Consider the following 111,423-nt stretch of genomic DNA (forward strand, 5'->3'; position numbering starts at 1 on the left):
CGCCTGGGGCAGGATCGAGTATTTGACCGGGCCGAACAGCGCCGAATGCGTGCCCATGGCGAACAGCGCCAACAGCATCAGCGACAAGTGGTCGAAGACAAAACCCACCGCCCCCACCGCCATGATCGCGATCTCGCCGAGCTTGATCAGGCGGATCAGCGCGTCCTTGGCGAACTTTTCGCCGAATTGCCCAGCCAGCGCCGAAAACAGGAAGAACGGCAGGATAAACAGCAAGGCGCAGAGGTTGACCCAGATCGAGCGGTCGCCCTCGATGGCCAGCTTGTAGAGAATGGCGAGGATCAGCGACTGCTTGAAAATATTGTCGTTGAACGCACCGAGGGACTGAGTAATGAAGAACGGCAAGAAACGCCGCGTACGAAGCAAGCTGAACTGCGAGGGGTGACTCATCTTCCATGTCCCTGAGTGGCGTGGATGCTGTTATTGGAATATCGATCTTCGATCCAGGCCACAACCTTACCTAAAGTTCGCGGATTATTTCGCTAATCCTGCGATGCAGGGCGAAACGAACAACTCGCCCCGGTATGCACCCTGCACCGTGCGCTTGCCGACCAGCAGCCACATCAGTGCCAGCGCCAGGACCAGCAGGCTGCCGAAGACCGCGAAAAAAGTCAGGTCCAGGGTGCTGGCCAGTTTCAGGGTCGTCAGCGCATAGACCCCCAACGGGAAAGTGAAGCCCCACCAGCCGAGATTGAATGGAATGCCGTCGCGCAGGTAACGCAGGGTGATCAATAACGCCGTGAGCATCCACCACAGGCCGAATCCCCACAGGGTGATGCCGGCCACCAACCCCAGGCCCTCGGCGATTTCCCCGATTCCAGCCAGGCCGTTGGCGGCGAAGATCGCCGGCGCATCCGCCCCCAGCAACAACATACCCAGGGCGCCGGTGCCGATCGGCCCCAGGGCCAGCCAGCTCGAGGCGGCCATGCTTTCGTGGGGCAACTTATGCAAGGCCATGCGCAGCATGAGGATGGTCAGGATGCTGAACGCCACTGGCAGCGAGAACGCCCAGAGCACGTAGCTGGTCACCAGCATCACCAGTTGCGAGTGGGCATCCGTCAGGTGCGGCGCCAGCAGCCCGCCGCTGGCGGCGGCGACTTCGGCAGCCACCACCGGTAACAGCCAGACCGCAGTCATCTGGTCGATGCGATGTTCCTGCCGGGTGAACATCATGTAGGGAATCAACACCCCGCAGGCCAGCGACAGTGCAACGTCCAGCCACCACAGCGCCTCGGCCAACTGCACCACGCCCGCGCCCCAGCGCGGCACGCCGAACAGCAAGAAGCCGTTGATGATGGTCGCCAGCCCCATCGGGATGGTGCCGAAGAACATCGAGACCGTGGAGTGCCCGAAAATCCGCCGTGCTTCGTCGAAGAACAACACCCAGCGCGCCGCATAGGCCGCGCTGAACAGCACGAACAACAGGATGGTGAACAGCCACAGGCCTTCGGCCAACAGGTGCAGGCCCGGGACCGGTACTGGCAATTGGGCCAGCGCCAAGGCCAATACGCCTGTGCCCATGGTGGCGGCGAACCAGTTGGGGGTGAACTGGCGAATGGCTTCGCGAGGGTGCTGCAACTGGCTCAAGGGCCGCCCGGTTCTGAGGGTATTGGGGCATGTCATGGTTCTGGTCTCCTGTCCTCCGATGAGGTAGAGCCTATGGTAGAACCGTATCGAATATCTATATAACGTGTAATTTCTCTATCTGTTATCTATTTTATAAATATACAAAGCCGATACCTCGTTCAACTCCCCTGGGCGACACAGGCCTTGGCGCCTCGCTGACGCAACAGTGCTAGCAAGGCGCCGAGGGCCAGCAGGATCAATATCGCCCCGTACCCGTCGGTGGTGGCGACCAGGCCGAAACTGCGGGTAAGGTTTCCCACCAACAGGGACGGCAAGCAGAACGCCAGGTAACTCAGCACATAAAACGCCGACATCAGCCCCGCCCGCTCATGGGGCAAGGCCAGAGGCACCACGCTGCGCAAGGCACCGAGGAACCCGGAACCAAAACCGCCGCCGGTCACCAGGGTGCCGAGAAAGAACAACGGCAAGCTGGCCGTATGCACGGCGAGCAGAATCAGGCCGATGCCCGCGGCCAACAGGCTGGCGCCCAAGCGCAGCACTTTATCGGCCGGGCGCTGGCGCAAGGAAAAGATCATCAAGGCGCCGCTCAGGGTCAGCACCGCCACCAGGCCGCCGCCAATCAGGTTCGACGTCGAGCCGGTCGCGGTGCGCACCAGCGACGGCGCCAGCGACAGAAAGAAACCGCCCACCGCCCAGACCGCCACATCCACCGGCAACGCCAGCCACAGGGCCCGGCGTGCCTGGGGCGGTACATGCAGGGTGGGCCGCAGCGAAGCCCAGACACCGGGCTGGGTGCTGACCGTTTCCGGCAACCGCCAGACATACAGCGCCTGAGCGACAAACAGCACCAGCAGCAGCCAGTAGGCGAGTTGCAGCGGCAACGGCGCATATTCCACCAGCAAACCGCTGCCCATCGCCCCGCACGCCATGCCCAGCAACGGTGCGATGCTATTGACCAGCGGTCCCTGCTGGCGGTCGGTATCCAGCAGCGCCGCCCCCAGCACACTGGTGGCCATGCCGGTGGCAAACCCCTGCATCACCCGCGCTGCGATCAGCCAGGCCACACTATCGGCCTGGATAAACAGCAGCATCGCCACGATCTCCAGTAACAAGGCGACGAAGATCACCGGCTTGCGCCCCAGGTAATCCGACAGCGAGCCCACGGTCAGCAGCGCCGCCAGCAGGCTCAAGGCGTAGACGCCAAAGATCAGGGTCAAGGTCGCCGGCGAGAATCGCAGCGCTTCCTGATACAGGTGGTACATCGGCGTCGGCACGCTGGAAGCGGCGAGAAAACTGAGTAAGGTAATCGCCAGAAACATCAGCCTGGCACGGCTAGGCGGTAAAAAGTCGACAGGGCTGGACATGGGCACGCTCCATTAAAGCTAATTTTTTGCTTTTGCGGAGTGTGCTACCGCTTCAGGCTTAAAGCAAATTCTTTGTGTTAAGGTTCGACGCATGGCTATTAAAGAAGGTTTACGCCCGGGCGGACGCAGTGCCCGGGTGCAGGAATCCATCCACACGGCGGTCCGCGAGCTCCTTGAAGCCCAGGAGCGCTCGACCCTGACCGTGCCGCAGATCGCCGCCCGCGCCGGCGTCACCCCGTCGACCATCTACCGGCGCTGGGGCGACTTGTCGGCCCTGCTGGCGGATGTCGCCCTGGCGCGCATGCGCCCGGACAGCGAGCCGGCCGTCACCGGCAGCTTGCGCGGCGACCTGCTGGCCTGGGCCGAGCAGTACCTCGACGAAATGAGCTCCGAACCCGGGCGCAACATGATGCGCGACGTGCAATGCAGCGCCACGCCGGGTTACTGCGTGAGCATCCTCGGCGGGCAATTGCAGATCATCCTCGAGCGTTATCGGCACAGCGAAGCCGTGCTGCCCGACATCGACCGGCTGCTGAATATCGTGGTGGCGCCGACGGTGTTCCGCATCCTGTTTGCCGCCGCTCCGCTTGAAGCGCAGGAACTGCACGCGCTGGTCGATATCGCGTTGCGGTCGTAAGGCCCTTATCGCGAGCAAGCTCGCTCCTACAGAATCCGTGTGCGCCTGTAGAAGCGAGTTTGCTCGTGATCGATTCCCCGCCATTTCCCTGCGACACCTGGCCGCGCCAATACCTTGGTCGACACTGACGAACCCTGAACATCGTGCGAGACTGTCTGGCCGGGCTGGAGCGCCCGGCGCGCCTTTATGTCCGGAGTTCCCATGTCGCTGTCCAGCGGGCTGATTGCAATCGTCGCCCTGGCCTATATGGCCATCATGTTCGCCATCGCCTTCTACGGCGATCGGCGCAGCGCGCCCCTGCCGCCGCGAGTGCGGGCCTGGGTGTACAGCCTGTCGCTGGCGGTGTATTGCACCAGCTGGACCTTCTTTGGCGCCGTCGGCCAGGCCGCCGAACAACTCTGGTCGTTCCTGCCGATCTACCTGGGGCCGATACTACTGCTGGTACTGGCGCCCTGGGTCCTGCAAAAGATGGTGATGATCAGCAAGCAGGAGAACATCACCTCCATCGCCGACTTCATTGCCGCGCGCTACGGCAAATCCCAATCCCTGGCGATAGTGGTGGCGCTGATCTGCCTGGTCGGCGTACTTCCCTATATTGCCCTGCAACTGAAGGGCATCGTGCTCGGCGTGGACCTGCTGATCGGCGCCGGGGTCGACACCATGGGCACCCGCGCCCAGGACACAGCGCTGATCGTGTCGCTGATCCTGGCCCTGTTCACCATCGTCTTCGGTACCCGCAACCTCGACGCCACCGAACACCACCGCGGCATGGTGCTGGCGATCGCCTTCGAATCCCTGGTCAAGCTGCTGGCCTTTCTTGCGGTCGGCGCCTTTGTCACCTATGGCCTGTACGACGGCTTCGACGACCTGTTCAGCCAGGCCATGCTCGCCCCGCGCCTGGAACAGTACTGGAAGGAAACCATCAACTGGCCGTCGATGGTGGTGCAAACCGGCGTCGCGATGATGGCGATCATCTGTCTGCCGCGGCAGTTCCACGTCACGGTGGTGGAAAACATCGAACCCCAGGACCTGCGCCTGGCCAAGTGGGTGTTTCCTGCCTACCTGGCCCTCGCCGCGCTGTTCGTGGTGCCGATCGCCCTGGCCGGGCAGATGCTGCTGCCCAGCTCGGTGCTGCCGGACTCGTTCGTCATCAGCCTGCCCCTGGCCCAGGCCCACCCGGCCCTGGCCGTGCTGGCGTTCATCGGCGGTGCATCGGCCGCCACCGGCATGGTGATCGTCGCCAGCGTGGCGCTGTCGACCATGGTTTCCAACGACATGCTGCTGCCCTGGCTGCTGCGCCGGCAGAGCGCCGAACGGCCGTTCGAGGTGTTCCGCCACTGGATGCTTTCGGTGCGCCGGGTCAGCATCGTGGTCATCCTGCTGCTGGCCTATGTCAGCTACCGCCTGCTGGGTTCCACCGCGAGCCTGGCGACCATCGGCCAGATCGCCTTCGCCGCCGTGACCCAACTGGCCCCGGCCATGCTCGGGGCGTTGTACTGGAAACAGGCCAACCGCCGCGGCGTGTTCGCCGGGCTCGCGGCCGGCACTTTCCTGTGGTTCTACACCCTGATCCTGCCGATTGCCGCCCACAGCCTGGGCTGGTCGCTAAGCAGCTTTCCGGGCCTGGCCTGGCTGCACAGCAACCCGCTGAACCTGCCGATCACGCCCCTGACCCAGGGCGTAGTGCTGTCACTGGCCGGCAACTTCACCCTGTTCGCCTGGGTCTCGGTGCTGTCGCGCACCCGGGTGTCGGAACACTGGCAGGCCGGGCGCTTCATCGGCCAGGAAATCAGTGCCCGGCACAGCGGCCGCTCGATGCTCTCGGTGCAGATCGACGACCTGCTCAAGCTCGCCGCGCGTTTTGTCGGGGAAGAGCGGGCCCGCCAGAGCTTTATCCGCTTCGCCTACCGCCAGGGCAAAGGCTTCAACCCCAACCAGAACGCCGACGGCGAATGGATTGCCCATACCGAACGCCTGCTGGCCGGCGTGCTCGGCGCCTCCTCCACCCGCGCGGTGGTCAAGGCCGCCATCGAAGGCCGGGAAATGCAGCTCGAGGATGTGGTGCGCATTGCCGACGAAGCCTCGGAGGTGCTGCAGTTCAACCGCGCCCTGCTGCAAGGCGCGATCGAGAACATCAGCCAGGGCATCAGCGTGATCGACCAGTCCCTCAGGCTGGTGGCCTGGAACCGCCGTTACCTGGAACTGTTCAACTACCCGGACGGGCTGATCAGTGTCGGCCGGCCAATCGCCGACATCATCCGCCACAACGCCGAACGCGGCCTGTGCGGCCCCGGCGAAGCCGAAGTGCATGTCGCCCGCCGCCTGCATTGGATGCGCCAGGGTCGCGCCCACACCTCCGAGCGGCTGTTCCCCAATGGTCGGGTCATCGAGCTGATCGGCAACCCGATGCCCGGCGGCGGCTTTGTCATGAGCTTCACCGACATCACCCCGTTCCGCGAAGCCGAGCAGGCCCTCACCGAGGCCAACGAAGGGCTGGAGCAACGGGTTGCCGAGCGGACCCATGAACTGTCGCAACTGAACGCCGCGCTGACCGAAGCCAAAGGCACCGCCGAAGCCGCCAACCAGTCCAAGACCCGTTTCCTGGCAGCGGTCAGCCATGACCTGATGCAACCGCTGAACGCTGCCCGGCTGTTCTCCGCCGCCCTTTCCCACCAGGACGACGGTTTACCGACCGAAGCGCAGCAACTGATCCAGCACCTGGACAGCTCCCTGCGCTCGGCCGAAGACCTGATCAGCGACCTGCTGGACATCTCACGCCTGGAAAACGGCAAGATCAATCCGGAGCGCAAGCCGTTCGTACTCAACGAGCTGTTCGACACCCTGGGGGCCGAATTCAAGGTGCTGGCCCAGGAGCAAGGCTTGAAATTCCGCCTGCGCGGCAGCCGCCTCAGGGTCGACAGCGACATCAAGCTGCTACGCAGGATCCTGCAGAATTTCCTGACCAATGCTTTCCGGTATGCCAAGGGACCGGTGTTGCTGGGCGTGCGGCGACGGGGCAACCAACTGTGCCTGGAGGTCTGGGACCGCGGGCCGGGTATCCCGCTGGATAAGCAGCAAGTGATCTTCGAGGAATTCAAACGCCTCGACAGCCACCAGACCCGCGCCGAAAAAGGCCTGGGGCTGGGCCTGGCCATCGCCGACGGCTTGTGTCGCGTCCTCGGTCACGGCCTGCAAGTACGATCCTGGCCGGGCCAGGGCAGCGTCTTCAGCGTCAGCGTGCCCCTGGCCAAGAAACCGGCCAGCGCCCCTGGGCAGGCGGCCGAACTCAACGGCCATCTGCCGACCGGCGCCCAGGTGCTGTGCGTCGACAATGAAGACAGCATCCTGATCGGCATGAACAGCCTGCTCACCCGCTGGGGCTGCCAGGTCTGGACCGCGCGCAACCGCGAAGAATGCGCCACGCTGCTGGGCAACGGCGTGCGCCCGCAACTGGCGCTGGTGGACTACCACCTGGACGATGGCGAAACCGGCACCGAGGTCATGGCCTGGCTGCGTACCCAGTTGGGTGATCCTGTCCCGGGCGTGGTGATCAGCGCCGACGGGCGCCCCGAGACAGTCGCCGAGGTCCACGCCGCGGGGCTGGACTACCTGGCCAAGCCGGTGAAGCCGGCGGCATTGCGCGCGCTGTTGAGCCGCCATCTGCCGCTGTAACCGCGACGGCTATCGATCACTCCGGCAGTTCGAGCAGCGCGCCGTCGGCATCGGTCATTGCCCGTTCCAGCAGGTCGGCAGGCAAGCTTTTGCTGGCGCGGGCACCCAGCAAACGCAGTTGCTCACTGCGGCTGACCAGGTTGCCGCGGCCCTCGGTCAGCTTGTTGCGCGCGGCGCTGTAAGCCTTGTCCAGTTGCTGCAGGCGGTTGCCGACCTCATCCAGGTCCTGGATGAACAACACGAACTTGTCGTACAGCCAACCGGCACGCTCGGCGATTTCCCGGGCGTTCTGGCTCTGTCGCTCCTGCTTCCACAGGCTGTCGATCACGCGCAGGGTCGCCAGCAAGGTGGTCGGGCTGACGATCACGATATGACGGTCAAAGGCTTCCTGGAACAGATTGGGCTCGGCCTGCAACGCGGCGGAAAAGGCCGCCTCGATGGGCACGAACAGCAGCACGAAATCCAGGCTGTGCAAGCCCTCCAGGCGTTTGTAATCCTTGTCGGCAAGGCCTTTGACGTGATTGCGCAAAGACAGCACGTGCTGCTTCAGCGCCGCCTGGCCAATCGCCTCGTCCTCCGCCGCGACACACTGCTGGTAAGCAGTCAGGCTGACCTTGGAATCCACCACCACCTGCTTGTCGCCGGGCAGCATGATCAGCACGTCGGGCTGGAAACGTTCGCCGTCGGGTCCCTTGAGGCTGACCTGGGTCTGGTACTCACGCCCCTTCTCCAGGCCCGCATGCTCCAGCACCCGCTCGAGAATCAGCTCGCCCCAGTTGCCCTGGGTTTTCTGGCCCTTGAGTGCACGGGTCAGGTTGGTGGCCTCGTCGCTCAGGCGCAGGTTCAGCTGTTGCAGGCGCTCGAGCTCCTTGCCGAGGGAAAAACGCTCGCGCGCTTCGGCCTGGTAGCTTTCCTCGACGCGCTTCTCAAACGACTGGATACGCTCCTTGAGCGGGTCGAGCAACTGGCCGAGGCGCTGCTGGCTGTTCTCGGCAAAGCGCTGTTCGCGTTCGTCGAAGATCTTGCCCGCCAACTCGGCGAACTGCGCCCGCAGCTCATCCCGCGAACCTTGCAGGTCGTCCAGGCGTCGCTGGTGGCTTTCCTGTTGCTCGCGCAACTCGGCATTCAACGATGCGGCCTGGGCGTCCAGGCGACGTAATTCGGCTTCTTTATTGGCTCGTTCGAGGTTCCAGGCATGGGCCGCATCGCGGGCGTTGTCGCGCTCGATCTGCAACAACTCGACCTCCCGCCCCGCCGCCGCCAGGTCGGCCTGCTTCACCGCATTGGCCTGGGCCAGATCGCTGATTTCGTCGCGGCAAGCGTCCAGTTGGGCGTTCAAGCCGTCTTGCGCCAACTGCGCGGTGGCCAGGCGCTCTTCGAGCAGCGACAGTTCGGTCTGGCGCGAACTCAGGCGTCGCTGCAGTTGCCAGGCGAGCACCGTCAAGGGTAATGCCGCGCCTGCCAGACCCAGCAGTACGCTGGTCAAGTCCATAGCCATAGCCACTCCAGGCAGGGAAATAAAGCTTGAAGGTTAACCAAGCGACCGAGGCTTGGCCAACTCAGTCGTCGATCTGGCCAAGCTCCAGCTGGGCCCGGCGATCGCCGGCCCGCGCCGCCTGGCGCAGCAGGTCGTGACCGATCCGCCGATCCCGGGCGTTGCCGCATTCGCGGCACATCAGCTGGCCCAGACGACTTTGCGCCGCCACCACCCCTTCCCGGGCAGGCTGCTTGAGCAAACGCCCGGCAAAATGTTTGACGTTCCGGTTATCCCCCAGGCGCGGACTGTCGAGCAGCCACATGGCCACGCGCAACGAAAAACGCTTGGGTTCGGTAACACTGGAAGAGGTCGAGGTAACAGAAGGTGATACTGAGCGAAACTTCATAAAGCACTGTAGGGCAGATCGGAAGGCGCGCCACTCTACTCCTTTTTTCGCATGCGTAAAGTCGAAAAAAACTCAGCACGCCCGTGCTAGAGCAAGCGCTTGGGACAATCCACAGAAGCTGTGGATAACTCAGTGGACAACCGCCCTACAAGTCGCCGAAAGCCCCACGGGACGGGGCTCGCAGTCAAACTGACGATTTTTTCACCAGTAAAAAAAACCGATGTTTTTCATTGACTTAAATTTTCATCGCAGGCATTGGAGGGCCCGACGAGAGAGGTGACAGCCCGGTGACAGCTCGCGCAACTATTGTGCACAAGTACCCTTGATCCAGTTATATCGCTGCACCTTTTTCGACCACTCGCGACAAACAGGATCGGCAACCAAGACTCCAGTAACAAGCGACCCGGGCTCGCCCGGGTTCAGCGCGCCCATTTGCAGGGCTCAAAACTTTTCGCCTAACACAGTTGCACCGAGCAGCACAATCCATTATCATCCGCGCCGTTAGTACCAAGCTGAAAGTCAATTCAGGTCGAACTAATCCCCCGGTTCAGCTTCCCTCAAGAGAAGTTTCTACCGACCACACGGGATCGACCTCCTCGCTGGTTTCCAGGTAAAGCACTCGCCGACACCGCCTTTGAACACTGCAAAGGACGTCGCGAAGCTCATTTACTCTGACCGAACCAACCTGCAAATTGATCAGGATCTTCACCTGGGGCCCAGAACCTTAACCCCCGCTGTGATTGCCTGCCCTCCTAAGTACCTACCTGCCAGCCCTAGCGCGCACTTGATAAAGCGCTTTCAACTGGCTGCTTTGTTCCAGTCGGGTTCTTCGTTCGACCAATGGTGGTCGGCGTTACTGGAACGTTTTAACGTTGCACGGTTCTTATCCGTGTCATTTGTAGGAACACCCAATAACTATGTCTACTCAAATCCAGACTCAGGATGCCATTCGCACCCTCACCAACGCCTTCGCTCCAATGAATTGCCTGATCATGGCCGCTCGCAAAGGCTGCTTCAGCTTCACCCTGGTCAACGAACACGGTATCGCTCGTCACAGCGAACGCCTGTACCCCGACCAGTACTCCAGCGCCGAGCCGCTGCAAGCGGTGATCGATCGCACCCGTCAGGCTCTGACTGCCTGAGACGCCAAAGCGCTGAAAAGCAAAAGCCTCGCCTGAACAGCGGGGCTTTTTATTGCCTGTTATTTCAGTTCTACCCGCCCCGGCTAAAGCACCAACCGATATAACGGTTATAACGCAACGCTGGAAATATTTTAAAAACAGTCCTTTACAGCAAGGATATGACACTACACTTCAACTCAAGCGGCCTGATCCGCTTCCGGCAAGTCTGACCGATCCACCGCTGCCAAGCTCCCCCATCAGGCTTCGCCGGCCACCTTCACGCTTCGAGGGCTTTATGGGTATCGCCGCCAGCGAACTGTGCCGCTATGTGATTCGCCCGACACTGATCTATCTGGGTAACCACAGTCGCACCGCAGAGTCACTGCTGCTCGGTATCGCCGCCAGCCAGTCCGCCCTCGGCTCCGCCCTGCACGACCGCAGGGGCCACGGCCTGTATCGCATCGCCGAACCTCGTCACCGGGCACTCTGGGACCACTACCTGGCCCTGGACCCGGAGCGCGCCAGCCTGGTACGCGGACTCGCCAGCCAGCATGCATTTCTCAGCGGACCGCACCTGGAGCTGACCGTCAACCTGCGTTACGCCACTGCCATCGCCTGGCTGCTGGTAGAAGAACAGAATCCCCTGCTTCCCGAGGCGGATGACCTGGTGGGCATGGCCCGTATCTGGAAGCAAATCTTCCAGCCGCAAGGACGCTTGCGGGACTTTGCCGATGCCTGGCAAACCTGCGTTGCTCCACTGAATCAGGTCGCTTGCTGATCGGGCTTTTTGCAAGATCAGGGAAACAACCGGGATTCTGGTCTGATTGTCCTACAAAACCGCTCTATCTCAAGCCATACAGCCTATGGCGCTGGGGAAGAAATGTTGGTAATTTCCGCTCCGGTGACCATCAGGAGTTCTAATAATGAAAAAAGTAACGCTCAAAACCACCCTTAGCCTCGCCGTTGCCATGGCATCCACCCAGCTCTTCGCAAGTGGCTTTGCCCTGAACGAACAAAGCATCAGCGGGATGGGTACTGGTTTCGCGGGTCGCTCTTCTTCTGCCGATGACGCAAGCACCGTATTTGGCAACCCTGCCGGCATGTCGCGCCTGAAGCGCCAGCAAGTGACTGGCGGTGTCGCGGCGATCGACGCCTCGACCGACATCAACGACGCCAGCGGCAGCCAGCGCGGTACCAACAAAGGCGACATGGTGCCTTTCACCGCCGTTCCCATGGCCTACTACGTCAAGCCTATCGATGACCAATGGGCCTTCGGTATGGGTGTCTACGCCCCGTTCGGCCTGATCACCGACTACGAAAGCAATTTCCAGGGCCGTAACTTCGGCAGCAAGAGCGAAGTTAAGGTCGTGACCTTCCAGCCGACCGTGAGCTATGCCTTCAACGACAAGGTATCGATCGGTTTTGGCCCGACCATCAACCGTATCGCCGGTACCCTGGAGTCCGCACTGACAACGCCACTGTCGCCTAACGACGGCAATGTCAAAATCAAGGGCGACGACATCGGCTACGGCTACAACATCGGCGTGCTGGTGCAGGCGACCGACACCACGCGCGTGGGCCTGACCTACCACTCGAAGGTCAAGTACAAGCTCGAAGGCCACACCGAAGTCAGCCCAGGCGCCGGTACGCCGAGCGCGCTCCTGAAGGGTGCTCGCTACGACGCTTCGCTGGACATCACCACGCCTGAATCGGCCGACTTGTCGGTGACCCAGGAAGTCAACGATGCCTGGACCCTCTACGCCGGTACCACCTGGACTCGCTGGAGCCGCCTGAAAGACATCACCGTGAACAACGACGGCGTGACTGCAAGTTCCGGCGGCCTCCTGGCCCCAAGCGCCCTCAACAGCGTCAAGGAAGAGCAGAACTGGCATGACACCTGGGCGTACGCCATCGGTACTTCCTACAAGCTGAACAAAGAGTGGGTACTGCGCACCGGCCTGACCTTCGACCAGTCGCCAACCAACAACACCAACCGTTCGCCACGCATCCCGACCGGCGACCGGACCATCTTCAGTCTCGGTGCCGGCTGGAGCCCAACCGACGACCTGACCATCGACGTGGCCTACTCCTACCTCAAGGAAGAGAAAGTCAACATCCACAACACCAACGCACTCGGCCAGTCCTACGACGCCGAGTACAAAAACAGCGCGAACGGCTTCGGCGTGGGTGCAACCTACCGCTTCTAAAGCCGCCGGCCTGAATGAAAAAGCCCCCGCATCCATGGATGCAGGGGCTTTTTTTATTGGCGGTGAAAAGCACTCAAGGCCTGGATGCCAACGCCTTCTCCACCGCCTCGATCAGCTCAGGGTTGTCTGGCTTGGTCACGCTGGAAAAACGGGCGATCACCTTGCCCTGGCGATCGACCACATATTTGTAGAAATTCCACTTGGGCGCGCTGCTCTGCTCCGCCAGGACCTTGAACAGATGCACCGCATCCGCGCCCCTGACCGGCTGCGGCTCGGTCATGGTGAAGGTCACGCCATAGTTCACGTAACAGACCTTGGCGGTCTCCTCGCCGTCCTTGGACTCCTGCTTGAAGTCGTTGGAGGGCACGCCCAGCACCTCCAGCCCCTGGTCCTTGTAACGCTGGTACAGCGCCTCGAGCCCCTTGAACTGCGGGGCGAAACCACAAAAACTCGCGGTATTGACCACCACCAGCGGTTTGCCGGCAAAGCGCTGGCACAGGTCGATGGACTCCTTGGCGCGCAACTTGGGCAACGAGCCCTGCAACAGCGACGGGCAATCGTCGGCCCATGCCGAACCGCCCATGGCCATGAGTACTACTGGAACAGCAAGCCAGCGCAGCAACATATTCAGCTCCTTGAAAAGTCTCGTCAGGACGCGACGCTACGCGCCAGGCAAAGGCCCTGGCAAGCGCCGCCCTGCTAGCACACGCCCATGCCCAACTGCATCAGCGCCAGTCCGCCCTGGTGCCAGCCCCACCAGGCCAGCGCCAACAGGGCCGCGACAACCGCCAGGCCAGCCCAGCGCAAACCGCTCCGGTTCATGCCGCACTCGCCTGCAAGCGCGCGACCGGACGCTCGCGCACCGGCCAGTTAAGGGCCGCGGCCAACAGGCTGAGGAGGATTGCCACCTGCCAGATCAAGTCGTAGCTCCCGGTCCGGTCATAGACCACCCCGCCGAGCCAGCCGCCGAGGAACGAACCCAATTGGTGAAACAGAAACACGATACCGCCCAGCATGGACAGGTTGCGGACACCGAACAAGGTCGCCACCGTGCCATTGGTCAGCGGCACCGTCGACAGCCACAGAAAGCCCATGGCCATGCCGAACAGGTAGGCACTGAGTTGCGTCACCGGCAGCCAGAGGAACAAACCGATGACCACCGCACGCAACAGGTACAAGCCCGTCAGCAATCGCGGCTTGGACATGCGCCCGCCCAACCAGCCGGCGGTGTAGGTGCCGAAGATATTGAACAAGCCGATCAGCGCCAGCACCGTGGTGCCCACCGTGGCCGGCAAATGCTGGTCCACCAGGTACGCTGGCAAATGCACGCCGATAAATACCACCTGGAAACCGCAGACGAAAAAGCCGAACGCCAGCAACCAGAACCCGGAGTGCGAACAGGCTTCACGCAAGGCCTCCGAGAGGCTCTGCTCATGGCCCAGGCTGGGGAGCGGCGTGTCCTTGAGCATGCTCACCAGAGGCACGATCAAGGCCACCAGCAAACCCAGCACCAGCAGTGCCGACGACCAGCCGAGCCAGCCGATCAGGCCCAGGGTGCCCGGCAACATGGCGAACTGCCCAAACGAACCGGCGGCACTGGCGACGCCCATGCCCATGCTGCGTTTTTCCGCCGGCAGCGCGCGCCCCACGACCCCGAGGATCACTGAAAACGAAGTGCCCGAAAGCCCTATACCGATCAGCAGACCGGCGCTCAGCGACAGCGACAGCGGCGAGTCGGCCAACCCCATGAACAGCAGGCCCACGGCGTACAGCACACCGCCGATCAGCACCACCTTGGCGGCGCCAAAGCGGTCGGCCAGGGCCCCGGTAAACGGCTGGGCCAGGCCCCAGATCAGGTTCTGCAAAGCAATGGCGAAGGCAAACACCTCGCGCCCCCAGCCAAACTCGGCGCTCATGGGCGGCAAGAACAGACCGAAGCCGTGCCGAACCCCCAGGGACAATGCCAGGATCAGCGCACTCCCAAGAAGAACCCAGCCACTGGTACGCCACATCGAAGTCATCTTTATTCTCCAGTTACGGGTATCTACCCGCTTATTATCGAACGAATGGCCTTCAGGCCAGTTCGTTGAGCAAGGCCAGCAAGGTTTCGCGCTTCTGTGTTCCCAACCGATCGATCAAACGCTGTTGCGCCGCCTCCCAGGCCGGCAAGGCCGCCATCAACCGCTGCCGACCTTCCTCGGTCAACTGGACGATGCGATTGCGCTGGTCCTCGCCTTCGGACATCCGCACCAGGCCCTCGCCTTCCAGTACCCGCAGGTTGCGGCCCAGGGTGCTGCGATCCAGGCCCATGGCCTCGGCCAGGCTGGAAATGCTCGGCTGGTCCAGGCGTTGCAGGTTGCTCAGCAAGGAATACTGGGCAACGTTGATCCCGAAGCCGTCGAGGGCCCCGTCGTAGAACCTGCTGACGCCACGGGCGGCACGCCGCAGGTTAGTGCACAAACATTGAGAGGGAAGCATGGTGCGTGTATATACCCGCGATTAAGGGAATGCAAGAATTTTGCAAGGCTCAGCGCCCGGATCGGGCCCGCGCCGCACCATTCTAAAACAGCGCCAACCCTACCAGTACCGCCACTTCCAGCAGTTCCAGCAGCGCACCCGCCGTGTCGCCGGTGGTACCGCCCAAGCGGCGTAACATCAGCCGACGCAAACCGGCAAACACCCCGACAGCCAGCAGCAGCGCCAATACGCCGCTATAGCCGCCGATCAACACACACGCCAGCGCAGCGAGCAGCAATACCTGCTTGCCGGCCAGACGCGGCAGATGATCCGCCAGCGCCTGCCCGAGGCCACCAGAGCGCACATAAGGCGTGCAGAGGAACAATCCGAGCAACGCCCCGCGACCGATCAACGGTGCCAGCAATAAAGCGCTTGTAGCCTGCTGTTCGATCAGCGCCACCAGCGCGGCGAATTTGAGCAGCAGCACCAACCCCAGGGTGACCACGGCGATCGGCCCGCTGCGCGGGTCCTTCATGATCGTCAGGGTCCGCTCGCGATCGCCGAAGCCGCCCAACCAGGCGTCCGCGCTGTCGGCCAACCCATCCAGGTGCAAGGCACCGCTGAGCAGCACCCAGACCGTCAGCAGCAGCGCCGCCTGCAGCAATACCGGCGCGCCAGCCAGCAACCGGTCCAGCCCCCAGAGCAGCACCCCGAACAACAGGCCCACCAGCGGATAAAACAGCAACGACCGGCCCATCTCCTGAGGCGAAGGCATGCCCGGCAATCGCACCGGAAAACTGCTGAGAAACTGCAAGGCGATCCAGAATGGCAGCATGCTCAGGCTCCTTCGCTCAACACCGGGCCAGCTTCGACTGTCAGGGTAAACAGCGCACCGTGAGCCACCTCGACACTCAGCAACTGCTCCCGCGGCAAGCCCCGGGCCCTGGCCAGCAGCAAGCGCATGACCCCGCCATGGCTGACCAGCAGCACGCGCTCGCCGGCATAACGCTGGTGCAGGCGCTCGACCGCCCCCAGTACCCGCTCGGAAAACGCCAGCACCGGTTCGCCCTGGGGCGGGGTAAACCCGTAAGGGTCGGCCCAGAACTGCCCCAGCGCCTGGGCGTCGGTGGTCATCAATTGCGCCGCGCTCTGCCCTTCCCAGGCACCGAAATGCAGCTCCTGCAGATCCGCCTCCAGGGTCACCGGCAACGCCAGGCCCGCCGCCAGCTCCTCGGCGAAACGCGCGCACCGTTGCAAGGGCGAGCTCACCAGGCGATCCCAGGGCCCCTGGCCGGCGACAGCGTTACGCATCTGCTGCCAGCCGGCCTCGGTCAACGCATCGTCGAGACTGCCGCGCAGGCCACCACCGAGCTGGGTTTCGCCATGGCGCAACAGGTCCAGGCGCAAGGTCATGCCGGGCGATCCGCCACCGCGGCCTCGGCGAACGTCGCCATCTGCCCGTGCAGGTCGCAGGCCAGACGCAGCAGGGGCACCGCCAACGCCGCGCCACTGCCCTCGCCCAGGCGCAGGCCCAGGTCCAGCAAAGGCTCGGCCTCGAGGGTTTGCAGAATATGCCGATGGCCCGGCTCGGCCCCGCGGTGCCCGAACAGCAACCATTGGCGGCACTCAGGGTTCAAGCGCACGGCGACCAGGGCCGCCACGCTGCAGATGAAGCCATCCACCAACACCGCCACCCCCTCCTGGGCACAGGCCAGGTACGCCCCCACCAGCGCGGCAATCTCGAAGCCCCCCAGGTTGAACAACGTCTGCAAGGCATCCCCACGCTGGGCGGCATGCACGCTCAAGGCGCGCTCGATCACCCGCGCCTTGTGACTGACGCCCGCCGCATCCAGCCCGGTGCCCGGCCCGGCCAACTGCGTCACCGGAATATCCAGCAAGGCACAGGCCACGGCGCTGGCCGCGGTGGTGTTGCCGATACCCATTTCGCCGCCGATGAACAGCTCGCTGCCCTGCTCGACCGCGCGCCGCACACTGTCGCGGCCAGCCTGCAACGCCTGCTCGCCCTGGGCTCGGGTCATGGCCGGCGCCTCGACGAAGTTGCGGGTGCCCGCGCCCAGATTCAGGTGCCGCACACCTGGCAGGTTCAAGCCTGGCGTCACCGTGCCGAGGTCGACCACTTCCAGGCGCGCGCCCAGTTGTCGCGCCAGCACACTGATGGCCGCGCCGCCCGTGACGAAGTTATGCAGCATCTGCCCGGTGACTTCCTGCGGATAAGCCGAAACCCCCTCGGCCACCACCCCGTGGTCCCCGGCGAAGATCGCGATCCACAGGTGCTCCAGGCCAGGCTTGACCCGCCCCTGCAACCCGGCCAGTTGCACCGCGACCCGCTCCAGCTGACCCAGCGAACCCGCCGGCTTGGTCAGTTGCTGCTGACGCGAACGAGCCGCCTCCAGGGCTTGAGTGTCCAGCGCCTTGCACGGCCGCAGCCACCAGAAGTCATTCATAACGCAGTTCCTTTCAAAGTCAGGGGCAGGCCGGCCACCGTCAGCACCACACGCTGACAACGCTCGGCCAGGGCTTGATGCAACCAACCGGCTTCATCGACATAGCGGCGAGTCAATTCGCCCAGCGGCACGACACCCATTCCGGTTTCGTTGCTGACAAAAATGATTTCTCCCGGCAACGACACCAGGCATTGCAGCAGCGCTTCGCGCTCGCTGGCGAGGCGTTCAGCATCCTCCAGCAACAACAGGTTGGTCAGCCACAAGGTCAGGCAATCCACCAGCAGGCAGCGTTCCGCGCTTGCGCTTTCGCGCAGCACCCGCGCCAGCTCCACCGGCTCTTCGATCAACGCCCATTGTGCCGGGCGCCGCTCGCGGTGATGGGCGATGCGCTGGTTCATTTCGCCGTCGAGCGCCTGGCTGGTGGCGATGTAGGTCACGGCCAGGCCGCTGTCGCCCGCAAGCTTTTCAGCCAGGCGACTCTTGCCGGAACGGGCGCCGCCGAGGATCAGTTGCAACATGCTTGGAAACCCTTGAATTGAGGTACAGCGAAACGACGCGGCCCTGCCGGCGCCAACGCTCTAAAGCCCGCAGAGCTGGCGCAGGCGCCCGGTATCCAGATGCTGCTCCACCAGGTCGGCCAGGCGCTCGATGTCACGCTCACGCAGGGCGTGATAATCGACCTCCTGCACGTCGCGCAACCCGGCCCAGCGCAGCAACGCGCCACAAGCGGCCGGCGCCTCGAACAGACCGTGCAGGTAAGTACCGAGAATCTGCCCGTCGGCGCTGCGCGCGCCGTCGCAACGACCGTCGTCCAGGGTCACGGCGGCCAGTTCCAGGCCCGGCCCCGTGGTGACCCCGGCATGGATCTCATAACCGCTGACCTCGGCATCTTCCAACGTCAGGCGTCCGCGTACGTTGCGCAGTTGCTTCTCTTCTTCCAGCACCGTCTCGAACGCCAGCCAGCCAAGCCCCGCGCTGCTCCCTGGCGCCCCCTCAAGGCCCAGCGGGTCGTGCAACTGCTCGCCGAGCATCTGCAAGCCGCCGCAAATGCCCAACACCTTGCCGCCGTAGCGCAGGTGCCGGGCGATGGCGCTATCCCAGCCCTGGGCGCGCAAGTACGCCAGGTCGCTGCGCACGCTTTTCGAGCCGGGCAGGACGATCAGGTCGGCCGCCGGAATGGCCTGGCCCGGACCGATGAATTGCAGGTCCACCTGCGGATGCAGGCGCAGCGGGTCGAAGTCGGTGTGATTACTGATACGCGGCAACACCGGCACCAGCACCTTCAACACCTGTTCGGCCTTGTCGGCCTGACGCTGGTCGATGCCGTCCTCGGCTTCCAGGTGCAGGTCCAGCACGTAGGGCAGCACGCCGATCACCGGCTTGCCGGTACGCGCTTCGAGCCAGTCGAGGCCCGGTTGCAGCAGGGCGATATCGCCGCGAAAACGGTTGATGACAAAACCTTTGACCCGCGCCTGCTCACTGGCCGACAACAGCTCCAGGGTGCCCACCAGATGGGCGAATACCCCGCCGCGGTTGATGTCGGCGATCAACAGCACTGGGCAGTCCACCGCTTCGGCGAAGCCCATGTTGGCGATGTCGCCGGCCCGCAGGTTGATCTCCGCCGGCGAGCCCGCGCCCTCGACCATCACCACCGGATAGGCCGCGCTCAGGCGTTGGTGAGAGGCCAGCACGGCCTGCATGGCGATGGCCTTGTAGTCGTGGTAGGCCACGGCGTTCATGCTGGTCACGGCGCGACCATGAATGATCACCTGGGCCCCGGTGTCGCTGTTGGGCTTGAGCAGCACCGGGTTCATGTCGGTATGCGGCGCCAGATGCGCGGCCTGCGCCTGCACCGCCTGGGCTCGGCCGATCTCGCCACCGTCGGCGGTCACCGCGCTGTTGAGGGCCATGTTCTGCGGCTTGAAGGGCACGACGCTCACGCCCTGGCGCGTCAGCCAGCGGCAAAGCGCTGTCACCAGGGTGCTTTTGCCGGCATCGGAAGTGGTGCCCTGCACCATCAGGGTGGTCATGGATGTTCCTTGGCATAGGCGACAAAGGCCTGTTCGAGACGCGACCAGTCGGCCTCATCGGCCGGCAGGCCAAAGCGCAGGCTGCTGTTGTGGACGAATAACCGCAGCAAGATTCCGCGACGCGCCATGAACTCGTGCAGTTGCTCAGCGCGGTCGGTGATCAGCCATTGAAACAGCGCGCAGCCGCCCTGGGGCTTCAGGCCCTGGCGTTCGAGCAACTGTACCAGGCGCAGGCTCGCCGCTTCGCTGCGCAGCCGTTGTTGCGCATGGCCTTCGCGGTCGCGCAGGCAGGCCTGCCCCAGCACCCGGGTCGGGCCGCTGACGGCCCAGGGCCCGACCTGCTCGGCCAACAGTTTGAGCAGCTTGCGCTCGGCCAACACGAAGCCCAGGCGTACGCCGGCCAGGCCAAAAAACTTGCCGAAGGAGCGCAGCACGATCAGCCCTACCTGGTCCGCCTGGGCCGCCAGGCTCAGTTGCGGGGTGTTGTCCATGAAGGCTTCATCGACCACCAGCCAGCCGCCGCGCTGCGCCAGGCGCGCATGCCAGTCGAGCAGGCGCTCCGGGGTCAGGCTCAAGCCTGTGGGGTTGTTCGGGTTGACCACCACCAGCACGTCCAGGCTGTCGAGGAAGAAGTCCACTTCCTGCTCCAGCACCTCGCGCACGATATAGCCGCTGCGGCGCCAGGCTTCGGCATGTTCGGCATAACAGGGCGACAGCACGCCGACCTTGCCCGCGCGGCGCAACCGCGGCAGCAACTGGATCGCCGCCTGGGAACCAGGCACCGGCAGCACGTGGGTGGCGCCGTAATAGTCGCGGGCGGCCTGCTCCAGGCCATCGTCGGTTTCCGGCAGGCGCGCCCAGGCACGCACGCCGATTTCCGGAATCGGCCAGGGCCAGGGTGCCAGGCCGGTGGAGAGGTCCAACCAGTCGACCTCGGCGATGCCGTATTGCTCGGCCGCCTTGCGCAGGCGACCACCGTGCTCAAGCATAGAGTTCAGCTCCCACGCAGAGAATCAGCAGCCATAACCAGACCCCGCGCTGTACCAGTTGCCAACCGCGGTCGATGGACGTGGCGTCGGCCGCCGGGCCTTCCCCCAATTGTGGACGCTGATGCAGTTCGCCGTGATAGATCGCCGCGCCGCCCAGCTCGACGCCCAGGGCGCCAGCCCCCGCAGCCATCACCGGCCCGGCGTTCGGGCTGTCCCAGGTCGGCCCCTGGCGGCGCCAGCATTTCAACGCCAGGCGGGTCTTGCCCAGCAAAGCGTAAGTCAGGGCCACCAGACGGGCCGGAATGTAGTTGAGCAGATCGTCGATCTTCGCCGCCGCCCAGCCAAAGCGCTCGAAGCGCTCGTTACGATAGCCCCACATCGCATCCAGGGTGTTGCTCAGGCGATAAAGGACCACGCCCGGCGCGCCGGCCACGGCAAACCAGAACAAGGCGGCGAACACCGCATCGCTGCCGTTTTCCAGCACCGACTCGGTGGCGGCACGCGCCACTTCGGTGGCATCCAGCTCGCTGGTTTGCCGGCTGACCAGATAACCGACCCGCTGTCGGGCCTGGTCCAGGTCGTCACGGCGCAGGGCCTGGGCCACCGGCTCGACATGCTCGCCGAGGCTGCGCAGGCCGAGGGCGCAATACAGCGCCAGGATCTCGAACAGCCAGCCGATGTAGGGTAACCAGGAAAACAGCGTCGCCAGCAGCGTCAGCGGCAGCACCGCGACGACCCAGGCGGTGACACCATGACTGCGCCAGCCGCGACCGCCAGAGTTGAAACGTTGCTCGATGCGATCGGCGAAACGGCCGAACGCCACCAGCGGATGCCAGCGTTTGGGTTCGCCCAGCAACGCATCCAGCGCCACCCCGGCGACACTCAACAACGCCACGCTCATTGACTCACTCCCCAATAATTTTCATACAGCAATTCACTCAGCGGACGCTCCCGCGCCCAGCCTTCGAGCACCAGCATCGGCGCCGGATAAAATTCCTCCACCGGCCCCAGGCACAACACCGCCAGCGGCTTGGCCCCGGCCGGCAGGCCGAGCAGTTCAGCCAGGGCAACAGGCTCGAACAACGACACCCAGCCCATTCCCAGCCCTTCGGCCCGGGCCGCCAGCCACAGGTTCTGAATGGCGCAGGAAAGCGAGGCCAGGTCCATTTCCGGCAAGGTGCGCCGGCCGAAGACATGCCGCTCGCGGTCGTCCATCAGCGCCGCCACCAACACCTCGGCGCAATCGTCGATGCCTTCGACCTTGAGCTTCATGAACGCGTCGGAACGCTCGCCCAGGGCCTCGGCGGTGCGCACCCGCTCCTCTTCGACCAATTGCCGGATCTGCCCGCGCAACGGGCGGTCGCTGATGCGGATAAAGCGCCAGGGCTGCATCAGGCCGACGCTCGGCGCCTGGTGCGCGGCCTCCAGCAGGCGACGCAAGACCTGCGGCTCGACCGTGCCGCCGACGAAGTGACGCATGTCGCGGCGCTCGGCAATCGCGCGGTAGACCGCTTCGCGCTCGGCAGCAGAAAAAGCCTGGTCAGTCATATTTCTTCGCGAGCAAACTCGCTCCAACCGTTGATGCCGACTCTGTAGGAGCGAGCTCGCTCGCGATGGCCGCCTGCGGCCAAGGCGCCAGCAACGCCGCCACTGCTTGCGGGTTGGACGGAAAGTAGAAGTGCACATACGAGGCAGTCATCCGCCCTTCGCGATACACCGCCTCCGCGCCACGCCCGCCATTCGGGCTCAAGCCCCGGGCAATCGGCACCAGCTCGGTCGTGGTCAACGAATGGTGGTAGGTGTGGCCGCGCAGCACGCCTTCCGGCAACTCCACGGCCTGCAAGGCCAGGGCCGCCAGGCGCTTTTGCATCACCGCGTCGCCGGGCAGCAAACCCAGCAACTGCGCGCATTGGCCTTCGACGTCAGTCAGTGAATCCAGCAGGTACAACATGCCGCCGCACTCGGCGAGCAAGGGTTTGCCGGCGGCATGGTGCGCGCGGATCGCGCTCAGCATCGAGCGGTTGGCCGCCAGCGCCCGGTGATGCAACTCCGGATAACCGCCGGGCAGGTACAGGCTGTCCGCCTCTGGCAACCTCGCATCATGGATCGGCGAGAAAAAACGCAGCTCGGCGCCCATGGCCCGCAACAGGTCCAGGCTGGCGCCGTAGGTAAAGGCGAAGGCTTCGTCGCGGGCCACGGCAATACGCACTCCGGCTAACAGCGGCTCGACGACCACCGGCTGCGGCGCGGCGAACTCGACGGCAGGCGGCAAGGCCACTTCGCAGCTCTCGGCCAGCGCAGCGGCCGCGGCATCCAGGCGCAGGTCCAGGTCGTTGAGTTCGCTGGCCTGTACCAACCCCAGGTGGCGGCTGGGTAATTCGATCCCGGTTTCCCGGGACAACGCGCCGTACCAGCGCAAGCCTTCGGTCAGGCTGCCTTCGAGCAACTGCGCGTGACGCGAGGTGCCGACGCGGTTGGCCAGCACGCCGGCGAACGGCAAGTCCGGCTGATAACGCGCCAAACCCAACGCCAGCGCCCCGAAGGTCTGGGCCATGGCCGTGCCGTCGATCACCCCCAGCACCGGCACGCCGAAATGCCGCGCCAGGTCGGCGCTGGACGGCGTGCCGTCGAACAGCCCCATGACCCCTTCGATCAGGATCAGGTCCGCCTCGCCGGCAGCCTCCCACAGCAGACGCCGGCTTTCCTGTTCGCCGACCATCCACATGTCCAGCTGATACACCGGCGCACCGCTGGCGCGCTCGAGGATCATCGGATCGAGAAAGTCCGGGCCGCACTTGAAGACACGAACCTTGCGCCCTTCATTGCGATGCAGACGCGCCAACGCGGCGGTCACGGTGGTCTTGCCCTGGCCGGAAGCCGGTGCGGCGATCAATACCGCGGGGCAATGGCGGGCATCACTCACAGTTCGACGCCTTTTTGCGCTTTGATTCCGGCCTGGAAGGCATGCTTGACCATACCCATTTCGGTGACGGTGTCGGCCAGTTCGATCATTTCCGGCTTGGCGCCGCGCCCGGTGACCACCACGTGCTGCATCGGCGGACGGGCCTGCAGGTCGCCGAGCACCTGGTCCAGGTCGAGGTAGCCGTGCTTGAGGGCGATGTTCAACTCATCGAGCACCACCAGGCCGATATTCGGGTCGCGCAGCAGTTCGCGGCAAACGGCCCAGGCCGCTTCGGCCGCGGCGATATCGCGCTGGCGGTCCTGGGTTTCCCAGGTAAACCCTTCGCCCATGACATGAAAGCGCACCTGCTCGGGAAAGCGTCGGAAGAACAATTCCTCGCCAGTGCTGTTGCGGCCCTTGATGAACTGCACCACGCCGCATTGCATGCCATGGCCCATGGCGCGCGCGAGCATGCCGAAGGCCGAGCTGCTTTTGCCTTTGCCGTTGCCGGTCAGCACCAGCAGCAATCCGCACTCGTTCGGCGAGTTGGCGATACGTTCGTCGATCACGGCTTTCTTGCGCAGCATGCGCGCCAGGTGGCGCTCGTCACGATCGGGGGATTCAGTCATGGGGCAGCTCTCCGTTGGGGCTGGATAACGGGGGGCAGGCATAGGAATAGACGGCGCAAGCCTGGCATCGCCCACCGTGATGCCGTTGGATGGATCAGGCCGGTCTCCGGGCTTGTGAGTGGCATGGATGCCCAACCGCGCGCCTTCCCATGTCGACGTCGACACAGTGGCACCAGGCGCAGTCTTGACTCATTTACCGTTGCGGGGGCAGCGCCGGAATTGTCGTGCGTGCGCTGTTGTCACGCGTACTCACCGGCTTCCCTGTTTCACCCTGTCGGCCCATGGCCACAGAGCACCTGAAACAAGTCGCAAAGGTTAGAGGGTTGGGGGTGGAGCGTCAATTAAAGCCGGGCCGGGCAGACCGGCGAACTACTGCATATCGGAAAAATGACGCCAATCTTGTGCCACACTCGATGCAGTGATATCAAATAGCCATAATCACGTTAAAAAACTCTGAAATCTCAACAATAATAGGAAAAGTCCGATGCAAGGCATGATCATCAGCAATCCGAAACTGGAGTTCCTGCGCCCCGCCCTGGAACGCTGGTTCGATTGCATCGACCGTTACAACGCCGTCCGCGGCGATAACGAAAGCCCTTACTGGTTCGACGAGAAAGCCAACCTGGGCTTGCTCTCGGCCGCGACCTGGATGGCCGAGATGGTCACCCTGGAGCACACCCCGAGCAAAAAACAGCTCGAGGACGGCAACCGCAACGGACGCACCGACCTGTACATCGCCAGCCAGGACGAGCGCGTCTACATTCAGGCCACCCAACGCTGGCCCCGGGTCAACAGCCTGCACCTGACCCAACCGCTGCTGGATGCCGCCAGCGACGCGAAAAAAGCCAGCTACCCCAGCGACCTGAAACTCGGCTGCCTGTTCGTCACCCCACAGAAAACCCAGCACAGCGCCACCCCGGAAGAACTGCAGGACATGGTCGACGACTTGCAAAAGGAACACTGCTGCGCCGTGGCCTGGTACTTCCCCTACGCCTACCGCAAATTGCGCAACGAGGCCGGCAACTATCACCCGGGCGTTGCCGTGCTGTTCAAGGAAGCGTAATGAAGGGTTGAACCATCGCCCGCCTGTGCTTCTCTATGACTACACCGATGTCGTGCACTCATAGGGAAATCCGCATGTTCAAGCCTCGCTACGCAGTCCTTATCACCCTCGCCGCCGGCCTTGCCGCCTGCGGCGAAACCTCCAACCTCCAGGTATCCGACGGCACCGGCCCCTCGCCGAAACTGCCCGAACCGAACAAGACCCTGATTCCGACCGTGAACATAGCGCCGGCGATCGGCTGGCCCGAAGGCGGCAAGCCAGTGGCCGCCGCCGGCACGCAGGTGGCAGCGTTCGCCGAGGGCCTGGACCATCCGCGCTGGCTGTACGTATTGCCCAACGGCGATGTCCTGGTGGCGGAAACCAACGCCCCGCCCAAACCCGACGACGGCAAAGGCCTGCGCGGCTGGATCGCAGGCAAGATCATGAGCCGCGCCGGGGCCGGCGTGCCCAGCCCGAACCGCATCACCTTGCTGCGCGACAAGGACCACGACGGCGTGGCGGAAACCCGCACGGTGTTCCTGGAAAACCTCAATTCTCCGTTCGGCATGACCCTGGTGGGCAACGACCTGTACGTCGCCGACACCGACCGGCTGGTGCGCTTCCCTTATCAGGATGGCGAGACCCACATCAGCGCGCAGCCGACCAAGGTGGTCGACTTGCCAGGCGGTACGCTGAACCACCACTGGACCAAGAACGTGATTGCCAGCAAGGACGGCAGCAAGCTGTATGTCACGGTAGGCTCCAACAGCAACGTCGGCGAAAACGGCCTGGACCAGGAGCAAGGTCGCGCGGCGATCTGGGAGGTCGACCGCGCCACCGGCCAGCAGCGGATTTTCGCCTCTGGCCTGCGCAACCCCAATGGCATGGCCTGGGAACCACAAAGCGGCCAGTTGTGGACAGCGGTCAACGAGCGCGACGAAATCGGCAGCGACCTGGTGCCGGACTACATCACCTCGGTCAAGGACGGGGCCTTCTATGGCTGGCCGTTCAGCTACTACGGTCAACATGTGGATGTGCGAGTCACCCCGCAGAACCCGGACCTGGTGGCCAAGGCCATCGCCCCCGACTATGCCGTCGGCCCGCATACCGCGTCCCTTGGCCTGGCGTTCGCCGAAGGCAGCAAGCTGCCGGCGCCGTTCAGCCAAGGCGCGTTCATCGGCCAGCACGGCTCCTGGAACCGTAACCCGCACAGCGGCTACAAGGTGATCTTCGTGCCCTTCGCCAACGGCAAGCCGAATGGCCAACCGCTAGACGTCCTCACCGGCTTCCTGAGTGCTGACGAGAAAGCCATGGGCCGGCCGGTCGGCGTGGTGATCGACAAGCAAGGGGATCTGCTGGTGGCCGATGACGTCGGCAACAAGGTCTGGCGCGTATCGGCGACCAAGGCGCAATAAGCTCGCCGCCAGGCCGTCCGGATGGGTTATCCGGGCGGCCTGGCGGCCCAGTTTGGCCAGCGCAGGAACAGTGGGGCAGTCAAGGCCGTCGCCAGGACAGCCTCGGCGCAGAAGAACCTAAGGGTTGCGAGCCAGATGTTCCGGCTGCAGCACGCGCTTGGCGCTCAGGTAGGCTTTTTGCCAATAGGCCTTGGACAGGCTGTCCAGCTTCACCGTACCGCCGGTGGCCGGCGCATGCACGAAACGACCTTCGCCAACATAGATGCCCGCATGACTGACCTGGGAGCCGCCATTGGTGGCGAAAAAGATCAGGTCGCCGGTTTGCAAGGCGTTCTTGCCGACATTCGGCGCACGCATGCCGATCATTTCCCGAGTCGAACGCGGCAGCGAGATCCCGGCCGCATCGCGATAGACATAGCCGATCAGGCCACTGCAATCGAAACCGGAGTCCGGCGTATTGCCGCCCCAGCGATAAGGCGTGCCCACCAGGCCCAGCGCACGGAACAGCACGTCTTCGGCCGCCGGAGAGAAGGTCTGGGGAGTATTGAAAACGGGGGCACGTACCACAGGCGCGGGCGGCGGGGTACGACTGGCGCACGCGCTGAGCAGCGCGGCGAGAACGATCAATGCAAGGCGGGCCGACGTCGACATATGCAGAACAATCCTGATCTGGATGCGGCTTTCTCTGCCGTGAGGCCGAAAACAAAACCGCGTAAGCAGGGCTTACGCGGTTAGTTTTCAACAATAGATCAGGATTCTAGCGTCTACGCGTCAAACTTCAAGTAAGACTTTAAGTTTGCCTTACAAAATGTCCGCTTATTTGCGCGCGGTAACCACAGTCGGGGCCATGGCGAGGGCACGCTTGGCTTCGATGAAGGTCTTGCTCCAGTAGCTGTCGCCCAGGCTATCGACCCGGACGCCGCCGCTGCGGCGGCTGCTGGAGTGGATGAACTGGTCGTCGCCCAGGTAGATACCAGCGTGGCTTACGCGACCGCGGCGGCCATTGGTGGCGAAGAACAGCAGGTCGCCCGGCTGCAGCTTGTTACGTGCAACCAGTGGAGCGTCGACGTTGATCATTTCACGCGTGGAGCGCGGCAGATTCATCCCGGCTTCTTCGCGGAACAGATAACCGATGAAACCGCTGCAATCAAAACCGGCTTCGGACGTACCGCCGAAGCGGTAACGGGTACCGATCAGGGACATGCCACGTTCGAGAATGCTGTCAGCCAGAACAGGCAGCTGATAAGGCTTGCTGTCAGCGAACTCGGCGAGTTCTTTTTCGGTTGCCAGCTCTTCCTGGAAAATGGTGGAAGACTGGGCTTTTGAAGAGTTTTGAACCTGTTGTTGCTCTTGCTGGCTCACCGGAGAGTGGGTGGCGCAACCAAACAACAGGGTGACGAGTGCAAGAGGCACGAGGGGTGCGAAGCGCTTCAGCATGGGCACGACCGTGGCTTAAAGTTATAAAGAAGCCGCGACTATGCCCTCTATCGATCTCATTTGCAAATTCAATCGATTAATTTGTGACTTATCGGTTTCTCTTTTACATCTAAGGCCTTAAGCCCATTTTAAACGCGCACGCTTCTGGAATCGCTTCCGGATGCGGGTTTTCTGGCGCCTGGAATATGCCGAAAAACCCCTGCAGGCCGCGGTTTTACCAGCCCAGGGTTTCCTTGAGGAAGGGAATGGTGAGCTTGCGCTGGGCTTGCAGGGAAGCCTGATCGAGACGTTCCAGCAGCTCGAACAACGCGCTCATGCTGCGGGTACCGCGCGTCAGAATAAAGTGCCCGACTTCGTCGGTCAGGTGCAGCCCACGCCGGGAAGCGCGCAACTGCAACGCACGCAATTTGTCTTCGTCGGAAAGCGGGCGCATCTGGAAGATCAACGCCAGGGTCAGCCGCGACTTGAGGTCCGCCAGCTTCACCGGCAACTCCCGCGGCGAGGTCGAAGCTGCGATCAGCAGGCGTCGGCCGCTGTCACGCAGGCGGTTGAACAGATGAAACAGTGCTTCTTCCCAATCCGCCTTGCCCGCCACCGCCTGCAAGTCATCCAGGCAGACCAACTCGTACTGTTCCAGGTTGTCGAGGATTTCGATGCCGCGATCCAACAGCTCCGCCAGGGGCAGATAGACCGCCGGCTCTCCCAACTGCTCGAACCGCAGGCAGGCCGCCTGCAGCAAGTGCGTACGCCCTACCCCATCCTTGCCCCAGAGGTAGATCAGGCTCTCGGTCCAGCCGGCGTCGGCTTCGCAAAGCCGCTCGACATAGCCGAGTGCAGCGGCATTGGCGCCTGGGTAGTAGTTGATGAAGGTGGCGTCATCACGCAGACGCACACCTAGGGGCAGCTGAATCGGTTTCATGCTGACTGAACAGTTCCAAACGAACCGTTAGTGGCCTCTGTGTAAAGTTTGCAAAGTTTATACCCGTGACGCCGGGCGCACAATGCGGCAGACCACAAGCAAAATCAAAGGTTTGCGTTAGCCTGGTGAAATCGCGGGGGATTCTTTGACGGTGGATGTGACAGCTGCAAAAGCCTTCGGAGCCAACCCGCGGAACACGGGCGCCCCGAAAGCGCAAATACCGCAGGCGCTACTGCTCGGACTCCTCTGCCCCGCTATAGATGTCCGAGTCCTTGTACAAGTCGTGCACGTGGCGCACCAGCACCATAATCACCGCCGCCACCGGCAACGCCAGGAGGATGCCGGTGAAACCGAACAGCTCGCCCCCCGCGAGAATCGCGAAGATCACCGCCACCGGATGCAGGCCGATCCGATCGCCGACCAGCAAGGGCGTGAGCACCATGCCCTCCAGTGCCTGGCCCACCATGAATACCGCGACGATGCCAATCATCGGGTACAGGTCGCCGCCAAACTGGAACAACCCGGCAATCAGCGCCGCGCCGATGCCGATGATGAACCCCATGTAAGGAACGATGGCAGCCAGGCCGGCAATCATCCCGATCAACAGCCCCAGCTCCAGGCCGACCAGCATCAGGCCCGCGGCGTAGATCACCCCCAGGGCAACCATCACCAGCAGTTGCCCGCGGACAAATGCCCCCAGCACTTCATGGCACTCCCCCGCCAGCGCCACCACGCGTTCTTCGCGATCACGGGGCAACAGGCTGCGGATCTTCGCCATCATCAGGTCCCAGTCGCGCAGCAGATAGAAGCTGACCACCGGAATCAGTACCAGATTGGCCAGCCAGCCGATCAGCGCCAGGCTGGAGGCCGTGGCCTGGCTCAGGACCACGCCGACGATATCGGTGGTCTGCCCCATGTGCTCGCTGATCGCCGCCTTGACCTTGTCGAACTTCCAGAAGCCGTCGGACAAGCCCAGCTTGGACTGGGCCCAGGGCATCGCCGTGTGCTGCAGCCAATCGAGCATCTGCGGCGCCAGTTCGTACAAGCGCAGCAGTTGCTTGGCGAGCATCGGCACCAGCACCAGCAATAGGGCCATGACGATCAAGGTGAACAGGGCAAACACCGCCACTACACCCCAGGTGCGCGACAGACCGAGCTTCTCCAGACGATCCACCAGCGGATCGAACAGATAGGCCAACAGCAAGGCCACCAGGAACGGTGTCAGGATCGAGTGCAACAGGAATATGAACGCACAGAGCAGGAGCACCCCACCCAACCAGACCCACCGACGCGTATCAGCCATGAACCACTCCATTGCTTCTATATAAGGAAAGAAAACCTACCAGCGAAAACGCAGTTGAGCGCTCGGCGCTGGTACCGGCGCAGGCGTCGCACCCTCGGCAGTCGGCTGGGCCGCAGGCACCGCGCCCGCCGGAACTTCCTGCAATCGAGCCAGGCTCAACTGCGCACGCAACTGTTCGGCACTGCCACTGACCCGATAAACCGCACGATCGCCATCGACGCTCTGCAAACGCCCGCCGAAAGGCTCGAGCAAATGCCCCAGCGCCGCATAGCGCTCCAGATTCATGCCCTGCACTTCCAACAACTGCTCGCTGGAGACGCCCGGCCGAGTGACAAACCGTGGTGCCAGACGCTGGCTGACAGCCAACAGCACCGCATCGGCCAAGGCCGGCACATCAGCGCCCTGGACGCTACCCTGCTCCTTCTGGTCACCCAGCCACAGACGCCACTTGGCCTGCCACTGGCCACCCTCTTCGCTGGCGTGCACCGCCAGCAGCGCATCCGCCCCGTAGCGCTCCGAGGCCGCGTGCAGCGGTGCCGGATCGGAACCCTCGAGGTTCGGCGCAGTGGCGACAATCTGTTCATTCAAGTCCGCCAGCGGCAGACGCAGCGGCAAACCGCGATGCTGGGCCGCGCGCCGCAACGGCGTCGCGCTGGCCTGGCCATCGCCGACCAGGCTGGAACCTTCGGCGGAGTCGGTCAGCCACCAGCCGAGAATCGACGGACGATTACTGCCCCACAGCGACAAACCGGCCTGACGTAGCGCGCGATCGGTGCTGACCGGGTCGAAATCGACCTGCAGGCTTTCCGGAGGCCCCGCGTCGTAGCCGTACTGGCTGATGATCTGTTGCGGGTCCTTGCGGATCGCCGCCAGCCCCGGGTTCTGCAACGCCTTGCTATCGCCGGTCAGGCGTAGCACCAAGGTCTCCAGGGCCCGCTGAGTGGCCTGGTCGCGCTCGGCGGGAGCCTGGCTGCTGACCGGTTCGCGAACCTGATACAGGCCATTGAGGGTTTCGGCATGACTCGCCAGGCTGACCAATGACAAACAGCCCACAAAAAGAAATTGACCCAAACGCATGGAGGATTCCCGACGACAAAAAGCGGCAGCAACAGACCGCGTGAACAGAGTTGAGCAAGGCTGTGACCACAAAGCCCAGGCAAACATTCACCCGATCCATGGAAGTTTTGCGGCTGTCATAACGACAGCCGGTACAAGGCTATACCTTATACAACCCCGAGCGAGACGATCGACACGGCCAATCGCGTTTTTTTTGAGCGGATGTGCCCTGCCCGTCGGCCCGAGGATGGCCGCTACACCTCAAGCCTGATAAAATCGCGCGCCTTCGCAGACCGGCAACAGCCGGGGTTACGGAAATGATTGCGCGGCATTGCCCCCGCGACTGTTTCAATGGCCTCGCTGGACTCGGTCGATACCCCTGAATCCCCCCTAAAGGCCTGGATCATGAGCAAGCAACCCTCCCTGAGCTACAAAGACGCCGGTGTAGACATCGACGCCGGTGAAGCATTGGTCGAACGCATCAAGAGCGTCGCCAAGCGCACTGCGCGCCCGGAAGTCATGGGCGGCCTGGGCGGTTTCGGCGCCCTCTGCGAAATCCCGGCCGGCTACAAACAGCCTGTGCTGGTCTCCGGCACCGACGGCGTCGGCACCAAGCTGCGCCTGGCGCTGAATCTGAACAAACACGACAGCATCGGCCAGGACCTGGTCGCCATGTGCGTAAACGACCTGGTGGTCTGCGGTGCCGAACCGCTGTTCTTCCTCGACTACTACGCCACCGGCAAGCTGAACGTCGATGTCGCCGCCACGGTGGTCACCGGTATCGGTGCCGGCTGCGAACTGGCTGGCTGCTCCCTGGTCGGCGGTGAAACCGCTGAAATGCCAGGCATGTACGAAGGCGAAGACTACGACCTGGCCGGTTTCTGCGTCGGCGTGGTGGAAAAAGCCGAGATCATCGACGGCTCCAAGGTTGCCACTGGCGACGCCCTGCTCGCCCTGCCGTCTTCCGGCCCGCACTCCAACGGCTACTCGCTGATCCGCAAGATCATCGAAGTCTCCGGCGCCGACATCGAAACCGTGCAACTCGACGGCAAGCCGCTGACCGAACTGCTGATGGCCCCGACCCGCATCTACGTCAAGCCACTGCTCAAGCTGATCAAGGACACTGGCGCGGTCAAGGCCATGGCCCACATCACCGGCGGCGGTCTGCTGGACAACATCCCGCGCGTCCTGCCAAAAGGCGCTCAGGCCGTGGTCGACGTGGCCAGCTGGCAGCGTCCGGCGGTATTCGACTGGCTGCAGGAAAAGGGCAACGTCGACGAGCACGAAATGCACCGCGTCCTGAACTGCGGCGTCGGCATGGTGATCTGCGTAGCTCAGGAGCACGTCGAAAGCGCCCTGAACGTCCTGCGCGCAGCCGGCGAACAGCCTTGGGTCATTGGTCAGATCGCTAGCGCTGCCGAAGGCGCTGCCCAGGTCGAGCTGAAAAACCTCAAGGCACATTGATGCAAGAGCCGATGCCAGCCACCTGTGACGTGGTGGTGTTGCTGTCCGGTACCGGCAGCAACTTGCAGGCGCTGATCGACAGTACGCAGGCCGGCGACAGCCCGGTACGCATCCGCGCGGTGATTTCCAACCGCGCCGACGCCTACGGCCTGCAACGCGCCCGGGACGTGGGGATCGATACCCGCTCCCTCGATCACAAGGCCTTCGAAGGCCGCGAGGCCTTCGATGCGGCGCTGATCGAACTGATTGACGCCTTCGAGCCCAAACTCGTGGTCCTTGCCGGATTCATGCGTATCCTCAGCGCCGACTTCGTACGGCACTATCAGGGTCGCCTGCTGAATATCCATCCTTCGCTGCTGCCCAAATACAAAGGGTTACACACTCATCAGCGAGCGCTGGAGGCCGCAGATACGGAGCACGGCTGCAGCGTGCACTTCGTGACGGAGGAACTCGATGGCGGACCACTGGTCGTACAGGCAGTGATCCCGGTAGAGTTGCACGACTCGCCGCAAAGCCTGGCGCAGCGGGTCCATGTTCAGGAGCACCGGATTTACCCGATGGCCGTACGCTGGTTCGCCGAAGGTCGACTCACACTTGGCGAACAGGGTGCTTTACTGGATGGTCAGTTACTCGCTGCCAGCGGCCACTTGATTCGTAATTAGGAGATTTTATGCGTCGCGCCCTGCTCTTCGCTTGTGCTCTGCTCGCCCTGCCCCTCGCGCAGGCTGCGGACCTTCAACCCTTCTCCGCCAGCTATACCGCAGACTGGAAACAGCTGCCGATGAGCGGTACTGCCGAACGCAGCCTGGAAAAGAAGACCGATGGCTCCTGGAAGCTGAGCTTCAAGGCCTCCATGATGATCGCCAGCCTGACCGAAGAAAGCACCCTGACGTTCGACAAGGACACCCTGCTGCCGCAGTCCTATCACTTCGAGCGCGGCGGCCTGGGCAAAGCCAAGAAAGCCGATCTGGATTTCGACTGGAACGCCAAGATGGTCACCGGCACCGATCGCGGTGATGCGGTCAAGATCCCGCTCAACCGTGGCATGGTCGACAAATCCACTTACCAGTTGGCATTGCAGCACGATGTCGCCGCCGGCAAGAAAAGCATGAGCTACCAGGTGGTCGACGATGGCGAAGTCGATACCTACGACTTCCGCGTGCTGGGCTCAGAAAAAGTCGACACCAAGGCCGGCCAGATCGATGCGATCAAGGTCGAGCGCGTGCGCGACCCGACACAAAGCAAACGCATCACTGTCATGTGGTTCGCCAAAGACTGGGATTACCTGCTGGTACGCCTGCAACAGGTCGAAACCGACGGCAAGGAGTACAACATCATGCTCCTCAACGGCACCGTCAACGGCAAGCCGGTCAAAGGCAGCTAAGCCACGCCCCCATGAAAAAGCCCCGCCGATGCGGGGCTTTTTTTCGCCCGGGGGTTTGTGTTTCGCCTGGCAGGAACCACCCCGACTTGCATCAGGCAAGCTCGCGCCCGAGCTAAAAACCTCGGCTCAAGATGAAACTTTTGTCATGAAACTCCGACGCCTGCGACCGGATGCCGCAGTTTTCGCGGCCTGCGGGACTCTTCCAGAATCGGTAAAGGACTGTTGCATTTGCAAGTAATTTACTTAGCCAGCTAACAAATTATATAAAAGAGCCCTGCACACGCCTTGCTGCAGATCAATAGAGATTGGAGCTAGCAGATGACTGTAAAAGTAACTGAACGCGACGATTCACACATGTCCCACGAAGGCGTAGCCGCAGGTGTACGGATCTGGGACGTGCATCAACAAGACATGCTGGTGGGAATGTTTCATTCCGAGAGCGATGCCCATAATTACAAGGCCGAACTGGAGAAGCTGGAGCTGAACCGCGCACCGCAAAGCTCCTGATCTCACACTGACTGTCGCGACCTGCCGCCACGCATCGGCAGCCGCCGCAGAAACAACAAACCCCGCTCATGGCGGGGTTTGTTGTTTCTGCGGGTTTACCACATCAGATCGTCAGGAATCTGGTAAGCCGCGTACGGATCGTCCTCGTCCGGCGCCTCGGTCGGCGTGTTGAGCTGAACGATGCGCCGTGGATCGCGCTCCTGGATCTTCAGCGCCGCTTCGCGGGGGATGACCTCGTAACCGCCGGCATGGTGCACGATGGCCAGCGAGCCGCTGCTCAGCTTGTTGCGCATCAGGGTATTCACCGACAAGCGCTTGACCTTCTTGTCGTCGACGAAGTTGTAGTAATCCTCGGTGGTCAGCTTCGGCAGGCGCGACACTTCGATCAGTTGCTTGATCTGCGCGGCGCGAGCCTTCTGCTCGACCTTTTCCTGTTGCTGACGGTTGAGTTCCTGGTCGCGCTTGACCTTCTCGGCCTGCGCTTCCTGGGCCAGGCGCGCCTGGCTATCGTCCGCCTCGACCTGGCCTTTATGGACCAGGCGTTGCTGCTTCTGCTTGTCTTTGCTGACCTGCTTGGCCTGCTTTTGGTTGACCAGCCCTGCTTTGAGCAACTGGTCGCGAAGGGAAAGGCTCATTGGTGCTCACTCACTTAGGCAACAGCCTCAGCCGCAGCTGGGCAAATTCTTTTCCTGACGTTTGGCTTCGCCCCACAAGGCGTCCAACTCTTCGAGGGTGCAATCTTCCATGGGACGGCGGGTGTCGCGCAATGCCTGCTCGATAAATCGGAAGCGCCGCTCGAACTTGGCATTGGCGCCGCGCAAGCCGGTTTCCGGGTCGACCTTGAGGTGCCGCGCCAGATTGACCACGGCGAACAGCAGGTCGCCCACCTCGTCGGCAATCGCCTCAGGGTCGTTCTCCGACATGGCTTCAAGGACCTCATCGAGTTCTTCGCGGATCTTGTCCACCACCGGCAAGGCATCCGGCCAGTCGAAACCAACCTGGGCCGCGCGTTTTTGCAGCTTGGCCGATCGCGACAGGGCCGGCAACGCCGCAGGCACATCGTCGAGCAGGGACAGTTGCAAGGGTTCGTCGGCCTTCTCGGCACGCTCCTCGGCCTTGATCTCTTCCCAGCGCTGCTTGACTTGTTCTTCGTCCAGCCGCGGAGTGTCCAGCGGCGCATAGAGGTCGCCGTCAGGGAATACATGGGGATGGCGACGGATCAGCTTGCGGGTGATGCTGTCGACCACGCCGTCGAACTCGAAACGCCCTTCCTCCCGCGCCAGCTGGCTGTAATACACCACCTGGAACAACAGGTCGCCCAGCTCGCCCTGCAAATGCTCGAAATCGCCGCGCTCGATGGCATCGGCCACTTCGTAGGCTTCTTCCAGGGTATGGGGAACGATGCTGGCGTAGGTCTGCTTGATATCCCAAGGGCAACCGTACTGCGGGTCGCGCAGCCGGGCCATCAGGTGCAACAGGTCTTCAAGGCTGTACATCGGCAATTCTCGTTAGCCCCCCCCCTGTAGGAGCGAGCTTGCTCGCGATAGCGGTTTTCCGGTGTTCATCTGTCCGGGCCGGCATCATCGCGAGCAAGCTCGCTCCTACAAGGTCAGGGCCATTTTCAAGGGGTACGGTTACGGCGGGTCTCGATGATGTTCGGCAACTGGGAAATGCGCCCCAGCAACCGCCCCAACGCGTCCAGCCCCGGAATCTCGATGGTCAGGGACATCAGCGCGGTGTTGTCCTCCTTGTTCGAGCGGGTGTTGACCGCCAGTACGTTGATCCGTTCGTTGAGCAGCACCTGGGACACATCACGCAGCAAGCCGGAACGGTCGTAGGCGCGAATGATGATATCCACCGGGTAAGTCTGCACCGGCACCGGGCCCCAGCTGACCTGGATGATCCGCTCCGGCTCGCGGCCGCCCAGTTGCAGCACCGAGGCGCAGTCCTGACGGTGAATGCTCACCCCGCGTCCCTGGGTGATGTAACCGACGATGGCATCCCCCGGCAGCGGCTGGCAGCAGCCGGCCATCTGGGTCAACAGGTTGCCCACGCCCTGGATCTGGATGTCGCCACGCTTGCCCGGCTTGTAGCCAGTGGCCTTGCGCGGGATCAGTTCCAGTTGCTCGTTGCCGCGCTCCGGCTCCACCAGCTGCTGCGCCAGGTTGACCAGTTGCGCCAGACGCAGGTCGCCGGCGCCCAGGGCGGCGAACATGTCTTCGGCGGTCTTCATGTTGGCCTTGTCGGCCAGCTTGTCGAAATCCACCTGGGGCAGATCGAGGCGATTGAGTTCGCGTTCGAGCAGGGTCTTGCCCGCCGCCACGTTCTGATCGCGCGCCTGCAATTTGAACCAGTGGACGATTTTCGCCCGTGCCCGCGAGGTGGTGACGTAACCCAGGTTCGGGTTCAGCCAGTCGCGGCTCGGCGTACCGTGCTTGCTGGTGATGATCTCGACCTGCTCGCCGGTCTGCAGGCTGTAGTTGAGCGGCACGATGCGCCCGTTGATCTTCGCGCCGCGGCAGTTGTGACCGATCTCGGTGTGCACGCGGTAGGCGAAGTCCAGCGGAGTCGCGCCCTTGGGCAAGTCGATAGCGTGGCCGTCGGGGGTGAAGATGTAGACCCGGTCCGGCTCGATATCCACCCGCAACTGCTCGGCCAGGCCGCCGATATCCCCCAACTCCTCATGCCACTCGAGCACCTGGCGCAACCAGGAGATTTTCTCTTCGTAGTGGTTGGAGCCGGACTTGACGTCGGTGCCCTTGTAGCGCCAGTGCGCGCAAACCCCCAGCTCGGCCTCTTCGTGCATCGAGTGGGTACGGATCTGCACTTCCAGCACCTTGCCTTCAGGACCGATGACCGCCGTGTGCAGCGAGCGGTAACCGTTCTCCTTGGGGTTGGCGATGTAGTCGTCGAACTCTTTCGGAATATGCCGCCACAAGGTGTGGACGATCCCCAGCGCGGTATAGCAGTCGCGCATTTCCGGGACCAGCACGCGGACCGCGCGCACGTCGTAGATCTGGCTGAACTCCAGGCCCTTGCGCTGCATTTTGCGCCAGATCGAATAGATGTGTTTGGCCCGGCCGCTGATGTCGGCGTCGACGCCGGTCGCCTGCAGTTCGTTCTGCAACTGGTTCATCACATCGGAAATGAAGCGCTCGCGATCCAGGCGCCGCTCGTGCAGCAACTTGGCGATCTGCTTGTACTGCTCGGGCTCCAGGTAGCGGAAGGACAAGTCCTCCAGCTCCCACTTGATATGCCCGATACCCAGGCGATGGGCCAGCGGCGCATAGATGTCGAAGACTTCCCGTGCGACCCGGTTGCGCTTCTCGTCGTCGGCGTTTTTTACCGCGCGGATCGCACAAGTACGCTCGGCCAGCTTGATCAACGCCACGCGTACGTCATCGACCATCGCCACCAGCATCTTGCGCAGGTTTTCCACCTGGGCCTGGGTGCCGAGTACGAGGGATTGCCGGGGACTGAGGCTGGCACTGATCGCGGCCATGCGCAGCACGCCATCGATCAGCTTGGCCACGACCGGGCCGAAACGCTGGCTGACAGCGGGCAGCGGAATCTGGCCTTCGCGGACGCCGCGGTAAAGTACCGCGGCCACCAGCGAGTCCTGATCCAGCTTGAGGTCGGCGAGAATATCCGCGATCTCGAGGCCGGTGCTGAAACTCGACATGTCTTCGCCGCTGGAGTTCTTCGCCGCGATGTGTTGCAACTCTGCCTCGCGAGCGAACTCGCAGGCTTCCTTCAAGGCTTCACGGTCCAGTGCCATATCGACGCTGACCGCATGATCGAGCCATGCCTCGAGATTGATACTGCCGTCGGTGTTGATCGGCTGGTGCGCTCTCACCTGTACCATCTTGCTTTACCTTCCCTACGACGCACATTCAATGCGTCAAATCGCTGACCTTCACTGCCAGTATTTCTTCGCTGGGCCGGCGAGTACTACCTGACGGGCCAACGAACTAGACGAACCATCCTAGTTCGCTTCAAATAACGCCATGGCCTCGACATGTGCCGTCTGAGGAAACATATCGAGGATCCCGGCACGTTTTAACCGGTAGCCCTGCTTGACCAGCTCGGCCGTGTCACGCGCCAGAGTGGCAGGGTTGCATGACACATACACCAGGCGCTTCGCGCCCAGGCTCGCCAGCTTGCGTACCACCTCGAAAGCACCGTCACGGGGTGGGTCCAAGAGTACCGCAGAAAAGCCTTCGCCGGCCCACTCGGCATCGCTCAGGGGCTGCGATAAATCGGCCTGAAAAAACCGGGTGTTATACAAATTATTGCTAGCGGCATTTTCCGCCGCACGCGCGACCATGGTCGCCACGCCTTCGACCGCTACCACCTCACGAACGTTCTGCGCCAGCGGCAGGGCAAAGTTGCCCAGGCCGCAAAACAGGTCCAGTACACGCTCGTCGGCCTCGGGCGCCAACCACGCCAGGGCCTGGGCCACCATCGCCTCGTTGACCCCGGCATTGACCTGCACGAAATCCCCCGGTCGATAAGCCAGTTGCAGATTCCAGGGTTCCAGGCGGTAGCCCAGCGCCTGGCTCGGGTCCGCCGGTTGCGGCTCGCCTTCGCCATGCAGCCACAACTGCGCCTCGTGGAACTCGCAGAACGCCTGGAGAATCGCCAGGTCGGCCTCGGACAACGGCGCCATATGGCGCAGCAGCACGGCAATCGCCGAACCACTGAACAACTCCACATGCCCCAGCGCCTGCGGTTTGCTCAAGCGCTGTAGCATGGCTGGCAAGCGGCTCATGATCGGTTGCAAGGGCTGTACCAGCACCGGGCATTCGTCGATGGCGACTATGTCCTGGCTGCCGGCGGCGCGAAAACCCACTTCGAGTTTTTTCACCTTGGCGTCCCAACGCACCGCGACCCGCGCACGACGTCGGTAGCCGAACTCCGGGCCGCTCAGAGGCGCCGCCCACTCTTCTGGCACGACCCCGGCAACCCGCGACAGTTGCTCGGCGAGCATGCGCTGTTTCAGGGCAAGCTGTTCGTCATGGGGCAGATGCTGCACGCTGCAGCCGCCGCAACGGCCAGCATGGGCGCAAGGCGCCGGACGCCGCAGGTCGCTGGCGCTGAACACCCGCTCGGCGCGAGCCTCCACCACTTTGCCGTGGGCGCCCAGCACCCGCGCTTCAACCTCTTCGCCCGCCAGAGCACCGGCGACGAACCAGGTCCGCCCTTCCAGGAACGCGATGCCACGACCGTCGTTGGCCAGGCGCTCGACGGTCAGGCGCTGTTTTTTTCCGACAGGTATCTGCGCCGCCCGACTACCGCCCGCAGGCTGGAAGCGCAGGCCTCTGACTGGCTTAGCCATCAGTTGGGCGCATCGAAGATGCCGGTCGACAGGTAACGGTCGCCACGGTCGCAGATGATCGCGACGATCACCGCGTTTTCGACCTCGCGGGACAGGCGCAACATCGCCGCCACCGCACCGCCCGAGGACACGCCGCAGAAGATGCCTTCTTCGCGGGCCAGGCGCCGGGTCACGTCTTCGGCCTCGCTTTGCGCCATATCGACGATGCGATCGACACGGCTGGCCTGATAGATCTTCGGCAGGTATTCCTGCGGCCAGCGGCGGATGCCGGGGATGGCCGAACCTTCCATCGGTTGCAGGCCGACGATCTGCACGTTGGGGTTCTGCTCTTTCAGGTAACGCGAGGTGCCCATGATGGTGCCCGTGGTGCCCATCGAGCTGACGAAATGGGTAATGCTGCCCTCGGTCTGGCGCCAGATTTCCGGACCGGTGCCGGTGTAGTGAGCCTCAGGGTTGTCGCCGTTGGCGAACTGGTCGAGGACCTTGCCGCGACCTTCGGCCTGCATCTTCTCGGCCAGGTCGCGAGCGCCTTCCATACCCTCTTCCTGGCTGACCAGGATCAGTTCGGCGCCATAGGCGGTCATGGCCGCCTTGCGTTCGGCGCTGGAGTTGTCGGGCATGATCAGGATCATCTTGTACCCCTTGATCGCCGCGGCCATGGCCAGGGCAATCCCGGTGTTGCCCGAGGTCGCTTCGATCAGCGTATCGCCGGCCTGGATCTGCCCGCGCAGCTCGGCGCGGGTGATCATCGACAGCGCTGGGCGGTCCTTGACCGAACCCGCCGGGTTATTCCCCTCGAGCTTGAGCAGCAGGGTGTTGCTGGTGGCGCCAGGCAGGCGCTGCAAACGGACCAGCGGGGTGTTGCCGACGCAATCGGCGATGGTGGGGTACTGCAAGGTCATGGCGTATTCGCAATCCGGGCCGCGGGGGCGCCTATCATACCGGCAAACGTTGCCAGGCCATATCACGCAAAGTGAGGGTCTTATGGCTTAACGGTATAAGCGCGCGAATCCGCCTCAATCGCCGGCCGCTGCCAACCCGTCGGCAGCCCGCAGACGCATGTTCAGACGCAAGCCGCGTCCGGCATTTTCGGCCCACAGCAGACCGCCCTGACGCTGCACGGCATTGCGCGCGATGCTCAACCCCAGGCCAAAACCGCCATGGCCCGGACGCGAGCCGTCGAGTCGGGTAAAGGGGTCGAAGATCCGCTCCAGGTCACCGTCCGCCACGCCCGGCCCCTGGTCCTCCAGCCACAGCAGCCAATGCTCGCCCTGACGCCGGCCATCCAGCAACACTCGCCCGCCTTCCGGCGAATGGCGAATGGCATTGCGCAGGATATTTTCCAGGGCCTGAGCCAGGGTATCGAGATGGCCCCGCACCCAACACGAGGCGTCCAGCGCGCAGTGCAGTTGCGCGCTGGACCAGGCGCTTTCGAAGCAGGCGTTTTCCGTGAGCATTTCCCACAGGGCTTGAATCTGGATGTCTTCCTCGGCCAGCGGCGCTCGATCGGTGTCGAGCCAGGCCAGTTGCAAGGTGTCGTCCACCAGGCGCTGCATGCCGTCGACTTCCCGCGCCAGCCGCTCGCGCAGCATCGGCAGGCTCTGCTCGCCGTCGCAGGCCACGCGCAGGCGGCTCAGGGGCGTGCGCAACTCATGGGACAAGTCGCGCAACAATTGCTGCTGCAAGGCCACGGTGCCCTGCAAGCGTTCGGACATCTGGTCGAACGCCCGTCCCAGTTCGCCCAGCTCGTCCTGGCGGCTGGTGGTCTGGCTCGACAGCCGGGCGTTCAGTTGATCGGCGCGCCAGGCATTGGCCTGCTCGCGCAGTTGGTTCAACGGCACCACCAACAACCGATACAACCCGACACACAGCAGTAGGGTGAACAGGCCGGGAATCACCCCATTGGTCAGGACTCGCCAGAACACCCGATAGCGCCCGGGCATGAAACGCTGGGGCAACTCGATCACCAGGCTGCCGGCCGAGGGGTCGTTGGGGAATGGAATTTTCAGCCAGGGCAACCCGCGGGTATGGCGACTGACCGGCCAATCCAGGCCGCGCAGAAAGGTCAGGCGCTGGCTCTCGGCTTCGTTCAGCGGGTAGCTGCTCAGCGACTGCAGGTCGCGCCCGATGACCCCGACCCAGTGCTGCTCGCGCCCGGCCATGGTTTGCAGCCAGGCATCGACCCCGTCGCTCTGCCCCTGGCTCCACGCCCGCTCGGCTTCGGCGGCGTAGCCGGTCAGCGTGCCGCGGGCCTCGTCGGAGAGGAACAGGTTCTTCTGCTCCATGTAGCGGCCCCAGGACCAGCTCAGCCAGATCATCAGCAGGCAGAACGCGACCAACAGACAGGCCAACTTCCAGAACAGCGAATGCCGGCCGGGCAACTCAGGCCATTTCATCGACGGCACTCAGCACATAGCCCTTGCCCCAGACCGTACGCACTTCCCGCGCGACATACCCGACGGCCTTGAGCTTGCGGCGGATCTGGCTGATGTGCATGTCCAGGCTGCGATCATGAGGGGCATAACCACGCTGCAGCACATGCTGATAAAGGAAGGGTTTGCTCAGCACCTCGTCGCCGTTGCGATTGAGCGTCTCCAGCAGGCGGTACTCGCTGCGGGTCAGCCCGGCCCACCGCTCGCCAAAATGCACATCACACAGTTCGTCGTCGAAGCGCAGGCCCTGGGTTTCCTGCCGGAGGGGCGCCGGGGCCGGCCGGCGATCCAGGGCCACCCGCCGCAGGATGGCTTCGATGCGGACCCGCAGCTCGGCCATGCTGAAGGGCTTGGGCAGGTAATCGTCGGCCCCCAGGCGAAAACCGCTGATACGGTCGGCCTCGGCCCCCAGCGCCGACATCAGCAGCACGGGGGTGGAATGGCTCTGGCGAAAATGCGTGAGCACCGTCAGCCCGTCCATGCCCGGCAACAGGATGTCCATCAGCACCACATCGAAAGGTCGCTGGCGGGCCATCGTCAGGCCTTCCTGGCCGTTCTGGCACCAGGTGACATCAAAACCACAACGCCCCAGTTGCTCGTGCACGTAGGCGCCGAGCACCAGGTCGTCTTCGATGCTGAGTATCCGGGGAGGGCCGATAGGTACGGGATTCATTGGCTTGTGCAAGTAATTCTCAATTGAGCAATTATTCAAGATTGTCCGCGACCGAGCAACCGACACCGCTCGAAGCCCTGCGCGCTCGACCGGTTCGACGATGAATTTGCGAAGATTGCCGCCAAGCAAATGGCTACACTGCGCAGGTGGTGCACACCGGACAAGTGCACGGTTCATTCAAAACAGCGTGGTAGCAGGAGAGTTGCGTGCTTAAGAAACTGGGGATAAAAGGCCGCGTGCTGTTGCTGACCTTGCTGCCGACCAGCCTGATGGCCCTGGTGCTGGGCGGTTATTTCACCTGGATGCAGCAATCGGACCTGCAAACCCAGCTTCTGCAACGCGGCGAAATGATCGCCGAACAACTGGCGCCCCTGGTCGCGCCGGCCCTGGCCCACAGCAACACCGCCCTGCTGGAGCGCATCGCCACCCAGTCCCTGGAACAACAGGACGTGCGCGCCGTCACCTTCCTCGCGCCCGACCGCACGCCGCTGGCCCATGCCGGCCCGAGCATGCTCAACGCAGCGCCGACCGGCAACGGCAGCCAGATGTTGCAACGCACCGGCAGCGACGCCACCCGTTACCTGTTGCCGGTGTTCGGCCGCCACCGCAACCTGGCCGGCGACCTGGTTCCCGACGAGTCCGACCGCCTGCTCGGCTGGGTCGAACTGGAGCTGTCCCATAACAGCATGTTGCTGCGCGGCTACCGCAGCCTGTTCGCCAGCCTGCTGCTGATTGCCGCCGGCCTGATCGGCACCGGCCTGCTGGCGTTGCGCATGGGGCGCACCATCAATAACCCGCTGAGCCAGATCAAACAGGCCGTCACCCAACTCAAGGACGGCAACCTGGAGACCCGCCTGCCGCCGCTCGGCAGCCAGGAGCTGGACGAACTGGCCTCGGGCATCAACCGCATGGCCGGCACTCTGCAGAATGCCCAGGAAGAACTGCAACACAGCATCGACCAGGCCACCGAAGACGTCCGGCAGAACCTGGAAACCATCGAGATCCAGAACATCGAACTGGACCTGGCCCGCAAGGAAGCCCTGGAGGCCAGCCGGATCAAGTCCGAATTCCTGGCCAACATGAGTCATGAAATCCGCACGCCGCTCAATGGCATCCTCGGCTTCACCCACCTGTTGCAGAAAAGCGAGCTGACCCCGCGCCAGCTGGATTACCTGGGCACCATCGAAAAGTCCGCCGACAGCCTGCTGGGGATCATCAACGAAATTCTCGACTTCTCGAAAATCGAGGCCGGCAAGCTGGTGCTCGACAGCATTCCGTTCAACCTGCGCGACTTGTTGCAGGACACCCTGACCATCCTCGCCCCGGCCGCCCACGCCAAGCAGCTGGAACTGGTCAGCCTGGTGTATCGCGATACGCCGCTGTCGCTGGTGGGCGACCCGCTGCGCCTGAAGCAGATCCTCACCAACCTGGTGAGCAACGCCATCAAGTTCACCCGCGAAGGCACCATCGTCGCTCGCGCCATGCTCGAAGAAGAGCACGAAGACAGCGTGCAACTGCGCATCAGCATCCAGGACACCGGGATCGGCCTGTCGAACCAGGACGTGCGCGCCCTGTTCCAGGCCTTCAGCCAGGCCGACAACTCGCTGTCGCGCCAGCCGGGCGGCACCGGCCTGGGGCTGGTGATCTCCAAGCGCCTGATCGAGCAGATGGGCGGCGAAATCGGCGTTGACAGCACCCCGGGCGAAGGCTCGGAGTTCTGGATCAGCCTGCGCCTGCCGAAAACCCGCGACGACGCCGAAGACTTGCCCGCCCCGCCGCTGCTCGGCCGGCGTGTCGCGGTCCTGGAGAACCATGAACTGGCGCGCCAGGCGTTGCAGCATCAACTCGAGGACTGCGGTCTTGAAGTCACGCCGTTCAACACCCTGGAAGCCCTGACCAATGGGGTGACCGGCGTCCACCAGACCGAACAGGCGATCGACCTGGCAGTCCTCGGCATCACCACCAACGACATGCCGCCGGAACGCCTCAACCAGCACATCTGGGACCTCGAACACCTGGGCTGCAAGGTACTGGTGCTGTGCCCGACCACCGAACAGACGGTGTTCCACTTGTCGGTGCCCAACCCCCACAGCCAGTTACAGGCCAAGCCAGCCTGCACGCGCAAACTGCGGCGGGCCCTGGCCGACCTGGTCAACCCCAAGGTGCCACGCAGCGAGCCGAGCGAACCGATTGCCAGCCGCCCGCCGCGGGTGCTGTGCGTCGACGACAACCCGGCCAACCTGTTGCTGGTGCAGACCCTGCTCGAAGACATGGGCGCCAAGGTGCTCGCGGTCGACAGCGGCTTTGCGGCGATCAAGGCGGTGCAGAACGAATCCTTCGACCTGGTGATGATGGACGTGCAGATGCCCGGCATGGACGGTCGCCAGAGCACCGAGGCGATCCGCCAGTGGGAAAGCGAGCGCAACTGCACGCCGCTGCCAGTAATCGCTCTCACCGCCCATGCCATGGCCAACGAAAAACGCGCGCTGCTGCAAAGCGGCATGGACGACTACCTGACCAAACCCATCAGCGAACGCCAGCTGGCCCAGGTGGTGCTGAAGTGGACCGGCCTGGCCCTGCGCAACCAAGGCCCGGAGCGCTCCGGCGAGCCCTCCGGCAATGGCGTGGAACTGCAGGTGCTGGATCACGACGAGGGCCTGCGCTTGGCCGCCGGCAAGGCGGACCTCGCCGCCGACATGCTGGCGATGCTCCTGGCGTCGCTGGAAGCGGACCGGGAAGCCATTCGCACCGCCCGGGCCGCCAACGACCACACTGCGCTGATCGAACGCGTCCACCGCTTGCACGGGGCCACCCGTTACTGCGGCGTGCCGCAGTTGCGCGCCGCCTGCCAGCGCAGCGAAACCCTGCTCAAACAGGAAGACGCCAAAGCCTTCGCCGCGCTCGACGAACTTGAGCGAGCCATCAACCGCCTGGCCACCGAAGCCCGCATCAACGCCTGACTCAGGGCAACACCGTGCTTGCCCGCAAGGTTCATGCTGCGGGCAACCTCTCACAAGGACGACGCCATGCGCACGATTCTCTTCAGCAGCCAGAACTACGACCGCGACAGCTTCCTCGGCGCCGTGCTGCCACCGGGCATCGAACTGCAGTTCCAGGGCGCGCGCCTGAGCCTGGACACCGCGCCCCTGGCGGAGCACCACGAAGTGGTCTGCGCCTTTATCAACGACGACCTGAGCGCCCCGGTGCTGGAACAACTGGCCGCCGGCGGCACGCGCCTGATCGCCCTGCGCTCGGCCGGCTACAACCATGTCGACCTGGCCGCGGCCAAACGCCTGGGCCTGAGCGTGGTGCGGGTTCCGGCCTATTCGCCGCACGCGGTGGCCGAGCATGCCGTGGCCCTGATCCTGGCGCTGAACCGCCGCCTGCACCGCGCCTACAACCGTACCCGCGAAGGCGACTTCAGCCTGCACGGCCTGACCGGTTTCGACCTGGTGGGAAAAACCGTCGGCATCGTCGGCACCGGGCAGATCGGCGCCACCTTCGCCCGGATCCTGGCCGGCTTCGGCTGCCAGCTACTGGCCTACGACCCCTTCCCGAACCCCGCAGTCGAAGCCCTGGGCGCGCGCTACCTGAGCCTGCCGGAGCTGTTGGCCCAGGCGCAGATCATCAGCCTGCACTGCCCGCTCACCGCCGACAGCAAACACCTGATCAATAGCCAGAGCCTGGCGCGGATGCAGCCGGGGGCGATGCTGATCAACACCGGTCGCGGTGGCCTGGTGGACACCCCGGCGCTGATCGAGGCCTTGAAGAACGGCCAATTGGGCTACCTGGGGCTGGATGTCTATGAGGAGGAAGCGCAACTGTTCTTCGAGGACCGTTCCGACCTGCCGTTGCAAGACGATGTGCTCGCCCGCCTGCTGACCTTCCCCAACGTGATCGTCACCGCCCACCAGGCCTTCCTCACCCGCGAGGCCCTGGCGGCGATCGCCGACACCACCTTGCACAACATCGCCGCCTGGGCCGCGGGCTCGCCCCGCAACCAGGTGGAAAGCTGAGGTGACAGACCGGCGGTAAGCGAAGGTCATCTGCCTGCAACCTGAGGAATCGAGGTGCGTGCTAGCATACGCGCCAGATTTGGAGGACCCATGGTCGAACACGATTTCCGCTACAGCCTGATGAACCCGCAACACACCCTGATCGAATGCCGCGCCCTGGTGCCCGGCCGCTATCAGGTCACCGGCAACGGTGGCTCCATCCGCAACGACGACGTGCTGATCGTCACCCTCAAGGGCAGCAAGGACCTGTCGATGCGCCTGACGGTGGAAACCGTGCGCCACCTGATCAACCCGGTCGGCCAGTGGGTCGCAGTGGCCCGCGGCCCGGTGTTCGGCGAACTGGCGATCCATCAGTGGCAGGTCAACTGCGACAGCTGCTCCACCGAACTGAGCTTCGAGTTCGCAGTGGACGCCAAGCTCGGCAGCAAGGCGCAAAAGCCGGCGGCCACCGCGCGGATCGCCGAACTGGGCTGGATCAGCGAAGGGGAAAACCATCGGTGCCCCAAATGCCAGCGAGCCGCGCAATGAAACGCCTGGCATTGAGCGTCGCGTTCGGCGCTAGCCTGCTGGGTTGTGCGGCGGAGCCAGTGAAACTGCAGCAGGACCGTAGCTACATTCTGGAGTGGATCGGCGAACGTCCGCTGATCGATTACAGCCACCTGACCATCACCCTGGGTGAAGACGGCCGCGCCTACGGCAACGGCGGCTGCAACCACTGGTTCGCGCCCTATACCCTGGACGGCGACAAGCTCAGCTTCGGCAAGGTCGGCAGCACCCGCAAACTGTGCGCGCCGGCGCTGATGGAGCAGGAAAAACGCTTCCTCCAGGCCCTGGAGAATGTCCAGCGCTGGGATATCTCGCCTATCGAGCAAGTGCGCTTCTGGCCGGCCGAAGGCAAGCCGCTGCGCTGGTGGCTCGAAGAAGGTTGAGTCGCTGTAGCCGCCGCAGGCTGCGATCGGCCTGAAAGGCCGTTGCGATCTCAAGATCGCTGAAGGTCCTGCGGACCTTATCGCAGCCTCCGGCAGCGGCTACCGATCAATTTCCGCGCAGGGCCTTCAGCTTCTCCAGCACGCCTGCCGCGGTCTGTTCGCCCATCAGTTGCTCACGCACCTTGCCCTTGTCATCGATGATGTAAGTCACCGGCAGCCCCTCGCTGCGCGGCAGGTCGAAGAGCTCGGCCGGGTTCTGCGCCAGCACGGTGAACTTGATGCCCAGCTTGTCGCTGGCGCTCTTCAGTTCCTCGCCCTGGACATTATCGAAGTTGACCCCCAGCACGCTCACCGGCTGCCCCTTGAGGCCTTCGGCCAAGGCATTGAGTTCGGGAATCTCGGTACGGCACGGCCCGCACCACTCAGCCCAGTAATTGAGCACCAGCCACTGCTTGTCCACGCGCTCGGCGGCGACTTTCTGGCCATATTGATCGACCCCGTAATCGTTGCCGCAGCCGCTCAGCAACAAGGTGCCGATGATCGCCAGTGCCGCTGCCAGTTGCCTTGCCATGCCTTGAATCCTTGTAGTGAAAAATCGAACAGACCGGTTTTCTCGTGCGACCCATCGCCTCGCAAGGTTCAGGACTGCCCGTCGCGCAGGTAGAATAGCCGCCACCTTACGCAAGATGCGACCCGCCATGACCGATCTGACGCTTTATCACAATCCGCGCTGCTCGAAATCCCGCGGCGCGCTGGAACTGCTGGAAGCCCGTGGCCTGACCCCGACCGTGGTCCGCTACCTGGAAACCCCGCTGGATGCCGTCCAACTGCAACGCCTGCTGGGCAAGCTCGGGATCGGCGCCCGCGAGCTGCTGCGCACCGGCGAAGACGAGTACAAAACCCTCAACCTAGCCGACGCCAGCCTGAGCGAAGCGCAACTGATCGCCGCCATCGCCGCACACCCGAAACTCATGGAACGACCGATTCTCGAAGCCGGCGACAAGGCCATCATCGGTCGACCGCCGGAGCACGTGCTGGAGATCCTGCCTTGAGTACGCCGTACATCCTGGTCCTCTACTACAGCCGCAGCGGCTCGACCAACGAGATGGCCCGGCAGATCGCCCGGGGGATCGAGCAAGGCGGCCTGGAAGCGCGCCTGCGCACCGTGCCGGCGGTCTCCGCCGACTGCGAAGCCGTGGCCCCGAGCATCCCCGAAGAAGGCGCGCTGTACGCCAGCCTCGACGACCTGAAGCATTGTTCCGGCCTGGCCCTGGGCAGCCCGACCCGCTTCGGCAACATGGCCGCGCCGCTGAAGTACTTTCTCGACGGCACCAGCAACCTGTGGCTGACCGGTGCCCTGGTGGGCAAGCCGGCCGGGGTGTTCACCTCTACCGCCAGCCTGCACGGCGGCCAGGAAACCACCCTGCTGTCGATGATGCTGCCGCTGCTGCACCACGGGATGCTGATCACCGGCCTGCCCTATAGCGAGTCGGCCCTGCTGGAGACCCGTGGCGGCGGCACCCCTTACGGCGCCAGCCACCATTCCGGTGCCGACGGCAAGAGCCCGTTGAACGAGCATGAGGTCGCCCTGTGCCGCGCCCTGGGCCTGCGCCTGGCCAAGACCGCCCTGCAACTGGAGAGCAGCCGTGGCTAGAAAGCCGAAGATCCTGCCTTCGATCGACTGGCTGGAACCGCGCGTACGCGTCACACGGGTGCTGAGCCTGATCTGCTTTTTCGGCCTGATCGGCCTGTTGTGCGGCTACTACCTGTGGGTCGCCGACCTGCACGGCGCCCGCCCCTGGGTGATCCTGCTGATCGAACTGGTGCCACTGTTGCTGATGGCGCCGGGCATGCTGATGGGCAGCGCGCGCGGACATTCCTGGATGTGCTTCGTGGTGAACCTGTATTTCATCAAGGGCGCACTGGCCGCCTACGACCCGAACAGGCAGCTGTTCGGCCTTCTGGAAATGCTCGCCAGCCTGGCAGTCTTCTGCTCGGCCCTGCTCTACGTGCGCTGGCGCTTCCAGCTCGACCGCAAACTGGCGGGCGAAGGCGAACCCAGCGCCGCCTGACGGTGCCCTATCGCGAGCAAGCTCGCCCCTACAGGAAACACCGATCTTGTAGGCGCGAACTTGCTCGCGATGGCCTCACCCCAAACGCCGGACTAGTGGTTGACGGTATACGCCAGCATCATCGAGATCTGGCACAGCGGACGACCGCTTTCGGCGTGCCACTGATTGAAGGCGCCCTGTACGGTGGCCAGGTCCTTGAGGCTGCTGGGCACCTTGTCGACGATCTTCTGCGCATTCAGCGCGGCGACCACATCATAGGTGGGAACGAAAGTGTCCTTGCCGACCATGCGCAAAAACCGCGGCGCCGACAGACCGCCCAACTGGTTGCCGTGCTTGGACAGGTATTTCCACAGGCCAACGATATCGGTCACCGGCCAGTCGGCGATGAAGGCCCCGAAACTGCCCTTCTCCTTTTCCACGTCCAGCAGCATCTGCGCGTTGCGCGGCACGCTCTTGAGCTTGCCCAGGTGGCGAATAATCCGCTCGTCCTGCATCAGCCGCTCGAGGTGCTCGGCGCCCATCAGCACGACCTTCTCGGGATCGAAACCGAAGAACACTTCCTCGAACGCCGGCCACTTGGCGTCCACCAGGCTGTGCTTCAAACCGGCGCGGAACACCCGCAGGGCCAGGGTCGAGAGGTAACGGTCCGCGCTGATCTTGCGCAATTGCGCCGGGGTTTTCGGCACCGGCAGGTGGGCTTCCAGCTCGGCCGCCGAACCGAAGCGGTTCAGACAATATTCGTGCAGCCACTTGTAGTCGCGCATGCCCTCTCCTTATGACGATAAACAAACGGCGCTCAAGAGAGCGCCGTGATTCCAGGACACAGAGCCGGGAAACGACTCAGAGGTTTACCACATTGACGAAACGCGAGGCCGCGGTTTCGTCGATCTTCAGGCTGGTGAAATCGAACAGGTTGCGGTCCGCCAGTTGCGACGGCACCACATTCTGCAGGCCACGGAAAATGCTTTCGGTGCGGCCCGGAGTCTTGCGTTCCCACTCCTGGAGCATTTCCTTGACCACCTGGCGCTGCAGGTTTTCCTGGGAGCCGCAGAGGTTGCACGGGATGATCGGGAACTGCTTGAGGTCGGAATAGGCCTGGATGTCCTTTTCGCTGCAATAGGCCAGCGGCCGGATCACCACGTTGCGCCCGTCGTCGGCCCGCAGCTTGGGCGGCATGGCCTTGAGCGAACCGTTGTAGAACATGTTGAGGAAGAAGGTCTCGACGATGTCGTCGCGATGGTGCCCAAGGGCCATCTTGGTCGCACCGATCTCGTCGGCGAAGGTGTACAGGGTGCCGCGACGCAGGCGCGAGCACAGGGAGCAGGTGGTCTTGCCTTCCGGGATCAGCTCCTTGACCACCGAGTAAGTGTCCTTCTCGACGATGTGGTACTCGACCCCCAGTTCCTTGAGGTAGGCCGGCAGGATGTGCTCGGGGAACCCAGGCTGTTTCTGATCCATGTTCACGGCGACGATGTCGAACTTGATCGGCGCAACCTTCTGCAGGTGCATCAGCACGTCGAGCATGGTGTAGCTGTCCTTGCCGCCGGACAGGCAGACCATGACCTTGTCGCCGTCTTCGATCATGTTGAAATCGGCGACCGCTTCCCCGGCCTGGCGGCGCAGGCGTTTCTGCAGTTTGTTCTGGTTGACCGTAAGAGTGCCCATGGCGCTTGAAATCCGCGGTGTGTGACGAAAAGCCGAGCATTTTACGCAAAAAGCGCGCGCGGGCGAAGCGCCGGGCGCCCGCTGGCCGATCAAATCACCGATTGCGATTAACAGCCGGGCCAACAGCGCGATTTGCTCTAACGCCCGGCGCCTTTTGCCGGTAAGTCCTTTCTATACTGCGACATAAGGTCGCACACATATCCAGACCTTTACTTACTTGGCCGCTGGCCCGTAGGCGCTCCGTTTTGGGGGGCGATGGCAATAACAAAGGAGTGACTGACTATGATTCATCATGTCGTGGGACTCTTCACCCATCCCGATCAGGAATGGCGAGAAATACGTGGCGACGAAGAGGAAAGCATCAGCCACATGTACCTCACCCACACGCTGATCCTCGCGGCGATTCCGGCGATTTCAGCCTTCATCGGCACCACCCAGGTCGGCTGGGTCATCGGCAATCGGGCGCCGGTCATGCTGACCATGGAAAGCGCGCTGTGGATGACCATCATGTCGTACCTGGCGATGCTCGGCGGGGTCGCGGTGATGGGCGCCTTCGTCCACTGGATGGCCCGCACCTACGACGCCAGCCCCAGCCTCGCGCGCTGCGTCGCGTTCGCCACCTACACCGCGACGCCGTTGTTCGTCGGCGGCCTGGCGGCGCTGTATCCGCACATGTGGCTGGGCATGATCGTCGGCACGGCGGCCATCTGCTACACGGTCTACCTGCTGTATGTCGGGCTGCCGACCTTCATGAACATTCCCTCGGACGAAGGTTTCCTGTTCTCGAGCTCCGTGCTGGCCGTCGGGCTGGTGGTGCTGGTTGCGATCATGGCGTTCACCGTGATCGTCTGGGGTCTTGGCGTCGGCCCCGTCTACACCAACTGACGCCGCTCAAAAAACAAACACATCCGCCAACACAGGCCGCCGCAAGGCGGCCTTCCACTCTTCACCACGACCATTCGGCGCCTGGACGATTCGGAATGCACTCGCTTTGCGGCATACTCGTCTGCTCTGGAGAGCCGTTAAGCATGCCCGAGCAACTCAATACCCGCGTCGAAGACTGTTTCCAACTCGCTGAATCCTTTTTCAAACGACCTTTCAAACGCCCGGTGGTCAGCCTCAAATTGCGCGGCCAGAAAGCCGGCGTCGCCCACTTGCACGAGAACCTGCTGCGCTTCAACCCGCAGCTGTACCGGGAAAACACCGAAGACTTCCTCAAGCAGACCGTGGCCCACGAGGTCGCGCACCTGATCGCCCACCAGTTGTTCGGGGAGCGTATCCAGCCCCACGGCGAAGAGTGGCAACTGATCATGCGCGGCGTCTACGAACTGCCGCCCAATCGCTGCCACACCTACGAGGTCCAGCGCCGCAGCGTGACCCGCTACATCTATCGCTGCCCCTGCGACAACGATTTCCCGTTTTCCGCCCAGCGCCATCGCCTGGTCGCCCAGGGTCGGCGCTACCTGTGCCGGCGCTGCCGGCACACGCTGGTGTTCAGTGGCGAAATGCGCGAAGAGTGAGCCCGGCCCGGGCGTTTACAGGATGACCCGGCCCTGGCGTAGCGCCTCGATGCGCTGGGCGCTGTAGCCGAGCTCGGCCAATACCTGGTCGGTATGCGCGCCCAACGCCGCGCCGATATGCCGAGGCTCGGGCAGCCCTTGAGAAAACTTCAATGGGCACGCCATCTGCGCCTGGTACGTACCATCGCCGCGCGGCACCTGGCCGACCAGTTGCCGCGCCTGCAATTGCGGATGGGCCACCGCCTCCGCCAGGCCGAGCACCGGTTCGACACAGGCATCGACCGCGGCAAACAGCTCGCAGAGTTCGGCGAAGTCGTGCTTCTCGAATTCGACCTGCAAGGCCTGCTTGAGCGCCTGCTGTTGTTCGGGCTTGGGCGACAGCCCCTGGGCCGCCAGTTCCGGACGCCCGAGGGCCTCGCACAGCGCTTGCATGAACGGCGGCTCCAGGCTGCCCACCGACAGCCAGCGACCGTCCCGGCTGCGGTAATAGTCGTAGAAACTGCCGCCGTTGAGTACCTGCCGCTCTGCCTCGGGCTCGACCCCGCACGCCAGGTAGCCGGCCCCGGCCATGGCGTTCAGGCTGAACACGCAATCGGTCATGCTCACGTCCAGGTGCTGGCCCTGGCCGCTGTGCTGGCGGGCAACCACCGCCGCTAGCAAGCCGATGACCCCATGCAACGAACCTCCGGCGATATCCGCCGCCTGCATGCCCAGCGGCAACGGCCCGCTGTCCTGGCGCCCGGTGTAGCTGGCCAGGCCGGCCAGCGCCAGATAGTTGATGTCGTGGCCGGCGCGGTCGCGGTACGGGCCGGTCTGGCCGTAGCCGGTGATCGAGACGTAGATCAGCTTAGGGTTGAGCGCCTTCAAGGTTTCGTAGCCCAGCCCCAGGCGCTCCATCACCCCCGGGCGGAACTGCTCCAGCACGATGTCGTATTCCAGCACCAACTGGCGAACCACCTCCAGCGCCTCGGGCTGCTTGAGGTCCAGCGCCAGGCTGCGTTTGTTGCGATTGAGGTAGGCATGGCTGGCGGAGATCCCCTGGTCGTGGGGCGGCAGCACCCGCAGCAAGTCCATGCGGGTCGGCGATTCGATGCGTAGTACCTGCGCGCCCATGTCCGCCAGCAGCAACGAGGCGAACGGCCCCGGCAGCAGGGTAGAGAAATCCAGTACCTTGAGTGACGCCAGCGGCCCGTGCATGAGCTCCCTCCCTTCCCGATTGACTGCCCACAGAGTAGGCAGCGCCCGGCAACCCGGCAATTACCGCAAGCGCCACCCGGGCTGACCGTTGCGCTCAAACCCCAGGCATGAAAAAACCCGCCGGAGCGGGTTTTTCGTCAACGCCTGAAGTTACTTCACGGACGCCGGGGCCGGGCCTTCGGCAACGCCCAGGTCGTCTTCTTCACGGGTGTCGGTAATCGCCCGACCGCCGGAAGCCAGCTCAGTCTGCAGCTTGTCTTCGTCTAGCTCCTTGACCCACTTGGCGACCACCAGGGTGGCCACGGCGTTACCGACCAGGTTGGTCAGCGCGCGGGCTTCGGACATGAAGCGGTCGATACCCAGGATCAGCGCCAGGCCGGCCACCGGCAGGTGACCTACGGCCGACAGGGTCGCGGCCAGCACGATGAAGCCGCTACCGGTCACGCCCGCGGCGCCTTTGGAGGACAGCAGCAACACCAGCAGCAGAGTGATCTGGTGGGTGATGTCCATGTGAGTGTCGGTCGCCTGAGCAATGAACACCGCCGCCATGGTCAGGTAGATCGACGTACCGTCGAGGTTGAAGGAGTAACCGGTCGGGATCACCAAGCCGACAACCGACTTCTTCGCGCCCAGGCGCTCCATCTTGATCAGCATGCGTGGCAGGGCCGATTCCGAGGAGGAAGTACCCAGCACGATCAGCAGTTCTTCACGGATGTAGCGGATCAGCTTCAGTACGCTGAAACCGTGGGCGCGGCAGATGGCGCCCAGCACCAGCACGACGAACAGCACGCAGGTGATGTAGAAGCAGATCATCAACTGGCCCAGTTGCACCAGCGAACCCACCCCGTAGGCGCCGATGGTGAAGGCCATGGCACCCAGCGCACCGATCGGCGCGAGCTTCATGATCATGTTGATGATGTTGAACATCACGTGGGCGAAACGATCGATGAAGTCCAGCACCGGCTTGCCGTAGGCGCCCAGGCGATGCAGGGCGAAGCCGAAGATCACCGAGAACATCAGCACTTGCAGGATGTCGCCGTTGGCGAAGGCGCCGACGATGGTGTTCGGAATCACATTGAGGATAAAGCCGACGACGCTCTGGTCAGCGCCCGCAGTGACATAGGCCGCCACCTTCGAGGCATCCAGGGTGGACACGTCGATGTGCATGCCGTTGCCCGGCTGCACGACGTTGACCACGACCAGGCCGATCAGCAGGGCGATGGTCGAAACGATTTCGAAGTACAGCAGCGCGTAGCCACCGGTCTTGCCCACCGATTTCATGTTCTGCATGCCGGCGATACCGCTGACGACGGTACAGAAGATGATCGGTGCGATGACCATTTTGATCAGTTTGATGAACCCGTCACCCAGCGGCTTCAAGGCCACACCGGTCTGCGGGTAGAAGTGACCGAGCAGGATGCCGATCGCGATGGCAACGATCACCTGGAAATACAGGGATTTGTACAGTGGCTGACGAGTCGTCATTGCAGGTTTCCTCAAGAGCTTCGTTGTGCACCATCCATCGATGCCCACGACGCCGAAGTGCGAACCCTCCTGCACTGGAGGGATTTGTTGTGTCGAACCGCGCAGGCAGGCCCCGCGCGGCTCTCCATCGCTATCGCAAAGCCCGTGCCAGATTGCCGAAAAGCCCTGAAGGCCTTTAGACATCAGGGTTTGCCCTTGCCCTTCGCCTTCCCTGCCCCCGCATGAAGTGGCGGATTTCCGCCCATCACCCGGAGCTCGTCCTACAATTTGGCGGATATCCGCCTTGCCCGCGCGTCGACGGCTGTTAAGATCCGCCACTCAACGGACGGATCAACCTCCATGCGCGAACGCACCATCGCCAGTCATTTCGCCCGTGCCGCCCTGGGCGGAGCCCGTCGGCGCGGCTACGACTGTTCAGAGTTGTTGCAGACCCTGGGCATCAGCGTCGAACTGCTGAACGAACCCAAGGCCCGGATTGCCCCCGAGCAATTCGCCAGCCTGCTGCAATTGCTCTGGCAAGCCATGGACGACGAGTGCCTGGGGTTTGGCGACGGTCCGAGCAAACGCGGCACCTTCGCCATGATGTGCCACGCGCTGATCCACTGCAGCAGCCTGGAGAAGGCCCTGCATCGCGGTCTATTGTTTTATAGCCTATTCCCGCAGGCCCCGCGGCTGAGCCTGACGTACGAAGGCGAGATGGCCCGCCTGAGCCTGGACGACGCGCGGCTGTGGGACCCGGACCACTTCCTCAGCGAAAGCCTGCTGGTGATCTGGCATCGCCTGGGCAGTTGGCTGATCGGCCAGCGCATCCGCCTCGAACAGGCGTGTTTCAGCTACCCGAAACCCGAGCACGGCAACGAATACGACCTGCTGTTCCCCTGCCCCCTGGTGTTTTCCCGCGATTGCAGCAGCCTGCTGTTCCACAGCCGCTACCTGAACATGCCGCTGCTGCAGGACGAACGGACCCTCAAGCATTTCCTCGAACGCTCCCCCGCCGACCTGCTATGCCGGCCGGACGACGGCGACAGCCTGAGCAGCCAGCTGCGCCGCCTGCTCAGTCGCGACAATAGCCACTGGCCGGACCTGGAAAGCATCGCCCTGCATCTGCACATGAGCCCACAGACCCTGCGTCGACACTTGCGGGAAGAAGGCACGAGCTTCCAGGAATTGAAGGACCAGTTGCGGCGCGATATCGCCATCTATCATCTACGACGGGCCGACCTGTCATTGCAACAGATCGCCGAGCAGATCGGCTTCTCCGAGCCTTCGGCCTTTCATCGCGCGTTCAAGAAGTGGACCGGGCTGACCCCAGGGGCCTATCGCGCTCAGGAAAGCTGAACGCGCGACCGTCAAATCGCCGGGAAATGAATGCGGAACGCCGCCCCGCCCAGGGTCGAGTCGCCCAAGGTCAATTGCGCCCCGTAGCTGTCGATGATGTCCTTGACCACCGCCAGGCCGATCCCCTGTCCCGGATGCTGGCGATCCAGCCGTTCGCCCCGTTGCAGAATCCGCGCCCGCTGGTCCGGCGGCACGCCCGGTCCATCGTCCTCGACGCACAACTGCGCGCCCTGGAGGTCTTCGCGCACGCTGATGCGCACCTCGCTCAGGCACAGGCGATAGGCGTTTTCCAACAGGTTGCCGAGCAATTCGAGCAAGGCCCCGTGCTCGATGGGCACATAGCAGCGCTCCGGCAGATCGAACGAGACCCGCACCTGTTTGTCGCGATAGACCTTGTCCAGGGTGTCGCACAGGCTTTTCAGCACCGGGCGCAAACGCACCCGGTGGCGTACCAGGCCGCTCTTGCGCAGGCTGGCGCGCTGCAGCTGGTAGCTGATCTGCTGGCTCATGCGTTCGATCTGCGCTTGCAGCACCCAGGCCTGGTCGCGGTCCTGGGGGCGCTGGGCCATGTCTTCGCTGACCCCTTGCAGCACCGTCAGCGGGGTTTTCAGGCTGTGGGCCAGATCGTCCAGGGAGTCGCGATAACGGCTGCGCTGTTCGCGCTCGCTGTGCAACAGACGGTTCAACGAGCCGGTCAGGCGCAACAGCTCCCGCGGATGCTCTTCGCTGAGGCTTTGCCGGGCGCCGCTTTCGATTTCGTCCAGTTCCTGGCTGAGCCGGCGCAGCGCCTGCAAGCCCCAGGTCAGGCCAAGCCAGAGCAACGCCAGGAGTACCAGCAAGGCGGCGCCGAAACCGAGGTAGAGGTTTTCCCGCACCCCTTCCAGGGTCAGCTGATACTCGCGCACCGGCTGCAAGGCGACGATGCTGAACGCCGCGCTTTTACCGCCCAGCAGCTTGACCTCGACGTCGTAGACGAAGAACTCCTGGCCGTTGGCTTCGCGGATACGCGCGAACTCGTTGCCACGTCCGTCATAACGCGGCTTGTAGTTGATGTTCTCTTCCTGGGTCGCCTTCGAGCGCCAGACCAGCCGTCCCTCGCGGTCGTAGATGTAGCCGAGCAGGCGGCTGTCGGTCAGGTTGAAACGCTCGTCCGGCAGTTGCGCCGGCATTTGCAGCTGATTGTTCTCGACCCTGGCGGCCGAGATCAGCGTGGTCACGTCGGAAGCCAGGCGCTGCTCGATAGAGTCTTGCAGCGCCAGGCTGAACGCGCCTTGCATGGCCGGCAACAACGCCAGCATAAACAGCACCGCCAGCGTCGTGGCCGCCAGCATCAAGCGCAGGCGCAGCGATCGGATCATCGGCAGCGCTCGTTAAACAGGTAACCCAGGCCGCGCACGGTATCGATGGGCTTGAAGCCCGACGGCCCTTCCAACTTGCGCCGCAGACGGCCGACCAACACTTCGATGACGTTCGGATCGCGCTCGTCGTCGTCCGGGTACAGCTGCTCCATCAACCGGTCCTTGGCCACCACCTGCTGATGGTGGCGCATGAGGTATTCGAGAATCCGGTATTCGTAGGCGGTCAGTGCCAGCGGCTGTTCGTCGAGCGAAGCTTGCTTGCGGTTCAGGTCGAGCAGCAGCGGCCCGGCAATGATGGTCGACTGGGTGAAACCGCTGGACCGGCGCAGCAGCGCATTCAGGCGCGCATCCAGTTCCTCGAACTGAAAGGGCTTGACCACATAGTCGTCGGCGCCGGCGGCCAGGCCTTCGACCTTGTCCTGCCAGTTGCCGCGCGCCGTGAGGATCAGGATCGGAAACGCCTTGCCGCTCGAACGCAACTGGCGGATCAGGTCCAGCCCGCCCATGCCCGGCAGGCCCAGGTCGATCACCGCCAGGTCATGGTTGAACTGCTCGGTCTGATACAACGCCTCCTCGGCATTGGCCACGGACTCGACCACATGGCCGGCGTCCGTAAGGCGGGTTTGCAAGTGATGGCGCAGCAGCGCCTCGTCTTCAACGACGAGCAGTTTCATACAGCTCTCCCAGGCAAAATTCGACATCTCCAAGGGCGTTCGAGCGCCCTGATCATCTATACGGCAGCGCCGGATCTTGCTTAGGCAGATCCGGCGCGGTCAAACCAGAACAGTATTTTAGAAAGCGTAGTTGGCCGACAGGTAAGTCTGGGCGCTGCTGGTCAGGCTCAGCGAACCCTGCTTGCTACCGCCGCGCTCACTCATCTCGGTGCTGGCATTGCTGCGCAGGTAACGGTAACCCAGTTCGACCGAGGTGTTCTGTGAAACCTGCTGCAGGACGCCGGCCTGTACGCCGACGGCGTAACCGATATCGCTGTCGCGGCTGTAGCCTGGCGAGTCCTGGGTCAGTTTGGTCAGGCCCGCGGTACCGCCGCCGAACAGTTTGGTGCTGCTGGTCACCGGCAGGAACACATCGTAGCTGCCCAACAGGTTTTCCTGGCGCAGTTTAATGCCATTGTGGGAGCCGGAGACATTGTCGTAGGTGGCGTAGTAGCGGTGCTGGTCGTTCTGCTGGCCCAGGCGCACGCCCCAGGTGTTGTCCTTGCCGATCACACCGTCGGCGTTCGGGTGGTTCAGGTTGCTGTTGAGCAGGCTGGATTTCTTCACCTTGTCGCTGGTCTGGCCGTAGGTAAGGCTGGCGAAGTTGCTGTCGGCGGCCTGGGCGACGGCGCTGGCGCCGAGGACAGTGAAGGCCAGAATCATCTTCTTGAAAGTAGTCATGGGGTGTTTCCTCATTGGCTCTGTGTTTTTGGGTACGGGGCCAGACTACCGACCACGCCCTGAACTCCCCCTGAACACCCGCTGAACCTCGGCTGAATCGGATCGACTTGGCGGATTGACGCCCCTTCAGCCATTGAAAGTCGCTCGACTAAACAGTCGCCGGACTACCCTGTGCTCCTGCAACCCGGCAAAATGCCTGGCATGAATCCACTCCCCGCCCTCCCCACGTGCTGCACCCCACTCGACGACCAGTGGCCGTTGCCCGACGCCCTGCCGAACACGGTCCTGCTCGCCACCCACTTCGATGTTTCGCAACTGGCCAGCAACGACTTCCAGCGCAGCGCCATCGAGCCGCCCCCGAGCATTCAACGCTCGGTCGCCAAACGCCAGGCCGAGTTTCTCGCCGGCCGCTTCTGCGCCCGGGCCGCCCTGCAGCGCCTGGACGGGCTCGACTGCATTCCGCCAATCGGTGAAGACCGGGCTCCGGTCTGGCCTATGCATATCTGCGGCTCGATCACCCACAGCACCGGCCGCGCGGCGGCGATCGTCGCACGCAAGGAGCATTGGCGCGGGCTGGGCATGGACCTGGAAAACCTGCTCGACCTGGAGCGGGCGGAGCGCCTGGCGGGGGAAATCCTTAACCCGGCCGAACTGCAGCGCATGGCCGCCGCGCCGCGCGAGCAACTGGCGCTCTGGGTGACCCTGACCTTTTCGGTGAAGGAAAGCCTGTTCAAGGCGCTGTATCCGATCGTCCAGAAGCGCTTCTATTTCGAGCACGCCGAGGTGCTGGAGTGGAACGCGCAAGGTCAGATCCGCTTGCGCTTGCTGACCGACCTTTCCAGCGAGTGGCGCAACGGCAGCGAACTGGACGCGCAGTTCGCCTTGCATGACGGGCAGCTACTGAGCCTGGTCAGCATCAAGGCTTGAGGCGTTCGCCGTCCGTTAGCGCCTTATCGCGAGCACGCTCGCTCCTACCCCTTCAAGACTTATCCTGATGGCGCGGCCAGCTCAGGCTGAAACAGGCGCCGCCGAGGGTCTTGCTCTTGCTGATCAGGGCCCTACCGTCATGCCAGTGAATGATCCGCCGCACGATCGACAGGCCCAGGCCATGACCGCCCGAGGCGCGGGTGCGGCTGTCGTCCAGGCGCAGGAACGGTGTGAAAATCCGCTCCCAGGCACTTTCCGGAACGCCCGGACCGTCGTCTTCCACATCGACCCGGCAACGCACCTGCCCCACCTGGTAACTGACCAGCACCTGCGACTCGGCGTGGCGCATGGCATTGCTCACCAGATTCTGCAACGCCCGATGCAAATAACGCGGCTCGGCCTCGACCCAGGCGCCGTCGCAATCCGCCGCGGAGAGGCATGAACCGCGTTGCACCCTGACCTGTGCCCGCAGCGGCGCCAGTTCGCTGATCACCTGATTGACCAGGGCATCCAGGTCGACACGCTGGAAGTTCAAGGCCGGCGAGCCCTGCTCCAACCGCGCATAGGTGAGCATTTCGTCCACCAGCCGGTCGAGGTCCTGGATATCGTTGTCCATGCCCTCCATGTACTTGTCGCGGGCTTGAGGCGTGGTCGCCGAGCCGATCATCTCCAGGCCGAACCGCAGGCGCGCCACCGGCGTGCGCAATTCGTGGGACACCGCCCGCACCAGCTCGCGCTGGATCGCCAACAAACGCTGCAAGTGCTCGGCCATACCATTGAACGCGGCAGCCAGGCGTCCCACCGAGTCGGCGCCGCCGGCCGGCACCCGCGTCTCCAGGCTGCCCTTGGCGATGCGCGTGGCCGCCGACTCCAGGCCGCGCAGGCGCCGCTCCAGCTGGCGCACCAATAAATAGACGATCAGGCCGATCAGGCTCAGGCCCAGCACCGCGATCAGCACCAGCCATTGCGGCGGATAGGGGTTCATCTGGTACAGCGGGCCGATCTCCAGGACCCAGGGAGTGCCCACCATCCCGGCGAAGACGCGGATCGAGTCGCCGCCCTTGCCCAGCGCCATTACCGTGTCGCCTTCGACAACCCGACGGCGCTGGTCTTCGTCCATGTCGGCCTCGTCCTGGGTCACCAGGCGCAGGTCGAAGCCAAAACCCTTGTCTTTTTTCAATGCAGCCAGGCGCTCCGGCTGCTCGGCCACCGGAAAGCGCACCAGTTCGTCGGCCAACAAGTAGATAGTCGCGCGCGCCAATTGCTCGCTGATCTGCTGCACCTCGCCGGTCAGCAGCAACTGCTCCGGCTCGCTGACCAGCCGATAGACCCGCGCCGCGTAAGGCCCGGTCTGCTCCACCAGGGCCTGGCCGCGCAGCACGCGATTGCGCTGCCCGAGGTCGAGCCCGGTCTGGGCGAAGGTTTGCAGGGTCAGCGGAATGCCCAGCAGCCGCTCCCACACGGCCAGGGCGCGGCGCCGCTCGATTTCGCTCATGGGCTGCAGGTTGTCGGCCATCAGCGAGAACGTGCCGTGGGCCAGGCGCTCGCGGTATTGCTCGCTGCGCACCTGGTTGAGCAGGTGCAACGCCAGCACGCCCAGCAGCGCCACCAGGATCAGGGCGGCGCACATGCCGCCATAGATACGCAGGAAGATGGAGTTCACGGCTACAGGTCGGCTGCGGCTTCGGGGACGAACAGGTAACCCTTGCTGCGGATGGTCTTGATCAGCCGCGGGTGGTCCGGGTCGTCGCCGATTTTCGGACGGATCCGCGAAATCCGCACATCGATGGAGCGGTCCTGGCCGTCATAGCCGATGCCCCGCAGGGCGGTGAAGATTTCCTCGCGGGACAGGATGCGCCCGGCGTTGTCCACCAGCAGCCAGAGCAAGTCGAATTCGGCACTGGTCAACTCGATCCCGGCGTCGTGCAACCAGGCCTCGCGCAAGGCGTTGTCCACCACCAGGGGGCCGAAGCGCAAGCGCCGGGTCTTCTCCGGCGCGGGACTCTCCACCGGTTCGCTGCGCCGCAACAGGGCCTGGACCCTGGCCAGCAGCAGGCGCGGACGAACCGGCTTGCACACATAATCGTCGGCACCGGTGTCCAGCCCCAGCACCTGGTCCATGTCGTCGGTGCGCGCGGTCAGCATCAGGATCGGCCCGTCGTAACGATCGCGAACCTTGCGGCAGATGCTCAGGCCGTCCTCGCCGGGCAGCATCAGGTCGAGAATCACCAAGTCGGGCTGTTCGGCCACGATCCGCGCCGCGGCCAGTGCGCCATTGCCCTCGATGGCGACCTGCAAGCCATTGCTCTGCAGATATTCACAGGTCAACTCGGCCAGTCGCTGGTCGTCCTCGACGATCAATATCCGCCACGCTTCTTGCTCCACGGTGACCTCTGCTTGCCAGATACGGGTCGGGAAGAATCCGCCCGCCTTTTTGTAATGTGAGATAAGTAAAACGGTGTCTGGAAGGCCCGATTGTAGCAATGGCCTGGGCCGTGAACACAAGGCGGCAAATATGCTCGGTGAAGGCGTTTTTTTGTGGTAGGGTTCGCGCCCGAAAAAATCCGCCACGGGCCGTTCTGCGCGGTAAAAAACAGTGACAAACGGTACGATCCAGCCCTGCTGCGGCCTGCATGAGCTTTACACAATTTACGCACAAGCTTATCCACAGGCTGTACGTTGCAATCACCCCCAAAAACGCATTATCTTGTAGCCCATCGGCAAAAAAACCCTACATCTAGGGTTTCACGCCAAAAACCAAACACAAATCAGACAAGAAACTCAAGCGCTTTTCTTGCACTCGTTTGGTGGAACCAATCAGATTTTCAGCAGCCAAACCGCGCGTGCGGATGGCTGATAGTTTTCCAGCCCATAGCAAGGAAAACGGTACGGGTGTTGCAGCACATGGCTGCCACCCACCAGGAATACGGTAACGAGCCACTGGCCCGCTACCGATGACTTCGGCATGGAAGCGGCGCCTACAGCCCCCCTTCCTGAACTGTCCCGAAGTCGTTATGCCCGGCGTGCGCCGGTTGTAGTGCTTCAGGACGGAACGGTGGGCACCCATAAAGTGCCCAAACAAACATAGAGAACGTGGAGACACCCATGCAAACCGACACAACTCGCGAGAACTCGCAGGCCAACGCGCCGCAGGCTGCCGATACCAATCTGGATCTGTCTGCCACCGCGCCTGGCCAATTGCGCGTGATCAAGCGTAACGGCACTGTCGTTCCTTACACCGATGACAAAATCACCGTCGCCATCACCAAAGCGTTCCTCGCAGTTGAAGGCGGCACCGCTGCCGCTTCGTCGCGAATCCACGACACCGTCGCCCGCCTGACCGAACAGGTCACCGCCACCTTCAAGCGTCGCATGCCCTCGGGCGGCACCATCCATATCGAAGAGATCCAGGACCAGGTCGAACTGGCCCTGATGCGCGCAGGCGAGCAGAAAGTTGCCCGCGACTACGTGATCTACCGTGACTCGCGCGCCAAGGAGCGGGCCACCCGCACCACCGGCGAGCAGCCGGTGCAGGCTCACCCGTCGATCCGCATCACCCGCACCGACGGCAGCTTCGCGCCCCTGGACATGGGCCGCCTGAACACCATCGTCAGTGAAGCTTGCGAAGGCCTGGAAGAAGTCGACGGCGACCTGATCCAACGCGAAACCCTGAAGAACCTCTACGACGGCGTAGCGCTCAAAGACGTCAACACCGCCCTGGTGATGACCGCGCGTACCCTGGTAGAACGCGAGCCGAACTACTCGTTCGTGACCGCCCGCCTGCTGATGGACACCCTGCGCGCCGAAGGCCTGAGCTTCCTGGAAGTGGCCGAGAGCGCCACCCACCACGAGATGGCCGACCTGTACGCCAAGGCCCTGCCGGCCTACGTTGCCAAAGGCATCGAGTTCGAGCTGCTGAACCCTGTACTGGCCGATTTCGACCTGGAAAAACTCGGCAAGGCAATCAACCACGAGCGCGACCAGCAGTTCACCTACCTGGGCCTGCAGACCCTGTACGACCGCTACTTCATCCACAAGGACGGCGTGCGTTTCGAACTGCCGCAGATCTTCTTCATGCGCGTGGCCATGGGCCTGGCGATCGAAGAGAAGCAACGCGAAGACCGCGCCATCGAGTTCTACAACCTGTTGTCGTCCTTCGACTACATGGCGTCGACCCCGACCCTGTTCAACGCCGGTACCCTGCGTCCACAGCTGTCGAGCTGCTACCTGACCACCGTGCCGGACGACCTGTCGGGCATCTACGGCGCGATCCACGACAACGCCATGCTGTCGAAATTCGCCGGCGGCCTGGGCAACGACTGGACTCCGGTCCGCGCGCTGGGTTCGTACATCAAGGGCACCAACGGCAAATCCCAGGGCGTCGTGCCTTTCCTGAAAGTGGTCAACGACACCGCTGTAGCCGTCAACCAGGGTGGCAAGCGCAAAGGCGCCGTGTGTGCCTACCTGGAAACCTGGCACATGGACATCGAAGAGTTCATCGAGCTGCGCAAGAACACCGGTGATGATCGTCGTCGTACCCACGACATGAACACCGCCAACTGGATCCCCGACCTGTTCATGAAGCGTGTCTTCGACGACGGCAAGTGGACCCTGTTCTCGCCATCGGAAGTACCGGACCTGCACGACCTGACCGGCAAGGCCTTCGAAGAGCGCTACGAGTACTACGAAGCCCTGTGCGAATACGGCAAGATCAAGCTGTTCAAGACCATCCAGGCCAAAGACCTGTGGCGCAAGATGCTGTCGATGCTGTTCGAAACCGGCCACCCATGGCTGACCTTCAAGGATCCGTGCAACCTGCGCAGCCCGCAGCAGCATGTGGGCGTAGTCCACAGCTCGAACCTGTGCACCGAGATCACCTTGAACACCAACAAGGACGAGATCGCCGTTTGCAACCTGGGCTCGATCAACCTGCCGAACCACATCGTCGACGGCAAGCTGGACACTGCCAAGCTGCAACGCACCGTGAACACCGCGGTACGCATGCTCGACAACGTGATCGACATCAACTACTACTCGGTGCCGCAAGCGCAGAACTCCAACTTCAAGCACCGTCCGGTGGGCCTGGGCATCATGGGCTTCCAGGACGCGCTGTACCTGCAGCACATCGCCTACGGTTCCGACGCTGCCGTCGAGTTCGCCGACAAGTCCATGGAAGCAGTCAGCTACTACGCGATCCAGGCTTCCTGCGATCTGGCCGACGAGCGCGGCGCCTACGAGACGTTCCAGGGTTCGCTGTGGTCCAAGGGCATCCTGCCGCTGGATTCGCAACAGATCCTGATCGAAGCCCGTGGCCAGAAGTACATCGATGTCGACCTCAACGAATCCCTGGACTGGGCACCAGTACGCGCCCGTGTACAGAAAGGCATTCGTAACTCGAACATCATGGCCATCGCACCGACCGCAACCATCGCCAACATCACCGGCGTATCGCAGTCGATCGAACCGACCTACCAGAACCTCTATGTGAAATCGAACCTGTCGGGCGAATTCACCGTGATCAACCCGTACCTGGTTCGCGACCTCAAGGCCCGCGGCCTGTGGGACTCGGTCATGATCAACGACCTGAAGTACTACGACGGTTCCGTGCAGCAGATCGAGCGTATCCCGCAAGAACTCAAAGAGCTCTACGCGACGGCCTTCGAAGTGGAAACCAAGTGGATCGTCGACGCCGCCAGCCGTCGCCAGAAGTGGATCGACCAGGCCCAGTCGTTGAACCTCTACATCGCCGGCGCTTCGGGCAAGAAGCTCGACGTGACCTACCGCATGGCTTGGTACCGTGGCCTGAAAACCACTTACTACCTCCGTGCGCTGGCCGCGACCAGCACCGAGAAGTCGACCATCAACACCGGCAAGCTGAACGCTGTTTCCAGCGGCGGCAACCACGGTGACGACTCGGTCCTGGCCGCTCCGGCAGGTCCTGCTCCAGTGCCGAAGGCTTGCGCCATCGACGAGCCGGATTGCGAAGCGTGCCAATAAGCTTCAATCGGTAAGCGCCGCCCGGCGCTGACCCGAACCCCCGACAGGCCCTAGCCTGCCGGGGGTTTTCTTTTGCCTGCGGAAAACCCACCAATCTGTAGCGGCTGCGTTGCCAGAGCCAGGCACGAATCGCCCCCCCTACCAGGCCCGGCGCCCCGTCTTACTACCGCGCTTGACGCTTATCGCGAGCAAGCTTCGCTCCTACAAAAGCAAGAGCCGAATGCGGAAGAAAATCCTGCAGGCACAAAAAAGCCCCTGCGCTGAGGGGCTTTTTATCGAGCGGCGTCAGCCGGCCATTATCAGGTCATCTGGATAATGGTCTGCATGATGGTGCTCTGGGTGGAGATGGTCTTGGCGTTCGCCTGATAGTTGCTCTGGGCCTTGATCAGGTCCACGAGCTCATTGGTCAGGTTGACGTTCGACTCCTCCAGGGAGTTGGACACGACCGTACCCAGGGTACCGGTCTGGGGAGCGTCGTAGCCCGGTACGCCCGAAGCGTAGGTTTCTCTCCAGCTGGTGCCGCCGACCGGCTGCAGGCCTTGTTCGTTGGTGAAGCTGGCCAGGGAAATCTGCCCGATTGCCTTGTTCTGGCTGTTGCTGAAGTTGGCGAACAGGGTGCCGGTACCGTCGATGGTCAGGTTGGTGATCTGGCCAGTGGCATAACCGTCCTGCGTCGGCAGCGAACGTGCGGTGTCGGCGTTGAACTGAGTGGTATTGGTCATGGCGATGGTCACGCCGCCAGCATTGGCGCTGGCACCGTTGGCCTTCCATACACCGTTGGTCACGGTGCCCGGCACCCAGCCAGTGAGGGTCAGGTTATTGCCTGGGTTCGGGGTAGTCGACGGTGGAGTGATCACCGACACCAGCTTGCCCGCCGAATCGAAGTTCATGGTCGACGCTACCGGATCGGTTGCGCCACCCACGGTCGGAGCCGAGCCATCGAGGTTACGACCATCGACCAAGGTATAGGTCTTCCAGGTGTTGGCACCGGTTTTCACCATGTACTGGTCCAGCTTGTGCTCGTTGCCCTGGCTGTCGTAGATCGGCGTGCTGAACTGCTTGGTGTAGGTTTCGACCTTGGTCGGATCGAAGGCAAAACCTGTCACGCTCTGGTCGATGACTGGCGCAGTGGAGTTCAGGTTGATAGTCGAGGACACCGCGCTGGTAGCCTTCGGCGACAGGTTCGAGGTATCGATGCGCAAGTCGGTCAGCACGCCGTTGATAATCTTGCCGTTGCCATCGACCGCGTAACCCTGCAGACGCGCAGTGCCATCGCTGTTGGTGATATAGCCGTCTTTATCGGTCTTGAAGGTACCGGCACGGGTGTAGGTCAGCGAGCCATTGTCGCTCAGCACGAAGAAACCCGAACCCTGGATACCCATGTCCAACACGTTGCCGGTGTTGTTCACGTCGCCTTGGCCGAACTGCTGGGAAACGTTGGCTAGACGCACGCCGTTACCCACGGTCTTGCTGCCGGAGCCCAACTTAGTGGCCGAGTAGACGTCGGCGAATTCGGCACGGGACGATTTGAAGCCAGTGGTCGCCACGTTGGCAATGTTGTTGCCGGTCACATCCAGTTGCTTGTTGGCAGCGTAGAGACCGCTAAGGCCGATATTAAAAGACATATTCCACTCCTTGTGCCGCGTTAATCGGCTCTAGATACCAATGGTTTTAACTTTGGAGAGCGCCACCGGGCTGCTCAGTCCCGCGAGGTTCAACATCAGCTCACCGCCGGTCTGGCTGATGGTGACGCTGTTGACCGTCGCCGGCAGGTAGGTGACCAGATCGGTCGCCTTACCGTCGATCGTGGTGCTGGCCTTGAAGGTGTAATTGCCCGGCTCGGCCTTGGTGCCGTCGGTCTTGGTGCCGTCCCAGACAAAGCTGGCGCTGCCGGCTTTCTGACTGCCCAGGTCGATAGTCTTGACCGCCTTGCCATCCTTGTCGGTGATGGTCACTGTGACGCCGCTGACCCCGGTCGGCACGGTGACCGAACCGGTCATGCTCTTCGTGGTGTCGACCTGGGTGGTCCCGGACTGCACGATCACCGAGCGGCCAACCAAGGAAGAAGCCTGCAAGGCTTGCGAAGACTTATAGTTGCCGGCGATTGCCGTGACCGAATCGTTCAGCGTGGTAATGCCTTCCAGGCTGCTGAACTGCGCCAGCTGGGCAACGAACTCGCTGTTGTCTTGCGGGTCCAGCGGGTTCTGGTTTTTCAGCTGGGTCACCAGCAGCTTCAGGAACGCGTCCTTGCCCAGGGCATTCTTGCCCGTGGCGCTGTTGGTCGCTGCCGCCAGGCCATCGCTGCTGGTGGTCGGGGTCTTCTTCGAGGAGTTCGCGAGGATCTCCTTGAGCGTCAGGCCACTGGTGGTATCGGTAACACTCATCTGAGTCGCCCCTTATCACTGACCGAGGGTCAGGACCTTCTGCATCATGGTTTTGGCGGTATTCATCATTTCTGCGTTGGTCTGGAACGAGCGACTGGCGGAAATCATATCGGCCATTTCTTCCACCACGTTGACGTTGGGGTAGTAGACATAACCCTTGGCGTCGGCTGCCGGATGGTTAGGCTCGTAACGGGCCTCGAGATTGCTCTGGTCCTCGACCACGCCCAGCACCTGGACGCCCTGGCCGGCCGCATCCTGGTTCTGGAACAGCGACTCGCTGCCGCCGCTTTGCGCGCCCTGGAACATGGTGGCGAACACCGGGTGGCGCGCACGGTAGGTCTGGTCGATGCTCGACGAGACAGTCTCGGCGTTGGCGATGTTACTGGCGACGGTGTTCAAGCGAGTGGTCTGGGCACTCATGCCACTACCGGCAATATTGAAAACACTGGCAAGGGACATGGATTACTCTCCGCGCAGGGCTGACACCAGCCCTTTGAATTTGCTGTTGAGCAGCGTGAAGCTGGCTTGGAAGTTCACCGAGTTCTCGGCGTAGTTCGACTGTTCCAGTTGGGCATCCACGGTGTTCTGGTCGATCGAGGGTTGCATCGGCGTGCGATACAGCAACGACTCGTCGCCGTTGCTCAGGCCTTCGGCTTCGATATGACGGCTGTTGGTCATGTTCAGGGCAAAGCTGCCGTTCTTGGCTTTCTCGTTCTGCTCGGCGAGCACGGCGGAGAAGTCCAGATCCCGAGCCTTGTAGTTCGGGGTATCGGCGTTGGCGATGTTGTTGGCCAGTACCTCGGCACGCTTGGCGCGAAAGCCAAGAGCCTGTTCATGAATGCCGAGCGCTTTATCGAAGCTGATGCTCATGTCGGAAACCTTCGACCAGATTTTTCGTAAGCTGGACAAAGCAATCAGCGTGCCAACTGCTAACTCCCCCGTAAATCAAGGCCTTGCAGGCAAGCGGCAAAGCGGCAATGCCAGAAAAGCGGCAAGGCATTTCCGCGAAACGTCAGCAAAGCGGCAATGCATCCATTGCCGCTCTCCAGCGCCAGTGAAATCACAGGCACAAAAAAAGAGGCACGAAGGCCTCTTTTTCCAACAACCATAACCCTTACTTCGCCTGGTAAATGATCCCAGGGCTGCACTGCACCATCTGATAATGGTCCGGCAGGCCATTGAGCGCCTCGGAAGCCCCGAGGAACAGGTAACCACCCGGTTTCAGCGTGCTGTGAATGCGCATCAGGATGTCCTTCTTCACCTCGGCGGAGAAGTAGATCAACACATTGCGGCAAAACACGATGTCGAACTTGCCCAGGCTGGCATAGCTGTCCAGCAGGTTGAACGAGCGAAATTCGACGCGACTCTTGATCGGCGCCTTGACCATCCAGCGCCCCGGCCCCTTGGGATCGAAATAGCGCTGCAAGCGGTCGGCTGACAAACCGCGACCGATCGCCAGGCTGTCGTACTCGCCCGTCTTGCAGTTGTTCAACATGGTCCCGGACAGGTCGGTGGCAACGATCTGCACCCCCATCTTCAATTGCCCCATGTTGACTTTCTCGAACTCGTCGATCGACATGGACAACGAATAGGGCTCCTGCCCCGAGGAACAGGCCGCCGACCAGATACGCAAGCGCTGGTTGGGGCTGGCCTTGATGGCCTCCGGCAGGACCTTGTTCTTCAACACCTCAAACGGATAGGTATCGCGGAACCACAGGGTTTCGTTGGTGGTCATGGCATCGACCACCATCTCTCGCAAACCGCTGCGCGGCTGGCTCTGGATACGCTGAACCAGCTCCCCGAGGGACTTGATGCCTTGCTGTTCCATCAGTTTGTTGAGACGGCTCGACACCAGATATTGCTTGTTCTCACCCAGCAAGATCCCACAGGCTTTTTCCAGGAATACCCGGAACTGTTCGAAATCCAAATTACCCGTAGACAATGATGCCGCCTCTTAAATCGTGTGACCGCCAGGGACGGATATCCCTAGCTGTTATCTGCTTCTTTGATCCGGGCAACAACCCGGGATGCCAGGTCATCAGGACGAAACTTGGCAAGGAAGTCATCGGCACCGACCTTCTTCACCATCGCCTGATTGAATACGCCTGACAACGAAGTATGCAGGATGATATGCAGCTTTTGCATGCGTGGATCGTTGCGTATTTCAGCCGTGAGGGTGTAGCCATCCATCTCCGGCATCTCGATGTCGGAGATCATCATCAGAAACTCTTCTTCAGGTTTCTTGCCCTCGTCGACCAGCTTGCGCAGGTAGTCCAGCGCCTGCCTACCGTCATTCAGGGCGACCACTTCGACCCCCACTGTCTGCAGGCAACGCGTGACCTGCTTGCGCGCCACCGACGAGTCATCGACCGTCAACACCCGCAACGAAACAGCCTTGTGCTGAGTCTCGATATCCACCACGCCAACCGAAATGGTCTCGGGCGTCGGCGCGACTTCGGCGAGGATTTTCTCGACGTCGATGATTTCCACCAACTGATTGTCGACCCGCGTCACCGCCGTCAGGTAGTGGTCGCGCCCCGTCCCCTTGGGTGGCGGATGGATCTCCTCCCAGTTCATGTTGACGATACGCTCGACCGATCTCACCAGAAACCCCTGAGTCTTGGTGTTGTACTCAGTGATGATGACAAAGGGGTTGCTCTGATCCTGCAACCCGCCCGAACCGGTGGCCATTGCCAGGTCCAGGATCGGAATGGTTGCCCCTCGAATATTCGCGACACCGCACACCACAGGACTGGACTTGGGCATCAGGGTCAGTTTGGGGCATTGCAGCACCTCCCGAACCTTGAACACGTTGATCCCATAAAGCTGCCCTCCGTCGAGACGGAACAACAACAGCTCAAGGCGATTCTGCCCTACCAGTTGCGTGCGCTGGTTCACCGAATCCATTACACCAGCCATGTCCAGACTCCCCAAAGCTAAAGATCCGACGCGCGCTCATTGCTAAACGGCACGGCGCTTGCTTTTTAACTGTTATGAACGCCAAAACGACATTTTCCCGACGCCTGACATCAAACTACCGCAAATTGCTGTGCGGGCTATCGGCACTGTTTTTCTTGAACCCTGGCCATCCTGCCTTTGCTGACTCGGTAACCCTGCCTGATCTACTTATCGGCGTCACTCAAGGGTTTCTTGAATTCACCGTAGAAGACTATCTGGCTACCAGTCAAACCCCGGGGCGCTATGAGATCCAGGTCAATCAACTTGACCCGCGGATGCGCATGCCGCGATGCGACAAGGAATTGACAGCGACCCTAGAAAGCCCGGCACAACCGTTGGGACGGGTGACCGTTCGGGTGCGTTGCGAGGGCTCCTCGCCCTGGACTGTATTCGTCCCCGCCCAGGTCAAGCTGTTCCGGGAAGTGGTGACCACCACCCGCCCCCTCAAGCGCGCCGGCATCATCAGTCCTGAGGATGTGATGCTGCGCGAGCGCGATATCGGCCAGATCAACCAGGGCTACCTGACCTCGGTGGATCAAGCCATTGGACAGCGGCTTGTCCGACCAATGGTAGCCGACCAACTCGTCACACTGGTCCACCTGGAACAGGCTGAAGTGGTGCGCAAAGGCGACCAGGTGGTGATCTCCGCCCGTAGTGGCACCCTGAACGTCAAAATGCCGGGCGAAGCCCTGTCCAACGGAGGCATGAGCGAGCAGATACGGGTCAAGAACCTCAACTCACAACGGGTCATAAAAGCGCGGATCACCGCGCCAGGCCAGGTGGAAGTCGCCATGTAGACGACTGGCGCTGCGCCCTGTTGCCCCCTAAACTGTGGCCCATGCAGGGCAACAGCGGCGCGTGCGGGCTCATCGATATTTGAGCCTAAAGTTTTCCGGGGTATTGCCGAAAACAAGTCAAGCGTCCAAATACCCAGAGGTTTTTTTACCATGGTCATCGATTTCAGCCGTTTAAACAGCTCTCCCTCACTCACTGGCAGCACGCGTACCAGCGCCAGCAAGGAAACCGGCGATGCCGAAAAATCCGCGCCGCTGAACGCCCCGACCGAACAGGCCAGTATCAGCGGGGAGTCGGTACACCTCAGCAATGAGGCTCAACAGTTGCAAAAGATCACTGATAAGCTGCGCGATCAGCCTGCCGTCGACAACGCCCGTGTGGCCGAGTTGAAGCAAGCGATTGCCGATGGCAGCTATAAAGTCGATAGCAACCGTGTAGCCAGCAAACTGCTCAACTTCGAAGCCCAGCGCTAGGCATAAGGCCTGCGCCAGTTTTTTGGACGCTTAAAACCCAAGGCCATACATGCACGACACTAATTTGCTGCAACTGATCACTGACGACTTTGCTCCAGCTCAACAATTGCTGGCGTTGTTGGGCGACGAATCCCTCGCCCTGCACGGTCGCGACATGTCGCTGCTGGAAGAAATTCTCGCGCAGAAGCAAGCCTTGATCATTTTGCTCGAGCAGCATGGCCGCAAACGCAGCGAAATTCTCGCCAGCCTGAATCTTCCCGCCAGCCGGGCCGGCCTGGAACAACTGGCCAGCCACTCCTCGATTGGCGACCAGTTACTGGCCCAGAGCGACGTGCTGACGCAAATGCTTGCCGATTGCCAGGCAGCGAACGAACTCAATGGCCGCTCGATCCAGATTCAACAAGCCACCACGGCCAATCAGTTGAAAATCCTTACCGGTGGCGAGCCCCCTGCCCTCTATGATGCGCGCGGCTCTACCTCCAACCTTGCGAAGCCTCGTCCGCTTAGCCAGGCTTGACCCCAGAAATGAGCACGCCCTATCAAGTCACGGAACATGCTGGCAAAATGCCGGCTCTTGCGTGTAGTCGTATTTTGTCTGGAGATTGATGAACCGTGTTCAGTGCCGTAAACGCAGAAGATGCGCCGCAGCCACCCAAGGTGCTCACCACGCCCCTGGAAATCACCTCCACGCTGCGCTTGCTGCAAGAGAGCCATGACCCGCTGATCATCACTTTCCACGAACGCAGCCAGCGCTTTCAAAGTTATCTGATCGAACTCGATCGCGATGCCAACATGATCGCCCTGGATGAAATGATTCCTCGTGACGGCGAACGCTTCATGCTCGCTGGCGAGCCATTCCGTATCGAAGGCTTTCACGAAGGCGTGCGTATTGCCTGGGAAAGCAACAGCGTCCCAACCATCGACGAATCCAATGGCGGACGCTGCTACCGTGGCCCCCTGCCGGACGAAGTGGTTTATCACCAGCGCCGCAACGCCTTTCGCGCCGCCTTGAAACTGGCCCAACTGGTCAACATCGAACTGGGGGGCGAGAAACTCAAGGCTCCGATCTCCGGCAAACTGCTGGATATCTCCGCCACCGGCTGCAAGCTGCGTTTCGATGGCGACATCTCCGGCCGCCTGCAACTGGGCCAGGTCTACGAACGCTTTATCGCCGCCCTGCCCTTCGGCAGCATGACCGCACCGGTAGAACTGCGTTATCTGCACCACGAAGAGAAGATCGACACGACGTTCGCCGGCGTGCGCTTTCATAACATGAGCGGGCTGGTCCAACGCCAGGTCGAGCGTTTTGTCTATCAGTTGCAGCGCGAGGCTCGACGCTTCGACAAAGACGACCTCTGAGACTCGAAGGTCGAAAAAACGGGCAGTCCCTTGCGGCGACTGCCCGTTTTTTTTGCTTTAGGGCCTACCCCCACCGAGCGGGTCCGACCCTGGATCATCCGGCGCCACCGCCGGCTCCTCAACCTCGTCCGCGACTACCGTCGTGGCGTCGGCTCCCGGCACGTTGCCTTGTTGCATCTGATCCTGCACCACCTGTTCGTCAACCCGCGGATCGAGCGCAGCCACCAGTGGTGAACTGGCCATGCTGTCCGGCATCGCCACGTGATGCAGTGGCGCATCATCGACCTGATGCAGGTTGGTCACCGCTTTCGGCCGGATACGCCAGACCAGTACCAGGGCAAAAAAACTGAAGAATGCATACAGCATCTGGCTGCCGAACAACTTCATCAGCACCCCCGCCACCAAAGGCCCGACACTGGCCCCGACGCCGTAAGTCACCAGCAACATCGCGGTCAGCGAGACCCGCCGATCACTTTCCACATGGTCGTTGGAAAAGGCCACCGCCAGCGGGTACAGGCAGAACTGCACCAGCGAACACAGGAACCCCAGCGCAAACAACACCTCCAGCGGCACCTCGGGCAAAATCGCCAATGGCAGGGCTGCCACAGCCAGGAAGCAGGCAAAACAACGAATCAGCAGGGCCCGATCGTAACGATCGGATAACCAGCCCAACGGCCACTGCACCACCAGCCCGGCAAAAATGCAGCTCCCCATGAACAGGCCGACCTGCTCGGTACTCAGGCCTTGCTGGGAGGCGTACAGCGGCGCCAAGCCATAGAACGAACCGACAATCAGCCCCGCTCCGAGCACCGTACTCAGCGACTGCGGAACACGCTTGATAAAGAAGCGTGGCTCCATGGGCGCCGGATGCAAAGGCGCAGGGTGAATGCGCCGAGTCATGGCCACCGGCACCAGGCACAAGGCAAAGCACAGGGCTACCAGCATCAGCAGCTCAAGCCCAAGGGCCGGGTGCATGACCAGAATCAGTTGCCCCAGGACCAACCCCAGGTACGAGGCAATCATGTAGCCACTGAATACCAGCCCACGCTGCTTGGCATCGGCCTGCTCGTTGAGCCAGCTTTCGATGACCATGTACTGACACATCATGCCCAGGCCGACGACCATCCGTAGCATCAGCCAGGCCGGCAACCAGTCCACCAGCCCATGCCCCAATACCGCCGCACCGACGATCCCGGCACAGGTGGCGTAAGCCCGAATATGGCCAACCCGGGCAATCAGGCGGTGACCGATTTTCCCCCCCAGCACCAGGCCGAAGTAGTTGGCCGCCATCAAGGCACCCACCCACAATCCGTCGACATGATCGGCGGCCAGGCGCAATGCCAGGTAGGTGCTGAGCAAACCCGAGCCGATCAACATCATCAGCGAGGCGAAATAAAGCGCTCGAAAGGATTTCCAGATTTGGCGCATCGGCGTTCCGAGCGGCTCCTTGAATTGAGTGTCGGGCCACCCGAAGATAACCCGACTGCGACGTTTCGGTTAAGCCTGGGCCGCTAAAACGCGCCGCTCCCAAGGCGTTATTTCATCAAAGAAACTGGTCAACTCCATGGTCTTCGAAGCGACATATCCTTCGATGAACTCATTGCCGAACAATTCCCTGGCCAACTGGCTACGCTTCAGACGCTCGAGAGCCGCATGCAAGGTACAAGGCAACGATAAACTGTCCGGCACGGCAAACTCACCCTGAATCGCCGGCGCCGGCTCCAGTTCGTTTTCGATACCGTGCAACCCCGCGGCCAGGCTTGCGGCAATCGCCAGGTACGGGTTGGCATCGGCGCCCGGCAAACGGTTCTCGACCCGTCGCGCCACTGGCGAACTGGCTGGAATACGCAAGCCTGCCGCCCGATTGTCATGGGACCAGCAAGCGTTGTTCGGCGATGCATAAGGGTGGCACAGGCGCTGGTAGGAGTTGACGTTCGGCGCGAACAGCGCGGTGAAGTCCGCCAACCCAGCCTGCAGCCCACCAATGAAGTGACGGAACGTTGCAGTCGGCTCTCCGGCTTCGTCGCTGAACACATTACGACCGCTGGCCGACTCGACCAGGCTCTGGTGAATATGCATCGAGCTGCCGGGCGTATGCGCCAGCGGCTTGGCCATGCACACCACAGTCAGGCCATGCTTGAGCGCCACTTCCTTGAGCAGATGCTTGAACAGGAAGGTCTGATCGGCCAGCAGTAGCGGATCACCATGCAAAAGGTTGATCTCGAACTGACTGACGCCCATTTCATGCATGAAGGTATCGCGCGGCAGGCCCAACGCTGCCATGCAGGAATAGACCTCATTGAAGAATGGCCGCAGACCGTTGTTGGAGCTGACACTGAACGCCGAATGCCCATCTTCGCGACGACCGTCCAGGCCCACGGGCGGCTGGAAGGGTTGGGTCGGATCGGTATTGGGCGCGAACACAAAAAACTCCAGCTCGGTCGCCACCACTGGCGACAGGCCGCGAGCAGCGTAGCGTGCGATGACCTGCTTGAGCTGACCACGAGTGGAAAGACGCGAGCTTTCTCCGCTCAGTTCGTCCGCATCACAGATCGCCAGGGCTCGCAGCGGCTGGCTCCAGGGCAGGCGGTGAATCTGTTGCGGGTCGGCATTGAGCGCCAGGTCGCCGTCGTCGCTGCCGTAGAAACGTGCTGGCGGATAGCCTCCCATGATGCATTGCAGCAGCACCCCGCGAGCCATCTGCAGACGCCGCCCTTCGAGGAAGCCCTCGGCAGTCATTACCTTGCCCCGTGGCACGCCATTCAGATCCGGAGTGACACATTCAATCTCGTCAATGCCCGTCAATCGCTGCGCGAGTGAACTGCGGCCATCGGTTGTCATGACTCAATCCTTGTTGTTGTACGAGCCGAAAACGGCGACCCGTACAAAATAGGCTCCGCCTGTTCGGAATTTCAAGCAGCGGCAAACAAAAAGCCATCGAGACACACAACACAAATGCGGCAAAGCCTTAGGGGACCGGCAACCGCCTCAAGGCAGATAAAGGCTGAATATGCCGCCCCCCAGAGGCCCGCCATTACGGATTTCGGTGCGCCCGCAGACACCGTTGCGCTGGTGCAGCGCGGCAATGCGTCCCGCGAAATACAACCCCAGGCCCGTGCTACCGCTGCTGTGATTGATGCCCTGCACATAGTCGGCCTGGTTATCGATCATCTGCTGCGGGTAACCCTCGCCATCGTCATTGATGGTCAGCACCGTCTGCCCAGCCTCATCGTGCACGCTGACCAGCAACGCATGGCGCGCATACCGAATGGCGTTATTGATGCAGTTGCCCAACACCGAGGCGACCAGCTCCCGATCGAAGAACCCCAGCGGAGTCAAAGGATCGACCTCATAGGCCGCGGCAATGCCACGACTGGCGAACACATCCTGGTGGCTGACCAGTTGCGCCTCGATGAAATCGTCCAGCTCGTGGTAACCCGGCTGTATCGGCAACTGGTTGACCCCTAGCTTGTACAGCCCCAGCAATTGCACCAGCATGCCGTTAAGGTGGGCGAACTCGAACTCCATCACGCCCTGCTCCGGCGTGCGCTGCTGCTCCGGCGGCAGCCCGGCCAGCCATTGGCCATGCGCCTGCATGAGCAGGGTCAGGGAGTTTTTCATGTCATGCACGGTGGAAGCGATCACCGTGGAGAAATCCAGAGCCTGTTCGTGAGTATTCATTCGCCAAACGCCTTGCTTCGCAGCTTCTGATAACGCGGATATCGCGCGTCGGTATCGGGCATCAAACCAACCATTTTCAGGCAGGTCCGGCACTCCTCCAGCAGCGTTGCGTCCTGGGCGATGTCAGTGCCGTGCAATAACGACTGCGCCATGTTCAGGGCAATGCTGATGTTCTTCGGTTGCATGGCCAAGGCCCGGCGGAACAGATCCCGCGCCTCGCCCAGGGCACCAGCCTTGTAGCTGCGCACGCCCTGGCGGTTCATGTCAGCGGCGGCGTTGGAGGAATTGAGGATCGCCGGATCATCGGTGAGCTTGGCGATGCCTTCCATGACCTTCGGGTCGTCGCCGTAGATTTCCGCACAGTTTTTCAACATCGATGTCCCGGCATCGGCCTGCCCGAGCATCTGCAGTTGCTTGGCCACCAGCAACGCTGCTTCCGGGCTCATGAATTGCTCCATCCCGTCCAGCCGCAGCATCGCCTGCTCGGTGAGTTTTTCCGCCGTTTCAGCGTCGTTGAGCAAGAGGCTGGTCGCTTTCATCAGGCGCGCGCGAATCTGCAATCCTGGATCGCTGGGGTTTTCCTTGGCCACCGCGCTCAGGGTGCTGTTGATCTCCAGACGCGTACGGGTATCCAGGCCTCTTTCGCTGCCCTTGCTGATCAAGGCATGCGCCAGTCCGAGGTTGCTTTCAGGGTCCTTGAACCGCGATTGCGCTCCCTGGGATACCGCCTGGCGATACGCTTTGGAGGCGGTCTCGAAGTCTTCGTTGTTCATCGCCAGCTTGCCCAGCAACGCTTGTCGGCGCACGGCCAGCGGCGACAGGCGCACCGCCTCCTCGAGAACGCTCTGGGCACGCTTGGAATCCCCTTCGGCGAGCAGCACATCAGCCATGCCGTCGTAGAGCGCCGGCATCACTGGAAAGGCCTTCAAGGCCTTTTCGTAGACAGCCTTGGCCTGGGCCACCTGGCCACGCTTGAACAGCAGGCGGCCCAGGCCGACATAAGCCCACGGCAACGGGCGATCCGCCAGAATGCTCTCGTACAACCGCTCCAGCGCCTCGGTCTGGTTCATGTCGCGCAGAGCGTCGGCGCGATAACGCAGGCATAACGGCGAATAACGCGGGTCCTGCTTGCACAGGGCGATGCAGGCATTCAACACGTCGACCGGCTTGCCGCGATCGAGAGCTTGCAGGATCGGCTTGAGCAGCGACTTGCGTTGCTGCAACCGCTCCAGCCGCTGAGCCAGGCTGGAACGGTTGAAAGGCTTGGTCAGGTAGGCATCCGGCTCATGCTCGAGGGCGCTGAGTACCATGGACTGGCTAGTCTCGGCAGTGACCATGAGAAACACGCTTTCATGGCTGATCAGCTTGTCGCTCATCAGGTCTTCGAGTACCTGCTGCCCATTCTTCTTGCCGTCGCCCAGGTGGTAATCCTGGAGGATGAAGTCATAGCGCTTCTGCGCACACATGCGCAGCGCCTGCTCGCCTGTATCGGCAGTGTCGACGTCCTTGACGCCCAATTCACGCAACATGGATCGGACAGAACTGCGGAAATCGGAGAAATCATCGACGATCAAAAAGCTTTTTTGGTGGTACGCCAGCATCGAAGATTCCACACCCGTAAAAAGATGAAGCCCGAGGCAACAGCAGGAGAGGCTCAAGGCCACCCTCTGCCGACCGGCGGACAACGATAATGGCGCAAGGCCATTAATGCATGCTACATCAACCCTCAATGACGCCCGCTCTTCAGGCACTCGGCCCACGGCATCGCCATTTGATCCGCAACGACATCCATGGGGTTATCGGCCGATTCCAGCGTTCCCTTATAGAGAGTTGCTAAAAGCCCCCGACATTCTTGTTTTCGCGAACCACCCACAGCGGGCGCAGCAAAAACAGCAGGGGAGTCGGTAAGACGGGGCGCTTCAGGGATTTCCGATCGCGTTGAAAGGCAAGGATAGAAACGAACGTACCTCTCTGAGGAACAACGAGGAACGTAAGACGAGGCGGGAATCGCTGAGTGTGGTGTCCCAGGGCAGGTTCGAACTGCCAACCTTCCCCTTAGGAGGGGGATGCTCTATCCAATTGAGCTACTGGGACAAATTGATCACCGTGCCGATTGCAGCGGTGTGCAGGAAGGCGTGCATGTTAACGGCCAGTCCCGCTTTTGTCATGCTGTGAGTAGGGCTTTTTGGCGGGTGGCTCTTTTGGTCATCAGGCAATTTGCCTGGGTCGTCGTGCAAATTGCATCACCCCAAAAAGCCATCATTGCAAAATGCAATCAGCCACCGTTCAAAAACTCTATTAATTCATTGTTTTTAAAGGATTTAATAGTCGTTAAACTCTTGGCATGCACACTGCTTGAACTCTACAAAAGAACAGTGGAGATCAAGCACATGAATAGCGCCCTTCTTCTGTCGAATGCTATCGCCCTTGCCATCCTGGTGGGTTTCCACTTTCAGCCTGATCGCGGCGTCGATCAAAGCTTTCAGTACAAGGCCCAGCACATGCAACGTCAAACCGCGCAATGGGCAGTCATGAGCGACACCGACTCCCCTGTAGCCACTCCGACAACCTCTGACAAGGGCGTTGTGTTACCTGCCGCGCCCAGACCCGAAAGCTGGGTATTTTGAATATGACCTCATCAGGAGCCTGTTAATGTCCCGACTTGCCAAAGGCCTTCTCATTCTGGCTGTACTCAGTGCGCTGCTGGGTTGCTTTACCACAGAAGCAGCCTTGGGCGATGCCCCCTTGATCGCTTGCGGTGTTTTTTCCGGCTTGTTCCTGCTGGCGTTGGCCGTTGGGCGCAAAATCAAGTTCGACCCGGTGTTGCGCTAATCCCTTGCGCCTTCAAGAGCCTCAGAAAACCCTCCAAGGTCACGGACAGCCCAGCCGAGTTGTCCAGAAGAAACACGGCCCCTCCCAGTACAGATCCATCGCCAGCGGAAAAAAGAGAACTTCTCTTGAGCCGTGCCTCGATCTGAGCAGGACTTTCACGACCGCGCCCTATCAGCCGTTGCCGTAATACGTCGACGTCCACCGTCAGCAGAATCGCCAACAGATCAGGATAGCGCTGACGAGCCTGATCCAGATAAGCCCTGGAACCATTGACCAAGACATTGTGTCCACTGGCCAGCCAGTCGTCGATTTGCACTGGAATACCATAAACCAGGTTATTGGCCCGCCAACACAAGGCAAACGCCCCCTGCCGCTCCATGCGCTCGAACTCTTCAGCACTGACCCCACAGGCATCTTCACCAACAGACTCTGCGGAGCGAGTAATCACGCGTCGTACCACATCACAGCCAAGCTGCGCCAAAGGCTGGCGCGCCGCCTCAATCAAACTGTCCTTGCCCGATCCGGAAGGGCCCATCAAATAAATCAGTCTGCCTGGCATTCAGACACTCCGTAGTTTTCGCAGCCTAGTAAATCGGCCATTTGCCACTATTCTGTACAAGGTAGGAAACATGATCGGAACCGCATATATGTCCGCCTGGCAGCGCTCAAAGGCTGCTATCGGACAACTGGACGCGGGCAAGCGGGCGGACCGGCGATCTTTTCAAACCAGTCCGCATTTCTGATAATTGGTGCTGGCATAACGCCTTTACCCAGTTCAATATTTGTCACAGAATTGACGCCAAGGATCTGGCAATTTTGAGGCATGATGCGGGCCTCTTAACAATTCAGGTTGAACATTTGGCAGCAACGCTTGTCCTAACTGACATCCCGCGGCCAATTCCGAGAACCGCTCCCCTGAACTAACCGGTTAAATATATGCGCCCATTGAAACAGGCAATTTATTCCAGCCGTACGGCTGACAAGTTCGTCGTACGTCTACCCGACGGGATGCGTGAACGCATTGCCGAGGTGGCTCGCAATCATCACCGCAGCATGAACTCCGAAATCATCGCGCGCCTGGAACAGAGTCTTATTCAGGAAGGCGCCTTGGGTGAAGAGCTAAGCATGCGCCTGGACAGCCCTGAGCTGTCTTTGCATGAACGCGAACTGCTTCAACGTTTCCGTCAACTTTCCCACCGCCAGCAGAACGCCCTCGTTTCGCTGATCGCCCATGACGCTGAAATGGCCGCAGACGCCTCCTGATTCGACCAGATAAAACTGGAGCCAGCCTTGAGCTGGCTTTTTTTACCCGAAATTTGCTACCCCGGTACTACAAAAGCACCTGAGCCCGGATCGCAAGAATAGAGAGAAAGCGATACAGCCCCATAAGAGGGGCTGCAGACAGAATCAAAGCAGGAAGATGGTGGCCAACCCAAGGAAGATAAAAAAGCCGCCGCTGTCAGTCATGGCCGTGATCATGACGCTGGCCCCCATTGCCGGGTCCCGTCCCAGCCGCGCCAGCGTCATCGGAATCAGAACCCCCATCAGCGCCGCGAGCAACAGATTGAGCGTCATCGCCGCCGTCATCACCACACCCAACGACCAGCTGCCATAGAGCAAATAGGCGACTACGCCGATTACTCCACCCCAGACCAGCCCGTTGATCAAGGCGACCGCCAGCTCCTTGCGCATCAACCGAGAAGTGTTACCGGTACTGACCTGGTCCAGTGCCATGGCCCGAACGATCATGGTGATCGTCTGGTTACCCGAATTGCCGCCAATACCCGCCACGATCGGCATCAGCGCCGCCAAGGCCACCAGCTTTTCGATGGAGCCCTCAAACAGGCCGATGACTCGCGAAGCGACAAATGCGGTAATCAGGTTGATTGCCAGCCAGGCCCAGCGGTTGCGCAGGGAACGCCAGACCGAGGCGAAGATGTCTTCCTCTTCACGCAGACCAGCCATATTAAGGACTTCGGTCTCGCTCTCTTCACGGATCAAGTCGACCATTTCGTCGATCGTCAAACGGCCGATCAACTTGCCGTTCTTGTCGACTACCGGCGCCGAAATCAAGTCATAACGCTCGAACGCCTGCGCCGCGTCATAAGCGTCTTCATCCGGATGAAAACTGACCGGATCACTGGCCATGACTTCCGCAACCTGCTTTTCCGGGTCATTCACCAGAAGCCGCTTGATAGGCAGCACGCCCTTGAGCACGCCGTCATAATCGACGACGAACAGCTTGTCGGTATGGCCCGGCAATTCCTTGAGGCGACGCAGATAACGCAAAACCACTTCGAGACTGACATCCTCACGGATCGTCACCATCTCGAAGTCCATCAATGCGCCGACCTGCTCCTCGTCATACGACAAGGCGGAGCGAACGCGCTCGCGCTGTTGTCCGTCCAGCGCCTCCATCAACTCATGGACAACGTCTCGCGGCAGCTCGGGGGCCAGGTCAGCAAGTTCGTCGGCGTCCATCTCCTTGGCGGCGGCCAGGAGCTCATGATCGTCCATGTCGGCGATCAGGGTTTCACGTACGGAATCGGATACTTCGAGCAGGATGTCGCCGTCGCGCTCAGCCTTGACCAACTGCCAGACGGTCAGGCGCTCTTCGAGCGGCAAGGCTTCAAGGATATAGGCGACGTCGGCGGAGTGCAGATCATCGAGCTTGCGCTGCAGCTCGACGAGATTTTGCCGATGAACCAGGTTCTCGACCCGGTCCTGGTGGTGACCTTCCTGACGATGGGTCAGGTCTTCGACCACCCGTTGACGCTGCAGCAACTCGACGACTTGAGCGAGGCGGTCCTGCAGGCTGTCTTGTGTTTTCTTTACTTCTACTTCGGTCATAGGCGAACTCCACTCCCAGCAGAGGAGCACGCCGGAAGGATCAATCAGTCAATTCATGATTGTAAAAACGGGATACTGAGTAACTACTGGGTAAGTCCATGGAGATATTCCACAAGCCCCGGCGGGGCTGACGGGCGCAATCATACACCGCTTGACGGCTTTAAACGTTAAAAAATCATGGCAAGAACAAGCGCTTGCGGCGCAAAGCTGAACAACCGCTAAATCTATAAGCTGCGACGCGCCATCCGAAAAAGAAAACACACAGCAGGTGAAAAAAGTACGTTCGACGCACTCCCCCACTACCGACTCACGATGACCGCAAGTGTGTGAAAGCAATCGCGAAAAAGACAGGCGCACACAGACTGAGACGCCGCAGCAGCTGCGGCGTTCAAAGATGGAGGGCGATCGAGAAGAGAGGAACCTGAAAGACAGAAAGCAAAAAGCCCGCAATGAATGCGGGCTTCTTGGTATATGGTGCACTCGACAGGATTCGAACCTGTGACCGCTCGGTTCGTAGCCGAGTACTCTATCCAGCTGAGCTACGAGTGCAATTTGTGTTTTTAGACCAGACCACAACTGGCTGAAGCCAAGTTACTTACATTACTGTAAACAACTCTTAAATGGTGCACTCGACAGGATTCGAACCTGTGACCGCTCGGTTCGTAGCCGAGTACTCTATCCAGCTGAGCTACGAGTGCATTTGTTGCCGCGCATTATAGGCCGTTAAATCTTTTTGTAAAGCACTTTTTCTAGTAATTTCAACAACTTACCGAAGAAGCCAGATTACAACGAACTAAGTAAATAATGGCGGAGAACGGGGGATTCGAACCCCCGACACCCTTTTGAGGTGTACTCCCTTAGCAGGGGAGCGCCTTCGGCCACTCGGCCAGCTCTCCGCAACACGGGGCGTATATTAACCAGCTTTCTCCCCGTTTGCAAACAAAAAAAACGATAAAAATTAATGGCTTGGTTCTTCGTCCTTCTCTTTCTTTATCCGCAGGTAAATTTCTTCACGATGCACCGCCACCTCTTTAGGGGCGTTGACACCGATACGCACTTGATTTCCTTTGACGCCGAGCACGGTCACGGTGATTTCGCCATCACCAATAATCAGGCTTTCTGCGCACCGACGAGTCAGAATCAGCATACCTTTCTCCTCACGCATTTCATTTCAGGGACAACAGTCTGCAAAAAAAAGGGTATCGACCTACAACCAGGACGGCCGTAGCCCTACACGCCTAAGTATTGACTAGCGCGAGCAAAAGAACAGTTTTCTGTCACGCCGATCAAAAAAACGAAGGGCGCGGTAAACCGCGCCCTGCGGGCAACGCGTCACTCGCCTTGTCGGGCCGGAGCGTCCAGTTCGAAAGCCGTGTGCAGAGCGCGCACAGCCAGTTCCAGGTACTTCTCTTCGATCACTACGGAAACCTTGATTTCAGAGGTCGAGATCATCTGGATATTGATGCTTTCTTTGGCCAGGGCCTCGAACATGCGGCTGGCAACGCCTGCATGGGAGCGCATGCCGACACCAACGATCGAGACCTTGGCAATCTTGGTGTCGCCCACCACTTCCCGGGCACCGATTTCACGAGCAGTGTTTTCCAGCACTTGCTGGGCTGCCAGGTAATCGTTGCGGTGCACGGTGAAGGTGAAGTCGGTGGTGTTATCGTGCGCAACGTTCTGCACAATCATGTCGACTTCGATGTTCCCGGCGCTGATCGGGCCGAGAATCTTGAAGGCCACGCCGGGAGTGTCTGGCACGCCACGGATGGTCAGCTTGGCTTCATCGCGGTTGAAAGCGATGCCGGAAATGATCGGCTGTTCCATGGATTCCTCTTCATCGATAGTAATGAGGGTACCCGGACCCTCCTTGAAGCTGTGCAGTACGCGCAGCGGAACGTTGTACTTGCCGGCGAACTCAACCGCACGGATCTGCAGCACCTTGGAACCCAGGCTGGCCATTTCCAGCATTTCTTCGAAGGTGATCTTGTCCAGCCGCTGGGCCACGGACACCACGCGCGGATCGGTGGTGTAGACGCCGTCCACATCGGTGTAGATCTGGCATTCGTCAGCCTTCAGGGCTGCCGCCAGTGCCACGCCGGTGGTGTCCGAACCGCCACGCCCTAGGGTGGTGATGTTGCCGTGCTCGTCCACGCCCTGGAAACCGGCGACCACAACCACGCGACCAGCCTTCAGGTCGCCGCGAATCTTCTGATCGTCGATCTGCAAGATGCGCGCTTTATTGTGCGCGCTATCGGTCAGAATCCGCACCTGGTTACCGGTGTAGGACACCGCCGGCACCCCGCGCTTGATCAGCGCCATGGCCAGCAGTGCGATCGTCACCTGTTCACCGGTGGAAACGATCACATCCAGTTCGCGAGGAACCGGTTGACCGTCGCCGCTGATTTGCTTGGCAAGGTCGATCAGACGGTTGGTTTCGCCGCTCATGGCCGACAGTACAACCACCAGGTCGTCACCGGACTCGCGGAATTTTTTCACCTTGTCGGCGACCTGCTCGATTCTTTCGACAGAACCGACCGAGGTGCCTCCAAATTTCTGTACGATCAAAGCCATTTCTAAGCCGCCTCAGCCCGTAAAGGGGCGCCCATTAATCAATCAAACTGCGCAGTTCCAAAGCCCGCCACTAGACGACGGGCTCGGCCTGGAACCTTAAATACCCTGCTCGACAAACGGAACGGCCAGGGCCAGCGCGGTATCCAGCGCAGCAGCATCGACACCGCCGCCTTGCGCCATATCCGGACGACCACCGCCCTTCCCGCCTACCGCCGCAGCGGCTTGCTTCATCAAATCACCGGCTTTGAGTTGGCCAGTCAGGTCTTTGGTTACGCCTGCAACCAATACGACCTTTTCCTCATGGACACTGCCGAGCAGGATCACTGCGCGACCGAGTTTGTTTTTCAACTGATCGACCAGCGCCAACAGCGCCTTGCCGTCCTGCCCTTCCAGGCGCGCCGCCAGCACTTTCGCGCCTTTGACATCCAGCGCCTGGGCCGACAGGTCGTCGCCCGCGGCACTGGCCGCCTTGGCCTGCAGCTGCTCGAGCTGCTTCTCCAACTGACGATTGCGCTCCAGCACGGCCGACAGCTTGTCGATCAGGTTGTCACGGCTGCCCCTGACCAGGTTCGCCGCTTCCTTGAGTTGCTCTTCCGCAGCGTTCAGGTAAGCCAGTGCCGCAGCACCGGTCACCGCCTCGATACGACGCACGCCCGAGGCAACGCCGCCTTCGCTGATGATTTTCAGCAGACCGATATCGCCGGTGCGATTGGCATGGATACCGCCACACAGCTCGACGGAGAAATCGCCGCCCATGCTCAGCACCCGCACGCTGTCGCCGTACTTCTCGCCGAACAGCGCCATGGCGCCTTTCTTCTTGGCGGTGTCGATATCGGTTTCTTCGGTTTCCACCGCGGTGTTCTTGCGGATTTCGGCGTTGACGATGTCTTCCAGGGCCTTGATCTGCTCAGGCTTGATCGCTTCGAAATGGCTGAAGTCGAAACGCAGGCGCTGGCTGTCGACCAGCGAGCCTTTCTGCTGCACATGCTCGCCCAGCACCTGGCGCAGCGCGGCGTGCAGCAAGTGCGTGGCCGAGTGGTTCAACGAGGTGGCGTGGCGCACTTCGGCTGCCACCTGGGTTTGCACCGGAGCGCCGACGGTCAGGCTACCGCTGGCCAATACGCCATGATGCAGGAACGCACCGCCGGTCTTGGTGGTGTCGCGCACGTCGAAGCGCGCATTGCCCGCTTGCAGGTAACCGCAGTCGCCGACCTGGCCGCCCGACTCCGCGTAGAAAGGCGTCTGGTCGAGAACGACCACACCTTCCTCGCCTTCGCTCAGCACGTCGACCGATTGCCCTTCTTTATAAAGGGCAACCACCTTGGCCGAACCGCTGGTGGCGTGATAACCGGTGAATTCGGTAGCCACATCGACCTTGACCAGGCTGTTGTAGTCCATGCCGAAGGAGCTGGCGGAGCGGGCACGTACGCGTTGCGCTTCCATCTCGCGCTCGAAGCCTTCCTCGTCGAGGGTCAGGCTGCGCTCGCGGGCGATGTCGCCGGTCAGGTCCATCGGAAAACCGTAGGTGTCGTACAGCTTGAACACCACGTCGCCCGGCACCACGGTGCCTTTGAGCTCGGCCAAGTCCTGCTCGAGGATCTTCAGGCCCTGCTCCAGGGTCTTGGCGAATTGCTCTTCTTCGGCTTTCAGCACGCGCTCGATATGCGCCTGCTGGGATTTCAGCTCAGGGAAGGCTTCGCCCATCTCGGCGACCAGGGCGGCCACGATCAGATAGAAGAAGCTGCCCTTGGCGCCCAGCTTGTTGCCATGGCGGCAAGCGCGGCGAATGATCCGGCGCAGCACATAACCGCGGCCTTCGTTGGAAGGCAGCACGCCATCGGCGACCAGGAAACCGCAGGAACGAATGTGGTCGGCCACCACCTTCAACGAAGCCTGAGCGTCGTTGGTGCAGCCAATGGCCTTGGCCGCTGCGTTCAGCAGGCTCTGGAACAGGTCGATTTCATAGTTGGAGTGAACGTGCTGCAGCACCGCGCTGATCCGCTCCAGGCCCATGCCGGTGTCCACCGATGGTGCCGGTAGCGGGTGCAACACGCCGTCGGCGGTGCGGTTGAACTGCATGAAGACGTTATTCCAGATCTCGATGTAACGGTCGCCGTCTTCTTCCGGCGAACCCGGCGGGCCGCCCCAGATGTCGGCGCCGTGATCGTAGAAGATCTCGGTGCAAGGGCCGCAAGGGCCGGTATCGCCCATGGTCCAGAAGTTGTCGGAGGCGTATGGCGCGCCTTTATTGTCACCGATGCGCACCATGCGCTCGGCCGGAACGCCGACTTCCTTGGTCCAGATATCGTAGGCCTCGTCATCGCTGGCGTAGACGGTAACCCAGAGTTTTTCTTTCGGCAGGTTCAGCCACTTGTCGGAGGTCAGGAACGTCCAGGCGAAGGTGATGGCGTCACGCTTGAAATAGTCGCCGAAACTGAAGTTGCCCAGCATTTCAAAGAAGGTGTGGTGACGGGCGGTGTAACCGACGTTTTCCAGGTCGTTGTGCTTGCCGCCGGCGCGTACGCATTTCTGGCTGCTTACGGCGCGGGTATAGGCGCGCTTTTCCTGGCCCAGGAAGCAGTCCTTGAACTGGTTCATCCCCGCGTTGGTGAACAGCAGGGTTGGGTCGTTGCCCGGAATCAAAGAGCTGGAGGCTACACGGGTGTGGCCTTGCTCTTCGAAGAAGCGAAGGAAGGCTTCACGGATTTCTGCGCTTTTCATTAGGTTCTTCCACGGAGACTGCGGCCAAAGGCCTGTGCGAACGTCATCAGACGAAACGACGGCAAAGGGCCGCATTATATCGGCCCTGAGCTTGGGGTACAGCGTGTTTATACGATAGAGACGGTCAATTGGACCGCTAACCCTGTCAGTTGCGGGAAAAATCGCTAAAAGTCCCGACGACCTGCTCGATTTGCGCACCACTGACGTCCATATGGGTGACCATCCGTAGCCGCGAAGCGGCGCTCAGCCTGATCCCGCGGCCTTCGGCAAAGTCCTTTAACGCCTGTGCCCGGCCACCTATCGCAACGTAGACCATATTGGTCTGCACCGGCTCGACCTCATACCCTGCTTCGCGCAGCCCCTGCGCCAGCAACAGCGCATTGGCGTGATCGTCGGCCAAGCGAGTTACGTGATGATCCAGCGCATAGAGGCCCGCGGCGGCCAGGATCCCGGCTTGGCGCATGCCGCCGCCGACCATCTTGCGCAGGCGCCGGGCGTTGCCGATCAGCTCCGCCGAACCGCACAGCACCGACCCCACCGGGGCGCCCAGACCTTTGGACAAGCACACCGAAACCGAATCGAAGTGCTGGGTAATCTGCCGCGCATCGACGCCCAGCTTGACCGCCGCGTTGTACAGGCGCGCACCGTCCAGATGCAGGGCCAGGCCATGCTCGCGGGTAAAGGCTCGCGCCTGGGCCAGGTACGCCAAGGGCAGGACTTTGCCCTGCATAGTGTTTTCCAACGCCAACAGGCGGGTCCGGGCAAAGTGGAAATCGTCCGGCTTGATGGCCGCGGCCACCTGCTCCAGGTCCAGTGAACCGTCGGCCTGGACCTCCAGCGGCTGCGGCTGGATCGAGCCCAGCACCGCCGCCCCGCCACCTTCGTACTTATAGGTATGCGCCTGCTGGCCGACGATGTATTCGTCGCCCCGCCCGCAGTGGGCCATCAAGCCCAGCAAGTTGCTCATAGTCCCTGTCGGCACGAATAGCGCCTCGGCGAAACCAAGGCGTTGCGCCAGTTGGCTTTCCAGCAGGTTGACCGTCGGATCCTCGCCATAGACATCATCGCCCGTGGCCGCTGTGGCCATTGCCTCCAGCATGTCCGCCGTGGGTTGGGTAACGGTGTCACTACGAAGATCGATAACGCTCATGGATCAGGCCTCGGCAAAGGGACGCGAACGTCGCTGCGAATTAAGAGAATTCCTTTCGAACCGAATTACTACGGGCGCGACCGCGATTTATCAAGGCCGGCCTGGGAAAAGCCTGCCGATGAATAGGAATAACCGATATTTATCATCCAAAAGCCGCAATGCGTCGCCGAAAAATATGTGTTACAAACTCACCGCCGCCGCAAAGCCCGGTGGCAACGTTCTCAGGGCGGGGTGTAATTCCCCACCGGCGGTAATTGCGCGCAATGCGCATAGCCCGCGAGCGCTTGGCGACAGGCACCGCTTCGGCGGCGAATGGCGGCAAGGTCAGCAGACCCGGTGTGATCCCGGGGCCGACGGTCATAGTCCGGATGAAGAGAGAACGGGATTGGCGCCAAAGGGCCGTCCGCAGGTATCTGTACGAATAGATTCGTGCGGCCGGCCTGTACGTACCCTCAAATCCCTTTCGATTCATAACGCCCTGTTTTTCACACAAACAGGAGTCAGAACAGATGCAACCCACCGCAATCGATAGCAAAAGCAAACAGCATCACGGCGAACGCGTGGCGTTTATCCAGGCCTGCTGGCACAAGGAAATCGTCGACCAGAGCCGCAAGGGTTTCGTCAGCGAAATGCTCGCTCAGGGTTACCAGGAAAGCGATATCGACTTCTTCGAAGTCGGCGGCGCCTTTGAAATTCCCCTGCACGCCAAGCTGCTGGCCAAGTCCGGCCGCTATGCTGGCATCGTCGCCGCGGGCCTGGTCGTGGACGGCGGCATCTACCGCCACGAGTTCGTCGCCCAATCGGTGATCAGCGGCCTGATGCAGGTCCAGCTGGAAACCGAAGTGCCGGTCTTCTCGGTGGTCTTGACCCCGCACCACTTCCACGCCGGTGAAGAACACCAGAAGTTCTTCTTCGAGCATTTCGTGCACAAGGGCCAGGAAGCGGCGAAGACCTGTGCCGACACCCTGCACAAAACCCGCGCCCTGCGCCGGCCCGAGCAGCGCGTCGCGGTTTAAGCGCCAGGCGTTAAAATGCCATCGCGAGCAAGCTCGCTCCTACAGGGGATCGTTTAAACCTGTAGGAGCAAGCTTGCTCGCGATCAGGCCAGATGCTCGGCCGTGGCCGGCACGATCAGGATCCCGGCCCGCAAGCCGTTCTTCACCTTGGGGTTGGGAAAAATGATCCGCGCGCCCTCTTCCTCGACTATCCAGCGGGTCTGGGCGATGTCGTCGGCCAGCAGATAACCCACTTCCAGTTCGGAAAAATTCTCGATGTCCGCCGGCAGGTGCAGGTGGAAGGTATCGCTGTGCTTGATGATTTCGCGGGCGACGCTGAACAGCTGCAAACCGTCCAGCGCCTCTTGCGCCGTCGGCGGCTCGCGCCCCTCGATGATCTGCTTCAGGCGGGCTTCCAGGCGCTCGACATTCACCCCCTGGTTCTGCCCGAACGGCCGGGCCTTGCCCAGCTCGAGGGTGAAAGACTCGGCGCCCAGCTTGTCGTAGGTGTAGGAGCTGAACACGATGGACGGCTTGTTCTGCAACAGCACCGCCTCCATGCCCGCTGCCCGCAGACGCGCCAGTTCCCGACGCGAGTGCTGGCGACCTTCCTTCCACGGATACAGGGCGAACTGCTCGATCTTCGAGCCGCGGATCGCCGTGTGCAGGTCGTAGTGCAGGCGGGTACGTTCCGGCAAGCTGAAGAAGCTCGCCGCCAGGCGCTCCAGCTCGCAGGCGCGCAGGGCTTCGTGGCCGCTGCTTTGTTCGTGGCGGCCGTTGAACAACCGGTTGATGTCCTGCTCGATGAAACGCTCGCCGCGGCGCATGGCCTCGGGGTTGCCGAACAGGAACAGAATGCGCGCGCACGGCTTGAGGTCGCCGCGGGCAACATCATGCAACAGACGGTCGAGCAACTCGATCGGAGCCGTCTCGTTGCCGTGGATGCCGGCCGACAACAGCAGGTCCATGCCGTTGTCGCGCGCCTGGGGCGGCCGGACTTCCAGCGCGCCTTCGCTTAGCCAGCGCATCCGCACGCCGTCGACAGTCAGTTGAGTCTTCTCCGCCGGTTCGCGACCGGCGAGGGTCAGTTCAAGCAGTTTGCCGAGGGCGAGCATAGAACGGTATTCCTTAGTGGTCGTGCTGGCAGTCGGGGCCGTGCACGTGATCGTCGTCACCGGCGTCGGCCGGTTCCATTTCCAGTTGCAGACTTACCAGATTAGTCGCCAATGGGCGCAGCAGCAGGCTGGCGTACTCTTCGTCGCCCTCCTCGACGTCCACGCCGATCAGCAGTTGGCCACGGCCGTCCTGCTGAATCCACAGCTCCTTGCCTTGCCACATCACGGCAACGCGAGTGCAGGAAGTTTCCAGTTGAGTACCGTCGGTGTCTTCAAGGATCAGCTGCAGGGTATCGCTCATTTATTACGCTCTCATCTGGAGATAAAGCGGCGCGCCCGAATCGGCTGAGTCAGGCGCGGGCTTTCAATTGATCTGGAATGGATAAACCGCGCCCAGTTTAAGGATTTGCGTCAGTTCATCCAGTGCCGTCCGGCACTCAAGCAGCAATTGCGGGTCCGCCAGGTCGTTTTCGCTCAGGCGGTCGCGGTAGTGCTTGTCGACCCATTGGGTCAGCGTGTCGTACAACGGCGCGGTCATGATAACCCCTGGATTGACCGCCGCCAGCTCGGTCTGGTTGAGCGCGACCCGTAGCCGCAGGCACGCCGGGCCACCGCCGTTCTGCATGCTCTGCTTGAGGTCGAAAACCTTCACTTCGCGGATCAGGCCGCCGGAGCTGGTCAGGCCTTGCAGGTACTGCCAGACGCGCTCGTTGCCGCGGCACTCTTCCGGCACGATCAACAGCATCGAGCCATCGGCACGGGACAGCAGCTGGCTGTTGAACAGGTAGGAGCGCACCGCGTCTTCTACCGTGACCTGCGAGCGCGGCACGCAGATCGCCTGGAAGTTACCACCGCGCTTGGCCAGCTTGGCTTGCAGTTCGACCAGCATCTTGTCGGTCTCGAGGAACGCGTCCTCGTGATAGAACAGCGCCTCGCCGTTACCCACCGCGATCACGTCATTGTGGAACACGCCCTGGTCGATCACCGACGGGTTCTGCTGGGCATACACCACGCCGTCGTCGCTCAACCCGTGCAGGCGAGCGACAGCCTGGGAAGCTTCCAGGGTCTGGCGCGCCGGGTATTTCTGCGGGGCCGGGTAGCGGGTATCGAAGGCGCTGCGCCCGAACACGAAAAACTCGACGCCGGCCTGGCCGTAGTCGTGGCAGAAACGCGTGTGGTTGGCCGCGCCCTCGTCGCCGAACTGCGCCACCGCCGGCAATGCGGCGTGATGGGCGAAGTGTTTCTGGTCGGCGAACATCGCCCCCAGTACGCGGCTGGTGGTCGGGTGTTCGATGCTGCGGTGATATTTGCAGTTCAGGTTGGCGGCGGTGAAATGCACACGGCCGTCACTCGTGTCGGCGCTCGGGCTGACCGTGGCGGCGTTGGCCACCCACATGCTCGACGCCGAGCAACTGGCGACCAGCAGCGGCATCGCGTCCTTGGCGGCACGCTCGATCACCTGGGCGTCGCTACCGGCGAACCCCAGCCGACGGAGGGCCGCCACGTCCGGGCGCTCCTGTGGCGCCAGCACACCTTGCTGGAAACCCATTTCCATCAGCGCTTTCATTTTCGCCAGGCCCTGCAGCGCCGCTTCCTTGGGATTGGACGACTGCTGGCTGTTGCTCTGGGACGCGACGTTGCCGTAGGACAGGCCGCCGTAGTTATGGGTAGGCCCCACTAGACCGTCGAAATTGACTTCATAGGATTTCATCAGCGAGGCTCCACGAAAATCTGTTGTTATAAATTCAGGTAGACCGCTGCGCGGTCATCGCGAGCCAGCTCGCTCCTACAGGTTCAATACAGTCCTTGTAGGAGCGAGCCGGCTCGCGATCAGGCTTACGACAGCTTCACGCCCGGCGTCAGCGCGCTCGGCAGGGTCAGGCTCGCGGCCTCCAGCGACGCCACCGGATACGCGCAGTAATCCGCCGCGTAATAGGCACTGGCGCGATGGTTGCCCGAGGCACCCACGCCACCGAACGGCGCGCTGCTCGCGGCGCCGGTCAACTGCTTGTTCCAGTTGACGATGCCGGCCCGGCTTTCCAGCCAGAACTGCTGATAACGCGCCTCGGAATCCGACAGCAGCCCCGCGGCCAGTCCGTACTGGGTGTCGTTGGCTTCAGCGATCGCCGCCTCGAAATCGACGTAGCGAATCACTTGCAGCAAAGGTCCGAACAGTTCTTCGTCAGGGCGCTCGGCCACCGCGGTGACGTCGAGAATGCCCGGGGTCAAAAGCGCTGCCTGTGCCTGCGGCTGGGTCATTTCCAGCAGCGCCACGGCGCCGTTGGCCAACAGGTTTTCCTGGGCCTGCATCAGCGCCCGCGCGGCACCCAGGGAAATCACCGAGCCCATGAACGGTGCCGGTTGCTGGTCGAACGCCCCGACCTCGAGGGTCGAACTGACCGCCACCAGGCGCTCCAGCAACCGGTCGCCCCAGGCGCCTTGCGGTACCAGCAGACGACGGGCGCAAGTGCAGCGCTGGCCGGCGGAAATGAAAGCCGACTGAATGACGGTGTAGACCGCCGCGTCCAGATCCGCGACCTGATCCACCACCAGCGGGTTGTTGCCGCCCATCTCCAGCGCGAGGATCTTGTCCGGACGGCCAGCGAACTGCTGGTGCAGATGATTGCCGGTACGACTGGAACCGGTGAAGAACAGACCGTCGATCCCGGGGTTGGCCGCCAGGGCGACGCCGGTTTCCCGCGCGCCTTGCAGCAGGTTCAGCACACCCGCTGGCAGGCCGGCTTCGATCCAGCACTTGACGGTCAGCTCGGCGACTTTCGGGGTCAGCTCGCTGGGCTTAAACAGCACGCTGTTGCCCGCCAGCAGCGCCGGCACGATGTGCCCGTTCGGCAAATGGCCTGGGAAGTTGTAAGGGCCGAATACCGCCACCACGCCGTGGGGCTTGTGCCGCAGGACCGCGGTGGCATCGCCCAGTGGGCCGCTCTTCTCGCCGGTACGCTCGCGGTAGCTCTGCACCGAGATCGCGATCTTGTTGACCATACTGGTGACTTCGGTCGCGGCTTCCCACAGCGGCTTGCCGGTTTCCTCGCCGATGCAGCGGGCCAGTTCGTCGGCATGGTTTTTCAGGCTGGCGGCGAAGGCTTCCAGCACAGCGATACGTTCGTCCAGCGAGCGCCTGGCCCAGTCCGGGAAGGCCTGGCGCGCGGCCCGCACAGCGCTTTCGACCTGGGCCGCGGTGGCTCCATTGCCCGACCACAGCACCTGCTGGGTTACCGGATTCAAGGACTCAAAGGCTTCGCCCTGGCCTGGCAGCCATTGGCCTGCGATGTAAAGCGTGCTCATTATTTCGACTCCCGGGAAGCAGACAGAGCAACGGCGCGAACCTGGTCGCCCGCATTGAGTTGCAGGCGTTTGGCGGTCAACGCATCGACCACCAGGGTGCCCGACGCAAAACGCGCAGGCGCGGCGGTGATCCGGCAGTCCTCGCGCTTGCGGTTGTGAATCAGGAATGGCGTGGCATCGTCGCCCGGCGTGCCGATGGCCAGCACCAGCGCCTGGCTGTCGCGCACCGCGCGGATCTTCGCGGTTTCACATTCCACCGCCGGGCCGGCATCGAAGATATCGACGTAACCCTGGTAGCTGAAACCTTCGCCCTTGAGCATCGCCAGCGCCGGCTCGGTATCGGTGTGCACCTTGCCGATCACGTTGCGCGCATCCTCGGAGAGGAAGCAGGTGTACAGCGGGAACTTCGGCATCAGTTCAGCGATGAACGCCTTGTTGCCCACGCCGGTCAGGTAGTCGGCCTGGCTGAACTCCATCTTGAAGAAGTGCCGGCCCAGGCTTTCCCAGAACGGCGAACGCCCGGCGTCGTCGGACATGCCGCGCATCTCGGCGATGATCTTGTTGCCGAACAGCTGCGGGAATTCGGCGATGAACAGCATGCGTGCCTTGGCCAGCATGCGACCGTTGAGCCCGGTGCGGTAATCGGCGTGCAGGAACAACGAGCACAGCTCGGAATTGCCGGTCAGGTCATTGGCCAGGAACAGCGTCGGAATTTCCCGATAGATGTTCAGCTCCTGGGAGGCGCTGACGGTCAGGCCGACACGGAAGTTGTACCAGGGCTCGCGCAGGCCGACCGCGCCGGCAATCGCGGAAATCCCGACTACGCGGCCGTTGTCGTCCTCGAGCACGAACAGGTAGTCCGCATCGCCCCGCTCGGCTTCGCCGCGAAAGGTCTTTTCCGCCCAGCCCACGCGGTGGGTCAGGCGCTCCTCGTTGGCTGGCAAAGTGGTGAGGCCGGTGCCGGTGCTGCGGGCCAAGTCGATCAGAGCGGGTAAGTCGCTGCTGCGTACGGGACGAACGATCATGCTATCTCCTCAGACGGGCGCCGCTGACGGCCCCCGCGAAACTCGCTGCTTTCCAGGATTCTTCCGGTTAAACCGCCACCAGGCGCACGCTGGCGCCTTCGCCGACGCCCAGGGCTTCGGCCGCTTGCAGATCCAGGGTCACCGGTTTGCCGGGCGCGTAATCCAGCTCCAGCAACACCGCGCGGTAATCCTGCAATTGCGCGTTGGCCACCAGGTACTGGCGTCCGCCGCCCTTGGCGAGCTCGCCGATCTTCACCGGCACCACGCGGCTCTGGGCGATCGAGCGGATCCCCGAAACGCGCGCATGCAGGGTCGGGCCACCGTCGAAGATGTCGATGTAATGATCGGTCTCGAAGCCTTCGCGCATCAGGATGTCGAAGGTGATCTGCGCCCGCGGATGGACCTGGCCCATGGCTTCCTGCGCGGCATCCGGCAGCAGCGGCACATAGATCGGGTAATGCGGCATCAGCTCGGCGAGGAAGGTGCGGCTTTTCAGCCCGCACAGACGCTCGGCGGCGGCGTAGTTGAGGTCGAAGAAGTTGCGCCCGATGGCATCCCAGAACGGCGAGTCGCCGTTCTCGTCGCTGTAGCCGACGATCTCGGTGACCACAGAATCGGCGAAACGCTCCGGATGGCTGGCGACGAACAACAGCCGACCGCGGGAGTTGAGTTCGGACCACGGCGAGCCCACCAGTTCGGGCACCACATAGAAACTGGTCAGCAGGCTGTTGCCGGTCAGGTCGTGGCACTGGGAAAGCACATGGATCTTGTTGTGAATCTTCAGCTCGCGGGAAGCGTGCACGAAGGTTTCGTTACGAAAACTGTAGAACGGCTCCGAGTAACCGGCCGAAGCGACGATGGCCGAGCAACCGACCAGCTTGCCGGCTTCGGTGTCCTCGAGAACGAAGAAGTAGCTCTCCTCGCCGTTGAAGCTCACTTCGGCGGCGAACGAGGCCTCGCTTGCGGCGATCTTGTCGCTCAGGCGTTCCACGTCATCCGGCAAGGAAGTGACACCAATCGGGCTGTCCGCGGCCAGACGCTGTACCTCGCCCAGATCAGCCATTTGCGCGGGGCGCATCACCAGCATGGTGTCACTCCTTACTCGAAACAGGCCGGCCAGGAGGCCGACTCAGGGAAAAAAATGCCGGGACAGCCCGGCACCGAAAATTAGGCTCGACGCTTGCCCTGAAGATAAGCGCCGAGGAGTAACGCAGCCCGAATCAGGCTTGGGTCAGCTTGGCCACCGCGCGCTCGAAACGCTGCAGGCCTTCCTCGATGTCCGCGTCTTCGACCACCAGGCTCGGGGCGAAACGCACCACGTCCGGACCGGCCTGCAGGATCATCAGGTTTTCTTTTTCTGCAGCGTTGAACACGTCCTTGGCCTTGCCTTTCCAGGCCTCGCTGAGCACGCAGCCGAGCAGCAGGCCGAGACCGCGCACTTCGCCGAACAGCCCGTACTTCTCGCCGATCTGCAGCAGGCGGGCCTTGAAGACCGCGTGCTTGGCTTTCACGCCGTCCAGCACTTGCGGCGTATTGATCACATCCATCACCGCGCCGCCCACCGCACAGGCCAGCGGGTTGCCGCCATAGGTGGTGCCGTGGGTACCGACCACCAGGTGCTTGGCCAGCGCTTCGGTGGTGAGCATCGCGGCGATCGGGAAACCGCCGCCCAGGCTCTTGGCGCTGGTCAGGATGTCCGGGGTCACGCCGTAATGCATGTAGGTGAACAGCACGCCGCTGCGGCCCATGCCGGTCTGCACTTCGTCGAACACCAGCAGTGCGTTGTGCGCATCGCACAGCTCACGGGCACCTCGCAGGTACGCCAGCTCGGCCGGCATCACGCCGCCCTCACCCTGGACCGGCTCCAGCACCACCGCGCAAGTCTTGTCCGAAATCGCCGCTTTCAGCGCGGCCAGATCGTTATAGGGAACGTGGGTGATGCCGGTGATTTTAGGACCGAAACCGTCGGAGTACTTCGACTGGCCGCCCACGTTCACGGTGAACAGGGTGCGGCCGTGGAAGCTGTTGAGGGCCGCGATGATTTCGTATTTTTCCGCGCCGAAACGGTCGAACGCGACACGCCGGGCCAGCTTGAAAGCAGCTTCGTTGGCTTCCGCGCCGGAGTTGCAGAAGAACGCGCGCTCGGCAAAGGTGGCGTCGACCAGCTTGTGGGCCAGGCGCAGGGCCGGCTCGTTGGTGAACACGTTGGAGACATGCCACAGCTTGCCGGCCTGTTCGGTCAGCGCGGCGACCAGCGCCGGGTGGGCATGGCCCAGTACGTTGACCGCGATCCCGCCGGCAAAGTCGATCAGCTCTCGGCCCGACTGATCCCAGACTCGGGACCCCGCGCCACGCACAGGAATGAAAGCCGCAGGCGCATAGTTGGGAACCATGACCTGATCGAAATCGGCGCGTTGCACCGGAGCTTGCTCAACGGACATCGGAGTCTCCTGAAGAGGAACGCCTGCCTGAAACTGGCGAGCGATGGGGGGATTGTAAGGACAGTTTTCTGCCCGACCTTGTCGCCAAGCGACAACTTCTTATAGCGCCAACCCCGGTTTTACGCGGGTTTACGGCAATGCGACAAATAGCGTCGCAAAGGCGCAGTTTAAACTGCTGGAGGCTTCAACGGCAGGATTGTCCAACGATTTGCGCAAGGCCTGAAGACGCCATCGCGAGCAAGCTCGCTCCTACATGATTTGTATAATCCTGCAGGAGCAGCCGGTCGACGCTCGATTGCTCGCGATAGCGATTCAACAGACAAAAACGATAGAACGGAATCAACCGCGCTCGGCAGGCACCGAAGACAACTCGAACGGGCTGCTGCTACGTCGCTGGTTGCGGTCTTCCCGCGGCGTGGCGCCGAAGAAGTTGCGGTAGGCGCTGGAGAAATGCGGCCCCGAGGAAAAACCGCAGGACAGGCCGATCTGGATAATCGACTTGCTGGTCTGCATCAGCATCTGCCGAGCCTTGTTCAAGCGCAGCTCCAGGTAATACTGGCTCGGCACCCGATTGAGGTACTGCTTGAAGATCCGCTCCAACTGCCGGCGCGAGACGCACACATGCTGGGCGATCTCGTCAGTGGTCAGCGGTTCTTCGATATTGGCTTCCATCAGCAACACCGCCTGGGTGAGCTTCGGATGGCTGGAACCCAGGCGGTTCTGCAACGGAATGCGCTGGCGCTCGCCGCCTTCGCGAATGCGTTCGACCACCAGTTCTTCCGAAACCGCGCCGGCCAGTTCCGCGCCATGGTCCCGCGCCAGCACCGCCAGCAACAGGTCCAGCACCGACATGCCGCCGCACGCCGTCAGGCGATCGCGATCCCAGTCGAACAGATGGCTGGTGGCGATGACCTTGGGGAAACGCTCGGCAAAATCGTCCTGCCAACGCCAGTGCACCGCCGCCCGATAACCGTCGAGAAAACCCAGCTGCGCCAGGGGATATACACCCGCGGACAGACCGCCGATCACGCACCCAGAGCGCACCACTTGCTTGAGCGCGCTGCCGAGGGCCGGCGCCAGGGCGGCAGGCGGCTCGTCGGCCAGCAGGAACAGTTTCTGGCAGCCTTCGAGCTTGCCCGACCAAGGTTCGCCCGGCAGTTGCCAGGCACCCTCGGCCGGGGCTTCGGCTTGCAGGAAGGCCAGCTCGTAGACCACCTCCGGATGCACCCGCTGAGCGACACGCAAGGCCTCCTCGGCCAGCGCCAGCGTCAAGGCTTTAGTGCTGGGCCAAATCAGGAAACCAATTCGATGGGCAGTCATGGCGGGCAATCCGAAACGAAAACAGTGTTAAAGGCCGAAGGCGGCTGCAACCAAATTAGACCATCTGGCGCGCGGTGCGCAGCATGACCTAATTTGGTGCGTTACGGGAGTGATTTACTTCAGGCTGCCCGAGAGGAATTGTTGCAAACGTTCCGATTGCGGATTGACCAACACTTCGCGCGGGTTGCCGCTCTCTTCCACCAGCCCCTTGTGCAGGAACACCAGCTGGTTCGAGACTTCACGGGCAAAGCCCATTTCGTGGGTCACCACCACCATGGTCCGGCCTTCCTGGGCCAGGGCCTGCATCACTTTCAGCACGTCGCCCACCAGTTCCGGGTCGAGGGCCGAGGTCGGCTCGTCGAACAGCATCACCTCGGGCTCCATCGCCAGCGCACGGGCGATCGCCACGCGTTGCTGCTCGCCACCGGACATATGGCCCGGATAGGCATCCTTGCGATGCGCCACGCCGACCTTGGCCAGGTAGTGCTCGGCTTTTTCCCGGGCTTCGGCCTTGGATACGCCCAGCACATGCACGGGTGCTTCCATGATGTTTTCGATGGCGGTCATGTGCGACCACAGGTTGAAGTGCTGGAACACCATCGACAGGCGCGAACGCATGCGTTGCAGTTGCTTGGGGTCGGCCGCCTTCAGCGCGCCGTCCTTGTTCGCCACCAGCTTCAGCTCTTCGTTGTTCAGCAGGATCTTGCCGGCGTGCGGCTGTTCCAGCAGGTTGATGCAACGCAGGAAGGTGGATTTGCCGGAGCCACTGGAGCCGATGATGCTGATCACATCGCCGGCCGCGGCCTTCAGGGACACGCCCTTGAGCACTTCGTGACTGCCATAGCGTTTATGCAGGTCTTGGACTTCAAGTTTGTACATGCTGTCGGTTCTCACAGAAACAGTCAGTCAGTCGTTGAGCAAGCGCCCGTGGCGCAGCGCTTCGCGCCCCGCCACCTTGGCCAGCCAGAAACCGGGTTGGGCGTAACGCAGCCGCTCAACGGCGAACAACACGCCGCTGGTGCCGGCACACAGGGTGCTGACCCGATCGGATAAGGGATCAATCACTTCGAAAATCGGCTCGCCCTTCTCCACCCAGCTGCCGGCCGGACGCAGAAAACTCACCACGCCGGGATGCGGCGCAAACAACAGTTCGGTGCCCTCGAAGGGCATGCCCTCGCACGGCTCATGCTGCGGCGCCGGCCATTGACCAGCGATCAGCCCCTGCTCCGCAAGGAACGCCAGGATGCCCTCGGCCTGGGCCTCGGCTTGCGGTCGACCGGTGTCCGCCTGGCCGCCCAATTCGAGGGTGGTCGCCAGGCAGGCCAGCGGAATCTGTGCCTGCGGGAACTGGCGCGACAGGCGCAGCCAGGGCAACGAGCAGGCTTCGTCGAACGAGCTGCCGCCGGAGTCTTCCGCCAGCAGGCCGACGCGCACGTTCAGATGCGCCGCCAGGGAACGCCACTGCGGCCAATGCTGCGGCAAGGCATACATGTGCAGCGCCGCTTCCGCATCGCAGTGCAGGTCCAGCACCACGTCCGCGGTACAGGCATGGCCCAGGAGAATGCGCTGCATGCCCTGCAACTGGCTCGATGGCGCCGGCAGTTCGGCCAGAACATCGCTCATGGCCTGGCGGATCAGCCGGATATTGGCGTGCGGATCGCCCCCCAACCGCCCTTCCAGCCGAGCCGCGACCGGCGCGCTCAGCTCGACGAAGTCACGGTTGAAATTCTTGCCGCTGCCCGCCTCGAAACGCCCCTGATGATTGCCTTGCAGCAACTGCCCCAGGCCCATCGGATTGGCCACCGGCACCAGCTCGATCACACCGTTCAGCGCGCCCTGGACTTCCAGCTCGGCCAGGCGCTTTTTCAGCTCCCAGGCGGCGCGCATACCCGGCAATTCGTCGGCGTGCAGGCTGGCCTGGATATAGGCCTTGCGCTCGCCGTGGCCGAAGCGGAACACCGAGATCTGCCGTTCGCTGCCCAGATGGCACCACGGCAATGCATGGTCGATGCGCTCCATATCAGTGCTTCCGCGGCGCCAGGTAGCGCAGCCAGCGGCCTTCGGCCAGCTTGAACAGGCGCACCAGGACAAAGGTCAGGCACAGGTAGAACACGCCGGCGGTGATATAGGCCTCGAACGGCAGGTAGTACTGCGCATTGACCGTGCGGGCCGCGCCGGTGATGTCGATCAGGGTCACGATAGAGGCCAGGCTGGTGGTCTGCAGCATCATGATCACTTCGTTGCTGTACTGCGGCAGCGCCCGGCGCAGGGCCGACGGCAACAGGATGCGAGCGTACATCTTGTAGCGCGACATCCCCATGGCCTTGGCCGCCTCGATCTCGCCGTTCGGCGTGGCCTTGAGGCTGCCGGCGATGATTTCCGCGGTATAGGCGCTGGTGTTGATGGCGAACGCCAGGCAGGCGCAGAAGGTCGCGCTCGACAGCCAGGGCCAGAGGAAGCTCTGGCGCACCGCGTCGAACTGCGCCAGGCCGTAGTAGATCAGGAACAGCTGCACCAGCATCGGCGTGCCGCGGATCACATAGGTGTAGAGCCAGGCGGTGAAGTTGACGATCGGTTGCTTGGAAACCCGCATCAGCCCCAGGGGCAAAGCCGCCAGCAGGCCAAAGAACAGCGACAGGGCCAGCAGTTTCAGGGTGGTCAGCAGGCCGCTGAAATACAGCGGCAAGGCCTCATAGATGACGTTGTAGTCGAAGATCATAGATCAGCCGCCCTTACGCCTACCGAGTAGCGCTTCTCAAGGTAACGCAATGCCAGCAACGAGACGCTGGTGATCACCAGGTACATCGCCGCCACCGCAAGGAAGAAGGTGAAAGGCTCGCGGGTGGCATCCGCCGCCTGCTTGGCCTTGAACATCATGTCTTGCAGGCCCACCACCGAAATCAGCGCGGTGGCCTTGGTCAGCACCAGCCAGTTGTTGGTGAAGCCGGGAATCGCCAGACGAATCATCTGTGGCACCAGCACCCGGAAAAACACCTGGAAACTGTTCATGCCGTAGGCCATGCCGGCCTCCGCCTGCCCCTTGGGGATCGCCATGAAGGCACCGCGGAAGGTTTCCGACAGGTAGGCACCGAAGATGAAGCCCAGGGTACCGATACCGGCGGCCAGCGGGTTCAGGTCGATGTAATCGCTGTAGCCGAGCATCGGCGCGACGCGGTTGAGCAGGTCCTGACCGCCATAGAAAATCAGCAGGATCAGCACCAGGTCGGGAATCCCGCGGATCACCGTGGAATACAGATCGCCCAGCCAGGCCAGCCAGCGCACCGGCGAGAGGCGCAACGCAACCCCGATCAGACCTAGAACGATGGCCAGGGCCATGGACGACAAGGCAAGCTGAAGCGTCAGCCAAGCGCCATCGAGGATGACAGCCCCGTAGCCTTTCAACATGATTCAGGTCCTCGAAAATTGGGATGAAAAAATGGCGCAAACTTCAGAGATTCTGCTGCTTGCGCCATCTCGGACTGCTGACTCGACGATTTACTGACCGTAAATGTCGAAGTCGAAGTACTTGTCCTGGATTTGCTTGTACTTGCCGTTCTCGCGAATGGCAGCGATCGCTCCGGTGATCTTGTCTTTCAAGGCGTCGCCCTTGCGCACCGCGATACCCACGCCGTCGCCGAAATACTTGGTGTCGGTGAACGCCGGGCCGACGAACGCGAAGCCTTTGCCGGCGTCGGTTTTCAGGAAGCCGTCATTCAACAGGGTAGCGTCAGCCACGGTGCCGTCGAGGCGACCGGCAGCCACGTCCAGGTAGATTTCGTTCTGCGAGCCGTACGGCTTGATCTCGGCACCCAGGGGCGCCAGCACTTCACGGGCGAAACGCTCATGGATCGAACCACGCTGCACGCCAATGTTCTTGCCCTTGAGTTCGGCCAGGCCGTCGCTGACCTGGGTACCGGCCTTCATGACCAGGCGCGCCGGGGTGTTGTAGTACTTGCCGGTGAAGTCCACGGACTTCTTGCGGTCGTCGGTGATCGACATGGACGACAGGATCGCGTCGATCTTACGCACCTTGAGCGCCGGGATCAGACCGTCGAATTCCTGCTCGACCCACACGCACTTGACCTTCATTTCTTCGCACAGGGCGTTGCCGATGTCGTAGTCGAAACCGACGATGCTGCCGTCCGGAGCCTTGGAGGCGAATGGAGGGTAAGCCGCTTCGATACCAATTTTCAGAGGTTTTTCATCGGCGAACGTCGGCAGGGAAAGCACGGAGGACAGTGCCAGGGCGCCAAGAAGCACGAGTTTCTTCATCTTAGGACTCCATCGGTAAAGGGCGAAAACGGCAGAGTGAGCGACAGCCCAATATGCGAATGGGTGGAACCTGATAGCGGCGCTGCGTCCTTGAGGACCCGACCTTGAACCCTGGATGGGCTCCACGAACAGGCAACGACGAGCGAGTGACCGGCATTCTAACGACAGGCCCGAAGCCGATATTTCCTCAATGCGACAACAAATTACAGAAGCATTGAGAAACCAGGTCGAGCACATTGACAGCTCTTCAAGTTTATGCAAGAGCAAAAGATGATGAACCAATCTACGCTGCAAATTGCGGGCCTATTATTCGCAAAGCCTTCTATTCCGGCAAGCACAGCGTTATGACTTATTTTTTATCGGGCCGCAAAAGGCCCTGAAACGGGGCCTCGCGTTTCTCATTACCCCGAATGCGGGCAGCGGGTTACACAATCTCTTCGTTCGGTAACAATCAGAATCATCCGATTGACGTTGCCGATATTTATTGGATCGAGATGGTGGTGTCCGGGCTGACGCCATCGCGAACAAGCTCGCTCCTACAAGAGCCCGTGCAAGCCCTGGAGGAGCAAGCTTGCTCGCGATACGGCCCACCCGATCAACCAGGCCTGCACGAAAAAGCCCCGCCCGGCACAAGGCCGGGCGGGGCTTTCGCAGACACGGATCAGTCTCAGGCGACGTTCATGGTCTTGTGGGTATCGACCAGGTGCTGCACCACGCCCGGGTCCGCCAGGGTGGAGATATCCCCCAGGCTGTCGTATTCCGCCGTGGCAATCTTGCGCAGGATACGGCGCATGATCTTCCCGGAACGGGTTTTCGGCAGCCCCGGCGCCCACTGGATGACATCCGGAGAGGCGATCGGACCGATTTCCTTGCGCACCCAGTTCTTCAGTTCCAGGCGCAACGCTTCGCTTGGCTCTTCGCCGCCATTGAGCGTGACATAGACATAGATGCCCTGCCCCTTGATGTCATGCGGCACGCCGACCACCGCCGCCTCAGCGACTTTCGGGTGCGCGACCATCGCGCTTTCGATCTCGGCGGTGCCCATGCGATGGCCGGAAACGTTGAGCACGTCGTCCACCCGCCCGGTGATCCACCAGTAGCCGTCTTCATCGCGACGGGCGCCGTCGCCGGTGAAATACATGCCGCGGAAGGTCTTGAAGTAGGTGTCGACGAAACGATCGTGATCGCCATACAGGGTGCGCGCCTGCCCTGGCCACGAATCGAGGATCACCAGGTTGCCTTCGGCGGCGCCCTCGATGATGTTGCCCAGGTTGTCCACCAGCGCCGGCACCACGCCGAAGAACGGACGCGCCGCCGAACCCGGCTTGAGCGCATGGGCTCCCGGCAGTGGGCTCATCAGGGTTGCGCCGGTCTCGGTCTGCCACCAGGTGTCGACGATCGGGCAGCGGGATTGGCCGACGTTCTTGTAGTACCAGTCCCAGGCTTCCGGGTTGATCGGCTCGCCCACCGAACCCAGCAAGCGCAGGCTGCTGCCGTCGGCGCCTTCGCAGGCGGCGGTACCAGAGGCCATCATGGCGCGGATCGCAGTCGGCGCGGTGTAGAGCACGTTGACCTGGTGCTTGTCGACGATCTTCGCCACGCGGGTCACGTCCGGGTAGTTAGGCACGCCCTCGAACAGCACGGTGGTCGCGCCATTGGCCAACGGGCCGTAGACGATATAAGTGTGGCCGGTGACCCAGCCGACGTCGGCGGTGCACCAGTAGATTTCCCCCGGGCGGTAGTCGAACACGCGCTCGTGAGTCAGGGCCGCGTACAGCAGATAGCCGCCGGTGGTGTGCTGCACGCCCTTCGGCTTGCCGGTGGAGCCGGAGGTATAAAGGATGAACAGCGCTTCCTCGGCGCCCATTTCCTTAGGCGCACACACGGTACCGGCCACTTTCATCAAGTCTTCGTACCAGATGTCGCGATGCTGGTTCCACTTGATGTCGCCCGAGGTGCGCTTGCACACGATGACCTTCTGGATGCTGCTGGTTTCCGGATTGGTCAGGGCGTCATCGACATTGGCCTTGAGCGGAATCTTCTTGCCCGCGCGGATGCCTTCGTCAGCGGTGATCACCACCTTGGAGCGGCAATCGATGATCCGTCCGGCCAGCGCTTCCGGCGAGAAGCCGCCGAACACCACCGAGTGGATCGCGCCGATCCGGGTACAGGCCAGCATGGCGACCACGGCTTCCGGAATCATCGGCATATAGATAGTCACCACGTCGCCGCGGTGTACGTCCTGGCCACGCAGGGCGTTGGCGAACTTGCAGACCTGCTCGTGCAATTCGCGGTAGGTGATGTTGCGGCTTTCGGACGGGTCGTCACCCTCCCAGATGATCGCGATCTGATCGCCGCGCTCGGCCAGGTGACGATCCAGGCAGTTGTAGGAGACGTTGAGGGTGCCGTCGGCAAACCATTTGATATCGACATGGTGGTCGTCGAAGGAAGTCTGCTTCACCGTGGTGAAAGGCTTGATCCAGTCGAGGCGCTTGGCCTGCTCGCGCCAGAAGCCGTCCGGGTTGACGACCGACTGCTGGTACATGGCCTTGTAGGTCGCCTCGTCAGTCAGCGTGTTGGCCGCAACCTCGGGACGAACGGGATACAGAGAAGCCGCACTCATCTTTCTTACCTCGGTGACATAGTTGTTGTTGTATGACCCCGTTGTAGCCGGGGCGGCCCTATAGAACCATTCGACGATGGTAGTAACAACCCCCTGCCAATGCCCGCGAACAGCCCCCGCCCCTGTCTACTTCGGCACTTGCGGCAGTGCTGCCGACAATTAAGGATGCGCTGCCGAGCCATGGGAGGTCGCTTTTAGCGCGATTGTTACAAAAACCGTCAATAGTGTTTATCAAAAGCACGTCTGTATGACATCCGTACGGGCGCCTAGAATCGACTTCGCCAACAAGGCAAACGCGATTAACCAAGTTACAGCCCCCACGAAGGCAGTTAATCCAAAACTTCTGCTTAACAGTTCCACACGCAGCCCCACAAAGGCTGCGCGACCCCACACGACCTTAGAAAGGTGAAACCAAATGAAAGCTTTATTAGTTCTGGCCCTCAGCAGTCTTTGCGCTACAGCAATGGCCGACGAGATCCCGACTGATGTTGCAAGCCAGCAGGCTCCCGTAGAGGAATACTCTTACTCGTCCGACCTGGACATCGCCAAAGTTATCTCCATGAGCGAAGTTCCGGATGTATGCGAAGTTGTTCCGGCGCGTATGGAATACGAAGATTCGAAAGGCCTGCGGCATATACTGCAATACCGAGTCATGGGTAACGGCTGCTCTAACGGCTGATATAAAAGTTACTCTTTAAGTCTCAATAAGTGCCGGCCGCAAGAAATCCTTCTTGCGGCAAAGATGGCCAGATACACAATATGAGCAGCCTTGCTGCGCGCCATCACCCCAGCAGTGCGACCACGGCATTCGCACTCCCTTTTTCGCCTTGCCAAGTCCCCGCGGCAGCGTTTTATGAGACCGCCTCAAGGGGCTTGACGAAGCCCAGAAACACCTCTCTCGAACGTCCGGATCGACGTCGAGCAATCACGCAGGACAGTAGTGCTTCAAAGGTCAAAAATTGACCACCGAACACAAGATGTAGTGGCAAAAGAGTTTTTTTGCTCATTTTTCGAACAAAAAATCCGATCAACAATTTTCATCGAAAATTGCACACAATCTCGTCTACAAAACCCTCGACACTAACCTGCAAGCCTTGCCCTTCACGGCTTTCAGCCTATCCTATAAAACGCCCGACACCTCCGATCGCCCCGGAGCGATAAAAACCTGCAAAATCGGCTGAAAAAAAAACTTCGCCAGCCAAAGCCCTGTAAACCCTCGCTCCGCCGCGATAACGCCCCTCGTCGGTCGATTCGTGAGCCACTTCGTCGCACCACAGCGACAAAAAAGTCCTTATAATGCGGCCTTAAAACGGGCCTGCAATATTCCCTTACAGGGATAAACAGCCAGTTCGAAGCCAGCGCAGGAGTCGATCCGCTCCTCGGCGCCATAGATGCCTCGAAACTCCCGTACATATTTTTGTTTATTGCCTGCGTCAGCTGTTGCAACAAACGATTCCTTAAGATCCAACGCGGCCAGTTCGGCCGTGTGAAAATCCAACCATCAGTTTTCACACGGGCATCTGGCCCTCATGCAGGAGACGACACGTCATGCTGAGCTGGGACGAATTCGATAAAGAAGAAGGCGAAGTCGCCGCTAAAGGCGCCAACGCCGGCCACGCGGCCGAAGCCACTATGGACCGCCTCGACAGTGCCGGCGGTGCTGCTGCGCTCGAAGCCCGCGCCGTTACCGCCAGCGACTCCGCTGCCGTGGCCCGTGCCAAGGCGTCCCTGGACCAGCTCGACATCGCCGAAGGCCTGGCCGAACTGGAAGGCGCTTCCGCCCGTGTCGCCGTCGATGAAAAGCGCATGATCAACTGCCGCGCCGACCTCAACCAGCTGGTGCCGTTCAAATACGACTGGGCCTGGCAGAAGTACCTGGACGGTTGCGCGAACCACTGGATGCCGCAAGAAGTCAACATGACCGCCGACATCGCCCTCTGGAAAGACCCGGAAGGCCTGACCGACGACGAGCGCCGCATCGTCATGCGCAACCTGGGCTTCTTCTCCACCGCCGACTCCCTGGTTGCCAACAACCTGGTACTGGCCGTGTACCGCCTGATCACCAACCCGGAATGCCGCCAGTACATCTTGCGCCAGGCGTTCGAAGAGGCGATCCACACCCACGCCTACCAGTACTGCATCGAATCGCTGGCCATGGATGAAGGCGAAATCTTCAACATGTACCACGAGATCCCGTCGGTCGCGAAGAAAGCCGCCTGGGGCCTGAAGTACACCCGCTCGATCTCCGATCCGAAGTTCGAAACCGGCACCGTCGACACCGACAAGGAGTTGCTGCGCAACCTGATCGCCTACTACTGCGTTCTGGAAGGCATCTTCTTCTACTGCGGCTTCACCCAGATCCTGTCCATGGGCCGTCGCAACAAAATGACCGGTGTCGCCGAGCAGTTCCAATACATCCTGCGCGACGAATCCATGCACCTGAACTTCGGCATCGACGTGATCAACCAGATCAAGATCGAAAACCCGCACCTGTGGGATGCCGAGATGAAGGAAGAAGCCACCCAGATGATCCTCCAGGGCACCCAACTGGAGATCGAATACGCTCGCGACACCATGCCGCGCGGCGTACTGGGCATGAACGCAGCGATGATGGAGGACTACCTCAAGTTCATCGCCAACCGTCGCCTGTCGCAGATCGGCCTGAAAGAAGAATACCCAGGCACCACCAACCCGTTCCCTTGGATGAGCGAGATCATGGACTTGAAGAAAGAGAAGAACTTCTTCGAGACTCGCGTCATCGAGTACCAAACCGGTGGCGCGCTGAGCTGGGATTGATTCCAGCGGCCAGCCTGGTGCCGGCCTGAGTCGGCACGACGAAAGATAAAAAGCCCTGACTTGCTCAGGGCTTTTTTATTGTCGGGCCAAAAGTACCGCTACCCGCGCGCACCACGCACTCGGGCAAATGGCCAATACCTGCTCAATTGGCAGAAGCCAAAGCGCCACGGATCTCCTTTTTCACCGACTCGAAGTCCGCCGCTGCCTTGGGGTCGTCGAGCAACCGGGCCACCAGCACGGCGGCGCTGATTTTCCCGCCCTCCAGGTCGCTGGGGAAGTGCACCCCGGCAATCACCCGGCTGTCGGCATTGAGCTGCGCACGATTGAACAATTCACTGCGTTTCTCCGGCAATGCCATGCTCAGCAGGGTGGCATTGAGATAACCGTTCATCGAATGCCCGCTAGGGTAGGAGTCGCCCTCGGGCGGCGGTAGAACCGGTTTCACCTGGGACGAGGCCTCGTAAGGGCGCGGACGGCCATAGCTGTGCTTGGCCGGCATGAGGAATTGCACCAGGTCTTCCTGGGCCCGACGAAAGAAGGCCTGGGTCAGGGGCAAACGTTCGACGCTGAAACCACCGCCGAGGGATTCCCTGGCGAAGTGAAACACGCTGTCTTCCCATTCGTCGTCCTGCTGCACCTGACTCACCTGGGCGCTGCTGCGCGCAGCCTGCGCCGCGAGCACCGCCTTCAGGTCGTTTTGTTGCAACGGCGAATCGATGGCCGGAGGCGGTGGCAGGTAGTCGGCCAGCTGGAATTGATTCGCCGACAGATAAGGAGCCGCCGCTGGTGCCGCCAGGGCAACCCCGGCGCCGGACAGGGTCAGACAGAACAACAATGAACGCGCAAGAACAGGCATATCGAGGTCCTCGTTATTGTGAGGGGAAAAGCCGCCTGGCTTGTTCCCACCGGACCTTCACACAGGAGGCC

106 protein-coding genes, 4 tRNA genes and 2 riboswitches (1 of these 112 running past the window's edge) are annotated in these 111,423 nt (G+C 62.0%); of the genes, 34 read left to right on the forward strand and 76 right to left on the reverse strand.

What is annotated here, in order from left to right; all coding sequences use genetic code 11:
• From BTN82_RS21465 to BTN82_RS21475, 3 genes are all read right to left on the reverse strand, one after another.
• A protein-coding gene (locus BTN82_RS21465; RefSeq protein ID WP_075121098.1) for an MFS transporter crosses the window boundary here: on the reverse strand, window positions 1–408 show its 5' portion. 1,467 nt of this gene lie to the left of the window's left edge; the window shows 408 of its 1,875 coding nt (coding positions 1–408); the start codon lies at window positions 406–408; its stop codon lies off the left edge, out of view.
• A gap of 84 nt (window positions 409–492) precedes the next feature.
• Window positions 493–1,641 (reverse strand): TDT family transporter, encoded by a 1,149-nt coding sequence (locus BTN82_RS21470; RefSeq protein WP_075121099.1) that lies wholly within the window; start codon window positions 1,639–1,641, stop codon window positions 493–495.
• Window positions 1,642–1,763: 122 nt separating this feature from the next.
• Window positions 1,764–2,969: an MFS transporter gene (locus tag BTN82_RS21475; RefSeq protein WP_075121100.1), complete on the reverse strand. Its 1,206-nt coding sequence runs from the start codon at window positions 2,967–2,969 to the stop codon at window positions 1,764–1,766.
• A 91-nt stretch (window positions 2,970–3,060) separates the two neighbouring features.
• Here BTN82_RS21475 and BTN82_RS21480 point away from each other — a divergent pair, with 91 nt between their 5' ends.
• Window positions 3,061–3,606 (forward strand): TetR/AcrR family transcriptional regulator, encoded by a 546-nt coding sequence (locus tag BTN82_RS21480; RefSeq protein WP_075121101.1) that lies wholly within the window; start codon window positions 3,061–3,063, stop codon window positions 3,604–3,606.
• A 201-nt stretch (window positions 3,607–3,807) separates the two neighbouring features.
• Entirely contained in the window at window positions 3,808–7,278 is a 3,471-nt protein-coding gene (locus tag BTN82_RS21485; RefSeq protein ID WP_075121102.1) for a PAS domain-containing hybrid sensor histidine kinase/response regulator, read from the forward strand.
• 16 nt (window positions 7,279–7,294) lie between these two features.
• Here the strand turns inward: BTN82_RS21485 and rmuC are convergent, their stop codons facing one another.
• Window positions 7,295–8,662, reverse strand: a complete 1,368-nt coding sequence (gene rmuC / locus BTN82_RS21490; RefSeq protein WP_186828433.1) for a DNA recombination protein RmuC — start codon at window positions 8,660–8,662, stop codon at window positions 7,295–7,297.
• 175 nt (window positions 8,663–8,837) lie between these two features.
• On the reverse strand, window positions 8,838–9,161 hold the full coding sequence (locus tag BTN82_RS21495) for a hypothetical protein (protein WP_075121104.1): 324 nt from the start codon (window positions 9,159–9,161) through the stop codon (window positions 8,838–8,840).
• Between the two features lie 917 nt (window positions 9,162–10,078).
• Here BTN82_RS21495 and BTN82_RS21505 point away from each other — a divergent pair.
• The 3 genes from BTN82_RS21505 to BTN82_RS21515 all read left to right on the forward strand — a co-directional run bounded on the left by BTN82_RS21505 (window position 10,079) and on the right by BTN82_RS21515 (window position 12,489).
• On the forward strand, window positions 10,079–10,303 hold the full coding sequence (locus tag BTN82_RS21505; protein ID WP_075121105.1) for a hypothetical protein: 225 nt from the start codon (window positions 10,079–10,081) through the stop codon (window positions 10,301–10,303).
• Window positions 10,304–10,577: 274 nt separating this feature from the next.
• Entirely contained in the window at window positions 10,578–11,060 is a 483-nt protein-coding gene (locus tag BTN82_RS21510) for a hypothetical protein (RefSeq protein WP_075121106.1), read from the forward strand.
• 145 nt (window positions 11,061–11,205) lie between these two features.
• A complete protein-coding gene (locus BTN82_RS21515; protein ID WP_075121107.1) occupies window positions 11,206–12,489 on the forward strand; it encodes an OmpP1/FadL family transporter in 1,284 nt (427 codons plus the stop codon).
• A 73-nt stretch (window positions 12,490–12,562) separates the two neighbouring features.
• Here BTN82_RS21515 and BTN82_RS21520 read toward each other — a convergent pair whose 3' ends face one another.
• The 14 genes from BTN82_RS21520 to cobO all read right to left on the reverse strand — a co-directional run bounded on the left by BTN82_RS21520 (window position 12,563) and on the right by cobO (window position 23,961).
• Window positions 12,563–13,114 carry a glutathione peroxidase gene (locus BTN82_RS21520; RefSeq protein ID WP_075121108.1) on the reverse strand — a complete coding sequence of 184 codons (552 nt, stop codon included), beginning with the start codon at window positions 13,112–13,114 and terminating at the stop codon, window positions 12,563–12,565.
• Window positions 13,115–13,188: 74 nt separating this feature from the next.
• Complete coding sequence (locus BTN82_RS31625; protein ID WP_261793007.1) at window positions 13,189–13,311, reverse strand: hypothetical protein; 123 nt, start codon at window positions 13,309–13,311, stop codon at window positions 13,189–13,191.
• Window positions 13,308–14,510, reverse strand: coding sequence for an MFS transporter (locus tag BTN82_RS21525; protein ID WP_075121109.1), 1,203 nt, complete (start codon window positions 14,508–14,510; stop codon window positions 13,308–13,310). The genes BTN82_RS31625 and BTN82_RS21525 overlap by 4 nt, the downstream gene beginning before the upstream one ends.
• 52 nt (window positions 14,511–14,562) lie before the next feature.
• Window positions 14,563–14,967, reverse strand: a complete 405-nt coding sequence (locus BTN82_RS21530; RefSeq protein WP_075121110.1) for a MarR family winged helix-turn-helix transcriptional regulator — start codon at window positions 14,965–14,967, stop codon at window positions 14,563–14,565.
• Between the two features lie 82 nt (window positions 14,968–15,049).
• Complete coding sequence (locus BTN82_RS21535) at window positions 15,050–15,781, reverse strand: adenosylcobinamide-GDP ribazoletransferase (RefSeq protein WP_075121111.1); 732 nt, start codon at window positions 15,779–15,781, stop codon at window positions 15,050–15,052.
• A gap of 2 nt (window positions 15,782–15,783) precedes the next feature.
• Window positions 15,784–16,359 carry an alpha-ribazole phosphatase family protein gene (gene cobC, locus BTN82_RS21540; protein ID WP_075121112.1) on the reverse strand — a complete coding sequence of 192 codons (576 nt, stop codon included), beginning with the start codon at window positions 16,357–16,359 and terminating at the stop codon, window positions 15,784–15,786.
• Window positions 16,356–17,411, reverse strand: a complete 1,056-nt coding sequence (gene cobT / locus BTN82_RS21545; protein WP_075121113.1) for a nicotinate-nucleotide--dimethylbenzimidazole phosphoribosyltransferase — start codon at window positions 17,409–17,411, stop codon at window positions 16,356–16,358. Before cobT ends, cobC begins: the two co-directional genes overlap by 4 nt.
• Window positions 17,408–17,929, reverse strand: a complete 522-nt coding sequence (gene cobU / locus BTN82_RS21550; protein ID WP_075121114.1) for a bifunctional adenosylcobinamide kinase/adenosylcobinamide-phosphate guanylyltransferase — start codon at window positions 17,927–17,929, stop codon at window positions 17,408–17,410. Before cobU ends, cobT begins: the two co-directional genes overlap by 4 nt.
• A gap of 60 nt (window positions 17,930–17,989) precedes the next feature.
• Entirely contained in the window at window positions 17,990–19,441 is a 1,452-nt protein-coding gene (locus tag BTN82_RS21555) for a cobyric acid synthase (RefSeq protein ID WP_075121115.1), read from the reverse strand.
• Window positions 19,438–20,430: a threonine-phosphate decarboxylase CobD gene (cobD, locus tag BTN82_RS21560; protein ID WP_075121116.1), complete on the reverse strand. Its 993-nt coding sequence runs from the start codon at window positions 20,428–20,430 to the stop codon at window positions 19,438–19,440. The genes BTN82_RS21555 and cobD overlap by 4 nt, the downstream gene beginning before the upstream one ends.
• Window positions 20,423–21,331 (reverse strand): adenosylcobinamide-phosphate synthase CbiB, encoded by a 909-nt coding sequence (gene cbiB / locus BTN82_RS21565; protein ID WP_075121117.1) that lies wholly within the window; start codon window positions 21,329–21,331, stop codon window positions 20,423–20,425. Before cbiB ends, cobD begins: the two co-directional genes overlap by 8 nt.
• A complete protein-coding gene (gene bluB / locus BTN82_RS21570) occupies window positions 21,328–21,978 on the reverse strand; it encodes a 5,6-dimethylbenzimidazole synthase (RefSeq protein WP_075121118.1) in 651 nt (216 codons plus the stop codon). The genes cbiB and bluB overlap by 4 nt, the downstream gene beginning before the upstream one ends.
• On the reverse strand, window positions 21,971–23,353 hold the full coding sequence (locus tag BTN82_RS21575) for a cobyrinate a,c-diamide synthase (RefSeq protein WP_075121119.1): 1,383 nt from the start codon (window positions 23,351–23,353) through the stop codon (window positions 21,971–21,973). Before BTN82_RS21575 ends, bluB begins: the two co-directional genes overlap by 8 nt.
• Entirely contained in the window at window positions 23,350–23,961 is a 612-nt protein-coding gene (cobO, locus tag BTN82_RS21580) for a cob(I)yrinic acid a,c-diamide adenosyltransferase (RefSeq protein WP_075121120.1), read from the reverse strand. Before cobO ends, BTN82_RS21575 begins: the two co-directional genes overlap by 4 nt.
• Window positions 23,962–24,040: 79 nt before the next feature.
• Window positions 24,041–24,276: riboswitch (cobalamin riboswitch) on the reverse strand.
• Window positions 24,277–24,445: 169 nt separating this feature from the next.
• On the opposite strand from cobO, the gene BTN82_RS21585 reads away from it, so the two are divergent.
• Both BTN82_RS21585 and BTN82_RS21590 read left to right on the forward strand, forming a co-directional pair.
• Window positions 24,446–25,024: a hypothetical protein gene (locus BTN82_RS21585; RefSeq protein WP_075121121.1), complete on the forward strand. Its 579-nt coding sequence runs from the start codon at window positions 24,446–24,448 to the stop codon at window positions 25,022–25,024.
• 74 nt (window positions 25,025–25,098) lie between these two features.
• Window positions 25,099–26,418 carry a PQQ-dependent sugar dehydrogenase gene (locus tag BTN82_RS21590; RefSeq protein ID WP_075121122.1) on the forward strand — a complete coding sequence of 440 codons (1,320 nt, stop codon included), beginning with the start codon at window positions 25,099–25,101 and terminating at the stop codon, window positions 26,416–26,418.
• 117 nt (window positions 26,419–26,535) lie between these two features.
• Here BTN82_RS21590 and BTN82_RS21595 read toward each other — a convergent pair whose 3' ends face one another.
• The 5 genes from BTN82_RS21595 to BTN82_RS21615 form a co-directional block, all read right to left on the reverse strand.
• Window positions 26,536–27,069: a C40 family peptidase gene (locus BTN82_RS21595; RefSeq protein WP_075121123.1), complete on the reverse strand. Its 534-nt coding sequence runs from the start codon at window positions 27,067–27,069 to the stop codon at window positions 26,536–26,538.
• Window positions 27,070–27,234: 165 nt separating this feature from the next.
• On the reverse strand, window positions 27,235–27,855 hold the full coding sequence (locus BTN82_RS21600) for a C40 family peptidase (protein ID WP_075121124.1): 621 nt from the start codon (window positions 27,853–27,855) through the stop codon (window positions 27,235–27,237).
• Window positions 27,856–28,069: 214 nt separating this feature from the next.
• Window positions 28,070–28,774 carry a DnaA regulatory inactivator Hda gene (hda, locus tag BTN82_RS21605; protein WP_007898944.1) on the reverse strand — a complete coding sequence of 235 codons (705 nt, stop codon included), beginning with the start codon at window positions 28,772–28,774 and terminating at the stop codon, window positions 28,070–28,072.
• A 229-nt stretch (window positions 28,775–29,003) separates the two neighbouring features.
• On the reverse strand, window positions 29,004–30,077 hold the full coding sequence (locus BTN82_RS21610; protein ID WP_075121125.1) for an AI-2E family transporter: 1,074 nt from the start codon (window positions 30,075–30,077) through the stop codon (window positions 29,004–29,006).
• Window positions 30,078–30,113: 36 nt separating this feature from the next.
• The gene (locus tag BTN82_RS21615) at window positions 30,114–31,154 is read right to left on the reverse strand and encodes a DUF2066 domain-containing protein (protein ID WP_186828429.1); all 1,041 of its coding nucleotides are present in this window, start codon (window positions 31,152–31,154) and stop codon (window positions 30,114–30,116) included.
• Between the two features lie 384 nt (window positions 31,155–31,538).
• Between BTN82_RS21615 and purM the strand changes: the two genes are divergently transcribed.
• The 4 genes from purM (at window position 31,539) to BTN82_RS21635 (ending at window position 34,488) form a co-directional block, all read left to right on the forward strand.
• Window positions 31,539–32,597 (forward strand): phosphoribosylformylglycinamidine cyclo-ligase, encoded by a 1,059-nt coding sequence (gene purM, locus BTN82_RS21620; protein ID WP_075121375.1) that lies wholly within the window; start codon window positions 31,539–31,541, stop codon window positions 32,595–32,597.
• An 11-nt stretch (window positions 32,598–32,608) separates the two neighbouring features.
• Entirely contained in the window at window positions 32,609–33,259 is a 651-nt protein-coding gene (purN, locus tag BTN82_RS21625; protein WP_075121376.1) for a phosphoribosylglycinamide formyltransferase, read from the forward strand.
• Window positions 33,260–33,267: 8 nt separating this feature from the next.
• Window positions 33,268–33,981, forward strand: a complete 714-nt coding sequence (locus BTN82_RS21630) for a DUF3108 domain-containing protein (protein WP_075121127.1) — start codon at window positions 33,268–33,270, stop codon at window positions 33,979–33,981.
• A 318-nt stretch (window positions 33,982–34,299) separates the two neighbouring features.
• Complete coding sequence (locus BTN82_RS21635; protein WP_075121128.1) at window positions 34,300–34,488, forward strand: hypothetical protein; 189 nt, start codon at window positions 34,300–34,302, stop codon at window positions 34,486–34,488.
• Window positions 34,489–34,583: 95 nt separating this feature from the next.
• Here the strand turns inward: BTN82_RS21635 and BTN82_RS21640 are convergent, their stop codons facing one another.
• From BTN82_RS21640 to BTN82_RS21670, 7 genes are all read right to left on the reverse strand, one after another.
• A complete protein-coding gene (locus BTN82_RS21640) occupies window positions 34,584–35,123 on the reverse strand; it encodes a DUF2058 domain-containing protein (protein ID WP_075121129.1) in 540 nt (179 codons plus the stop codon).
• Between the two features lie 27 nt (window positions 35,124–35,150).
• Window positions 35,151–35,984, reverse strand: a complete 834-nt coding sequence (mazG, locus tag BTN82_RS21645; RefSeq protein ID WP_075121130.1) for a nucleoside triphosphate pyrophosphohydrolase — start codon at window positions 35,982–35,984, stop codon at window positions 35,151–35,153.
• A 125-nt stretch (window positions 35,985–36,109) separates the two neighbouring features.
• On the reverse strand, window positions 36,110–38,353 hold the full coding sequence (gene relA / locus BTN82_RS21650; RefSeq protein ID WP_075121131.1) for a GTP diphosphokinase: 2,244 nt from the start codon (window positions 38,351–38,353) through the stop codon (window positions 36,110–36,112).
• Between the two features lie 120 nt (window positions 38,354–38,473).
• Complete coding sequence (gene rlmD / locus BTN82_RS21655) at window positions 38,474–39,826, reverse strand: 23S rRNA (uracil(1939)-C(5))-methyltransferase RlmD (protein ID WP_075121132.1); 1,353 nt, start codon at window positions 39,824–39,826, stop codon at window positions 38,474–38,476.
• The gene (gene cysM / locus BTN82_RS21660) at window positions 39,826–40,728 is read right to left on the reverse strand and encodes a cysteine synthase CysM (protein ID WP_075121133.1); all 903 of its coding nucleotides are present in this window, start codon (window positions 40,726–40,728) and stop codon (window positions 39,826–39,828) included. Before cysM ends, rlmD begins: the two co-directional genes overlap by 1 nt.
• A gap of 114 nt (window positions 40,729–40,842) precedes the next feature.
• Window positions 40,843–42,222 (reverse strand): sensor histidine kinase, encoded by a 1,380-nt coding sequence (locus BTN82_RS21665; RefSeq protein WP_075121134.1) that lies wholly within the window; start codon window positions 42,220–42,222, stop codon window positions 40,843–40,845.
• Window positions 42,209–42,931 carry a response regulator transcription factor gene (locus BTN82_RS21670; RefSeq protein ID WP_075121135.1) on the reverse strand — a complete coding sequence of 241 codons (723 nt, stop codon included), beginning with the start codon at window positions 42,929–42,931 and terminating at the stop codon, window positions 42,209–42,211. Before BTN82_RS21670 ends, BTN82_RS21665 begins: the two co-directional genes overlap by 14 nt.
• Before the next feature lie 206 nt (window positions 42,932–43,137).
• Here BTN82_RS21670 and BTN82_RS21675 point away from each other — a divergent pair, with 206 nt between their 5' ends.
• From BTN82_RS21675 to BTN82_RS21690, 4 genes are all read left to right on the forward strand, one after another.
• The gene (locus tag BTN82_RS21675) at window positions 43,138–45,891 is read left to right on the forward strand and encodes a response regulator (protein WP_075121136.1); all 2,754 of its coding nucleotides are present in this window, start codon (window positions 43,138–43,140) and stop codon (window positions 45,889–45,891) included.
• Between the two features lie 66 nt (window positions 45,892–45,957).
• Window positions 45,958–46,947, forward strand: a complete 990-nt coding sequence (locus BTN82_RS21680; RefSeq protein ID WP_075121137.1) for a 2-hydroxyacid dehydrogenase — start codon at window positions 45,958–45,960, stop codon at window positions 46,945–46,947.
• A 90-nt stretch (window positions 46,948–47,037) separates the two neighbouring features.
• The gene (locus tag BTN82_RS21685) at window positions 47,038–47,475 is read left to right on the forward strand and encodes a hypothetical protein (RefSeq protein WP_075121138.1); all 438 of its coding nucleotides are present in this window, start codon (window positions 47,038–47,040) and stop codon (window positions 47,473–47,475) included.
• The gene (locus BTN82_RS21690) at window positions 47,472–47,876 is read left to right on the forward strand and encodes an META domain-containing protein (RefSeq protein WP_075121139.1); all 405 of its coding nucleotides are present in this window, start codon (window positions 47,472–47,474) and stop codon (window positions 47,874–47,876) included. The genes BTN82_RS21685 and BTN82_RS21690 overlap by 4 nt, the downstream gene beginning before the upstream one ends.
• 106 nt (window positions 47,877–47,982) lie before the next feature.
• Here the strand turns inward: BTN82_RS21690 and BTN82_RS21695 are convergent, their stop codons facing one another.
• Complete coding sequence (locus BTN82_RS21695) at window positions 47,983–48,447, reverse strand: TlpA disulfide reductase family protein (RefSeq protein ID WP_075121140.1); 465 nt, start codon at window positions 48,445–48,447, stop codon at window positions 47,983–47,985.
• Between the two features lie 127 nt (window positions 48,448–48,574).
• On the opposite strand from BTN82_RS21695, the gene arsC reads away from it, so the two are divergent.
• Genes arsC through BTN82_RS21710 form a run of 3 tightly spaced genes read left to right on the forward strand, consistent with a single transcriptional unit; the run spans window position 48,575 to window position 49,948 of the window.
• Window positions 48,575–48,928: an arsenate reductase (glutaredoxin) gene (arsC, locus tag BTN82_RS21700; RefSeq protein ID WP_075121141.1), complete on the forward strand. Its 354-nt coding sequence runs from the start codon at window positions 48,575–48,577 to the stop codon at window positions 48,926–48,928.
• Window positions 48,925–49,530, forward strand: a complete 606-nt coding sequence (gene wrbA / locus BTN82_RS21705) for an NAD(P)H:quinone oxidoreductase (RefSeq protein WP_075121142.1) — start codon at window positions 48,925–48,927, stop codon at window positions 49,528–49,530. Before arsC ends, wrbA begins: the two co-directional genes overlap by 4 nt.
• Window positions 49,523–49,948 (forward strand): DUF2069 domain-containing protein, encoded by a 426-nt coding sequence (locus tag BTN82_RS21710; RefSeq protein ID WP_075121143.1) that lies wholly within the window; start codon window positions 49,523–49,525, stop codon window positions 49,946–49,948. The genes wrbA and BTN82_RS21710 overlap by 8 nt, the downstream gene beginning before the upstream one ends.
• A 92-nt stretch (window positions 49,949–50,040) precedes the next feature.
• Here the strand turns inward: BTN82_RS21710 and BTN82_RS21715 are convergent, their stop codons facing one another.
• Window positions 50,041–50,712 (reverse strand): DNA-3-methyladenine glycosylase I, encoded by a 672-nt coding sequence (locus BTN82_RS21715; RefSeq protein WP_075121144.1) that lies wholly within the window; start codon window positions 50,710–50,712, stop codon window positions 50,041–50,043.
• Between the two features lie 76 nt (window positions 50,713–50,788).
• Entirely contained in the window at window positions 50,789–51,613 is an 825-nt protein-coding gene (gene ttcA, locus BTN82_RS21720) for a tRNA 2-thiocytidine(32) synthetase TtcA (protein ID WP_075121145.1), read from the reverse strand.
• 282 nt (window positions 51,614–51,895) lie between these two features.
• On the opposite strand from ttcA, the gene BTN82_RS21725 reads away from it, so the two are divergent.
• A complete protein-coding gene (locus tag BTN82_RS21725) occupies window positions 51,896–52,498 on the forward strand; it encodes a Yip1 family protein (protein WP_075121146.1) in 603 nt (200 codons plus the stop codon).
• Between the two features lie 143 nt (window positions 52,499–52,641).
• Window positions 52,642–53,133, forward strand: coding sequence for a SprT family zinc-dependent metalloprotease (locus BTN82_RS21730; RefSeq protein ID WP_075121147.1), 492 nt, complete (start codon window positions 52,642–52,644; stop codon window positions 53,131–53,133).
• A gap of 15 nt (window positions 53,134–53,148) precedes the next feature.
• Here the strand turns inward: BTN82_RS21730 and BTN82_RS21735 are convergent, their stop codons facing one another.
• Complete coding sequence (locus BTN82_RS21735) at window positions 53,149–54,330, reverse strand: CaiB/BaiF CoA transferase family protein (RefSeq protein WP_075121148.1); 1,182 nt, start codon at window positions 54,328–54,330, stop codon at window positions 53,149–53,151.
• A 150-nt stretch (window positions 54,331–54,480) separates the two neighbouring features.
• Complete coding sequence (locus BTN82_RS21740; RefSeq protein ID WP_075121149.1) at window positions 54,481–55,815, reverse strand: dicarboxylate/amino acid:cation symporter; 1,335 nt, start codon at window positions 55,813–55,815, stop codon at window positions 54,481–54,483.
• A 339-nt stretch (window positions 55,816–56,154) separates the two neighbouring features.
• Here BTN82_RS21740 and BTN82_RS21745 point away from each other — a divergent pair, with 339 nt between their 5' ends.
• Complete coding sequence (locus BTN82_RS21745) at window positions 56,155–57,153, forward strand: AraC family transcriptional regulator (protein ID WP_075121150.1); 999 nt, start codon at window positions 56,155–56,157, stop codon at window positions 57,151–57,153.
• A gap of 11 nt (window positions 57,154–57,164) precedes the next feature.
• Here BTN82_RS21745 and BTN82_RS21750 read toward each other — a convergent pair whose 3' ends face one another.
• The 3 genes from BTN82_RS21750 to BTN82_RS21760 all read right to left on the reverse strand — a co-directional run bounded on the left by BTN82_RS21750 (window position 57,165) and on the right by BTN82_RS21760 (window position 59,905).
• Window positions 57,165–58,511 (reverse strand): ATP-binding protein, encoded by a 1,347-nt coding sequence (locus BTN82_RS21750; protein ID WP_075121151.1) that lies wholly within the window; start codon window positions 58,509–58,511, stop codon window positions 57,165–57,167.
• A complete protein-coding gene (locus BTN82_RS21755; protein WP_075121152.1) occupies window positions 58,508–59,185 on the reverse strand; it encodes a response regulator in 678 nt (225 codons plus the stop codon). The genes BTN82_RS21750 and BTN82_RS21755 overlap by 4 nt, the downstream gene beginning before the upstream one ends.
• 117 nt (window positions 59,186–59,302) lie before the next feature.
• Complete coding sequence (locus tag BTN82_RS21760) at window positions 59,303–59,905, reverse strand: hypothetical protein (protein WP_075121153.1); 603 nt, start codon at window positions 59,903–59,905, stop codon at window positions 59,303–59,305.
• Window positions 59,906–60,106: 201 nt separating this feature from the next.
• On the opposite strand from BTN82_RS21760, the gene BTN82_RS21765 reads away from it, so the two are divergent.
• Window positions 60,107–60,832, forward strand: coding sequence for a 4'-phosphopantetheinyl transferase (locus tag BTN82_RS21765; protein ID WP_222610225.1), 726 nt, complete (start codon window positions 60,107–60,109; stop codon window positions 60,830–60,832).
• Window positions 60,833–60,884: 52 nt separating this feature from the next.
• On the opposite strand, the gene BTN82_RS21770 is transcribed toward BTN82_RS21765, so the two are convergent.
• The gene (locus tag BTN82_RS21770; protein ID WP_075121154.1) at window positions 60,885–62,495 is read right to left on the reverse strand and encodes an ATP-binding protein; all 1,611 of its coding nucleotides are present in this window, start codon (window positions 62,493–62,495) and stop codon (window positions 60,885–60,887) included.
• Between the two features lie 2 nt (window positions 62,496–62,497).
• Window positions 62,498–63,217, reverse strand: a complete 720-nt coding sequence (locus BTN82_RS21775; RefSeq protein WP_075121155.1) for a response regulator — start codon at window positions 63,215–63,217, stop codon at window positions 62,498–62,500.
• A gap of 720 nt (window positions 63,218–63,937) precedes the next feature.
• Here BTN82_RS21775 and BTN82_RS21780 point away from each other — a divergent pair.
• Entirely contained in the window at window positions 63,938–66,829 is a 2,892-nt protein-coding gene (locus tag BTN82_RS21780; protein WP_075121156.1) for a ribonucleoside-diphosphate reductase subunit alpha, read from the forward strand.
• A 299-nt stretch (window positions 66,830–67,128) separates the two neighbouring features.
• Here BTN82_RS21780 and flgE read toward each other — a convergent pair whose 3' ends face one another.
• The 4 genes from flgE to flgB are packed head-to-tail and all read right to left on the reverse strand — an operon-like array spanning window position 67,129 to window position 70,083.
• Entirely contained in the window at window positions 67,129–68,454 is a 1,326-nt protein-coding gene (gene flgE, locus BTN82_RS21785; protein ID WP_075121157.1) for a flagellar hook protein FlgE, read from the reverse strand.
• Between the two features lie 30 nt (window positions 68,455–68,484).
• Window positions 68,485–69,213, reverse strand: a complete 729-nt coding sequence (flgD, locus tag BTN82_RS21790) for a flagellar hook assembly protein FlgD (protein WP_075121158.1) — start codon at window positions 69,211–69,213, stop codon at window positions 68,485–68,487.
• A 15-nt stretch (window positions 69,214–69,228) separates the two neighbouring features.
• A complete protein-coding gene (gene flgC, locus BTN82_RS21795; protein ID WP_007921629.1) occupies window positions 69,229–69,672 on the reverse strand; it encodes a flagellar basal body rod protein FlgC in 444 nt (147 codons plus the stop codon).
• 3 nt (window positions 69,673–69,675) lie between these two features.
• Entirely contained in the window at window positions 69,676–70,083 is a 408-nt protein-coding gene (gene flgB, locus BTN82_RS21800; protein WP_075121159.1) for a flagellar basal body rod protein FlgB, read from the reverse strand.
• Between flgB and BTN82_RS31195 the strand changes: the two genes are divergently transcribed.
• The gene (locus BTN82_RS31195; protein ID WP_148169602.1) at window positions 70,082–70,324 is read left to right on the forward strand and encodes a hypothetical protein; all 243 of its coding nucleotides are present in this window, start codon (window positions 70,082–70,084) and stop codon (window positions 70,322–70,324) included. The genes flgB and BTN82_RS31195 overlap by 2 nt on opposite strands.
• 3 nt (window positions 70,325–70,327) lie before the next feature.
• Here BTN82_RS31195 and cheR read toward each other — a convergent pair whose 3' ends face one another.
• Both cheR and BTN82_RS21810 read right to left on the reverse strand, forming a co-directional pair.
• Window positions 70,328–71,155, reverse strand: a complete 828-nt coding sequence (gene cheR, locus BTN82_RS21805) for a protein-glutamate O-methyltransferase CheR (protein WP_075121160.1) — start codon at window positions 71,153–71,155, stop codon at window positions 70,328–70,330.
• Between the two features lie 44 nt (window positions 71,156–71,199).
• Window positions 71,200–72,132 carry a chemotaxis protein CheV gene (locus tag BTN82_RS21810; protein ID WP_075121161.1) on the reverse strand — a complete coding sequence of 311 codons (933 nt, stop codon included), beginning with the start codon at window positions 72,130–72,132 and terminating at the stop codon, window positions 71,200–71,202.
• Between the two features lie 74 nt (window positions 72,133–72,206).
• On the opposite strand from BTN82_RS21810, the gene flgA reads away from it, so the two are divergent.
• From flgA to BTN82_RS21830, 4 genes are all read left to right on the forward strand, one after another.
• Window positions 72,207–72,968, forward strand: a complete 762-nt coding sequence (gene flgA, locus BTN82_RS21815; protein WP_075121162.1) for a flagellar basal body P-ring formation chaperone FlgA — start codon at window positions 72,207–72,209, stop codon at window positions 72,966–72,968.
• A 150-nt stretch (window positions 72,969–73,118) separates the two neighbouring features.
• The gene (flgM, locus tag BTN82_RS21820) at window positions 73,119–73,439 is read left to right on the forward strand and encodes a flagellar biosynthesis anti-sigma factor FlgM (RefSeq protein WP_075121163.1); all 321 of its coding nucleotides are present in this window, start codon (window positions 73,119–73,121) and stop codon (window positions 73,437–73,439) included.
• A 49-nt stretch (window positions 73,440–73,488) separates the two neighbouring features.
• Window positions 73,489–73,956 carry a flagella synthesis protein FlgN gene (locus BTN82_RS21825; protein WP_075121164.1) on the forward strand — a complete coding sequence of 156 codons (468 nt, stop codon included), beginning with the start codon at window positions 73,489–73,491 and terminating at the stop codon, window positions 73,954–73,956.
• Window positions 73,957–74,051: 95 nt separating this feature from the next.
• Window positions 74,052–74,798, forward strand: a complete 747-nt coding sequence (locus tag BTN82_RS21830) for a flagellar brake protein (protein WP_075121165.1) — start codon at window positions 74,052–74,054, stop codon at window positions 74,796–74,798.
• 57 nt (window positions 74,799–74,855) lie between these two features.
• Here the strand turns inward: BTN82_RS21830 and BTN82_RS21835 are convergent, their stop codons facing one another.
• The 5 genes from BTN82_RS21835 to BTN82_RS21855 all read right to left on the reverse strand — a co-directional run bounded on the left by BTN82_RS21835 (window position 74,856) and on the right by BTN82_RS21855 (window position 80,573).
• Window positions 74,856–76,226, reverse strand: a complete 1,371-nt coding sequence (locus tag BTN82_RS21835) for an MFS transporter (RefSeq protein WP_075121166.1) — start codon at window positions 76,224–76,226, stop codon at window positions 74,856–74,858.
• Window positions 76,227–76,295: 69 nt separating this feature from the next.
• Window positions 76,296–77,537 carry a glutamine synthetase family protein gene (locus BTN82_RS21840; RefSeq protein WP_186828430.1) on the reverse strand — a complete coding sequence of 414 codons (1,242 nt, stop codon included), beginning with the start codon at window positions 77,535–77,537 and terminating at the stop codon, window positions 76,296–76,298.
• A gap of 249 nt (window positions 77,538–77,786) precedes the next feature.
• Entirely contained in the window at window positions 77,787–78,479 is a 693-nt protein-coding gene (locus BTN82_RS21845) for a sensor histidine kinase (RefSeq protein WP_075121168.1), read from the reverse strand.
• Entirely contained in the window at window positions 78,476–80,080 is a 1,605-nt protein-coding gene (locus BTN82_RS21850) for a tetratricopeptide repeat-containing response regulator (RefSeq protein WP_075121169.1), read from the reverse strand. The genes BTN82_RS21845 and BTN82_RS21850 overlap by 4 nt, the downstream gene beginning before the upstream one ends.
• Before the next feature lie 416 nt (window positions 80,081–80,496).
• Window positions 80,497–80,573: transfer RNA gene (locus tag BTN82_RS21855), tRNA-Arg, on the reverse strand.
• Here BTN82_RS21855 and BTN82_RS31630 point away from each other — a divergent pair.
• The gene (locus BTN82_RS31630) at window positions 80,546–81,106 is read left to right on the forward strand and encodes a hypothetical protein (RefSeq protein ID WP_261793008.1); all 561 of its coding nucleotides are present in this window, start codon (window positions 80,546–80,548) and stop codon (window positions 81,104–81,106) included. The two genes, BTN82_RS21855 and BTN82_RS31630, sit on opposite strands and share 28 nt — an antisense overlap.
• 25 nt (window positions 81,107–81,131) lie before the next feature.
• Window positions 81,132–81,311, forward strand: a complete 180-nt coding sequence (locus BTN82_RS21865) for a PA3371 family protein (protein WP_075121170.1) — start codon at window positions 81,132–81,134, stop codon at window positions 81,309–81,311.
• Here the strand turns inward: BTN82_RS21865 and phnN are convergent.
• Window positions 81,286–81,870, reverse strand: a complete 585-nt coding sequence (gene phnN, locus BTN82_RS21870; RefSeq protein WP_075121171.1) for a phosphonate metabolism protein/1,5-bisphosphokinase (PRPP-forming) PhnN — start codon at window positions 81,868–81,870, stop codon at window positions 81,286–81,288. The two genes, BTN82_RS21865 and phnN, sit on opposite strands and share 26 nt — an antisense overlap.
• Before the next feature lie 377 nt (window positions 81,871–82,247).
• Here phnN and BTN82_RS21875 point away from each other — a divergent pair, with 377 nt between their 5' ends.
• Window positions 82,248–82,574, forward strand: a complete 327-nt coding sequence (locus BTN82_RS21875; protein WP_003178899.1) for an Arc family DNA-binding protein — start codon at window positions 82,248–82,250, stop codon at window positions 82,572–82,574.
• Window positions 82,575–82,718: 144 nt separating this feature from the next.
• Here the strand turns inward: BTN82_RS21875 and mgtE are convergent, their stop codons facing one another.
• The 8 genes from mgtE to ltaE form a co-directional block, all read right to left on the reverse strand.
• The gene (gene mgtE / locus BTN82_RS21880) at window positions 82,719–84,161 is read right to left on the reverse strand and encodes a magnesium transporter (protein WP_075121172.1); all 1,443 of its coding nucleotides are present in this window, start codon (window positions 84,159–84,161) and stop codon (window positions 82,719–82,721) included.
• Window positions 84,162–84,633: 472 nt separating this feature from the next.
• Window positions 84,634–84,710 (reverse strand) — tRNA-Arg (locus BTN82_RS21885).
• A 72-nt stretch (window positions 84,711–84,782) separates the two neighbouring features.
• A tRNA-Arg gene (locus BTN82_RS21890) sits at window positions 84,783–84,859 on the reverse strand.
• A 107-nt stretch (window positions 84,860–84,966) separates the two neighbouring features.
• Window positions 84,967–85,057: transfer RNA gene (locus BTN82_RS21895), tRNA-Ser, on the reverse strand.
• Between the two features lie 62 nt (window positions 85,058–85,119).
• Complete coding sequence (gene csrA, locus BTN82_RS21900; protein ID WP_002554426.1) at window positions 85,120–85,308, reverse strand: carbon storage regulator CsrA; 189 nt, start codon at window positions 85,306–85,308, stop codon at window positions 85,120–85,122.
• Window positions 85,309–85,493: 185 nt separating this feature from the next.
• Complete coding sequence (locus BTN82_RS21905) at window positions 85,494–86,735, reverse strand: aspartate kinase (RefSeq protein WP_075121173.1); 1,242 nt, start codon at window positions 86,733–86,735, stop codon at window positions 85,494–85,496.
• A gap of 96 nt (window positions 86,736–86,831) precedes the next feature.
• Window positions 86,832–89,456, reverse strand: coding sequence for an alanine--tRNA ligase (gene alaS / locus BTN82_RS21910; RefSeq protein ID WP_075121174.1), 2,625 nt, complete (start codon window positions 89,454–89,456; stop codon window positions 86,832–86,834).
• Between the two features lie 145 nt (window positions 89,457–89,601).
• Entirely contained in the window at window positions 89,602–90,606 is a 1,005-nt protein-coding gene (gene ltaE / locus BTN82_RS21915) for a low-specificity L-threonine aldolase (RefSeq protein ID WP_075121175.1), read from the reverse strand.
• Between the two features lie 213 nt (window positions 90,607–90,819).
• Window positions 90,820–90,991, forward strand: a riboswitch (FMN riboswitch).
• Between the two features lie 124 nt (window positions 90,992–91,115).
• Between ltaE and BTN82_RS21920 the strand changes: the two genes are divergently transcribed.
• Window positions 91,116–91,622 carry a 6,7-dimethyl-8-ribityllumazine synthase gene (locus BTN82_RS21920; RefSeq protein ID WP_007921563.1) on the forward strand — a complete coding sequence of 169 codons (507 nt, stop codon included), beginning with the start codon at window positions 91,116–91,118 and terminating at the stop codon, window positions 91,620–91,622.
• 83 nt (window positions 91,623–91,705) lie between these two features.
• On the opposite strand, the gene astE is transcribed toward BTN82_RS21920, so the two are convergent.
• From astE to acs, 14 genes are all read right to left on the reverse strand, one after another.
• A complete protein-coding gene (astE, locus tag BTN82_RS21925) occupies window positions 91,706–92,716 on the reverse strand; it encodes a succinylglutamate desuccinylase (protein ID WP_075121176.1) in 1,011 nt (336 codons plus the stop codon).
• Between the two features lie 13 nt (window positions 92,717–92,729).
• Window positions 92,730–93,017 (reverse strand): topoisomerase II, encoded by a 288-nt coding sequence (locus BTN82_RS21930; protein ID WP_075121177.1) that lies wholly within the window; start codon window positions 93,015–93,017, stop codon window positions 92,730–92,732.
• Window positions 93,018–93,080: 63 nt separating this feature from the next.
• Complete coding sequence (gene astB / locus BTN82_RS21935) at window positions 93,081–94,427, reverse strand: N-succinylarginine dihydrolase (protein WP_075121178.1); 1,347 nt, start codon at window positions 94,425–94,427, stop codon at window positions 93,081–93,083.
• Window positions 94,428–94,552: 125 nt separating this feature from the next.
• The gene (astD, locus tag BTN82_RS21940) at window positions 94,553–96,022 is read right to left on the reverse strand and encodes a succinylglutamate-semialdehyde dehydrogenase (protein WP_186828435.1); all 1,470 of its coding nucleotides are present in this window, start codon (window positions 96,020–96,022) and stop codon (window positions 94,553–94,555) included.
• Window positions 96,019–97,044, reverse strand: a complete 1,026-nt coding sequence (gene astA, locus BTN82_RS21945) for an arginine N-succinyltransferase (protein WP_075121180.1) — start codon at window positions 97,042–97,044, stop codon at window positions 96,019–96,021. The genes astD and astA overlap by 4 nt, the downstream gene beginning before the upstream one ends.
• A gap of 67 nt (window positions 97,045–97,111) precedes the next feature.
• On the reverse strand, window positions 97,112–98,131 hold the full coding sequence (aruF, locus tag BTN82_RS21950; RefSeq protein ID WP_075121181.1) for an arginine/ornithine succinyltransferase subunit alpha: 1,020 nt from the start codon (window positions 98,129–98,131) through the stop codon (window positions 97,112–97,114).
• 133 nt (window positions 98,132–98,264) lie between these two features.
• Complete coding sequence (locus BTN82_RS21955; protein WP_075121182.1) at window positions 98,265–99,485, reverse strand: aspartate aminotransferase family protein; 1,221 nt, start codon at window positions 99,483–99,485, stop codon at window positions 98,265–98,267.
• Window positions 99,486–99,824: 339 nt separating this feature from the next.
• Window positions 99,825–100,805, reverse strand: coding sequence for a transcriptional regulator ArgR (gene argR / locus BTN82_RS21960; RefSeq protein ID WP_075121183.1), 981 nt, complete (start codon window positions 100,803–100,805; stop codon window positions 99,825–99,827).
• 114 nt (window positions 100,806–100,919) lie between these two features.
• Window positions 100,920–101,684 carry an ABC transporter ATP-binding protein gene (locus tag BTN82_RS21965; protein ID WP_075121184.1) on the reverse strand — a complete coding sequence of 255 codons (765 nt, stop codon included), beginning with the start codon at window positions 101,682–101,684 and terminating at the stop codon, window positions 100,920–100,922.
• A 27-nt stretch (window positions 101,685–101,711) separates the two neighbouring features.
• Window positions 101,712–102,824: a succinylglutamate desuccinylase/aspartoacylase family protein gene (locus tag BTN82_RS21970; protein ID WP_075121185.1), complete on the reverse strand. Its 1,113-nt coding sequence runs from the start codon at window positions 102,822–102,824 to the stop codon at window positions 101,712–101,714.
• 1 nt (window position 102,825) lies between these two features.
• Window positions 102,826–103,524 carry an ABC transporter permease gene (locus BTN82_RS21975; protein ID WP_075121186.1) on the reverse strand — a complete coding sequence of 233 codons (699 nt, stop codon included), beginning with the start codon at window positions 103,522–103,524 and terminating at the stop codon, window positions 102,826–102,828.
• Window positions 103,521–104,210: an ABC transporter permease gene (locus tag BTN82_RS21980; RefSeq protein WP_075121187.1), complete on the reverse strand. Its 690-nt coding sequence runs from the start codon at window positions 104,208–104,210 to the stop codon at window positions 103,521–103,523. The genes BTN82_RS21975 and BTN82_RS21980 overlap by 4 nt, the downstream gene beginning before the upstream one ends.
• A gap of 90 nt (window positions 104,211–104,300) precedes the next feature.
• Entirely contained in the window at window positions 104,301–105,077 is a 777-nt protein-coding gene (locus tag BTN82_RS21985; RefSeq protein ID WP_009050329.1) for an ABC transporter substrate-binding protein, read from the reverse strand.
• Window positions 105,078–105,744: 667 nt separating this feature from the next.
• The gene (gene acs, locus BTN82_RS21990; RefSeq protein WP_075121188.1) at window positions 105,745–107,700 is read right to left on the reverse strand and encodes an acetate--CoA ligase; all 1,956 of its coding nucleotides are present in this window, start codon (window positions 107,698–107,700) and stop codon (window positions 105,745–105,747) included.
• 415 nt (window positions 107,701–108,115) lie between these two features.
• Here acs and BTN82_RS21995 point away from each other — a divergent pair, with 415 nt between their 5' ends.
• Both BTN82_RS21995 and BTN82_RS22000 read left to right on the forward strand, forming a co-directional pair.
• Entirely contained in the window at window positions 108,116–108,379 is a 264-nt protein-coding gene (locus BTN82_RS21995; RefSeq protein WP_075121189.1) for a DUF2790 domain-containing protein, read from the forward strand.
• Between the two features lie 869 nt (window positions 108,380–109,248).
• Window positions 109,249–110,496: a ribonucleotide-diphosphate reductase subunit beta gene (locus BTN82_RS22000; protein ID WP_075121190.1), complete on the forward strand. Its 1,248-nt coding sequence runs from the start codon at window positions 109,249–109,251 to the stop codon at window positions 110,494–110,496.
• A 142-nt stretch (window positions 110,497–110,638) separates the two neighbouring features.
• Here BTN82_RS22000 and BTN82_RS22005 read toward each other — a convergent pair whose 3' ends face one another.
• Window positions 110,639–111,352, reverse strand: coding sequence for an acid phosphatase (locus BTN82_RS22005; RefSeq protein WP_075121191.1), 714 nt, complete (start codon window positions 111,350–111,352; stop codon window positions 110,639–110,641).
• Window positions 111,353–111,423: the final 71 nt, after the last annotated feature.

This window comes from Pseudomonas chlororaphis (assembly GCF_001921865.1).
GTDB lineage: Bacteria > Pseudomonadota > Gammaproteobacteria > Pseudomonadales > Pseudomonadaceae > Aquipseudomonas > Aquipseudomonas chlororaphis_D.

What these genes read in the sequence shown, in the direction of transcription:
- rlmD (WP_075121132.1), bottom strand. Translation starts at nt 39,826, where the DNA reads ATGGCTAAGCCAGTCAGAGGCCTGCGCTTCCAGCCTGCGGGCGGTAGT.
- cobT (WP_075121113.1), bottom strand. Translation starts at nt 17,411, where the DNA reads ATGAATGACTTCTGGTGGCTGCGGCCGTGCAAGGCGCTGGACACTCAA.
- BTN82_RS21715 (WP_075121144.1), bottom strand. Translation starts at nt 50,712, where the DNA reads ATGCGCGACTACAAGTGGCTGCACGAATATTGTCTGAACCGCTTCGGT.
- phnN (WP_075121171.1), bottom strand. Translation starts at nt 81,870, where the DNA reads ATGCCAGGCAGACTGATTTATTTGATGGGCCCTTCCGGATCGGGCAAG.
- BTN82_RS21930 (WP_075121177.1), bottom strand. Translation starts at nt 93,017, where the DNA reads ATGAGCGATACCCTGCAGCTGATCCTTGAAGACACCGACGGTACTCAA.
- BTN82_RS21640 (WP_075121129.1), bottom strand. Translation starts at nt 35,123, where the DNA reads ATGAGCCTTTCCCTTCGCGACCAGTTGCTCAAAGCAGGGCTGGTCAAC.
- BTN82_RS31195 (WP_148169602.1), top strand. Translation starts at nt 70,082, where the DNA reads ATGTCGGAAACCTTCGACCAGATTTTTCGTAAGCTGGACAAAGCAATC.
- flgM (WP_075121163.1), top strand. Translation starts at nt 73,119, where the DNA reads ATGGTCATCGATTTCAGCCGTTTAAACAGCTCTCCCTCACTCACTGGC.
- BTN82_RS21470 (WP_075121099.1), bottom strand. Translation starts at nt 1,641, where the DNA reads ATGACATGCCCCAATACCCTCAGAACCGGGCGGCCCTTGAGCCAGTTG.
- relA (WP_075121131.1), bottom strand. Translation starts at nt 38,353, where the DNA reads ATGGTACAGGTGAGAGCGCACCAGCCGATCAACACCGACGGCAGTATC.
- BTN82_RS21735 (WP_075121148.1), bottom strand. Translation starts at nt 54,330, where the DNA reads ATGCACGGGCCGCTGGCGTCACTCAAGGTACTGGATTTCTCTACCCTG.
- BTN82_RS22005 (WP_075121191.1), bottom strand. Translation starts at nt 111,352, where the DNA reads ATGCCTGTTCTTGCGCGTTCATTGTTGTTCTGTCTGACCCTGTCCGGC.
- cobO (WP_075121120.1), bottom strand. Translation starts at nt 23,961, where the DNA reads ATGACTGAATCCCCCGATCGTGACGAGCGCCACCTGGCGCGCATGCTG.
- BTN82_RS21765 (WP_222610225.1), top strand. Translation starts at nt 60,107, where the DNA reads ATGAATCCACTCCCCGCCCTCCCCACGTGCTGCACCCCACTCGACGAC.
- BTN82_RS21505 (WP_075121105.1), top strand. Translation starts at nt 10,079, where the DNA reads ATGTCTACTCAAATCCAGACTCAGGATGCCATTCGCACCCTCACCAAC.
- BTN82_RS31630 (WP_261793008.1), top strand. Translation starts at nt 80,546, where the DNA reads ATGCTCTATCCAATTGAGCTACTGGGACAAATTGATCACCGTGCCGAT.
- mazG (WP_075121130.1), bottom strand. Translation starts at nt 35,984, where the DNA reads ATGTACAGCCTTGAAGACCTGTTGCACCTGATGGCCCGGCTGCGCGAC.
- ttcA (WP_075121145.1), bottom strand. Translation starts at nt 51,613, where the DNA reads ATGGGCACTCTTACGGTCAACCAGAACAAACTGCAGAAACGCCTGCGC.
- BTN82_RS21530 (WP_075121110.1), bottom strand. Translation starts at nt 14,967, where the DNA reads ATGCTTCCCTCTCAATGTTTGTGCACTAACCTGCGGCGTGCCGCCCGT.
- BTN82_RS21965 (WP_075121184.1), bottom strand. Translation starts at nt 101,684, where the DNA reads ATGTACAAACTTGAAGTCCAAGACCTGCATAAACGCTATGGCAGTCAC.
- BTN82_RS21920 (WP_007921563.1), top strand. Translation starts at nt 91,116, where the DNA reads ATGCAACCCACCGCAATCGATAGCAAAAGCAAACAGCATCACGGCGAA.
- alaS (WP_075121174.1), bottom strand. Translation starts at nt 89,456, where the DNA reads ATGAAAAGCGCAGAAATCCGTGAAGCCTTCCTTCGCTTCTTCGAAGAG.
- astB (WP_075121178.1), bottom strand. Translation starts at nt 94,427, where the DNA reads ATGAAATCCTATGAAGTCAATTTCGACGGTCTAGTGGGGCCTACCCAT.
- BTN82_RS21730 (WP_075121147.1), top strand. Translation starts at nt 52,642, where the DNA reads ATGCCCGAGCAACTCAATACCCGCGTCGAAGACTGTTTCCAACTCGCT.
- BTN82_RS21600 (WP_075121124.1), bottom strand. Translation starts at nt 27,855, where the DNA reads ATGCTGAAGCGCTTCGCACCCCTCGTGCCTCTTGCACTCGTCACCCTG.
- BTN82_RS21740 (WP_075121149.1), bottom strand. Translation starts at nt 55,815, where the DNA reads ATGACGACTCGTCAGCCACTGTACAAATCCCTGTATTTCCAGGTGATC.
- BTN82_RS21825 (WP_075121164.1), top strand. Translation starts at nt 73,489, where the DNA reads ATGCACGACACTAATTTGCTGCAACTGATCACTGACGACTTTGCTCCA.
- BTN82_RS21695 (WP_075121140.1), bottom strand. Translation starts at nt 48,447, where the DNA reads ATGGCAAGGCAACTGGCAGCGGCACTGGCGATCATCGGCACCTTGTTG.
- cysM (WP_075121133.1), bottom strand. Translation starts at nt 40,728, where the DNA reads ATGACCTTGCAGTACCCCACCATCGCCGATTGCGTCGGCAACACCCCG.
- BTN82_RS21865 (WP_075121170.1), top strand. Translation starts at nt 81,132, where the DNA reads ATGTCCCGACTTGCCAAAGGCCTTCTCATTCTGGCTGTACTCAGTGCG.
- BTN82_RS21995 (WP_075121189.1), top strand. Translation starts at nt 108,116, where the DNA reads ATGAAAGCTTTATTAGTTCTGGCCCTCAGCAGTCTTTGCGCTACAGCA.
- BTN82_RS21615 (WP_186828429.1), bottom strand. Translation starts at nt 31,154, where the DNA reads ATGCGTTTGGGTCAATTTCTTTTTGTGGGCTGTTTGTCATTGGTCAGC.
- BTN82_RS21485 (WP_075121102.1), top strand. Translation starts at nt 3,808, where the DNA reads ATGTCGCTGTCCAGCGGGCTGATTGCAATCGTCGCCCTGGCCTATATG.
- BTN82_RS21980 (WP_075121187.1), bottom strand. Translation starts at nt 104,210, where the DNA reads ATGTTGAAAGGCTACGGGGCTGTCATCCTCGATGGCGCTTGGCTGACG.
- BTN82_RS21970 (WP_075121185.1), bottom strand. Translation starts at nt 102,824, where the DNA reads ATGGAGCGCATCGACCATGCATTGCCGTGGTGCCATCTGGGCAGCGAA.
- BTN82_RS21515 (WP_075121107.1), top strand. Translation starts at nt 11,206, where the DNA reads ATGAAAAAAGTAACGCTCAAAACCACCCTTAGCCTCGCCGTTGCCATG.
- argR (WP_075121183.1), bottom strand. Translation starts at nt 100,805, where the DNA reads ATGACTGCCCATCGAATTGGTTTCCTGATTTGGCCCAGCACTAAAGCC.
- BTN82_RS21475 (WP_075121100.1), bottom strand. Translation starts at nt 2,969, where the DNA reads ATGTCCAGCCCTGTCGACTTTTTACCGCCTAGCCGTGCCAGGCTGATG.
- purN (WP_075121376.1), top strand. Translation starts at nt 32,609, where the DNA reads ATGCCAGCCACCTGTGACGTGGTGGTGTTGCTGTCCGGTACCGGCAGC.
- BTN82_RS21635 (WP_075121128.1), top strand. Translation starts at nt 34,300, where the DNA reads ATGACTGTAAAAGTAACTGAACGCGACGATTCACACATGTCCCACGAA.
- BTN82_RS21975 (WP_075121186.1), bottom strand. Translation starts at nt 103,524, where the DNA reads ATGATCTTCGACTACAACGTCATCTATGAGGCCTTGCCGCTGTATTTC.
- BTN82_RS21955 (WP_075121182.1), bottom strand. Translation starts at nt 99,485, where the DNA reads ATGTCCGTTGAGCAAGCTCCGGTGCAACGCGCCGATTTCGATCAGGTC.
- aruF (WP_075121181.1), bottom strand. Translation starts at nt 98,131, where the DNA reads ATGCTGGTGATGCGCCCCGCGCAAATGGCTGATCTGGGCGAGGTACAG.
- cobD (WP_075121116.1), bottom strand. Translation starts at nt 20,430, where the DNA reads ATGCTTGAGCACGGTGGTCGCCTGCGCAAGGCGGCCGAGCAATACGGC.
- mgtE (WP_075121172.1), bottom strand. Translation starts at nt 84,161, where the DNA reads ATGACCGAAGTAGAAGTAAAGAAAACACAAGACAGCCTGCAGGACCGC.
- BTN82_RS21845 (WP_075121168.1), bottom strand. Translation starts at nt 78,479, where the DNA reads ATGAATACTCACGAACAGGCTCTGGATTTCTCCACGGTGATCGCTTCC.
- bluB (WP_075121118.1), bottom strand. Translation starts at nt 21,978, where the DNA reads ATGACTGACCAGGCTTTTTCTGCTGCCGAGCGCGAAGCGGTCTACCGC.
- BTN82_RS21610 (WP_075121125.1), bottom strand. Translation starts at nt 30,077, where the DNA reads ATGGCTGATACGCGTCGGTGGGTCTGGTTGGGTGGGGTGCTCCTGCTC.
- BTN82_RS21840 (WP_186828430.1), bottom strand. Translation starts at nt 77,537, where the DNA reads ATGACTGCCGAGGGCTTCCTCGAAGGGCGGCGTCTGCAGATGGCTCGC.
- BTN82_RS31625 (WP_261793007.1), bottom strand. Translation starts at nt 13,311, where the DNA reads ATGAACCGGAGCGGTTTGCGCTGGGCTGGCCTGGCGGTTGTCGCGGCC.
- flgC (WP_007921629.1), bottom strand. Translation starts at nt 69,672, where the DNA reads ATGTCCCTTGCCAGTGTTTTCAATATTGCCGGTAGTGGCATGAGTGCC.
- BTN82_RS21850 (WP_075121169.1), bottom strand. Translation starts at nt 80,080, where the DNA reads ATGCTGGCGTACCACCAAAAAAGCTTTTTGATCGTCGATGATTTCTCC.
- BTN82_RS21750 (WP_075121151.1), bottom strand. Translation starts at nt 58,511, where the DNA reads ATGATCCGATCGCTGCGCCTGCGCTTGATGCTGGCGGCCACGACGCTG.
- BTN82_RS21985 (WP_009050329.1), bottom strand. Translation starts at nt 105,077, where the DNA reads ATGAAGAAACTCGTGCTTCTTGGCGCCCTGGCACTGTCCTCCGTGCTT.
- BTN82_RS21680 (WP_075121137.1), top strand. Translation starts at nt 45,958, where the DNA reads ATGCGCACGATTCTCTTCAGCAGCCAGAACTACGACCGCGACAGCTTC.
- astE (WP_075121176.1), bottom strand. Translation starts at nt 92,716, where the DNA reads ATGCTCGCCCTCGGCAAACTGCTTGAACTGACCCTCGCCGGTCGCGAA.
- BTN82_RS21685 (WP_075121138.1), top strand. Translation starts at nt 47,038, where the DNA reads ATGGTCGAACACGATTTCCGCTACAGCCTGATGAACCCGCAACACACC.
- cobU (WP_075121114.1), bottom strand. Translation starts at nt 17,929, where the DNA reads ATGTTGCAACTGATCCTCGGCGGCGCCCGTTCCGGCAAGAGTCGCCTG.
- BTN82_RS21510 (WP_075121106.1), top strand. Translation starts at nt 10,578, where the DNA reads ATGGGTATCGCCGCCAGCGAACTGTGCCGCTATGTGATTCGCCCGACA.
- arsC (WP_075121141.1), top strand. Translation starts at nt 48,575, where the DNA reads ATGACCGATCTGACGCTTTATCACAATCCGCGCTGCTCGAAATCCCGC.
- acs (WP_075121188.1), bottom strand. Translation starts at nt 107,700, where the DNA reads ATGAGTGCGGCTTCTCTGTATCCCGTTCGTCCCGAGGTTGCGGCCAAC.
- BTN82_RS21480 (WP_075121101.1), top strand. Translation starts at nt 3,061, where the DNA reads ATGGCTATTAAAGAAGGTTTACGCCCGGGCGGACGCAGTGCCCGGGTG.
- BTN82_RS21875 (WP_003178899.1), top strand. Translation starts at nt 82,248, where the DNA reads ATGCGCCCATTGAAACAGGCAATTTATTCCAGCCGTACGGCTGACAAG.
- BTN82_RS21595 (WP_075121123.1), bottom strand. Translation starts at nt 27,069, where the DNA reads ATGTCGACGTCGGCCCGCCTTGCATTGATCGTTCTCGCCGCGCTGCTC.
- BTN82_RS21525 (WP_075121109.1), bottom strand. Translation starts at nt 14,510, where the DNA reads ATGACTTCGATGTGGCGTACCAGTGGCTGGGTTCTTCTTGGGAGTGCG.
- BTN82_RS21495 (WP_075121104.1), bottom strand. Translation starts at nt 9,161, where the DNA reads ATGAAGTTTCGCTCAGTATCACCTTCTGTTACCTCGACCTCTTCCAGT.
- flgB (WP_075121159.1), bottom strand. Translation starts at nt 70,083, where the DNA reads ATGAGCATCAGCTTCGATAAAGCGCTCGGCATTCATGAACAGGCTCTT.
- BTN82_RS21725 (WP_075121146.1), top strand. Translation starts at nt 51,896, where the DNA reads ATGATTCATCATGTCGTGGGACTCTTCACCCATCCCGATCAGGAATGG.
- BTN82_RS21745 (WP_075121150.1), top strand. Translation starts at nt 56,155, where the DNA reads ATGCGCGAACGCACCATCGCCAGTCATTTCGCCCGTGCCGCCCTGGGC.
- BTN82_RS21665 (WP_075121134.1), bottom strand. Translation starts at nt 42,222, where the DNA reads ATGAAATGGCCTGAGTTGCCCGGCCGGCATTCGCTGTTCTGGAAGTTG.
- csrA (WP_002554426.1), bottom strand. Translation starts at nt 85,308, where the DNA reads ATGCTGATTCTGACTCGTCGGTGCGCAGAAAGCCTGATTATTGGTGAT.
- flgD (WP_075121158.1), bottom strand. Translation starts at nt 69,213, where the DNA reads ATGAGTGTTACCGATACCACCAGTGGCCTGACGCTCAAGGAGATCCTC.
- BTN82_RS21755 (WP_075121152.1), bottom strand. Translation starts at nt 59,185, where the DNA reads ATGAAACTGCTCGTCGTTGAAGACGAGGCGCTGCTGCGCCATCACTTG.
- BTN82_RS21780 (WP_075121156.1), top strand. Translation starts at nt 63,938, where the DNA reads ATGCAAACCGACACAACTCGCGAGAACTCGCAGGCCAACGCGCCGCAG.
- cbiB (WP_075121117.1), bottom strand. Translation starts at nt 21,331, where the DNA reads ATGAGCGTGGCGTTGTTGAGTGTCGCCGGGGTGGCGCTGGATGCGTTG.
- BTN82_RS21590 (WP_075121122.1), top strand. Translation starts at nt 25,099, where the DNA reads ATGTTCAAGCCTCGCTACGCAGTCCTTATCACCCTCGCCGCCGGCCTT.
- ltaE (WP_075121175.1), bottom strand. Translation starts at nt 90,606, where the DNA reads ATGAGCGTTATCGATCTTCGTAGTGACACCGTTACCCAACCCACGGCG.
- BTN82_RS21520 (WP_075121108.1), bottom strand. Translation starts at nt 13,114, where the DNA reads ATGTTGCTGCGCTGGCTTGCTGTTCCAGTAGTACTCATGGCCATGGGC.
- BTN82_RS21760 (WP_075121153.1), bottom strand. Translation starts at nt 59,905, where the DNA reads ATGACTACTTTCAAGAAGATGATTCTGGCCTTCACTGTCCTCGGCGCC.
- flgE (WP_075121157.1), bottom strand. Translation starts at nt 68,454, where the DNA reads ATGTCTTTTAATATCGGCCTTAGCGGTCTCTACGCTGCCAACAAGCAA.
- cobC (WP_075121112.1), bottom strand. Translation starts at nt 16,359, where the DNA reads ATGACCTTGCGCCTGGACCTGTTGCGCCATGGCGAAACCCAGCTCGGT.
- flgA (WP_075121162.1), top strand. Translation starts at nt 72,207, where the DNA reads ATGAACGCCAAAACGACATTTTCCCGACGCCTGACATCAAACTACCGC.
- hda (WP_007898944.1), bottom strand. Translation starts at nt 28,774, where the DNA reads ATGAAACCGATTCAGCTGCCCCTAGGTGTGCGTCTGCGTGATGACGCC.
- BTN82_RS21835 (WP_075121166.1), bottom strand. Translation starts at nt 76,226, where the DNA reads ATGCGCCAAATCTGGAAATCCTTTCGAGCGCTTTATTTCGCCTCGCTG.
- BTN82_RS22000 (WP_075121190.1), top strand. Translation starts at nt 109,249, where the DNA reads ATGCTGAGCTGGGACGAATTCGATAAAGAAGAAGGCGAAGTCGCCGCT.
- BTN82_RS21630 (WP_075121127.1), top strand. Translation starts at nt 33,268, where the DNA reads ATGCGTCGCGCCCTGCTCTTCGCTTGTGCTCTGCTCGCCCTGCCCCTC.
- BTN82_RS21690 (WP_075121139.1), top strand. Translation starts at nt 47,472, where the DNA reads ATGAAACGCCTGGCATTGAGCGTCGCGTTCGGCGCTAGCCTGCTGGGT.
- BTN82_RS21585 (WP_075121121.1), top strand. Translation starts at nt 24,446, where the DNA reads ATGCAAGGCATGATCATCAGCAATCCGAAACTGGAGTTCCTGCGCCCC.
- BTN82_RS21905 (WP_075121173.1), bottom strand. Translation starts at nt 86,735, where the DNA reads ATGGCTTTGATCGTACAGAAATTTGGAGGCACCTCGGTCGGTTCTGTC.
- BTN82_RS21670 (WP_075121135.1), bottom strand. Translation starts at nt 42,931, where the DNA reads ATGAATCCCGTACCTATCGGCCCTCCCCGGATACTCAGCATCGAAGAC.
- purM (WP_075121375.1), top strand. Translation starts at nt 31,539, where the DNA reads ATGAGCAAGCAACCCTCCCTGAGCTACAAAGACGCCGGTGTAGACATC.
- BTN82_RS21555 (WP_075121115.1), bottom strand. Translation starts at nt 19,441, where the DNA reads ATGACCACCCTGATGGTGCAGGGCACCACTTCCGATGCCGGCAAAAGC.
- astA (WP_075121180.1), bottom strand. Translation starts at nt 97,044, where the DNA reads ATGATCGTTCGTCCCGTACGCAGCAGCGACTTACCCGCTCTGATCGAC.
- BTN82_RS21535 (WP_075121111.1), bottom strand. Translation starts at nt 15,781, where the DNA reads ATGCTGCCATTCTGGATCGCCTTGCAGTTTCTCAGCAGTTTTCCGGTG.
- BTN82_RS21810 (WP_075121161.1), bottom strand. Translation starts at nt 72,132, where the DNA reads ATGGCTGGTGTAATGGATTCGGTGAACCAGCGCACGCAACTGGTAGGG.